This window comes from Pseudoalteromonas sp. AS71, assembly GCF_038900275.1.
In the GTDB taxonomy this organism is placed as follows: Bacteria; Pseudomonadota; Gammaproteobacteria; order Enterobacterales; family Alteromonadaceae; genus Pseudoalteromonas.
This window is the reverse complement of sequence record NZ_JBBMQZ010000002.1, coordinates 57672-173014: the sequence shown is the minus strand read 5'-3', so window position 1 is coordinate 173014 and position 115343 is coordinate 57672. Positions and strand designations below refer to the sequence as shown.

At 38.4% G+C, this 115343-nt stretch carries 100 protein-coding genes (2 of these 100 cut by a window edge); 46 read left to right on the top strand and 54 right to left on the bottom strand.

The features are described from left to right. Positions 1-1688, bottom strand: partial view of a DUF885 domain-containing protein gene (locus tag WNY98_RS02725; RefSeq protein ID WP_342877059.1) — the 5' portion only. Its footprint begins 154 nt before the window's first position; 1688 of the gene's 1842 nt are visible here — the first part of the coding sequence; its start codon is at positions 1686-1688; the stop codon falls past the left edge of the window. A 154-nt stretch (positions 1689-1842) separates the two neighbouring features. Here WNY98_RS02725 and WNY98_RS02720 point away from each other — a divergent pair, with 154 nt between their 5' ends. After that, positions 1843-3120: an amidohydrolase family protein gene (locus WNY98_RS02720; RefSeq protein WP_342877058.1), complete on the top strand. Its 1278-nt coding sequence runs from the start codon at positions 1843-1845 to the stop codon at positions 3118-3120. Between the two features lie 218 nt (positions 3121-3338). Further along, the gene (locus WNY98_RS02715; protein ID WP_342877057.1) at positions 3339-5759 is read left to right on the top strand and encodes a TonB-dependent receptor; all 2421 of its coding nucleotides are present in this window, start codon (positions 3339-3341) and stop codon (positions 5757-5759) included. Between the two features lie 68 nt (positions 5760-5827). On the opposite strand, the gene adhP is transcribed toward WNY98_RS02715, so the two are convergent. Next, positions 5828-6838: an alcohol dehydrogenase AdhP gene (adhP, locus tag WNY98_RS02710; RefSeq protein WP_076924691.1), complete on the bottom strand. Its 1011-nt coding sequence runs from the start codon at positions 6836-6838 to the stop codon at positions 5828-5830. 203 nt (positions 6839-7041) lie between these two features. On the opposite strand from adhP, the gene WNY98_RS02705 reads away from it, so the two are divergent. Beyond that, entirely contained in the window at positions 7042-7587 is a 546-nt protein-coding gene (locus WNY98_RS02705; RefSeq protein ID WP_024598155.1) for a MarR family transcriptional regulator, read from the top strand. A 40-nt stretch (positions 7588-7627) separates the two neighbouring features. Here WNY98_RS02705 and WNY98_RS02700 read toward each other — a convergent pair whose 3' ends face one another. Both WNY98_RS02700 and WNY98_RS02695 read right to left on the bottom strand, forming a co-directional pair. After that, the gene (locus WNY98_RS02700; RefSeq protein WP_342877056.1) at positions 7628-8644 is read right to left on the bottom strand and encodes a lytic murein transglycosylase; all 1017 of its coding nucleotides are present in this window, start codon (positions 8642-8644) and stop codon (positions 7628-7630) included. Then, positions 8637-8924 (bottom strand): YcgL domain-containing protein, encoded by a 288-nt coding sequence (locus WNY98_RS02695; RefSeq protein WP_024598153.1) that lies wholly within the window; start codon positions 8922-8924, stop codon positions 8637-8639. The genes WNY98_RS02700 and WNY98_RS02695 overlap by 8 nt, the downstream gene beginning before the upstream one ends. Before the next feature lie 155 nt (positions 8925-9079). Here WNY98_RS02695 and minC point away from each other — a divergent pair, with 155 nt between their 5' ends. From minC to minE, 3 genes are read left to right on the top strand one after another with little or no spacing between them, the layout of a single operon-like run. Beyond that, positions 9080-9784, top strand: coding sequence for a septum site-determining protein MinC (gene minC / locus WNY98_RS02690; RefSeq protein ID WP_024598152.1), 705 nt, complete (start codon positions 9080-9082; stop codon positions 9782-9784). Between the two features lie 5 nt (positions 9785-9789). Further along, entirely contained in the window at positions 9790-10599 is an 810-nt protein-coding gene (gene minD / locus WNY98_RS02685) for a septum site-determining protein MinD (RefSeq protein WP_007583272.1), read from the top strand. Between the two features lies 1 nt (position 10600). Then, positions 10601-10864 (top strand): cell division topological specificity factor MinE, encoded by a 264-nt coding sequence (gene minE / locus WNY98_RS02680; protein WP_004334706.1) that lies wholly within the window; start codon positions 10601-10603, stop codon positions 10862-10864. A 316-nt stretch (positions 10865-11180) separates the two neighbouring features. Here the strand turns inward: minE and rnd are convergent, their stop codons facing one another. The 3 genes from rnd to WNY98_RS02665 all read right to left on the bottom strand — a co-directional run bounded on the left by rnd (position 11181) and on the right by WNY98_RS02665 (position 14982). Beyond that, on the bottom strand, positions 11181-12311 hold the full coding sequence (gene rnd / locus WNY98_RS02675; protein ID WP_342877055.1) for a ribonuclease D: 1131 nt from the start codon (positions 12309-12311) through the stop codon (positions 11181-11183). Between the two features lie 51 nt (positions 12312-12362). Further along, complete coding sequence (gene fadD, locus WNY98_RS02670; protein ID WP_342877054.1) at positions 12363-14015, bottom strand: long-chain-fatty-acid--CoA ligase FadD; 1653 nt, start codon at positions 14013-14015, stop codon at positions 12363-12365. Positions 14016-14130: 115 nt separating this feature from the next. After that, positions 14131-14982: an alpha/beta hydrolase gene (locus WNY98_RS02665; RefSeq protein ID WP_342877053.1), complete on the bottom strand. Its 852-nt coding sequence runs from the start codon at positions 14980-14982 to the stop codon at positions 14131-14133. Positions 14983-15396: 414 nt separating this feature from the next. Here WNY98_RS02665 and WNY98_RS02660 point away from each other — a divergent pair, with 414 nt between their 5' ends. Then, on the top strand, positions 15397-16686 hold the full coding sequence (locus WNY98_RS02660; protein ID WP_342877052.1) for an alkaline phosphatase: 1290 nt from the start codon (positions 15397-15399) through the stop codon (positions 16684-16686). 95 nt (positions 16687-16781) lie between these two features. On the opposite strand, the gene WNY98_RS02655 is transcribed toward WNY98_RS02660, so the two are convergent. From WNY98_RS02655 to WNY98_RS02645, 3 genes are all read right to left on the bottom strand, one after another. Beyond that, on the bottom strand, positions 16782-17111 hold the full coding sequence (locus WNY98_RS02655) for a hypothetical protein (protein ID WP_024598148.1): 330 nt from the start codon (positions 17109-17111) through the stop codon (positions 16782-16784). A gap of 68 nt (positions 17112-17179) precedes the next feature. Further along, positions 17180-17881 carry a tRNA (adenosine(37)-N6)-threonylcarbamoyltransferase complex dimerization subunit type 1 TsaB gene (gene tsaB / locus WNY98_RS02650; protein WP_024598147.1) on the bottom strand — a complete coding sequence of 234 codons (702 nt, stop codon included), beginning with the start codon at positions 17879-17881 and terminating at the stop codon, positions 17180-17182. A gap of 9 nt (positions 17882-17890) precedes the next feature. Continuing rightward, on the bottom strand, positions 17891-19807 hold the full coding sequence (locus tag WNY98_RS02645) for an ATP-dependent DNA helicase (protein ID WP_342877051.1): 1917 nt from the start codon (positions 19805-19807) through the stop codon (positions 17891-17893). Positions 19808-20150: 343 nt separating this feature from the next. Here WNY98_RS02645 and WNY98_RS02640 point away from each other — a divergent pair, with 343 nt between their 5' ends. Together WNY98_RS02640 and WNY98_RS02635 are read left to right on the top strand one after the other, a co-directional pair. After that, complete coding sequence (locus WNY98_RS02640; RefSeq protein ID WP_170071463.1) at positions 20151-21434, top strand: sodium:proton antiporter; 1284 nt, start codon at positions 20151-20153, stop codon at positions 21432-21434. 283 nt (positions 21435-21717) lie between these two features. Further along, positions 21718-23574, top strand: a complete 1857-nt coding sequence (locus tag WNY98_RS02635) for a cytochrome c/FTR1 family iron permease (RefSeq protein ID WP_342877086.1) — start codon at positions 21718-21720, stop codon at positions 23572-23574. 112 nt (positions 23575-23686) lie between these two features. Here the strand turns inward: WNY98_RS02635 and WNY98_RS02630 are convergent, their stop codons facing one another. Next, a complete protein-coding gene (locus WNY98_RS02630) occupies positions 23687-23920 on the bottom strand; it encodes a hypothetical protein (protein ID WP_342877050.1) in 234 nt (77 codons plus the stop codon). Between the two features lie 419 nt (positions 23921-24339). Between WNY98_RS02630 and hisG the strand changes: the two genes are divergently transcribed. The 10 genes from hisG (at position 24340) to WNY98_RS02580 (ending at position 32262) form a co-directional block, all read left to right on the top strand. After that, positions 24340-25239 carry an ATP phosphoribosyltransferase gene (gene hisG / locus WNY98_RS02625; RefSeq protein ID WP_342877049.1) on the top strand — a complete coding sequence of 300 codons (900 nt, stop codon included), beginning with the start codon at positions 24340-24342 and terminating at the stop codon, positions 25237-25239. Positions 25240-25244: 5 nt separating this feature from the next. Further along, positions 25245-26546, top strand: a complete 1302-nt coding sequence (hisD, locus tag WNY98_RS02620; RefSeq protein ID WP_024597350.1) for a histidinol dehydrogenase — start codon at positions 25245-25247, stop codon at positions 26544-26546. Then, a complete protein-coding gene (hisC, locus tag WNY98_RS02615) occupies positions 26536-27645 on the top strand; it encodes a histidinol-phosphate transaminase (protein ID WP_342877048.1) in 1110 nt (369 codons plus the stop codon). The genes hisD and hisC overlap by 11 nt, the downstream gene beginning before the upstream one ends. Then, complete coding sequence (gene hisB / locus WNY98_RS02610) at positions 27642-28703, top strand: bifunctional histidinol-phosphatase/imidazoleglycerol-phosphate dehydratase HisB (RefSeq protein ID WP_007580650.1); 1062 nt, start codon at positions 27642-27644, stop codon at positions 28701-28703. The genes hisC and hisB overlap by 4 nt, the downstream gene beginning before the upstream one ends. Next, positions 28700-29290, top strand: a complete 591-nt coding sequence (gene hisH, locus WNY98_RS02605; RefSeq protein ID WP_002960265.1) for an imidazole glycerol phosphate synthase subunit HisH — start codon at positions 28700-28702, stop codon at positions 29288-29290. The genes hisB and hisH overlap by 4 nt, the downstream gene beginning before the upstream one ends. A gap of 33 nt (positions 29291-29323) precedes the next feature. Next, positions 29324-30058 (top strand): 1-(5-phosphoribosyl)-5-[(5-phosphoribosylamino)methylideneamino] imidazole-4-carboxamide isomerase, encoded by a 735-nt coding sequence (locus WNY98_RS02600; protein ID WP_342877047.1) that lies wholly within the window; start codon positions 29324-29326, stop codon positions 30056-30058. Further along, positions 30040-30819 (top strand): imidazole glycerol phosphate synthase subunit HisF, encoded by a 780-nt coding sequence (gene hisF, locus WNY98_RS02595; RefSeq protein WP_002960269.1) that lies wholly within the window; start codon positions 30040-30042, stop codon positions 30817-30819. The genes WNY98_RS02600 and hisF overlap by 19 nt, the downstream gene beginning before the upstream one ends. Beyond that, positions 30810-31424 (top strand): bifunctional phosphoribosyl-AMP cyclohydrolase/phosphoribosyl-ATP diphosphatase HisIE, encoded by a 615-nt coding sequence (gene hisIE / locus WNY98_RS02590; protein ID WP_007376299.1) that lies wholly within the window; start codon positions 30810-30812, stop codon positions 31422-31424. The genes hisF and hisIE overlap by 10 nt, the downstream gene beginning before the upstream one ends. Before the next feature lie 108 nt (positions 31425-31532). Next, the gene (locus WNY98_RS02585) at positions 31533-32072 is read left to right on the top strand and encodes a hypothetical protein (RefSeq protein ID WP_342877046.1); all 540 of its coding nucleotides are present in this window, start codon (positions 31533-31535) and stop codon (positions 32070-32072) included. A gap of 1 nt (position 32073) precedes the next feature. Then, complete coding sequence (locus tag WNY98_RS02580) at positions 32074-32262, top strand: DUF1289 domain-containing protein (protein WP_165723885.1); 189 nt, start codon at positions 32074-32076, stop codon at positions 32260-32262. Between the two features lie 40 nt (positions 32263-32302). Here the strand turns inward: WNY98_RS02580 and WNY98_RS02575 are convergent, their stop codons facing one another. Next, positions 32303-32851 carry a gluconokinase gene (locus tag WNY98_RS02575; RefSeq protein ID WP_342877045.1) on the bottom strand — a complete coding sequence of 183 codons (549 nt, stop codon included), beginning with the start codon at positions 32849-32851 and terminating at the stop codon, positions 32303-32305. Positions 32852-33001: 150 nt separating this feature from the next. Here WNY98_RS02575 and gntU point away from each other — a divergent pair, with 150 nt between their 5' ends. Next, the gene (gene gntU, locus WNY98_RS02570; protein ID WP_004586388.1) at positions 33002-34345 is read left to right on the top strand and encodes a gluconate transporter; all 1344 of its coding nucleotides are present in this window, start codon (positions 33002-33004) and stop codon (positions 34343-34345) included. 109 nt (positions 34346-34454) lie between these two features. On the opposite strand, the gene gntR is transcribed toward gntU, so the two are convergent. The 4 genes from gntR to WNY98_RS02550 all read right to left on the bottom strand — a co-directional run bounded on the left by gntR (position 34455) and on the right by WNY98_RS02550 (position 39198). After that, positions 34455-35465: a gluconate operon transcriptional repressor GntR gene (gene gntR / locus WNY98_RS02565; RefSeq protein WP_182681961.1), complete on the bottom strand. Its 1011-nt coding sequence runs from the start codon at positions 35463-35465 to the stop codon at positions 34455-34457. A 194-nt stretch (positions 35466-35659) separates the two neighbouring features. Further along, positions 35660-37276: a M56 family metallopeptidase gene (locus WNY98_RS02560; protein WP_342877044.1), complete on the bottom strand. Its 1617-nt coding sequence runs from the start codon at positions 37274-37276 to the stop codon at positions 35660-35662. An 11-nt stretch (positions 37277-37287) separates the two neighbouring features. After that, entirely contained in the window at positions 37288-37668 is a 381-nt protein-coding gene (locus WNY98_RS02555; protein WP_004586391.1) for a BlaI/MecI/CopY family transcriptional regulator, read from the bottom strand. Between the two features lie 258 nt (positions 37669-37926). Next, a complete protein-coding gene (locus tag WNY98_RS02550; RefSeq protein WP_101162859.1) occupies positions 37927-39198 on the bottom strand; it encodes an aminotransferase class I/II-fold pyridoxal phosphate-dependent enzyme in 1272 nt (423 codons plus the stop codon). A 361-nt stretch (positions 39199-39559) separates the two neighbouring features. On the opposite strand from WNY98_RS02550, the gene WNY98_RS02545 reads away from it, so the two are divergent. After that, entirely contained in the window at positions 39560-40096 is a 537-nt protein-coding gene (locus WNY98_RS02545; protein WP_197142388.1) for a GNAT family protein, read from the top strand. A gap of 529 nt (positions 40097-40625) precedes the next feature. Beyond that, positions 40626-40802 (top strand): hypothetical protein, encoded by a 177-nt coding sequence (locus WNY98_RS02540; RefSeq protein WP_165722958.1) that lies wholly within the window; start codon positions 40626-40628, stop codon positions 40800-40802. Between the two features lie 128 nt (positions 40803-40930). Here the strand turns inward: WNY98_RS02540 and WNY98_RS02535 are convergent, their stop codons facing one another. The 3 genes from WNY98_RS02535 to WNY98_RS02525 all read right to left on the bottom strand — a co-directional run bounded on the left by WNY98_RS02535 (position 40931) and on the right by WNY98_RS02525 (position 47257). Then, complete coding sequence (locus tag WNY98_RS02535; RefSeq protein WP_342877043.1) at positions 40931-43102, bottom strand: S46 family peptidase; 2172 nt, start codon at positions 43100-43102, stop codon at positions 40931-40933. A 98-nt stretch (positions 43103-43200) separates the two neighbouring features. After that, entirely contained in the window at positions 43201-45291 is a 2091-nt protein-coding gene (locus WNY98_RS02530; RefSeq protein ID WP_182712412.1) for a bifunctional diguanylate cyclase/phosphodiesterase, read from the bottom strand. Between the two features lie 178 nt (positions 45292-45469). Then, positions 45470-47257: a PDZ domain-containing protein gene (locus WNY98_RS02525; protein ID WP_342877042.1), complete on the bottom strand. Its 1788-nt coding sequence runs from the start codon at positions 47255-47257 to the stop codon at positions 45470-45472. Positions 47258-47461: 204 nt separating this feature from the next. Here WNY98_RS02525 and WNY98_RS02520 point away from each other — a divergent pair, with 204 nt between their 5' ends. From WNY98_RS02520 to WNY98_RS02495, 6 genes are all read left to right on the top strand, one after another. Further along, positions 47462-48997, top strand: coding sequence for a diguanylate cyclase (locus WNY98_RS02520; RefSeq protein WP_342877041.1), 1536 nt, complete (start codon positions 47462-47464; stop codon positions 48995-48997). A gap of 64 nt (positions 48998-49061) precedes the next feature. After that, positions 49062-50405 (top strand): nucleotide 5'-monophosphate nucleosidase PpnN, encoded by a 1344-nt coding sequence (ppnN, locus tag WNY98_RS02515; protein ID WP_342877040.1) that lies wholly within the window; start codon positions 49062-49064, stop codon positions 50403-50405. 10 nt (positions 50406-50415) lie between these two features. Continuing rightward, entirely contained in the window at positions 50416-51189 is a 774-nt protein-coding gene (xni, locus tag WNY98_RS02510) for a flap endonuclease Xni (protein ID WP_197185181.1), read from the top strand. A gap of 69 nt (positions 51190-51258) precedes the next feature. Further along, entirely contained in the window at positions 51259-51642 is a 384-nt protein-coding gene (locus WNY98_RS02505) for a DUF3192 domain-containing protein (RefSeq protein WP_024598101.1), read from the top strand. An 11-nt stretch (positions 51643-51653) separates the two neighbouring features. Beyond that, on the top strand, positions 51654-53342 hold the full coding sequence (locus WNY98_RS02500) for a hypothetical protein (protein ID WP_342877039.1): 1689 nt from the start codon (positions 51654-51656) through the stop codon (positions 53340-53342). Positions 53343-53548: 206 nt separating this feature from the next. Beyond that, entirely contained in the window at positions 53549-54556 is a 1008-nt protein-coding gene (locus tag WNY98_RS02495; protein WP_024598103.1) for an isocitrate dehydrogenase, read from the top strand. A gap of 57 nt (positions 54557-54613) precedes the next feature. Here WNY98_RS02495 and WNY98_RS02490 read toward each other — a convergent pair whose 3' ends face one another. Beyond that, positions 54614-57610 (bottom strand): immune inhibitor A domain-containing protein, encoded by a 2997-nt coding sequence (locus WNY98_RS02490; RefSeq protein WP_342877038.1) that lies wholly within the window; start codon positions 57608-57610, stop codon positions 54614-54616. A 488-nt stretch (positions 57611-58098) separates the two neighbouring features. Between WNY98_RS02490 and WNY98_RS02485 the strand changes: the two genes are divergently transcribed. Then, complete coding sequence (locus WNY98_RS02485) at positions 58099-59823, top strand: acetolactate synthase 3 large subunit (RefSeq protein WP_342877037.1); 1725 nt, start codon at positions 58099-58101, stop codon at positions 59821-59823. Continuing rightward, complete coding sequence (gene ilvN / locus WNY98_RS02480) at positions 59823-60320, top strand: acetolactate synthase small subunit (RefSeq protein ID WP_007580691.1); 498 nt, start codon at positions 59823-59825, stop codon at positions 60318-60320. Before WNY98_RS02485 ends, ilvN begins: the two co-directional genes overlap by 1 nt. A 92-nt stretch (positions 60321-60412) precedes the next feature. Here ilvN and WNY98_RS02475 read toward each other — a convergent pair whose 3' ends face one another. From WNY98_RS02475 to WNY98_RS02405, 15 genes are all read right to left on the bottom strand, one after another. After that, entirely contained in the window at positions 60413-60688 is a 276-nt protein-coding gene (locus WNY98_RS02475) for an HU family DNA-binding protein (RefSeq protein WP_002962474.1), read from the bottom strand. Positions 60689-60898: 210 nt separating this feature from the next. Further along, positions 60899-61438, bottom strand: a complete 540-nt coding sequence (locus WNY98_RS02470; RefSeq protein WP_024598106.1) for a DUF3833 domain-containing protein — start codon at positions 61436-61438, stop codon at positions 60899-60901. Between the two features lies 1 nt (position 61439). Further along, entirely contained in the window at positions 61440-61928 is a 489-nt protein-coding gene (locus WNY98_RS02465) for a chalcone isomerase family protein (protein WP_170071453.1), read from the bottom strand. A gap of 55 nt (positions 61929-61983) precedes the next feature. Continuing rightward, positions 61984-62484 carry a DUF2878 domain-containing protein gene (locus tag WNY98_RS02460; RefSeq protein ID WP_076924720.1) on the bottom strand — a complete coding sequence of 167 codons (501 nt, stop codon included), beginning with the start codon at positions 62482-62484 and terminating at the stop codon, positions 61984-61986. Beyond that, entirely contained in the window at positions 62462-63724 is a 1263-nt protein-coding gene (locus WNY98_RS02455) for a cyclopropane-fatty-acyl-phospholipid synthase family protein (RefSeq protein WP_342877036.1), read from the bottom strand. Before WNY98_RS02455 ends, WNY98_RS02460 begins: the two co-directional genes overlap by 23 nt. A 37-nt stretch (positions 63725-63761) precedes the next feature. Beyond that, a complete protein-coding gene (locus tag WNY98_RS02450) occupies positions 63762-64499 on the bottom strand; it encodes a DUF1365 domain-containing protein (protein ID WP_170071450.1) in 738 nt (245 codons plus the stop codon). Next, on the bottom strand, positions 64492-65748 hold the full coding sequence (locus WNY98_RS02445; protein WP_342877035.1) for an FAD-dependent oxidoreductase: 1257 nt from the start codon (positions 65746-65748) through the stop codon (positions 64492-64494). The genes WNY98_RS02450 and WNY98_RS02445 overlap by 8 nt, the downstream gene beginning before the upstream one ends. Beyond that, a complete protein-coding gene (locus tag WNY98_RS02440) occupies positions 65745-66455 on the bottom strand; it encodes an SDR family NAD(P)-dependent oxidoreductase (protein WP_024591087.1) in 711 nt (236 codons plus the stop codon). Before WNY98_RS02440 ends, WNY98_RS02445 begins: the two co-directional genes overlap by 4 nt. Before the next feature lie 2 nt (positions 66456-66457). Then, entirely contained in the window at positions 66458-66886 is a 429-nt protein-coding gene (locus tag WNY98_RS02435) for a nuclear transport factor 2 family protein (RefSeq protein WP_007580706.1), read from the bottom strand. Between the two features lies 1 nt (position 66887). Then, positions 66888-68282: a deoxyribodipyrimidine photo-lyase gene (gene phrB / locus WNY98_RS02430; RefSeq protein WP_342877034.1), complete on the bottom strand. Its 1395-nt coding sequence runs from the start codon at positions 68280-68282 to the stop codon at positions 66888-66890. Beyond that, on the bottom strand, positions 68282-69235 hold the full coding sequence (locus tag WNY98_RS02425) for a DUF523 and DUF1722 domain-containing protein (RefSeq protein ID WP_342877033.1): 954 nt from the start codon (positions 69233-69235) through the stop codon (positions 68282-68284). Before WNY98_RS02425 ends, phrB begins: the two co-directional genes overlap by 1 nt. 8 nt (positions 69236-69243) lie before the next feature. After that, positions 69244-69924, bottom strand: coding sequence for a ChrR family anti-sigma-E factor (locus WNY98_RS02420; RefSeq protein ID WP_342877032.1), 681 nt, complete (start codon positions 69922-69924; stop codon positions 69244-69246). Beyond that, positions 69917-70540, bottom strand: coding sequence for a sigma-70 family RNA polymerase sigma factor (locus tag WNY98_RS02415; RefSeq protein ID WP_342877031.1), 624 nt, complete (start codon positions 70538-70540; stop codon positions 69917-69919). Before WNY98_RS02415 ends, WNY98_RS02420 begins: the two co-directional genes overlap by 8 nt. 68 nt (positions 70541-70608) lie before the next feature. Then, a complete protein-coding gene (locus tag WNY98_RS02410) occupies positions 70609-71187 on the bottom strand; it encodes an LON peptidase substrate-binding domain-containing protein (RefSeq protein ID WP_024598118.1) in 579 nt (192 codons plus the stop codon). A 235-nt stretch (positions 71188-71422) separates the two neighbouring features. Continuing rightward, entirely contained in the window at positions 71423-71695 is a 273-nt protein-coding gene (locus WNY98_RS02405; RefSeq protein ID WP_342877030.1) for a hypothetical protein, read from the bottom strand. Positions 71696-71994: 299 nt separating this feature from the next. On the opposite strand from WNY98_RS02405, the gene WNY98_RS02400 reads away from it, so the two are divergent. After that, positions 71995-73686, top strand: a complete 1692-nt coding sequence (locus WNY98_RS02400; protein ID WP_342877029.1) for an alkaline phosphatase D family protein — start codon at positions 71995-71997, stop codon at positions 73684-73686. A gap of 60 nt (positions 73687-73746) precedes the next feature. On the opposite strand, the gene WNY98_RS02395 is transcribed toward WNY98_RS02400, so the two are convergent. Further along, a complete protein-coding gene (locus WNY98_RS02395) occupies positions 73747-75225 on the bottom strand; it encodes a cellulase family glycosylhydrolase (protein WP_342877028.1) in 1479 nt (492 codons plus the stop codon). A 399-nt stretch (positions 75226-75624) separates the two neighbouring features. Next, entirely contained in the window at positions 75625-75975 is a 351-nt protein-coding gene (locus WNY98_RS02390) for a hypothetical protein (protein ID WP_076924732.1), read from the bottom strand. Positions 75976-76160: 185 nt separating this feature from the next. On the opposite strand from WNY98_RS02390, the gene WNY98_RS02385 reads away from it, so the two are divergent. Continuing rightward, on the top strand, positions 76161-76790 hold the full coding sequence (locus WNY98_RS02385) for a hemolysin III family protein (protein WP_342877027.1): 630 nt from the start codon (positions 76161-76163) through the stop codon (positions 76788-76790). Between the two features lie 199 nt (positions 76791-76989). On the opposite strand, the gene WNY98_RS02380 is transcribed toward WNY98_RS02385, so the two are convergent. Next, entirely contained in the window at positions 76990-79308 is a 2319-nt protein-coding gene (locus WNY98_RS02380; protein ID WP_342877026.1) for a hypothetical protein, read from the bottom strand. 1124 nt (positions 79309-80432) lie between these two features. On the opposite strand from WNY98_RS02380, the gene WNY98_RS02375 reads away from it, so the two are divergent. Beyond that, the gene (locus WNY98_RS02375) at positions 80433-81332 is read left to right on the top strand and encodes an SDR family oxidoreductase (protein WP_342877025.1); all 900 of its coding nucleotides are present in this window, start codon (positions 80433-80435) and stop codon (positions 81330-81332) included. A gap of 270 nt (positions 81333-81602) precedes the next feature. Here the strand turns inward: WNY98_RS02375 and WNY98_RS02370 are convergent, their stop codons facing one another. The 3 genes from WNY98_RS02370 to WNY98_RS02360 form a co-directional block, all read right to left on the bottom strand. Next, positions 81603-82154 (bottom strand): diguanylate cyclase, encoded by a 552-nt coding sequence (locus WNY98_RS02370; RefSeq protein ID WP_182732992.1) that lies wholly within the window; start codon positions 82152-82154, stop codon positions 81603-81605. Between the two features lie 551 nt (positions 82155-82705). Further along, the gene (locus tag WNY98_RS02365; protein WP_182694914.1) at positions 82706-83017 is read right to left on the bottom strand and encodes an MGMT family protein; all 312 of its coding nucleotides are present in this window, start codon (positions 83015-83017) and stop codon (positions 82706-82708) included. Next, entirely contained in the window at positions 83007-83903 is an 897-nt protein-coding gene (locus tag WNY98_RS02360) for a LysR family transcriptional regulator (protein WP_342874815.1), read from the bottom strand. Before WNY98_RS02360 ends, WNY98_RS02365 begins: the two co-directional genes overlap by 11 nt. A gap of 122 nt (positions 83904-84025) precedes the next feature. Here WNY98_RS02360 and WNY98_RS02355 point away from each other — a divergent pair, with 122 nt between their 5' ends. After that, complete coding sequence (locus tag WNY98_RS02355) at positions 84026-85108, top strand: efflux RND transporter periplasmic adaptor subunit (protein ID WP_170071433.1); 1083 nt, start codon at positions 84026-84028, stop codon at positions 85106-85108. 2 nt (positions 85109-85110) lie between these two features. Continuing rightward, positions 85111-88179 carry an efflux RND transporter permease subunit gene (locus WNY98_RS02350; protein WP_342877024.1) on the top strand — a complete coding sequence of 1023 codons (3069 nt, stop codon included), beginning with the start codon at positions 85111-85113 and terminating at the stop codon, positions 88177-88179. Positions 88180-88289: 110 nt separating this feature from the next. Here WNY98_RS02350 and WNY98_RS02345 read toward each other — a convergent pair whose 3' ends face one another. Further along, on the bottom strand, positions 88290-88622 hold the full coding sequence (locus tag WNY98_RS02345; RefSeq protein ID WP_342877023.1) for a PBPRA1643 family SWIM/SEC-C metal-binding motif protein: 333 nt from the start codon (positions 88620-88622) through the stop codon (positions 88290-88292). Between the two features lie 242 nt (positions 88623-88864). On the opposite strand from WNY98_RS02345, the gene WNY98_RS02340 reads away from it, so the two are divergent. Together WNY98_RS02340 and WNY98_RS02335 are read left to right on the top strand one after the other, a co-directional pair. After that, a complete protein-coding gene (locus WNY98_RS02340; RefSeq protein ID WP_342877022.1) occupies positions 88865-89119 on the top strand; it encodes a MetJ regulator of methionine regulon in 255 nt (84 codons plus the stop codon). 47 nt (positions 89120-89166) lie between these two features. Beyond that, positions 89167-89751, top strand: coding sequence for a hypothetical protein (locus tag WNY98_RS02335; protein WP_342877021.1), 585 nt, complete (start codon positions 89167-89169; stop codon positions 89749-89751). Positions 89752-89941: 190 nt separating this feature from the next. Here the strand turns inward: WNY98_RS02335 and rluF are convergent, their stop codons facing one another. The 10 genes from rluF to WNY98_RS02285 all read right to left on the bottom strand — a co-directional run bounded on the left by rluF (position 89942) and on the right by WNY98_RS02285 (position 105539). Beyond that, on the bottom strand, positions 89942-90979 hold the full coding sequence (gene rluF / locus WNY98_RS02330) for a 23S rRNA pseudouridine(2604) synthase RluF (protein ID WP_342877020.1): 1038 nt from the start codon (positions 90977-90979) through the stop codon (positions 89942-89944). Positions 90980-91065: 86 nt separating this feature from the next. After that, positions 91066-92136, bottom strand: coding sequence for a DUF418 domain-containing protein (locus tag WNY98_RS02325; protein WP_342877085.1), 1071 nt, complete (start codon positions 92134-92136; stop codon positions 91066-91068). A gap of 30 nt (positions 92137-92166) precedes the next feature. Continuing rightward, positions 92167-93381 (bottom strand): HDOD domain-containing protein, encoded by a 1215-nt coding sequence (locus WNY98_RS02320; RefSeq protein WP_342877019.1) that lies wholly within the window; start codon positions 93379-93381, stop codon positions 92167-92169. An 89-nt stretch (positions 93382-93470) separates the two neighbouring features. Further along, complete coding sequence (locus WNY98_RS02315) at positions 93471-95006, bottom strand: glycogen/starch synthase (protein WP_342877018.1); 1536 nt, start codon at positions 95004-95006, stop codon at positions 93471-93473. Positions 95007-95089: 83 nt separating this feature from the next. Then, positions 95090-96391 (bottom strand): glucose-1-phosphate adenylyltransferase, encoded by a 1302-nt coding sequence (gene glgC, locus WNY98_RS02310; RefSeq protein ID WP_024598134.1) that lies wholly within the window; start codon positions 96389-96391, stop codon positions 95090-95092. 14 nt (positions 96392-96405) lie between these two features. Next, the gene (locus tag WNY98_RS02305) at positions 96406-98943 is read right to left on the bottom strand and encodes a glycogen/starch/alpha-glucan phosphorylase (protein WP_342877017.1); all 2538 of its coding nucleotides are present in this window, start codon (positions 98941-98943) and stop codon (positions 96406-96408) included. Then, the gene (glgX, locus tag WNY98_RS02300) at positions 98936-100999 is read right to left on the bottom strand and encodes a glycogen debranching protein GlgX (protein WP_342877016.1); all 2064 of its coding nucleotides are present in this window, start codon (positions 100997-100999) and stop codon (positions 98936-98938) included. The genes WNY98_RS02305 and glgX overlap by 8 nt, the downstream gene beginning before the upstream one ends. Further along, positions 100992-103232 (bottom strand): 1,4-alpha-glucan branching protein GlgB, encoded by a 2241-nt coding sequence (gene glgB, locus WNY98_RS02295; protein ID WP_342877015.1) that lies wholly within the window; start codon positions 103230-103232, stop codon positions 100992-100994. Before glgB ends, glgX begins: the two co-directional genes overlap by 8 nt. Continuing rightward, complete coding sequence (gene malQ, locus WNY98_RS02290) at positions 103233-105227, bottom strand: 4-alpha-glucanotransferase (RefSeq protein WP_342877014.1); 1995 nt, start codon at positions 105225-105227, stop codon at positions 103233-103235. It abuts the gene before it with no gap. Positions 105228-105236: 9 nt separating this feature from the next. Then, on the bottom strand, positions 105237-105539 hold the full coding sequence (locus tag WNY98_RS02285; protein WP_007580752.1) for an isoamylase early set domain-containing protein: 303 nt from the start codon (positions 105537-105539) through the stop codon (positions 105237-105239). Between the two features lie 382 nt (positions 105540-105921). On the opposite strand from WNY98_RS02285, the gene WNY98_RS02280 reads away from it, so the two are divergent. Continuing rightward, on the top strand, positions 105922-106866 hold the full coding sequence (locus WNY98_RS02280; protein ID WP_342877013.1) for a hypothetical protein: 945 nt from the start codon (positions 105922-105924) through the stop codon (positions 106864-106866). Positions 106867-106895: 29 nt separating this feature from the next. On the opposite strand, the gene WNY98_RS02275 is transcribed toward WNY98_RS02280, so the two are convergent. Further along, the gene (locus WNY98_RS02275) at positions 106896-107324 is read right to left on the bottom strand and encodes an Lrp/AsnC family transcriptional regulator (RefSeq protein WP_024598140.1); all 429 of its coding nucleotides are present in this window, start codon (positions 107322-107324) and stop codon (positions 106896-106898) included. Between the two features lie 195 nt (positions 107325-107519). Between WNY98_RS02275 and WNY98_RS02270 the strand changes: the two genes are divergently transcribed. The 4 genes from WNY98_RS02270 to WNY98_RS02255 are packed head-to-tail and all read left to right on the top strand — an operon-like array spanning position 107520 to position 112123. Further along, positions 107520-108725: an aspartate aminotransferase family protein gene (locus tag WNY98_RS02270; RefSeq protein WP_342877012.1), complete on the top strand. Its 1206-nt coding sequence runs from the start codon at positions 107520-107522 to the stop codon at positions 108723-108725. A 50-nt stretch (positions 108726-108775) separates the two neighbouring features. Then, a complete protein-coding gene (astA, locus tag WNY98_RS02265) occupies positions 108776-109810 on the top strand; it encodes an arginine N-succinyltransferase (RefSeq protein WP_342877011.1) in 1035 nt (344 codons plus the stop codon). Positions 109811-109817: 7 nt separating this feature from the next. Next, on the top strand, positions 109818-111284 hold the full coding sequence (gene astD / locus WNY98_RS02260) for a succinylglutamate-semialdehyde dehydrogenase (protein WP_342877010.1): 1467 nt from the start codon (positions 109818-109820) through the stop codon (positions 111282-111284). Between the two features lie 35 nt (positions 111285-111319). Next, positions 111320-112123 carry a DUF1338 domain-containing protein gene (locus WNY98_RS02255; RefSeq protein ID WP_342877009.1) on the top strand — a complete coding sequence of 268 codons (804 nt, stop codon included), beginning with the start codon at positions 111320-111322 and terminating at the stop codon, positions 112121-112123. Between the two features lie 70 nt (positions 112124-112193). On the opposite strand, the gene WNY98_RS02250 is transcribed toward WNY98_RS02255, so the two are convergent. Beyond that, on the bottom strand, positions 112194-113474 hold the full coding sequence (locus WNY98_RS02250; RefSeq protein WP_008169642.1) for a flavohemoglobin expression-modulating QEGLA motif protein: 1281 nt from the start codon (positions 113472-113474) through the stop codon (positions 112194-112196). Positions 113475-113620: 146 nt separating this feature from the next. Between WNY98_RS02250 and WNY98_RS02245 the strand changes: the two genes are divergently transcribed. From WNY98_RS02245 to betB, 4 genes are all read left to right on the top strand, one after another. Continuing rightward, on the top strand, positions 113621-113878 hold the full coding sequence (locus WNY98_RS02245) for a DUF3081 domain-containing protein (protein WP_008169639.1): 258 nt from the start codon (positions 113621-113623) through the stop codon (positions 113876-113878). Continuing rightward, entirely contained in the window at positions 113878-114183 is a 306-nt protein-coding gene (locus WNY98_RS02240) for a hypothetical protein (RefSeq protein WP_024604519.1), read from the top strand. The genes WNY98_RS02245 and WNY98_RS02240 overlap by 1 nt, the downstream gene beginning before the upstream one ends. A 409-nt stretch (positions 114184-114592) precedes the next feature. After that, on the top strand, positions 114593-115168 hold the full coding sequence (betI, locus tag WNY98_RS02235) for a transcriptional regulator BetI (RefSeq protein ID WP_342877084.1): 576 nt from the start codon (positions 114593-114595) through the stop codon (positions 115166-115168). Position 115169: 1 nt separating this feature from the next. Further along, positions 115170-115343 carry the 5' end (the start) of a betaine-aldehyde dehydrogenase gene (gene betB, locus WNY98_RS02230; protein ID WP_342877008.1) on the top strand. It continues 1290 nt past the right edge of the window, so 174 of the gene's 1464 nt are visible here — the first part of the coding sequence; its start codon is at positions 115170-115172; its stop codon lies off the right edge, out of view.

Here is a 115343-nt window from a genome sequence, read left to right as displayed (position 1 = left end):
TGCCCTAACTTGTAAGAAAGCGCTTGTCCTGGCCATGCAATATAGCGCTCAACCTCTGCAATTACATCGCTCTTTGCCATAGATGAGTTAGCAAGCATGTAGTCTATACCTTGTTGACGCGTCCACCCTTTTGCATGAAAACCAGTATCAAGCACTAAACGCATTGCGCGTAATTGCTCGTCTGATAAACGCCCGTACCACATATAAGGGTCGGTAAATAAGCCTAGCTCTTTGCCTAAGCTTTCTGCGTAAAGCGCCCAACCTTCTGCAAACACAGTGTAACCACCAAATTTACGAAAATCAGGTAAGCCTTCTATTTCTTGTTGAAGTGCTATTTGAAAGTGATGCCCTGGGGCTGCTTCATGAATCGATAAAGTTTCGAGTAAAAATTTAGGCTGCGCTTTTAAGTTATAAGCATTGATATAAAAAATACCAGGGCGAGAACCATCAGGTGCCGGAGATGCGTATGATGCACCTGCTGCCGACTGCGCTCGGTATGCTTCAACTGCTTTTACAACGTAAGGTGCTTTGGGTGCAATGTTAAAAAGCAGAGGCAAACGTGCGTCTATTTTTTTCTTAACGTTTTCATATGCCGCAATTAACTCCTCGGGCGTGTCGTAGTAAAATTCATCTGAATCACGTAAATGGTCAAAAAATTCAGATAACTCACCTTTAAATCCTACGGTTTCTTTTACTTTTTTCATTTCGCTTAAAATACGCGACACTTCACTTAATCCAATGTCATGAATTTCATCTGCAGATAAACTAAGCGTCGTGTTTTTCTTAATTTGGTATTCATACCATGCTTTACCGTTTGGTAAGTCACTATAACCAACGCTTTCTCGACTATTAGGAATATACTGATTAGCTAAAAAGTCACTCATGCTTTTATAAGCCGGTACTAAGTGCTGCGTAATCAATTGACGATACTGCGCTGTAATTTTTTGCTTTTGCTGTGCACTAAACGATTCTGGTAATTTTTTAATTGGTCCCCAAAACAGTGAGTCTTCAGCATTTTTAACTACATGAGCCGCAAATTGTGGCTGCAGTTTTTCAGCAAGTGGTTTTGGTAACGTAATACCTAGTTTAATACCTTGCGCCATTGAGCGCTCTACACTGGCAAGCCACTTTACAAAACCTTCGCTGCGCGAGATAAAAGCCGTGTAATCTTCAACTGTATTAAACGGCTGAGCACTTTGACCTGAACCAAAACCTGCAAAGGTGTTATGCGCACCTGCCATTTGGTTAATTGGTAGTAAATAATCAGGAAACTGCATGCCTTCTAATTTAAGTGCAAGGTCGCGCTCTAATATTTCAAAACTTAAAAGCGATTGCCCTGTTAACTGTGCTTTATCTATAAAGTTTAAGCGCTGTTGATATTTTTTATAAAAAGCCGCTTTTTTAGCTCTATTTTCTTTTGAAATCTCAGGCGTAAATTGATCGTTAAACTCGTTACGACCATTATACGTTGCGCTAATGGGGCTATATGTGAGCGATTCATCGTAATACTGTGCAACAAGTACATCGAGTTGTTGCTCTGCCGAAAGCTCTGAAACAATACCTGCCGATGCGTTAACTGTGTTTAGCTGCGTACTGGTATTAGTGTTTGTACTAAGCCCAGTATTCATACAGCCACTTAAAGCAAACATAACGCCACTGGCAACTAATGCTAATTTAATTGATTTCATGATAATCCTTTTTAATATCGTTTTTTGATTATGCGCATTAAACCGTGCTTAATAAAGTAATTACGATAGATTGCGTTCATCGTATTAAATTTGCACTTTTATCTGAGCTTGTTACATTTCTATTAATTCAAATATGACTTAAAAGAAAAATTAAATGAAAAAACAACTACTCAGCACCTCTATTGCCTTACTTTGCTTAATCACTTTTAATACCCATGCCGTAACATACCTATCGGCTAAAGCCATGGTTGATGTTGAAGATGGCAAACTCATTAAATCGCCCTTGATTACTATTGATGATGGCGTGATCACTAATATTGAACAAAATAAAAAACCAACGCTGGTTAAAGGTGATAAACATTTTCAACTACCTGATTTAACCCTTATGCCAGGTTTAATGGATATGCATGTGCATTTAACAAGCGACCCTACGGTTCCACGCAGCGAACGTTTAGGCCAGTCAGTACCGCGTATGGCGATTAAAGCCGCTTATTTTGCTAAAAAAACATTAGAAGCCGGATTTACAACAGTACGTAATGTTGGCGCTGAAGGTTACAGCGTTATAGCGGTACGTGACGGTATAAATGCGGGTGACATAGTTGGCCCTCGTATTTGGGCTGCGGGGCCATCACTTGGAATTACTGGTGGGCACTGTGATAACAACCGACTATCTCCTGAGCTTAAATACACTTCAAGCGGTGTTGCCGACGGTCCGTGGGCTGCCCGTATAAAAGTACGCGAAAACATTAAATACGGGGCAAACGCTATTAAGTTTTGTGCCACAGGTGGCGTATTTTCAAAAGGCACTAAAGTAGGTGCACAGCAGTATTCTTTTGAAGAAATGAAAGCCATTGTTGATGAAGCCCATATGCGAGATTTACCAGTAGCAGCTCATGCACACGGTACAAGCGGGATTAAAACAGCCATTAAAGCGGGTGTTGATAGCGTAGAGCACGCCAGCTTTTTAGATGACGAAGCGATAGCGCTTGCTAAAGAGCATGGAACTTGGCTTTCTATGGATATTTATAACACCGAATACACGCTCACTTATGGCGAGCAAAACGGCGTAGACGAAGAAAACCTAAATAAAGAGCGCCAAGTTTCTAAAAGGCAACGTGATAGCTTTAGCCGTGCTGTAAAAGCGGGTGTTAAAATGGTGTTCGGTACCGATGCAGCAATTTACCCGCACGGAGATAATGCAAAACAGTTTAGCCGCATGGTTGAATTTGGCATGACAGAACTACAAGCCATTCAAGCATCAACTATTAATAGCGCTAAGTTATTAAAAATAGATACTCAGTTAGGACAAATTAAAACCGGATTTGCAGCTGATATAATTGCGGTAAAAGCAAATCCTCTTAAAAGTATTAAAACCTTAGAGGCAGTACCTTTTGTAATGAAAGCAGGTGTTGTTTATAAAAACCAGTTGTAAATACACACTATTAAGGCTGAGTTTACTCAGCCTTAATAAAACTCTCACCTATCTTGAATATGCCATAAAAGGGACACCGTCCCCCTATTAGACTCGCTTTTGTCTATTAATTATCCGAACAGTTTTATTTAATCAAATAAAATGAACTTTCTATTCACTTTAAAAACAATAACCATTATCATTCGCGCAAATTCAATAACGCGAATAGTTATCACTCTATGAAAACGTTTAAGTACTCTCTTATTACTCTTGCTTGTTTAAATGCAAATATGGCATTTGCCCAAAATACACAAGTTGATGCTGATATTGAACGCATCAGCGTATACGAAAAGCAAAACCGCGTGGTGATGAGCTCTGGTCTTGCTACTAAATCAGACATGTCTTTAATGGAAACACCTGCACCGGTTGTAATTATTGACCGAGAACTGATTGAATCTCAAGGTGTAGATAGCTTACAAGATTTAGTTAGAAACGTAAGTGGCTTAACACAAGCAGGTAATAATTACGGTATTGGTGATAACTTAGTAATTCGTGGTTTAGATGCAAACTACACCTACGATGGTATGTATGGTGGTGCAGGCCTGGGTAATACATTTAACCCAACTCGTTCACTTACAAATGTTGAATCTGTTGAGGTTTTAAAAGGCCCTGCAACAGGTTTATATGGCATTGGTAGCGCAGGTGGCGTAATAAACCTAATTGAAAAAAAGCCAGAGTTTGAAGAAAAACACAAAGTATCGGCTGAGCTTGGCCAGTGGGATAGCTATTCATTATCGTTTGATAGCACTAACGCTATAACAGATGATTTAGCTTATCGTGTTATGGCTAAAACAGCGTCAAGTGACGGATTTCGCGATTTAAAAGAAGATCGCGACGAAATTTATACCTCGCTTAAATACGTGCTTAACGACAGACAAAACATCATGCTTTCTGCAGCCTATATAAAAGATGAAATAGCGGTTGATTCTATTGGTCACCCTATTCGTATTTACAATGCAGAAACTGCAAACAGCTTAAGCGCGGGTGAAGTAACTGGTGCCGATTTAGTAAACGATCCAACAGGAAGCGGCGTACAGTTAAGTGATGCACAACGCGACCAACTTGCTAATTCATTATCTGCATCTGATGGCTTAACACCTTATAGCTTTGGCACAAATGGTATTATTTCACCAATGGCTGATGCTAACGAAGGTGAAGAGTTGCGTTTTAAATTAACGCATAACTATTACATTACTGACGATTTGTTTTTAAACCAGCAGCTACAGTACCGTAACTACACATCAAGTTTTGCGCGCCAAACAGGTGCATATAACTACGTCTATTCAACACGCGATGGAATAATTAATAACGACCCTCGTGCTCCATTAGTTGAAGACGGTGTACTTTACCCGTATGCAGCACGCCGCCAAGAATACCGCCAAGTAGAAGCAGATGAAAAATCATGGCAGTACTTCTTAGATTTACGTTATGACTTTATGTTAGGCGACGTAGATAACGAATTACTAGTTAACGCCAACTACGAAGATAGAGATATTCGTTTTAAACAATTCTCAATTTGGGATCAAGATTACGTACTCACAAACGATGCTGGTGATGTAACGTACCAAGGATCATTGCCATATATTTACGATATAAGAGAACCAAATTGGCCATCTGGCAACTTTGATGACTTCGATCCACTTAAAACCAGCGACTACAATAAAAAAGTACAAGCATGGGGTTTAGGCATTCAACATGTTGGTTATCTTACTGAAGAGCTTACAACGCGTATTGGTGTAGCATATAACCGCATTGAGCAAACTTACGAGCACTTTGGTGTAGATGAGCGCTATAGCTCGAGCCGCGCAGAGCCAACACCTGAAGCGAGTACATCAGATTCTGGCTTAACGTATAACCTAGGTGCAACATACCAGCCATCTGAAGATTTATCTGTATTTGTAAATCATTCAAAAGGTCGTACTGCGTACAGTGTATTAGGCTCTGTTGCGGGTAATGAAGCAGACAGAGAAGATTCTGAATCAATGAGTAACGATTTAGGTTTTAGATTTAAAGCGTTTGATGATCAATTACTGGCTTCTGTTGTTATATTTGAAAGCTCTCGTACTAATTTAGAATACGCAAATCCACTTTATGATGCGTTAACATCAGGCTCAAATGTGCCTGAAAGCTATTATGATGGTAAAGAAGAAACAACAGGTATTGAACTTGATTTAAACGCTTACTTAAATGATAAATGGAAAGTAAACGTAAACGGTATTTATCAAGATGCACGTGACAAAAGTAATCCTAATAGCAGCAGTTATGATACACGCCAAAAAGGTGTGCCTTACGTAACAGCAAGCACATGGGTAACTTACTACGCAGATATGTTTAACTTACCTGAAGCTGTGAATATAAGTGGTGGTATTACCTTTGTAGATAACAGAAGTACTAATTCGAGTTCGTTCTCGATTCCTGATGGTTATGTACCAAGTTACACGACTTACGATACAGCGGTATCGTACACCACTGATAAATGGCATATGCAGTTAAACTTAAATAACTTGTTTAATAAAAAGTATTACTCAAAAGCTATGTTTTTAGGTGGCATGCCAGGCGAAGAGCGTAATGCAAAACTAAGTTTTAGTTACACGCTTTAATAGTTTAGATGATTAAAAAGCACGGTTTGTATTTTTACAAGCCGTGCTTTTTTGCTATGGCTATTTAATTAAATAGTAACCACTATGCGACCGTTAATTTCACCTTTGAGCATATCGTCAAAAATTTCGTTAATATCCTCTAAGCGTTTTTCTTCTATGATTGCTTTTACTTTACCTTGAGCGGCAAATTCCAAGCATTCTTGCAAATCTTTACGCGTACCAACGATAGATCCCACTACTGACACGCCATTAAGCACAGTATCAAAAATAGGAAGCGGCATATCCTCAGGAGGTAATCCCACTAATACACATTTACCACCACGGCGTACACTTTTATAAGCTTGTTCAAACCCAGCTTTTGACACCGCAGTACACACAACGCCATGTGCGCCACCTACTTGTTCAAAAATAGCTTCGCTCGGTACAACTTCTTTGAAGTCGAGGGTTATATCTGCGCCAAGCTCTTTAGCAAGCGCTAGCTTTTCTTTACCTGTATCAACAGCTATTACATTAAAGCCCATTGCTTTAGCGTATTGCACGGCTAAATGCCCAAGACCACCCACACCAACAATCGCTACCCATTGCCCAGGTTTAGCACCGGAAACTTTTAATGCTTTATACGTTGTAACACCTGCGCAAAATAACGGAGCAGCTTCTGAAAATCCAAGACCTTCTGGTATTTTTACAACGTAATCGCCATGCGCTAAACAATACTCTGCATAGCTACCATCTATAGAATAGCCAGTATTGTGCTGCGATAAACACAGTGTTTCTTTACCATCTAAGCAAAACTCACAGTGTCCACAAGCGCTGTAAAGCCAAGGCACACCAACTCTGTCGCCAACTTTTAAGTGCTTAATGTTGCTACCAACTTTGTCAATAACACCGACACCTTCATGCCCTGGTACTAATGGCATTTTTGGCTTTACCGGCCAATCACCATGACAGGCATGTAAATCGGTATGACAAACACCACAAGCGGCTATTTTAACTAAAACGTCGTTTATTCCAACCTCAGGAATTGGCAGATCTGTTATTTGTAATTTACCTTTGTATTCATTATTAATTGCAGCTTTCATAGTCATTCCATCGTATTTGAAAAAATAAAAAAAAGGATTTATTTACGTATTGTTGTGTACAACATACCCCAATATAGATGTATAAATATTAATCTAAATCATACTTTAGTCGTTAAAAATAATTTATTAACTGGCTAAGAACTTGCTATCCAAAATGAGCGTGCTAGCATTTACTTTCTGAAATTACTGAAAGTTACTAAGCTATGAGTTTATCCGAAAAGAATTTTGCCTTCGTAATGCATTGTGGTGAGATGGGCAGCCGCTGGGGATTCAATCGTACAATTGGGCAAATGTGTGGTTTGCTGATTATTACTAAAAATCCTATGACAGCAAATGAGATTGCAGATGCGCTTAGTATTTCTCGCGGTAATGTAAGCATGGGTATTAAAGAGTTGCAATCGTGGCAATTAATTAAAGTGCAGCATATTCCTGGCGATCGAAAAGAGTACTACGCCCCTGCTGGTGATATTTGGGATATGGCTAATCGCGTATTTGAAGAACGTAAAAAACGTGAGATTGACCCTACCTTAAGCTTGCTGCGTGATAACCTGCTAGATGAAGCTGTGAACGAGGATGAACTTTATGCCCAAAAACAAATGGGTGAAATTCATAACCTACTTGAAACCGTCACTAAATGGTCATCAGAGCTGCAACGTTTAACGCCAGAGCAACTTAATAAACTGATGAAGCTAGGTTCAGGAATTGGTAAAGTTATTGACTTAAAAGATAAGATATTCAAAAAAGAATAAAGCCGCAATTGCGGCTTTATTTATATGCACGTTTTAAAAATTAGATTTTTGGATAACCAATTCTATCCGACAAATAACCTACGCTAGTAGCGAAGTAATACGAGCGATTCCAGTGCATAAACACTTTGTAGTTATCGTACGCTAAGTACATCCGGCCATTTATATCATCAGGCATAACCAGTGCAGCACGTACGTCTACATTAGGTAAATCAGAACCATCAGCTTTACGAACTCCTAGTGCTTGCCAATCAGCTAATGAGCGCTCTGAGTCATTCCAATATTCTAACCACTGCTTACGTGTTTTAGTACCGCGTACTAAAACGTATTTACTGTCAAAGTTTTCAGGTAATTGAACTTGGCGACCCCACGTAAGAGAGTCGTTCCACCCTTCTTGCTTTAGGTAATTAGCAATTGAGGCAAAAGCATCTTCCTTTGTAGTCCAAATATCTTTGCGACCATCATTATTGTAATCAATCGCATAAGCGTTGAACGATGTAGGCATAAATTGTGTTTGCCCCATAGCACCTGCCCACGACCCTTTAAATTTATCTAAGGTAATGTGGCCCGATTTTAAAATATCCAGTGCAGCCCAAAGCTGGCGTTTATAAAGCGCTTCTCGGCGTCCATCAAAAGCAAGTGTAACAAGTGAAGAAATAACATTGTGCCCACCTTGAATAGTGCCAAAGTTACTTTCAAGTCCCCAAAGTGCCACTATAAAACGAGCTTGTACACCAAACTCTTTAGCAACTCGTTCAAGCACATCTTTATTTTCTGCATAAAGCTTGCGGGCGCGGTCAATTTTCCATTGTGGTACACGTTTTGGCAAATAAGTTTCAAGCGTTTCTTTTACTTCTGGCTGGTTTTTATCAGCCGACACCACTTTTTCTTTATACGTTGCTGTTGCAAACGCATCATCAATAAGCTTAGTTTCATAACCTTTAGCTATAGCTTCTTGCTTTAAATTAGTTAAATATGCTTGAAACTCGGCTTGTGTTTTAGCCATTACAGAGCCGCTCAAGCAGACTCCACATAATAAAACGGTCAGTTTTTTAATCACTATCAACTCCATTTTCTTTTCGTAATTGGCTTAGCAAGTTTTCCTCTGGCGGTGGAATTTGTAAATAGAAGCCTTTATCAGGATTTGATAATGCTGCTTTTACAGTTTCTAAATCGGCCCCACCTAAACGTTCACGTTTTGCTAAGTTTATGATCATAACGTAATGAGGTTGACCAAACATGGTCATTAAAGGTTCCGGAACTTTACTAAAATCATCTCTTTTTTCAACAAATAAGAAGGTATCCGCTTTTTTCTTACTTTTATATACAGCAGTGAGCATTATGACCCTATAAATTCTTGCTTAACAATGCCGCACACTATAACATGAGAGTAATAATAAGTTAGAAAATTTAGATTAGAAATTTCAATAAAGGCCTTATTCAGCCTACGTTTATCTAACATTGATTTTTAATCAGACAATTCAATTGAGCGTGTATGTCGGACCAAATTTTTGAGTTAAAAGGGAATCTTTTTACGTTATCAGTTTTGCACCTTTATAGTACTGATATAGCCCTTCTAGCAGAACAGTTGTATATAAAAATAGCCCAAGCACCTAGATTTTTTGAGGGTGCTCCTATTGTTGTTAACTTACTTGAAGTTAAAAACAGCCCACTCGATTTTGTGCACTTAAAATCGTTGATTGAGCGTATGAGCTTTAATGCGGTTGGTGTGTGTAATGGTTCTGATGAACAACATGCCCAAGCTAAAGCGGCTGGTTTATCTGTTTTAAACTATTCACAAGACGTTAAGAGCGAACCTGTTAAACAAGAGGCTAATACGTCTATTGTAGAAAAAACAGTGCATTTGCCGGCTCAGATTATTAGCGGCACCGTTCGTTCTGGCCAACAAGTTTATGCAAAAGACCGTGATTTAATAGTACTTGGTGCAGTAAGTCACGGCGCTGAAGTAATTGCCGATGGTAATGTACATATTTATGGCACGTTACGCGGTCGCGCTATTGCAGGCGCAAAAGGTTTTAAAAAAGCACACATTTTTTGCCAAAAACTTGAAGCCGAATTGGTTTCAATAGATGGTAACTACTGGATCAGTGATTCACTACAAGGTGAACATTGGGGAAATGCGGTGCAAATACAACAAAAAGACGAATCATTAGAAATTTCAGCTTTGGTTAAAGGATAAATCTCATGGCAAAAGTAATTGTCGTTACCTCTGGTAAAGGCGGTGTTGGTAAAACAACATCAAGTGCTGCAATTGGCACAGGCTTAGCATTAAAAGGCTATAAAACAGTTATTATCGACTTTGATATTGGTTTACGTAACTTAGATTTAATTATGGGTTGTGAACGCCGTGTTGTTTATGACTTTGTAAACGTAATAAATGGTGAGGCAAACCTTAACCAAGCGCTTATTAAAGATAAACGTGTAGATAAATTATTTTTACTACCCGCTTCACAAACTCGTGATAAAGACGCATTAACACGTGAAGGTGTTGAACGCGTACTAAACGAATTAAAAGAAGACTTTGATTACATTGTATGTGATTCACCAGCAGGTATAGAAGCTGGCGCTATGATGGCAATGTACTTTGCTGACGAAGCAATTGTAACAACAAATCCAGAAGTGTCGTCAGTTCGAGATTCGGATCGTATTTTAGGTATTTTACACAGCAAATCAAAACGTGCTGAAGAAGGCCTAGAAAACATTAAAGAACACTTACTATTAACACGCTATAATCCTAGTCGTGTTGAAAAAGGTGAAATGCTATCGGTAGAAGATGTGCAAGATATTCTGTCAATCCCACTATTAGGTGTTATTCCTGAATCGCAAGCGGTATTAAGTGCTTCAAACTCAGGCCAACCTGTTATATTGGATACAGAATCTGATGCAGGCCAAGCTTATTCTGATGCAATTAACCGCTTACTAGGTGAAACCGTCGATTTTCGCTTCTTAGATGTTGAGAAAAAAGGCTTATTTAAACGGATTTTTGGAGGTTAACGTGTCTTTACTTGACTACTTCCGCTCAGAAAAGAAAAACAGTGCGTCACTAGCAAAAGAGCGATTGCAGATCATTGTCGCGCACGAGCGTTCTCAACGAGGAACGCCGGATTACTTACCACAATTAAAACAAGACATTTTAGATGTGATCCGTAAATACGTGAACGTAAGTACCGATGCAGTTCAGGTTCAGTTTGATCAGAACGAAGACGATTTAGCCGTACTTGAGCTAAACGTTACACTACCTGATGAAGAAAAGAAGTAATTGAAGAAAGGGCGCTTTATAAGCGCCCTCTTTATTTTCGCAATAACTTTCTAAATACCTACGTTTAAATCCCCTTCGTGCAACTAAAAATTTTTAACTATGTAACACAAAAACTATAGATAATACCAATTCGCTTAATTAAGTGCTCTATTTTGAGGATCGAAAAACGTGTTGATAGCTAGGCAAAAAAATCGCTATTTAGTTGTTCTAAAAGAGATTTTTTTAACACAGGTAACGACACGTTTAGCGCCGCAAAATGATTAAGTATTATTGCGGATTGGTATAAGTATTACACAGTTAAAGAAAACATTTAGCCTTAAGTATCCCATTCTTTTAAAGCGTCTTTAACATAGGTATATCGCCAAGAACTAAATAAATCTGGCTTTATATGACTCTGCTTTTGCTCATTAGTTAGCTTCCAATTCCAACTAATCAATTGATTTACCTGTTTTTTAGAGGCCATAACGTCTTCTGGTATATTGTGCTCTTTAGCTACTTTAGTGATTTTTTGTTTTATATCTTTTGCTACTTTTTTATAAGTAGGAAAATCAATTAAGCGCTTAAGTACATCAGGATGCTGAGCATCAGGAACTGCTTTGGCAACTTCAATACACTTTATTATATCTACACCAGAGCGATTAACTTCAATTGCTTCAACTCCTGGAATTTGACGTAGAGCGTTTAAACTTGAAGGACCACGTTTGGCGATTTCAGTCATGTTATGTTCTTTTAACACAAAATTAAGCGCCAAATTTTTCTTGATAGCTTTATTTCTTCGCCATACAGCAAGCTCTTTTAACACCGCTAATTCGTGCGGTTTAAGTTGCCATGCATTTTTAATATCTTTATATAAAAGCTCGTCGGGTGTTTGAAATGCACGTTTTTTTGCAATCAATTCACTTTCGTTTATTACAATGTCAAAGAAACCAGCCGCATTGATACGGTCGATGATCTGCTCAAAACACGGTAATAAGTAAAAAGTATCAGCAGCAGCGTAGTCTAATTGTTTTTTTGTTAACGGACGTTGCAGCCAGTTAGTGCGTGACTCGCTTTTATCTATTTCAATACCTTGCAGTTCTTTTACCATAAGAGCAAAGCCCATACAGTTACCTTCACCGAGTAACTGCAACGCAAATTGTGTATCAAATAATGGAGCTGGAACGAACCCTGCGTACTTTTGAAAAACTTCAATATCTTCAGAAGGAGAATGCAGTACTTTTAAAACAGCAGGATCTTTAAGTATTTCCCAAAAATCAAATAGTGAAAGTTCAGCTAATGGGTCAATAAGCGCTAAATGCTCACCATCAAAAACTTGGATAAGTGCAACTTCTGGATACAAAGTGCGACGACGCATAAACTCAGTATCAATAGCTAAAATAGGCTTATTTTTTATTTGTTCAACAAAAGTATTAAGTTGATTTTGGGTTTCGATCAATTGGTATTGCACTTAATCTCCTACAATAAAAAAGCCGACATATGTCGGCTTTTTTATAGGTTGCTAATCTTTCAAGGCTCTTCGGAGTATCTTACCTACGTTAGTTTTAGGTAACTCATCCCTAAACTCTACCAGTTTGGGGACCTTGTAATTAGTTAAATTATCACGACAGTGACTTATTATATCTTTTTCAGTTAAAGAAGGGTCTTTTTTCACAACAAAAACTTTAACTTGTTCACCACTTACATCGTGAGGAATACCAATAGCTGCTACTTCAAGCACACCTTCGTGCATAGCCACTACTTCTTCAATCTCATTAGGGAAAACATTAAAGCCAGATACAATGATCATGTCTTTTTTACGATCTACAATAAAGAAGAAACCTTCGTCATCATAAGTCGCAATATCACCTGTAGCAAACCAGCCATCTTTTAAACATTCAGCTGTTGCATCTGGACGGTTATAATAACCAAGCATTACTTGCGGGCCTTTAACACAAAGCTCGCCAGGTTCACCTTTAGCGGCTTCTTCGCCATTATCTAAAACTAATTTAATATCAGTGTTCGGTGCAGGTAAACCAATAGAGCCATTATATGCTTTCAAATCAAAAGGACTAATAGTAACTAAAGGAGAACATTCTGTAAGGCCATAACCTTCCATCAGTTTTGACCCCGTCACTTTTTGCCATTTTTCAGCAACAGGACGTTGAACGGCCATACCGCCACCCAAAGACATTTTTAAATGGCTAAAATCAAGTTCAGCAAAACCTGGTGTGTTTAATAAACCATTAAATAATGTATTAACACCGGTAATAGCTGTGAAATTGTGTTGACCCAGCTCTTTAACAAACCCTGGCATATCTCGTGGGTTTGTAATTAATATGTTTAAACCGCCGTACTTCATAAACGTTAGGCAGTTAGCTGTTAAAGCAAATATATGATAAAGCGGCAGTGCAGTAACAACGACTTCTTCACCACGGTTTAACACTTTGTCTAAACAACCTGAAACTTGCTCAAGGTTACCTACCATATTGCCATGGCTCAGCATTGCCCCTTTAGATACACCTGTTGTACCACCGGTGTACTGTAAAAAAGCAAGATCAGATAAGCTCATTTCAGGACGCTTATATTTAGCTTCATCTGCAGCTAAAACGTCTGAAAATTTAATTGTGTTAGGTAAGTTGAACTTTGGCACCATTTTTTTAATGTGCTTCACAACAAAATTAACTATGTGCTTTTTAAGCCCGCCTACCATGTCACCTACTTGCGTTACTACTATATGTTTAACATCAGTATGGGCAAGTGACTTTTCAAGTGTGTCAGCAAAGTTTGCTAGGATGAAAATAGCAGTAGTGTCAGAGTCTTTTAGCTGATGCTCTAATTCACGCACAGTGTAGAGAGGGTTAACATTAACAACGACACAACCTGCACGTAAAACACCTAAAATTGTGACTGGTGTTTGTAGTAAGTTAGGCATCATTACGGCAACTTTGTCGCCTTTTTTAAGACCTAAGTCATTTTGAATATAGGAAGCAACTTTTTTTGTTGCTGTATCTATTTCATCGTAAGACATCGTTTTACCCATATTCGTAAATGCAGGTAAATCGGTGTAGTCACTAAAACTTTTTTCGAACACTTCGAGTAACGAGTTGTAATGCTCAGGATCGATTGTTTCAGGCATACCCTCTGGGTAGCGCTTAAGCCAGATTTTTTCCACTCTTAGCCCCTGTTTATAATTATATTTTTATTAACCTTAATCTAAGTAAGGCGCTTTAACAATTGAGCAAATACTCTAATGCAGGAATAATCCCACACTTAACACATATTTACAATTAACATGCACCATTTTGCAGCATAAAGTCTTGAATATGCTCAAAACAGTGTTCACTGCTTTGCATGTGGCAATGATGCCCACCATTTACATTAATGACCTTCAAGCTATTGTAATAACTAATATACTTTGCCAAATTTTGTTTTACAAACGAATAACCTTCGTTACCTAAAATTAATTGACATGGTGCAATTAAATCTTTTATTGCACCAATACATTGCGCTTCATCAAACCTAAAACCTGAGTGATTTTTGAGCTTTGGATCTGTTGTTAGCACAAAACCATCTGAAACCTGTTTAATATTTCGTTGCATTAAGAGCTTAATAAGCTCGCTATTCAAATCGGTTGTTTGAGCACGTGCTTCATAAATAAGTTCTTTCGATTTATAAATTCTCGACTTTTTATTTTTTAAACGCGCTCTATTTAGTACTGCACTTTGTAACTGTTCACACACACCTTCACTAGGGGTTGTAACACAACCAATTCCCTCAATAAAGGTAACAGACTTTACATAATCGCTAAAGCAGCTAGCAAAAAGTCCTGCAACCATAGCGCCCATGGAATGACCTACTAAATGTACTTTTTTAACACCAAGGGCATTTATAAGTTGGTACACATCATCAATATAATCAACAAAATAATAGTGTGCATCATCACTTCGCCAAGATGATAAACCGTGCCCGACAAAGTCAATACAGTACCACGTATGCTTTGGGTTAACGTTGTTTAACATTGGCATAAAGCTATGGCAGTTGTCTAACCACCCATGCAACGCTATTACTATTTCGTTCCCTGAACCTACTTTTAAGCCATGGATATTTAAATTATTGGTTTCAATATTAAATGGCTGCACGGTAAGTCCTTTATTAATTTAGAGCATCATTATTTATAGCATACAAGTTGTCAGACCACTAACTTAGAAAATGGTGCCAAATTCACGATTTAATTATCTTCGTGATGAAAAAAGAAGCAAAGCATAATAATTAAACATAGCATTATTAATAACTTAAACTAAAAACAACAAACTAACCGTTTTTAACAAGCTTGCTTTGTATGTATTTTAAACAATTTAAAGATGACGGCATTGTATATACTTAACTTATAACTAGTATAATTTAAATAAATAGAACTAACTGCGTTAACTATAATTCTATGTATACAAAATCAAAGTATAAATTATAAATATCTCAGATATTCATTTATTTATCATCCTATCTGTATACAATATCAGCGGCTATTAAATAAGGTACACTCATAAGGTACAACCATGAAAAAACAGATCAGCTTATTGGCACTTTTATGCACCGCTTCTGGTGCTTACGCAGAATCAGCACCTAAAAATGTAATTTATATGATTGGTGACGGCATGGGTCCGGCTTACACCACGGCTTATCGCTATTTTAAAGATGACCCTGCAACAAAAGAAGTAGAAGGCACGGTTTTTGACACTATTTTAAAAGGCATGGCTCACACCTACCCTTATGACCATACTTATGTAACAGACAGCGCAGCGGGTGCTACAGCGCTTAGTAGCGGCCATAAAAGTTATAATGGTGCAGTTGCTGTAGATACAGATAAAAAGCCAGTTAAAACCATGCTTGAAATGGCAAAAGAGCGCGGTATGACAACTGCGCTTGTTGTAACGTCACAAATAAACCATGCAACACCTGCTAGCTTTACAGCTCACAATGAATCTCGTTACAACTACGATGATATTGCCAACGATTATATTGATAATAAGATTGCTGGTAAATTACCTGTTGATTTAATGCTAGGTGGCGGTACTAAATATTTTATTCGTGACGACCGTAATTTAGTTGAAGAATTTAAAGCGGCAGGTTACCAATACGGTGACGATATTAATAATCTGGGACAAATTACACAAATACCTGCCATAGGTTTGTATGCAAGCAAAGGCTTGCCATTTGCCCTTGATATGAATCCAACTCGCCTTACTCAGTTAACATCTAAAGCGCTTGGTTTACTAGATAACCAGAACGAAGAAGGCTTTTTTGTGATGATTGAGGGCAGCCAAATTGATTGGTGTGGTCACTCTAACGATATAGCGTGTGCGATGGCTGAAATGGACGACTTTGCTAAATCAATCGAAAAAGCAAAAGCGTACGTTGATAAAAATAAAGACACTATACTTGTAGTTACAGCCGATCACTCAACGGGCGGCTTAACTATTGGTTCGCACGGCCAATTTAAATGGGAAACAGACGTAATTAAAGGTGTTAAGGCAACGGCTAGTAAGTTAACAGACAAACTTATGGAGTCTAAAGATTTAAAACCAGTATGGACTGCTAACACCAATATTGAATTTACAACTGAAAACCAAATCAAACTTGAGCAAGCTAAAAAAATGGGCGAAAAAGCGCTTAATTTAGCTGTTAAAAGTATTATTAGTGATGCAAGCTTTACTGGCTGGACAACTGGCGGACACACTGCGGTAGACGTTCAAGTATTTGCCTATGGCAAAGGCAGTGAGCAATTTATCGGCTCACAAAATAATACTGATATTGCAGATAAGCTGATTGGCTTTATTGAACAGTAAGTTTCACCTCGTTTTGAACACAAAAAGCCCGAACACATGTTCGGGCTTTTTATTGAATTTTATCGCTGTATTTATCTAAAACGCTCAATTAAGCTTTAAGCATATATATCAACGCCTATTAAATTTTGTACTTCGGCTCTGCGTTCTAAATTAGCAAATTCAGTATAAGTAGAAATCGCTTTACTTACTTGAGCTGTCGGTTGATCGTAAATTGTTTGGCTGTATTCATTGCTTTTAGCACTGCTTTTAAACAGTTGATTAGCTAGTTCGACGCCCTCGACACTGCTTTTTACATAATCGGTATTCGTTTTTTGAGCAGCCGGCTGGTCTAATAAACTCTGTGGTTTATTAGTAACAACTTTAGCAGGGCTAACCCTACCCGGAATATCTCCGGTAAAAAAACCTGAACCAATAGGCAGCGTCATTACGCGTCTCCAACCTTAATATTGCATAAAATTATGATTTAAAAACAACCAATTTGCAAATAATATGATTACTCACGCCCTGGTAGCTTTTTCCACGTTACCGTATCTCGCACATATTTAGGTTGAGCGTCACTCGCTTTTACAACGTCACCCGCTAAAAGCGCGGCTTCAACATGCGCTAACATATAACGCGCATCAGGCAATGTAATATCAGTATTAATTGTCACATTTTCAAAGTCATTTAGCGCATCAGGATAGGTTTTAAAGCCCGTGCCCACAGCTACAGATGGCTCAGTGGTCGCTATATAGTCATTATTTAGTAAATCAGGTTTTATAACGCATTCTTGGTTAACTAAAAGCATTAGATTATTTTGCACTTGGTAATGTGCAAAGTATATCTCCCCCATGCGGGCATCTATGCTTGGGTAAACACTAAGGCTACCGTTTTGTTCAAACGCTTGTTGCGCCATAATAGCCAAAGTAGACACACCTACAAGCGGCAAATTAGTTGAATACGCTAAACCTTGCGCTATAGCTACACTAATACGTACACCAGTAAAACTGCCCGGGCCTTGTCCAAAACCAATGACATCTAAGTCTTTTAATTTACAGTTTGCTTTAGTTAATAGCTCATCCACAAGTGGAAGTATTTTTTGGCTATGTTGCTGCGGACATTCTTCAAAATGATGAAACGTTTGGCCCTGAAAATGTAAAACAATTGAAAGTGCTTCTGTTGAAGCATCAAGGGCAAGAATATTACTTTTGATCATTTTAGTACTCTAGTTAATTTGTTTTAAAAATGTATTGGCATCTTCTAAGCTTCGCGTGCGGCGCATCGGCGGTAAGCTTTTTAAAAATACTTGGCCATATTGGCGTGTAACTAAGCGATTATCGCATATTACAAGTACGCCTTTGTCTTTACTATCTCGAATTAAACGCCCTACACCTTGTTTTAGCGCAATAACAGCCTGCGGTAATTGTATGTGTGAAAAAGGGTCTTTTCCCTGCATTTGGCAATCTTGCATTTTAGCTTGTAGCAATGGATCGTCAGGAGCTGCAAATGGCAATTTGTCTATAATAACACAGCTTAACGTGCTGCCGCGTACATCAACTCCTTCCCAAAAAGAAGCCGTGCCGAGTAATACCGCATTACCATGGCGGGTAAATTTCTCTAAAATAATACGCTTAGACATTTGCCCCTGCATATAAACTGGGTAGTCTATTTGTGTAGTGAGCCCTTCGGCCACCAAGTGCATCATTCGATAGCTCGTAAATAATACAAAACAACGCCCTTGTGCTGATTTTATAAGCTCAAGCGTGAGTTTTACAATTGCGTGCGGCATATTATCAGCGTGCGATTCGGGTAAGTAACGCGGTAAACACAGCAGCGCCTGATTAGGGTAATCAAACGGACTATCTACCATCATGCTTTGCTTTGGTTTTAAACCAAGGCTTGCATTAAAGTGCTCTAGCTTGTTGTCGACCGAAAGAGTTGCCGATGTAAATACAAAGCCTGCGCCCGTGTCTTGCATCATTTGAGCAAATTTAGCTGATACATTTAATGGCGTTATATTAATAGTTAAATAACGGCGGGTTGTTTCATACCAGTAACTAAAACCAGTTTGAGCCGTATCAAAAACCCGTTCTAACTGCCCTTTAAATGCCAATGCACGCTCAAACGGGTGCTCTATTTTATCGCTTCTATCCAAACAAAGTTTGAGTACTTGATAGACAAAGTCTAAATCACTAATGACGCGGTGGAGCGCCGCACATATTTGTTTATCGCTTAGCTTTTCTCGCCAATCGCCTCTACTGCCATCAACACCAAACTGCAATCGTAAATCAGCAACGCTCGTCTCAAGCTTATTTAAACTTTTACCAAGTTGTAGCATATCGGGTATTTCGGCTCTATATATAGCACGTAAATCATTGATTAAATCCACCAGCTTTTTAGTGCTTACACTCTCACCAAAATAATCACTGGCAATTTCACTTAACTGATGCGCTTCATCAAATATATAAGCATCTGCTTTTGGCATTAGCTCAGCAAAGCCACTTTCTTTTACAGCCATGTCGGCAAAAAACAAATGATGGTTAATAACAACCACATCGGCATCGGCCGCAGTTAAACGTGCTTTGCGTATATAACAGCTTTGAAAGTCTGGGCATTCTTTGCCTAAGCAATTATCCGCTGTTGAATTTACATAAGGCAGTACTTTGGCATCATCCTCTATACCAATACAATCAGCTAAATCGCCTGACTGTGTTTCACTTGCAAACTTAGCCACCATAGCTAGTTGATGCATTACGTCGGAGTCATCAGTAGGCACATGTGCAACATGCTGATTAAGTCGATAGGTACATAAGTAATTGGCACGCCCTTTTAATAAGGCGGTTTTTTTAGAGGCGCCAAGCGCTTTCACTAATTGAGGTAAATCGCGGTGGTATAACTGCTCTTGCAAGGCTTTTGAGCCTGTCGATATTATCGTTCGGCCTTTTGATTTAAGTGCAGGAGCTAAATAGGCAAACGTTTTACCCGTACCAGTACCTGCCTCAACGACCAATTGCGAACTGTTTTTTAATGCATCTGCAACAGCTACTGCCATATCAATTTGAGGTTGGCGAGGCGTATATCCATCTAACGATGACGCCAAAGGTCCGGTTGCACTAAACAGCTGTTTGATAATACCAATCACTTTAAAGTAAATAATAGCGGGATTTTACGTAAGCAAAGCATTAAGGGCAAGCAATTACAAAACCCACTTTTATTTTGTAGGTTAACACGGCTTTATTTTCCGACTCTAGAGAGTAATTTATTATTCAATTTTACAATATATCCTGTATTTATAACGTACATTTAATTTAATAATGACAATATTTACAAAGCCACATTTCTTATTAACCATTACTGAAAATAATCCTTATTTAAAGCTATATAAAGGCATAAATACTGTGACTCTCAAATATTACAGGAGTACCATACTCGGGTTTATAATCCTCCTTTTTGTGTGTCGTTTAAAAAATAGTTAAGGTTAATCAATGAATGCTTGGTACCTCATTTGTTTTCTCTCTGCAATTGCAATATTTATAGCCTTTGCAAACCAGTACATCCTCAAAATGCAAACTACCATTGCCATTACAACCGGCTCTGTGGTTATTTCTTTATTACTGATCATTGCCGTTAAATTATTAGGCGATCAGAACGCATTAGCAATGACCCAAATTGTTTCCAGTATTAATTTTAACGAGTTGCTACTTAAGGGCATGTTGGGTTTTTTACTCTACGCGGGTGCGCTTGAAATAAACCTACTAGCCCTGCGTAAGCAGCGATGGGAAATTACTGCCCTGGTATTATTTTCAACCATCGTGTCCACATTTATAGTGGGTTATTTAAGCTTTTATTTATTCCCCGTTTTTGGTTTTGATGTTCCTTTTATTTATTGTTTATTGTTTGGCGCGCTTATTAGCCCAACTGACCCTATCGCTGTACTTGCTATTATTAAACAAATGCGAGCGCCAGAAGGTATATCGGTTCAAGTAGAAGGTGAGTCGCTATTTAACGACGGTATTGGTTTAGTAATATTTACCACTATATTTTCTGTTGCTTTTTATGGCACAGATGCACAATTTGGTGACATAGCAGAGCTATTCTTTGTTGATGCAATAGGGGGCATTGCGTTTGGTTTAGTCATTGCATTAGTTGGCCACTTTTTAATTATTAATAGCCGCGATGTAAATATTCGTCTATTAATTACCTTAACTATCCCAACTGCAGGTTTTGCTGCAGCAAATATTTGGGAAATATCTGGCGCACTTGCCATGGTAACGAGCGGCATATTAATGGGTAATATTACCCGCACCAAAGCAACCGAGCGCACGGGGCCTGAAGACACGCGCTACGTAAAAGATTTTTGGCATGCAACCGACAGCTTTTTAAATGCCCTACTGTTTTTAATAATTGGTATGTTGATAGTCACTATGCCAATTACCCTTGGCGAAATTGGTTTAGGTTTATTAATGGTGCCGGCTGTATTACTTGCACGCTTTATAAGTGTAGGCGCACCATTTGTAATTTTTAAACGCTTTAGAACTTACGATAAACACAGTGTTAAAATTTTGACCTGGGGTGGACTACGTGGTGGCCTTGCTCTGGCAATGGCAGCAGCAATCCCACGCGAGCAAGTTTTTGTAGGCGGCTCTGACCTACATAACCTAATAGTAATTGTTACTTACGTAGTGGTTATATTTTCTATTATTGTACAAGGCTTAACTATTTCGCCGCTTATTCAAAGCAGCATTAAGTCAGCTGAGCAAGCAAAGTAATAAATGCTTTACCTGCAACACATTCAGTAACCAAGTTATTAAAAAAATCACTTGGTTACTGTTACTCACGTGTTACAAAAACACTTTAAAGTTCTACAAATTGTTATCCTTTTTATTTATCTGCTTTGTTTAAATTAATCCGCTTGAAATGCAAATGAAAACAATTATAATTTTGGCTTTTCCTCTACAGGGCTTTTCGATGTCCATAAATAATTCTCACATGTTTCTAAATTTGGTTTCTCTGGGCAAACGACAATTTCAATGTTTTTTTATGCTTTTTATAATGGTCATGGCAAGCTTTAGTGTTTCAGCCTCGCCTAATGAGCAAACAAAAATAAAACAAATTGCACAGCTTGCAGAGTATGTAGGTGTTGATTACGTGGCAGCTGTTGGGAATGGTGAAATACTCGACCCCGACGAATATCAAGAAATGACTGAATTTTCGAACGTCATTATTGACCAAGCTGGACAGCTATCAAGCCAAACAAATGAGTTTGGTACAGTAAAGGCACAAGCTAAAGCCCTGCATTCAGCAATTGCCAATAAAGCAAGTGTTGCCGATGTACGTGCAACAAGCTCAGCGCTTCGTGAGTCGCTACTTACCTTTATGCCGCAACTATCGTTACCTACATCACTACTTCCTGTTGAGCAAACCAAAGCGCTTTTTGCTGCTAACTGTTCAATGTGTCACGGCCCAAGTGGTCAAGGAGACGGCTCGCTTGCAAAAGACTTATCGCCAGAGCCTACCAACTTTACCGATGAAGAACGCGCAACTAACCGCTCATTAATGGGTTTGTTTGACGCTGTTAGTAACGGTATTAACGACACGCCAATGGTTGCTTTTACTCAATTTAATGAACAACAACGTTGGTCTTTAGCTTTTTATGTAGGTAGCTTGGCATTTAAAGATGTTCAAAAACCACAAAATTTAGCGCAAAACATTACCGCTTCGCAGATTGTAAACTTAAATCCAGCACAATTGTCGGCAGGTCAAAGTGAAACACAAGCACATTACGTTAAATGGCTTCGTGGTAATCCAGAGCAACTATTTACCGGTAAAAAGAATCCGATAACGGTTACCCGCACGCAGTTACTAGCAGCGCAAGCCGCGCATGCTAAAGGCAATTACTCACAAGCAAGTGATTTAGCAATTAGCGCTTACCTAGATGGCTTTGAACTTATTGAAAACAACTTAAATGCCTACGACGAAACACTGCGCAAAAACATCGAAGTACAACTGATGAACCTGCGCCAAACATTTAAAAACGAGAAAGATGCAGCCATCGTTGGCGAAAAAGTAAGTGCAGCGCTAGCTCAACTCGCTAAAGCAGATAGCATGCTAAACGAAACTAAACTAACTGATGGTGCACTCTTCTCAGCAAGTTTGGTTATATTACTACGCGAAGGCCTAGAAGCACTCCTCGTTATTATTGCCCTTATGACCGTACTTATTAAAACTAAACGCCAAGATGCGCTTAAATATGTACATGTTGGTTGGGTAACCGCACTTATTGCAGGTGGTTTAACGTGGACTGCGGCGCAAACATTAATAGAAATAAGTGGTGCAAGTCGCGAAGTAATGGAAGGTGCTGGAGCATTGTTTGCAGCTGTAATATTGCTGTATGTTGGCGTATGGATGCACAGTAAAACGAGTGCACAGCAATGGCAAAAATACATAAAAGACAATATAGATAAGCGTCTTGAGTCGGGTACATTATGGGGTTTAGCAGGGCTTTCTTTTATTGCCGTATACCGTGAAGTATTCGAAACCGTGCTGTTCTATCAGTCTTTATTAACACAAAGCTCGCCTGCTCAATATTCATCTATTGCATCGGGTTTTGCCATAGCTGTAGCAATACTGGCTATTATTACGTGGGTATTAATTAAATACTCAATTAAATTACCGGTTGCTAAGTTTTTTGCAATTACCACTTACCTATTATTTGCACTCTCGTTCGTGCTTATGGGCAAAGCAGTTATTGCACTGCAAGAGGCCGATATAATAGGTATTGCTTCACTGCCAATTAGCTTTGATATAGCATGGCTTGGTATAAAATCGACATGGCAAGGTATTGTGGCTCAGGTATGTGTGTTCGCAATATTTAGCTTTTATATATTTAAAAGCAAAAGCCAAGAGTAATGCCAATCTGCTTAAGAGTTTAAGCTAATTGGCATAAGTAAAATACCTAGTAAAAAGGCCCGCAAGGGCCTTTTTGATTTGATTGCTTATGTATTTAGTAAAATTGCTGTTATCAAGCCCATGTATCTAAATGGGGGTTTTCGTCATCATCTAAGTTGGACTTTTTACTATTTTGATCATCAAGCATATTGAGCTTTTTCTTTTTTTGTAACTCACGCCTTTTTTTATTCTCTAGCTTAACTTTTTCAGCGGCAGTCCCACTTTGCACTCCTGCAATATGGAATGCTCCTTTAGACTCAACTTCTAGCCTGGTTATTCTTCCTAAATAAGGGATCATAATATCCATGCGTACTTCCTTATTTTTTCATTTTATTCATTAACCACTTGGTTTGAGTGATAAACAACCAATTATTGGCGAAAATCGCGCTTATTATCTTAATATTATCGACAGTTATAACATATGCTTTAATTAAGCTAAAAAAAACTTGCCATAATATAGCTGTTTATGTTTTTATGAATGCGAAATTTATTTAAACAGATAACAATTGCACGTTCACAAAATAACGGGCAGTTAAATAGGATAAAAAATGCGCTTAAACCTGACAACAGTACATCATCACCACCATTCACCGGAATAACCTGTCAGGTCTTTCGCTGAGAGGTTATTCCTAAAAGGAACCTCTGGCGATTCAAATAACATTGATTCATTTTCGCCCTGAGGTTCCCCTCGGGGTTTTTAGTTTTTAAATTAAAGGAAAATGAATAATGAACAACAGTAATCGTCTACGTATCGCCATCCAAAAAGGCGGCCGCCTATCAAAAGATTGTCAAGATCTGCTTAAACAGTTAGGTGTTAAACTTAACCTTCGTGAACAACGCTTAATTGCACACTCAACTAATATGCCAATTGACGTACTACGTGTGCGCGATGACGACATTCCGGGTTTAGTAATGGACGGTGTATGTGACCTAGGCATAGTTGGCGAAAACGTACTAGTAGAAGTTCAAGCAGAACGTGAACGCCAGGGTGTTCCAAGTGAAGTAACCAAACTTTCAAAACTAGACTTTGGTTACTGTCGTCTTGCACTTGCATGGCCTCAAGAGCTTGGCGCTCGCGATAAGAGCTGGTTTGAAGGCAAACGTATTGCTACTACCTACCCAGAAATTTTAACTCAGTGGTTAAAGCGCGAAGGCATTAACGCAGGTACAGTAATGCTTACGGGTTCTGTTGAAGTAGCACCGCGTGCAGGTTTATCTGATGCAATTTGTGATTTAGTATCTACCGGCGCAACACTTGAAGCTAACGGCTTAATTCAAGGCGAAACAATTTTAGAATCAAACGCGTGTTTAATTCAAAATAAAGATCTTCAAGATGCTGACAAACTAGCACTAATCAATAAGCTTATGCCGCGCTTACGTGGTGTTAGACAAGCTAAAGAAAGCAAATACATCATGCTACACGCACCAAAAAACAAACTTGATGAAATTTGTGAAATTTTACCAGGTTCTGGTCAACCTACTCTACTTGCCCTTGCTGGTAACGATGAATACGTAGCACTTCACATGGTAAGCAGCGAAACATTATTTTGGGAAACAATGGAGCAGTTAAAAGCCCTAGGCGCTAACTCTATTTTAGTTATGCCAATTGAAAAAATGATGGAGTAAGTACCATGCTTCGTTGGAATGAGGAATCTTCACAAGTACAAGCAGCGGCGCTAATGCGCCCTGCAGTTTCTGTAAGCGCAAAGGTTGAAGCTATATGCAAAACTATTTTAGCTAATGTAAAAGAGCAAGGCGATGAAGCCTTACTTAGCATGGCCAAAGAGTTTGATAATAGAGCTAACCCACGTTTGCGCGTACCGCTAGATGAAATTAACGCATCTGAGCAAGCATTAAGTGCTGAGCTTAAATACGCAATTGACACCGCTTATGCAAATGTTAAACGTTTTCACGAAGCGCAGTTGCCAAAAGATATTAAATTATCAACCCAACCAGGCGTTGTATGTGAACTGAAATATCAAGCCATCGAAGCAGTCGGTATTTATGTACCCGGTGGCAGTGCACCACTGCCATCGTCGGTTATTATGCAAGGTGTATTAGCACAGTTAAGCGGCGCTAAAACCGTTGTACTAGCTACGCCGGTACAAGGTGATAAAGCAATTAACCCTGCTATTTTATATGCAGCTAAGTTATGTGGCATTACTACTTTGATAGAAAGTGGTGGCGCAGGCGCAATTGCAGCAATGGCTTATGGCACCGAATCGGTTCCTAAAGTAAACAAAATTTTTGGCCCAGGTAATAGCTTCGTAACAATGGCTAAACAGCTCGTTGCGCAAACTATCCCAGGTATGGCAATTGATATGCCAGCAGGTCCTTCTGAAGTATTAGTTATTGCAGATGAACGTGCAAACCCAGAATTTATAGCCGCCGATTTACTCTCACAAGCAGAGCACGGCGCAGACTCGCAAGTTATTTTATTATGTAACAGCGAAAGTATTATAGAACAAACTCAGCAGGCACTTACACGCCAGTTAGCTAATTTGAGCCGCAAAGAAACAGCCGAGCAAGCGCTCGCTAATTCTTCACTTATTTTGGTTGATTCTGTTGAGCAAGCATTTGATGTATCGGCGCAATACGGCCCAGAGCATTTAATTTTACAACTAGGCGATGCAACACCTTACCTAGATAAAGTTAAAAATGCAGGCTCAGTATTTGTAGGTGACTACACACCAGAATCTGCAGGCGATTACGCATCGGGTACTAACCACGTGTTACCAACATATGGTTACAGTGCAACTTACTCGAGTTTAAACTTGCTTGATTTTTTCCGTACATACACAGTGCAAACAATTACTAAAAGTGGTTTAACGCAGCTTTCAAAAGCAATTTTACCACTTGCAGATGCAGAAGGCCTTGATGCCCACGCTAATGCGGTTTCAATTCGTTTAGAGGCAATTAAAAATGAGCAATGAGAGCGCACAAGCGTCTAGCTTATTACCTAAGAATATTGCAGCCCTTGCTGCATACAGCTCTGCAAAAAGTGAAAAGCTAACCGGTACAACGTGGCTAAATGCTAACGAAAGCCCGTATGCTAAAAATCTTGAACTGAGTATTGAGGATTTAAATCGCTACCCTGATCCACAACCGCAACTGGTTATTGACCGTTACGCCGCTTATACAGAGCTTGAAAGCGAAAATGTATTAATGACGCGCGGCGCAGATGAAGGCATTGAGCTTTTAGTGCGCACATACTGTGAGCCAGCTAAAGATAGTATTGCGCTATTTTTACCAACCTACGGTATGTACAAAGTTACCGCCGATACACACAACGTTAGTATTAACGCGCTTACCCAAGAATTATTATTAAGTGGCAGTGTTGATGAAATAGTTGCAGCTGTTGGCAGCTCAAAACTGGTATTTATTTGTAACCCAAATAATCCAACTGGCAGCCTAACACCACTTGATAAAGTAAAAGCGATTGCAACAGCACTTATGGGTAAAGCACTGGTTATTGTTGACGAAGCCTATATAGAGTTCTGCCCAGAGCAAAGCGCCACAAAACTTATTAATGAGTTTAGTAATGTAGTGGTTCTGCGCACGCTTTCTAAAGCCTTTGCGCTAGCAGGGCTCAGAACGGGCTTTACCCTTGCACAAGCAGCAACACTAGCGCCAATTCGTAAAGTCATTGCGCCGTATCCGGTATCAGGCGTTGTAGCAAGTATTGCAGCGCAAGCAATTGCACCCGATGCAATTACATCAATGCGCCGCCAAGTCACTATTTTAAATAGCTTAAAAGCTAAGTTGGTAGATTGGCTAAACGCCTCCCCTGCTGCATTAAAAATTCTCACTGGTGAAGGTAACTTTGTTACTTTAAAATTAGCCGATAAAAACTACTTTAAAATTGCACTTGAGCAAGGTTTGGTTATGCGCGCTTTTACACTATACGGTGAAGACGACTGGCTACGAATTTCAATTGGTAGTGAACAAGAACTTGAACAAGTAAAAATTTGGTTAGATGGCTTACAAACGCCGGCTACCGCAGCATCTTTAGCAGGAAACGAAGTATCATGAGTAACCCCTATTTATTTATAGACCGCGACGGCACTATTATTGAAGAGCCAATTACCGACAAACAGGTAGATAGCCTTGAAAAGCTAGCATTTTTACCTGGTGTTATTCCTGCGTTATTACAATTACAAGCCGCAGGTTACCGTTTAGTAATGGTGTCTAACCAAGATGGTTTAGGCACAGATAGCTTTCCTACTGCTGATTTTGACATAGCACAAGACAAAATGATGGACATAATGCAAAGCCAAGGCATTAGCTTTGACGAAGTATTAATTTGCCCTCACTTTAACGAGCAAAACTGCGATTGCCGTAAACCTAAAACCGGATTACTTACCGAGCTTATGCGCTCAGGCAAAGTAGATTTAGCACGCTCTTTTGTTATTGGCGACCGCGAAACTGATATTGGCCTTGCTCAAAACTTATGTTGTGAAGGTATTTTATACGACGGCGATTGGAGTGCGATAGTAACTAAATTGACTACCGCAAACCGCGAAGGTCGTGTTACACGCAACACTAAAGAAACCCAAATTGATGTAGCCATAAACTTAGATCAAACTAAAAATGGCAGCATAGACACCGGACTTGGCTTTTTTGATCACATGCTTGATCAAATTCGCACCCACGCAAACATTGGTTTAAACATTAAAGCTAAAGGCGATTTACACATAGACGAGCACCACCTTGTTGAAGACATTGGTATTGCTCTTGGTGTCGCACTTAAACAAGCGCTTGGCACTAAATCGCAAATTGCACGCTATGGTTTTGCCCTTCCTATGGACGAGTGTAAAGCTGAAGCACAAATTGATTTATCGGGCCGTGCATCATTTGTATTAAACGCTAACTTTAGCCGCGAAAAAGCAGGCGACTTAGACGTACAAATGGTTGAGCACTTTTTCAAAAGCTTGAGTGATAACGCCGCTATTAGCCTTATTTTATCGGTAAGCGACGGTAACTGTCATCACCAAGTAGAAGGTTTATTTAAAGCGTTTTCACGTGCTCTTCGTATGGCAGTGGCACAAGACACGACCCAACAAACAGCCAGCTCTAAGGGATGTTTATGATTGCCATAATTAATACCGGTTGTGCCAATATAAATTCAGTACGCTTTGCGTTTGAACGCTTAGGGCAAACACCAACAGTAATTACTTCACCAGAGCAATTAGCGGGTTTTGAGCGCGCTATATTGCCAGGTGTAGGCCACGCGTCGGTTGCTATGAAACGCCTAGTAGATAACGGCTGGCAACAAGCTATAAATGAATACCAGCGCCCGCTTATGGGCATTTGTTTAGGTATGCAGTTACTGTGCGAAAGCACCGAAGAAGGTAACGTACAGTGCCTAGGTAAAATACCAGGGCAAGTAAAAGCGCTTGATGTAGGCAATTTAACGTCGCCGCATATGGGTTGGAATAACTTAAGCGTTAACAAAGAGCATGCATTAACTAAAGGGCTAACGCTTGATGAGCAAGTGTATTTTGTTCACAGCTTTGCGCACACCGTAAACGACGCCACACTAGTGAGCGGCGAATATGGTCAAACCTTTTCAGCCATTGTTGCTAAAGACAATTACGCAGGCATGCAATTTCACCCAGAGCGCAGCGCAAAAGTTGGCGCACGTTTATTACAAAATTTTGTTGATTGGCAGTTATAAACTGCCCATTAACTAACAAAAAAGAGATTATTTGTGATTATTCCAGCATTAGACGTATTACAAAATCAAATTGTGCGCTTGTACCAAGGTAAATACGACACAGCACAGTTTTACCCTTTCGAACTTGGTGCACGTTTAAAAGAATACGCCGACAGTGGCGCAGGCAAGTTACACCTTGTTGATTTAGAAGGTGCACGCGATCCAAGTAAAAAACAGTGGAAACATATTCAAGCTGCAACCAAAGCACTTAACGTACCGTACCAAGTGGGCGGCGGTATTCGCTCAGAGCAAGATGTAAGTGATTGGCTAAAAGCCGGTGCAAACCAAGTTGTTATTGGTTCAATGGCAGTAGAAAAACGCGAACAAGTAAAAGCCTGGATTGAGCAATTTGGCGCAGAGCATTTTGTAATTGCTCTTGATGTAAATAAAACAGCCACGGGCTGGGCACCAGCAACGCACGGTTGGTTAAGTGAATCTGAATTTGGTTTACTTGAGCTGGTAGATTTTTATGTAAGCTTAGGTGTTATTGATTTTTTATGCACGGACATCAGTAAAGATGGCACCATGACGGGTCCATCGTTTGAGCTTTACGAAGATTTAACTCGCCATAACAGCACAATTAAAGTGCAAGCCTCAGGTGGCGTAAGCTCACTAGATGACATTAAAAAGCTTATAGAGCTTGGTGTGGGCGGCGTTATTTTAGGTAAATCATTGCTTGATGGCGCATTTAGCGTTGAGGAGGCACTGGCATGTTATCAAAACGCATAATCCCGTGTTTAGACGTTAAAGACGGCCAAGTAGTTAAAGGCGTAAAGTTTAAAGGCCATGAAATAGTTGGCGATATTTTAACAATGGCTAAAGCCTACAGCGAAGCTGGCGCCGATGAACTGGTTTTTTACGAAATCAGTGCAAGCGTTGAAAAACGCCTACTTGATGTAAACTGGGTAGAGAGCATTGCACGTAATATCGATATTCCATTTTGTGTAGCGGGCGGTATTAAATCAGTGGCTGATGCAGCGCGGGTACTTGAGCGCGGCGCAGACAAAATAAGCATTAACAGCCCTGCTATTGCGCGTCCTGAACTTATTAAAGAATTACACGATGAGTTTGGTAAGCAATGTGTTGTAGTCGGCATTGACAGCTTTTTTGATGAAATTACCGGCGAGTATTTAGTTTACCAATTAACCGGCGATCCTAATGCATCAAGCCGTACGCGCTATAAAACACAAGAATGGGTTAAACGCGTACAAGACCTAGGCGCAGGCGAAATTGTATTAAACTGTATGAACCAAGATGGCGTTCGTAACGGTTACGACAACGAGCAACTAAGTAAAATTCGCGAGCTGTGTGACATTCCTTTAATCGCCTCTGGCGGTGCGGGTAGTATGCAAGATTTTGTTGATGTATTTAAACAAAGCAAAGTAGATGGTGCATTAGCTGCCAGCGTTTTTCATAAAAATGTGATTAACATTGGCGAACTAAAACAATTTTTAACAGATAACCAAGTGGCAGCAAGATTATGCAAGTAACACAACAAAACCAAGCTCAGGTCGATTTCGCTAAAAGTGACATGATCCCTGCGATTATTCAAGATGCCCGCTCTGGTGTTATTTTAATGCAAGGCTTTATGAACAGCGAAGCACTCGCTGTTACGCTTGATACCAATAAGGTAACGTTTTACTCGCGTTCAAAATCGCGTTTATGGACTAAAGGCGAGTCATCAGAAAACTACTTAAACGTAGTATCTGTGCATACAGATTGTGACTACGATTCAATTTTAGTACTTGCCAACCCAGAAGGCCCAACGTGTCACTTAGGTACACAAAGCTGTTTTGGTGATGAAGCAAAACCAAGTTTAAGCTTTTTAGCACAGTTAGAAGATGTGATTGTTGCGCGTAAAAATGATGACCCTGAAAAAAGCTACACAGCGTCATTATTTGCAAAAGACTTAAGCCGTAGTTGTCAAAAAGTAGGTGAAGAAGGCGTAGAAGTTGCCCTTGCCGCTATGAAACACGATAACGATGAGCTAACAAACGAGTCTGCTGATTTAATTTATCACCTGACTGTATTACTACAACGCCAAGGCTTAGCCCTTGAAGATGTAGTTAAATGCTTGCAAGGTCGCCATAAATAGCATTAGTTGTGACTAACAAAGAGGCTCATATTTATATGGGCTTTTTTATTTTTACAGTAAATCACGTGTGATATAGTGCGTGGCTAAATTAATCGGTTACTGTGAACTATGAAAAACTATATTATTCCTTCTATTGTCGCGTTTATTTTAGCGGGCTGTACCAGCAAAACTAATCAGACTACAACTACAACAACCACTATTACTACAACGAATCAGTCTGTAAAAACCACAGTAACACCCGACGAATGCAGCACCATAAATAACCTTATAAGCAGTTATGAGTCTGGTTTTAATTCAATCAAAACAGATAAAGTAAATAACCAGTTTACTAATCAATGGCGTACTAGTGCTCATATGATTGGAGCAAACTGTACGGTTACTTTAAATAAGTCAGAGCAAGCAAGCTACCAATGCCAAACACCTGTTAAAACACAAACGCAAACAATAAAGTCTCATCAAAAACTGGCTAAGCAATTACGCCAATGCTTAACCAAAACAGGTTGGTTGGAAAGCCAAAAAGAAACAGCAAGTTCAATTTACAGCACCTTTGTACTTGATACTAAAACCCCAGTCATTACACTTGCTACTAATCAAGAAGGTAACGGGTTTTCTTCTCGCTTTGAAATTGCACCACCACTAGGACTTTAATATGCGCCAATTAAATCAAAACAAAAAACAATCTAAATTTAAAACTGATTGCCTAGGAATATGCGAAAGGCGCAGCGGTTACTGCACCGGTTGTGGGCGTACTAACGAAGAAATTTTTGATTGGATAATATTATCTGAAGATGAAAAAAAAGCGATTTTAGAAACACCACGAGCAGACGCTAACTCATAACAAATAAAGCCCCTTAATGTTAAAAGTAACAGTTAACTGATTAACTAAACACTTTTAACTTGTTGTGGCTATTCATTTTAGTTGCGCTAATACAGCTTTCGACCACTTGCTCAAATGAGCTATTAATATCTATATTTATAACATTGGGCTCATCTTCTTTTGGAACTTCTAGCGCTTCAAATTGGCTTTTGAGTAAATCAACAGGCATAAAATGTCCTTTTCTGTCCTGCATACGGCTTTTAACCAGCTCAAAATCACCAAAAAGATGTAAAAAGGTAATGCCTGTATTTCCATCACATATTTGTTCTCGGTATTTCTTTTTTAATGCTGAGCAGACTATTACCGCGACTTCATTTTTCTTTTCAATGCTAAATGCAGCATCACGTATTCTTTCGAGCCAAGGCACACGATCAGCATCATTTAAAGGCTGCCCAGATGACATCTTTAATATATTAGCCTTGGGATGTAAGTCGTCTCCGTCGATAAATTTAGCGCCAATGCGCTTTGCTAATGCATCACCCACACTTGACTTTCCTGTGCTTGAAACCCCCATTACAATATAAATACGACCTACATTTGTGTTACTCATGTATTTACCCTCGCCTTAATTTAATAATTAATTATTTTCAATGTATATATTATATTGAGTTACGGGTAACATGTTACCCGTAACAAATACGAAAGTGAAGTTAAACACACACTAAACATCATAATTCACACTGAATATAAGTAGGGAAAAATGTCAGATTTATCATTAATACTAACAGCGGTAGGCTCCATATTTTTATTGCTTTTTTTAGTAATGAAAGTACGACTACATGCTGTCGTCTCTTTGATCCTTGTTTCTATGATTGCAGGATTATTCTCAGGAATGAGCCCAGAAATAATTGCCGCTACAATTCAAAAAGGAATGGCCGGAACACTAGGCTTTGTAGCGGTGGTGGTCGCTTTAGGCGCCATGTTTGGCAAAGTAATGGAAGAAACCGGCGCGCTGGATCGCATTGCCCACACACTTTTACACCGTTTTGGAGAAAAAAACGCTAATTGGGCGCTTACCTTTACGGGCTTTATTTGTGCCCTCCCCCTCTTTTTTGATGTAGCCGTTGTACTTTTAATCGGTATTGTTTTTGCTGTGGTACGAAAAGGCGGTGGCAGCGTTGTTAAAATTGGTATTGGGCTACTTGCTGGGATAGCGTCTTGTCAGGCGTTTCTTATTCCTGCGCCAGGGCCGATTTTGGTTGCCTCTCAATTAGGCGCTGACTATGGTTATATGATTTTATTTGGCCTTATTGCTGCCATACCGGCAATGATTATAGGAGGTCCAATTTGGGGCTCTATTATTTCTAAATCTATACATGTAGAACTCCCACAGCACGAACAAATCGACGATAACCAAAGAGTTGGTAAAGGGACGCCTAGTTTTGGATTAGCATTAGGTTTAATTGCTCTGCCGTTAATTATGATTAGTTTAAATACTATTGGTAGCCGCTTTGTTGAAAAAGACTCTGATTTATATAATTGGTTAGCCTTTATAGGTCATCCATTTACAGCAATTTTAGTTGCTTGCCTAATGGCATTTTATTTGCTCGGCGCAAGGCGCGGTGTCCCTAATGCTAGAATCATGGAAATTTGTGGTAGTGCGTTACAACCTGCAGGAATTATTATTCTTGTCACTGGTGCCGGTGGGGTATTTAAACAAGTATTAGTTGATTCAGGAGTAGGTACTGCACTAGGTAATTACTTAGCTGGCTCAGGATTACCGATTGTAATACTCGCTTTTGTATTATCAGCCGCTGTGCGGGTTATTCAAGGCTCTGCGACAGTAGCTATGCTTACAGCGTGTGGCTTAATTATTCCAATGCTTCAGCCTTTGGGCCTTGATGGAGCGCAGCTTGCCGCTGTCACTATCGCTATTGGTGGGGGCTCTATTGTGCTCTCCCATGTAAACGACTCAGGATTTTGGTTAGCGAGTCGCTATCTCGGTTTGAGCGAAATGCAAACTCTTAAAACGTGGACGGTAATGGAAACTATTATTGGTACTGTTGGCGCACTTGTCGCTATGATTATTTCTCTGTTTTTGTAAAATTACAGTATGTAAAGTTATCATCACACATATAAAAATTACCTGAGCCTTTTGTTATTTAGGCTCAGGTAATTAGGCACAGGTAATTAGGCTCATATAATTAGAGTATTTAAACACTTTCACCTAGATGAACTATATAACCAGTATCAATTACTTGCTTATAATTAATCCTAGCATCCAAATCTGAATTAATCCGGCTCAACAACTCTCTTCCCGCAACATTACCTATCTGATAACGAGGGGTGATCACACTTGCTAATTGAGGCACCATTGCTTGGCCAATATCATGGCCATGAAAACCCACAACCCCCATTTGGCTAGGCACTAAAATGTTGTTTCGCTGGCATTCAAAAATAGCCCCAATTGCTAAATCATCATTAGTACAAAACAAACAGTCAGTATTTGGGTAGTCAGTACGCGCTTTTTGTAAAAGTTCAGCACCTAAACTATAAGATGAAGCTTGATCAGTCATCACACTTTTAGGCGTAAAACCTTTAGCTAACATAGCATCTGAATAACCTTGAAATTTTAGGCGTGTTCGTACATCGAGCCTTGCACCTATATAAACAATATTGCGATAGCCTTTATTTAAAAGTGCCGTCGTCATATCAAAAGCGGCTTTAACGTTATCAAAACCAATCGCTTGCTGCATTGGAGAGTGATGAGTATCCATTATTTCAATCACAGGTACCCCTGACGTTTCAATCATTTTTAGCGTTCTGTCTGTGTGTGTGGTTTCTGATAAAATTAAACCATCAACGTGATACGACAATAGATACTCAACCCGTTTTTCTTCAATTTCAGGGTTGTAACCATAATGGGCTAACATTGTTTGGTATCCTGCAGGCCCTGTTACATCTTCAATACCTTTTATAACTTGAGCAAATACGTGGTTCGTTAACGATGGGACTAGTACACCAATAGAGTAGCTTTTAGCATTAGAGAGTAAATCAGGGGCTTTATTTGCAATGTAACCTAGCGTATCAATAGCTGCACTAATTTTAGTGCGAGTAGACTCTGATACTTTTTCGGGATTACGTAAATAACGACTCACCGTCATTTTGGTTACACCAACCGCATCGGCAATATCTTGAAGAGAAGAACGTTTGTTTTTTTTCATCACACACAATTAAATAAAATGTTACTTGTAACATACCAACTATTGTGAAAAATCACTACTTTTAGCCATTTTTATTTAAGTTATCACTAAGCGATTACCCAAGAGATTTAAATAATCTAGACCTATTTTACTGTATTTGTACCAATAACATAAACAGAGGCTCAGATACTCCGAGCCTCATCGTAATTGAAAACTTATAGCAATCTCAACAATTGCGAACCAGGTAGGCCGCTTTGTGGTAATAACGCGGGGGTAACTGCAAATGCTTCTGGGATTTTACTTTTGATTTCATCCATCTTTTTACGGTTATTTTGTTTATCATAAACATAATATTTAAGGATATTTCCGTATACATCGTCTTTTGCATCAACCTTCTCTAGGGTTTTTAACGCTTTATCGTAATCATCAAGGTAAATGTATGCCAGTGCTAAGTTATCAGCAGAGCCAACATGTAGTTTCCCTTCAAGCTGTTTTGATAAATCTTCAAGCTCTGCAACAGCAAGCTCATAACGCCCTAGTTGTATATACGCGGTTGCTAGTGAATTGTTTAAAAAGTAAGGCGGGTTACTACCAGGCTCATACCATTTTTCGTAAGCACTCAATATATCTTCATATTGCTCAAGTTTAGAGTAAACGTGATCTAGCAGCCTAAAGCTTTGTAGTTTAATTTCAGCTTCTTCAAAACCAGCAAGTTTATCTCTATTTAAGTGCCATTGTTGTATGCCTTGCGCAGCTTGGTTTAACAGTTCAGGGGTATCACTTTTTGCCCCAGCAGCACTTTTTAGAAGCTGTGCTAGTTGTTGTTTATATTCTTCACTTTTAACAGGAGCCTGAGACGTATTATTACTTGGCTGCTTGTTATCTGAACTACCATCTACAATTTGCGCTGCAGCTAAAGCACTAAAAGACATTGCCGCCGCAACCATAACCAAATATTTACTTTTCATTGTTTTTTCCTTGTTTAACATTTTGATCCTCTGAATATTAAAACTCTTAGAATGAGCAATATTCAAAAGTGGGGGGGTAAAAAAGTTAGGCGAGCTTTTAGCACTTTGCTCTTGTAGCAATAAACTGGCTAAATCCAATTGGTATTTACCTTTTAGCTTTTGCATACACAACTCATCACAGCTAAGTTCGAGTTGCTCTTTTGCTAAACCAGTTAACTTTAAGCAAATAGGATTCCACCAAAAAACGCTTTCTATAAAACTAATAAGCCACGTCCAATAAATATCACCTTGTTGTAAATGAGTTACCTCGTGTTGAATGACTGAATCTAATTCTTCACGATTTACCATCGTCGACTCTAGCCAAATAACAGGCTTTATTAACCCGGTAGCAAAAGCAGGCTCTGTATGGGTTGTTAGTCTAATTGGATACTGATTGTTAATGTGTTTAAGTTCAGGACTTGGCTTTGAGTTAATGTATAAGTTTTTTATAAGCTTTACATAAAGGCTCATGCGTAATGAAAACAATCCAAAACCAGCTAAAACTAAAACCATAAAAACATTACTAAGTGATGGCAATAAGTCCCATATACCCATATCGCTTTGTAATTCGTCCTTAGTTGCTACTTGTTCAGCACTTGGTATTAATGCTTTAACATCGGGAATCAATTGCGCCACGTTGAATGTGTAACGATTTGCCCCTTCAAATAAGGATAACTGGGAAAAATATTGCCAAGGGACAAACCAACATGCCAAGGCAGTCATTAAAATGTAAAAGTTTAATCGTGCTGGGGCATTTTTTAGCCCTTTTACTGTAAGCAAAATACATAAGCTAATAAGTGTGCAAGTTAGTAAATAATCCGTCATTACCCTCTCCTTTAATCTAACTTCTTATTTTTTAAAAGCGTTTGTAAATATTCTATATCTTCATCATTTAGCTTTTCTTCTTTAATAAAGTGGGCAATTAAACTACGAGAATTACCTTTAAAAAATCGTTGCATAAAACTAGGCATAGCTTGCCCCGATAATGTGTCTTGAGTCACGATTGTTCTAAAAACAATAGCTCGACCTTCATGTCCACAGCGCTCAATCGCCCCTTTGTGTTCTAACCTATCTACGATAGTTTTAACTGTTGTATAGGCTACTTTTTTATCTTTTTGCTTATCAGCTAAAAGCACTTTATGTAGTTGACTCGCGGTACAGGGTTCTTCCTGCCAGAGCAGCTGCATAATATCCATTTCAAAATCACTAAGTTTCATTGTCGCTCCTATTACTACACTTGTAGTGGTACTGTTACAAATGTAGTAGTAACTAATCTTAGTGTCAATACAAAATTGACATGTGAATGAAAAACAAACGATAGAAATATAAAAGTCTTAGGGAGGTTTTATAAAAAAGGTATATAAAATAAGGGTGTATACTTGTTAATTGGTTTTAGAAAAACATAAAAAACGATAGTTTATTTTCAACTAACGCTTTTTATGCTTTAAAGTTTTTTATGAAAGGTAGTGAGGTAACTATGCTTTATCGAGCGCTTGGCTTACATCGGCAATTATGTCAGCAATGTTTTCAATACCGACTGACAAACGGATTAAATCGCGACTTACACCCGCATTAGCAAGCTCTTCATCATTTAATTGGCGGTGTGTAGTTGACGCAGGATGGCACGCAAGCGACTTGGCATCGCCAATATTAACTAAGCGTAAAATCATGTTTAGCGCATCAATAAAACGAGTACCCGCTTCTAGGCCACCAGCAATACCAAAGCTTAAAATACCCGATGCTTTACCACTGGTAATTTTTTGGCTCATTTCGTTATACGGGCTTGATTTAAGCCCTGCGTAATTAACCCAAAGCACTTTTGGATGATTTTCTAAATACTCAGCTAGCTGCTGTGCATTCTCGCAGTGGCGATCCATTCTTAAGCCTAAGGTTTCAAGGCCAATTAAAATGTCAGATGCGTTTTTAGGCGCAAGCGCTGCGCCAGTATTTCTAAGTGGCACTACTCTACAACGTCCAATAAATGCAGCTTCAGCAAAAGCTTCGGTATAAACCACATTGTGATACGACGGATCGGGCTCGTTCATCATTGCAAAGCGCGTGGCATTCGCTTTCCAATCAAATTTACCTGAGTCGACAATCATGCCGCCAATAGCAGTACCGTGCCCGTTTATATACTTTGTAAGTGAGTGAACCACTATATCGGCGCCCAGCTCAAATGGGCGGCATAAATACGGCGTAGCCACGGTATTATCAACAATAAGCGGCACACCTTTGCTGTGTGCAATACGTGCTAAACGTTCAATATCAACAATATTACCTGCAGGATTACCAATAGATTCACAAAAAACAGCGCGGGTGTTGTCGTCAATTGCATTCTCGAACGCGGTAAAGTCATCGGCCTTTATCATGCGTGCTTCAATACCTTGCCTAGGTAAGGTATGTGCAAATAAGTTATACGTGCCACCATATACTTGGCTGGTACTCACAATATTAGTGCCTACTTCGCACAAGCATTGAATAGCATACGTAATAGCGGCCATCCCAGAGGCAACAGCTAGCCCACCAATACCCCCTTCCATTGCAGCAATACGTTGCTCAAGTACGGCATTAGTTGGGTTCATTATGCGGGTGTAAATATTTCCAGGTACTTTTAAATCGAATAAATCAGCGCCATGCTGCGTATTATCAAATGTATAAGAAGAAGTGTGATAGATAGGCACGGCTGCCGATTTGGTCGTAGGCTCAGATTCGTAACCGTGGTGCAGTGCTAATGACTCTAATTTCATAATTATTTCCTTCAATTAATTTACCACTAAGCTAGCACTTCTTGGTTATAAAATGCACATGAAATATATTAAAGGGTGTTGAGGTGATTTGATTTAAGTTAAAGGCAGCTCAGAGCGATAACCGGACACTGAAAAAGTTAAATTTATTCCTGTGTTTTAAGTAGAAATCTAATTTTGTCCAATAACATTATTAAACGCCGTTTTGGGGCAAAATAACATGCTTAATTTCTAGCGGTTTTAATTACTTGTTTACAAAGGTGATTATTGGTGAAATTATCATGGTATGTAATATAGGCCGTTTTGGTGTGTTATAAACCACCAAAATGGTGTTCAATAAGTGTTATATAGCAAAGGAAAGCCTGTGCAAATTGAAACCCAAAGGCTCATTTTAAAGCCAATTTGTAAAGATGACAGGGAGCTTTTTGAGCAACTTCATCAATCAAGCGATGTACTCAAGTATGTCAGTGATCCATTTACCGAATCTGATATAAATGAACGTTTTAATTGTCGCTTAGGCGAATGGGAAAAAACTTCTAATCATTGGTTAACTTTAACAATCATTGAAAAAGCAACTGGGATTAAAATAGGCGTAACTGGTTTTTATCCCGAATGGGAGCCATACCAACAAGCTGAACTTGGCTTTTTACTAAGTCCTGAGTTTCAGGGCAAAGGGTATGGTAAAGAGTCAACTATTGCCGTTATTGAATATGCCTTTAATCAATGTAATTTCCATAAAGTGATCGCAACTGTCACTGAAGGTAATTCCCCATCATTTAATTTACTAAAAGCGTTGGGTTTTACTCATGAAGGTACAATTCGAGATAACTTTAAATTAGGTGGTCGTTGGTGTAATGATTTAAAGTTAGGGTTACTTAATCATGAGTACAATGCTATATAACAAGCTGTTTAACAAGGACAAAATACAGTTTGCTGTTTTCGTTCTTTAACATTTTAGCAAACTATTTTTTTGTCTCTTAGCAAGGCGTTACCAGCGTCCGCTGTTGGCACTCTCCCGCCACACAACAACATAAAATGTTGATAATAATTGGCAAGGTATTTTACTATGTCGGATGGCGCTTCGCTTATCTGACCTACACTGGCACTTAGCAGCCATAAATATACGAATCAAACATCAACAAAAAGGTAAGAAAATGAGGTCGCCTTTGCTAATTTCTATTTAAATGACAGCAAGTCGCACTTTGCTGAAGCGTGCTGTGAGCGAGAATCAGTCATTGAGTGAGTAATTAATTAATGACTACTTCCCCCCTTTTTTATATGTTCAAATAACCCATCATAAGCATAATATATATAGCTAGCAATAACTTATGCTTTTTGCTATTAATAGAAGCTAATAAAATAAGGACGTTTTCGCTTAAAAATAGAGAAAGAGTCCTCTGATAAAGCATTTATATTTAAAGGAGTGTTACATGGAGTATAAGTTTATTGCAGTTTCTCAAATCTGGGCTACAGGTGGTATGTTAAATAGAGCAAACGCTAAAGCAAACGAGTTGGCAAGAGATGGGTGGGTGTTATCAAAAATGGAAAAAGGCTTTAGTGGTTTTTTATTTGCAACTTTATATCTAGCCTTTGAGCGTAAAATTTAAATATAACAAGCGACTAAGGTTTCGATTATCCGATCATGGCACTTAGCAGTCATAAATAAACGAATCAAACATCAACAAAAAAGGCGCTTCCTTTACGGTAAGCGCCCTTCTCTTATCTCACTAATTACTTATTTTACGATTGTCATTTCGTCTAACAAGTTTTGTGCATTATCTACTTTATCCATTACCCACAGCATGTAGCGTGAATCAACGTGGATTGAGCGATTAAGCTCAGGGTTGTAATCCCAGTCACCAATAATACTTTCGTAAACACCGTCAAACAGTAAACCAACAAGCTCTGCTTTGCCGTTAAGTGTTGGCGAACCTGAGTTACCACCGGTAGTGTCTACATTTGATAAAAAGTTTACTGGTACTGTATTCATGCCGCCCGTGTAATCACCGTAAAGCTTGGCTTTAATTTGCTCTTGTAACTTTTTAGGTGCATTAAATGGGTCAACATCGGTGTTTTTAGCCAGTAACCCTTCAAGCGAGGTAAAAGGAGTTGCTACCAAGCCATCTTGAGGTGAGTAGCCACCTACGGTGCCATAGGTTACTCGTAATGTGCTATTGGCATCGGCGTATACAGGTTTGTTTTTAGCTTTGTTAAACGCAATTATTGCGCTCATTAGCTCTGGGCGAGCTGCTTGTAATTTACCTGCAAGTGCTTTTGATTTATCTTCCTGTGCTTTCATTACTTTAAATATGGCTTTAGCGTACTGCACAAATGGGTCTTGGCTTTGATTTAGCTGGCTAAACGATTGCTCAAACAATGAATTGCGAACAGTGGCATTATCAAGTCTTGACTGCTCATACATGCTATCAAGTAACGCGCTTTGAGTTGCTTTATCAAACCCATTTTGTACTTTGAATACGTTATCAACCTCGCTAAAACGCTCTTCTTTTGGAAGTGCTGCATACAGCTCTAAAAAGTGCAGTAAAATAGCTTTATCTACTTTGCTATCATAACGGCGGCTCATACGCTCAAGCCCCGCTTTAATGCGAGGTAAATCACGTTCTTGATAACCAGATTCACGCTCGCTATTTGGCTTTTGTTTTTCGTAAGCTAGGCGGTATAAACGTCGTGCTGTGCTGATCATTTGTGAGCGATGTACATAACCTAACATTCGGTCGCGTTCACTGTGCTCTTGTGATTGTGCAATTAGCTCAGATAGCTCACCTAATACGCTTCCGTATTGCTCTTTACGCTCACTATCGCTATTGATCCATTGTGTTAACTCTTGCTCAAACTGTTTTTTGCGCTCAAGCATAGTGCCTTTTTTGAAGCTTTCGATCATCGAACCATAGTTTTTAATATAGTTGTTATAACCTGCAATGGTGCTTTCGTAAGCAATACGCGCTTTACTGCCGTCTTCTGAGTTTTCTTCAATAAGCGACACGTATTTTGAGTTATGAACGCGTGCTTTAGGGTAGCTGTCGTTAAATACGTTATCTACCTCTGTTGCAATGCGGTAGCGGTTAGTACGCCCTGGGTAGCCTGTAACCATTACAAAGTCGCCTTCTTGCACGCCTTTGGCACTTACTTTTAGGTAAGAGTCAGGTACGTAAGGTACGTTGTCTTCGCTGTACTCAGCTGGTTTTCCATCTTTGCCTACATAAGCGCGGTAAAAACCAAAGTCGCCGGTGTGGCGCGGCCACATCCAGTTATCTATATCGCCACCGTATTTACCTACGCCCATAGCTGGTGCGTAAGATAAACGTACGTCTTTAATTTCAAGTGACTTAATTAGGTAAAACTCTAAACCACCATGAAACGAATACACGTTACAACGGTAGCTTTCGTCGGCTTCACACTGGGCTACTAGCGCTTTTTCGTTTTTTACTATTGCGTCGTAGCGTGCTTTACCGCTTAGTTCTTCAATACCTTTACTAACTTTGTCAGTCACATTAGTAACTGTTTCTGTGACGTATACGCGTGAACCCGGCGCTGCTGGTAAGTCCTCAGCAGGGCTTTTAGCTAAAAAGCCATTTTCTAATATGTTGTTTTCAGGTGTTGAATTGTATTGCACCGAGCCATAAACACAGTGATGGTTTGACACAACTAAACCCTTAGGCGATACAAACGATGCTGTACAGCCACCTAGGCTAATTACCGCATTCATTGGGAATTCGGTTAATTTAGAAATAGATTCAACATTAATTTCAAGCCCTTTGGCTTTTAAAATTGATTCTAACTCTGGAAGTTGGTGTGGTTGCCACATGCCTTCGTCGGCTATGGCACTACTTGAAAGTGATAAAGAAAATGTGGCTGCTAATGTAGCTACAAGAGGTTTTAAACGCATTATAGAATCCTTTTTATTTGTTTCTATAACAGGTTACTCGTCAGTAGCTAATGAGGTCAATAGCCGTGCAATGAATTGTTACAATCGAGTGTTTAATCTTACTTTTTATCAAAATTCATCGAAAAATCAAGAAACTGTTTTGCTGGTATGGGTTTACTAAAGTAAAAACCTTGCATAAAATCACAGCCTAATTCGTTCAATAAAGTAAGCTGCTCTTTTGTTTCTACGCCTTCGGCTACCACTGTCAGCCCTAAACTGTGCGACATGGCAATAATTGCCTTTACGAGATTACAATCTTCATTGTTTAGTACAATACCGTCAATAAAACTTCTATCTATTTTGAGTACATTAAAAGGGTATTCTCTCAAATAACTTAATGATGAATAACCCGTACCAAAGTCATCCATTGATAAGTTAATGCCTAATGCCGTAATTTCAGTCAATATATCAACAACATTAGTGTGGCAACTCATCAGCACTCCCTCAGTTATTTCAAACTCTAAATGTTCGGGATTTACGTTTGCTTCACTCAATGAGTTTTGAATAAAGCTGAGTAATCCCACGTCTCTAAATTGACGAGGTGATAAGTTAACGGCAATAGTGTATTGCTGTTTTCGTTTACAAGTACTTTGCCATGTGTTTAAAAAATCTAATGCTTGGCTAATTACAAACTTGCCAATCGGTACAATTAATCCTGTATTTTCTGCAATAGGTATAAACTCATCGGGTGTTACATTACCTAGTACAGGGTTATGCCAACGTAATAACGCTTCTGCACCAATGATGTGTTTATTTTTGGCGTCAAATTGGGGCTGGTAGTATAACTCAAATTCGTCACGCTCAAGGGCGCCACGCATCTGCTCTTCTATTACGAGTCGGCGCTGAATAATTACATTCATTTTTTTAGTAAAAAATGAATAAGTATTACGGCCATATGATTTTGCTTGATACATTGCAGTGTCAGCGTTTCGTAATAAATCAGCTACTGTATTACCATTTTCTGGGTATATGGCTACACCAATACTCGCTGTTAGTATGTGTTCTCGGCCTTCAATTTTAAAAGGGGCTCTAAAGTTATTGACCAGTTTTTCAGTAATTTTTAAAGCAGAATGGTGATCAGTTATACCTCGTAGTAATACGATAAACTCATCCCCACCTAGGCGCCCTACCGTGTCGTCTTTTCGCAGTGCCTCTTGTAGCCTTTGCGCTGATTCAATTAAAAGTTTGTCTCCTGTTTCATGACCTAAGGAATCATTTATTTTTTTAAAGTCATCTAAATCCAAAAACAGTACCGCAGCTTTCTCGTTATTTCTTTGTACTTCAATAAGCAATTGCGACAAACGATCAAGTGCTAAAAAACGATTAGGGAGTAAAGTTAGACTATCGTAATACGCTTGATGTCTAATTAGTTCATCTGATTTATGCTGTTCTGTAATATCTCGAATAATAACCATTAACTGGTTATGTTCTGTTATTTTATTTATTCTTGCTTCAAAAAAAACGAGCCCATGGGGTAAAGCTAGCTCATATTTAAAGCTCATCATCTGCTCTTTTTCTAATACGAGGCTGATATAGGTTTCAAATTTTTTGGCTACAGCGCGCGGGAGTACATCACCCATTTTTTTACCAATAAATTGCTTTGGCTTGGTATAGAGATCGGTCTCATTACTGGCATGATACTCAATAATAGTTCCATCATTTTCCATCAAGAAAAATAAGTCAGGAATTGCCTCAAAAATAGTTTTTAGCATATCCTCATTAAATGATGCATCTGCTTGTGCCTTTTTAACCTCAGATAAGTCAATATCAATGCAATACATTTGTTTTGTATTATATTGATTTGTAAACATAACATGGCTAGAAAAAACAGATACACTTTCGCCATTTTTACCTTTTAGGGTAATTTCGGATGCTGGAATTTCTATGTCTTTTTCTACCCAATCACTGTGTGCGTCAATTACAAATTCACACATTGATTCAGGAATTATAAGGTCTTCTATTTTTTGCCCTATGGCCTCTTCTTTGGTGTATCCGTAAAGTCGCACACTGCCTTCATTCCAATAAATAACACGACGCTCATTGTCATAACCTTGAACAGAAATTACATTTACCGCATCAAATAACTGATGCAAATAGTCGTTAATTACAAATTGGTTGGTTAAGTCTGAAGCAACGTCGTCTAATTTCATTTTGAGGCTATATCCATAAGTAATTTTATTTAGTAATAAAAATACCAAATAATAATTAAATTTAATTTTAATATTAAATTTCCATGTACATTATATACGCCATTATACAAAACAAAAAAAGAGCCGAAGCTCTTTTTTAATAATTGTTAACTGTATTTAAACGCTATAAAAACTAAATTTATTTTTTTGTCACATCATTTGGATGTTCCACGCCAATCCATGCTTTGAAAAGCGCTTTTTGCTGTGGCGTTGCCTCTTTATCAGCAACTACTTTTTTAGGCTTATCGAAATCTTCTGATAATACTAATGTTAAGCTTTCAAGTGCATCGCGACGAAGATAGTCAACGGTTACTTTGTCGCCTGCCTTAAACGTTTCTAGGCTAGTTTTTAAATCTTTACCTACGTGATGTTTGTTTATAGCGACAATTTTATCATCGGTAGTTAAACCCGCTTTCCACGCACTGCCACCACGGCGTACATAACTTAACGTCAGTAATTCACCTGTATTTCTGGCGGTAGCATCAATACTTGCAAGTGCTTTTGCTTTTTCAGGACGCTCAAACTTTAAACCTACTTTAGTAAGTAAATCGTCAAAGTTAATACTTGCAGGCGACTCTACATTTTCTTGCCACCAGCTTGAATAATCACGTCCTGTTAAATCTTTTAAGATATTAAGTACATCTGTATCTGTAAATCCAGCGGGCATTTTATGATTGTTATAAAGTGCTTTGTGCACGTCGCGATAGCTTATTTTACCTTGGCTTTTTTCTAGTAAGTCAATATCTAAAGCAAGTGAAAGTAACGAACCTTCTGAATAAATATTGGTGCTGTAGTTACGTGCGTGATCGCCACCTTGATTAATCCATTTATCAAAGCTTGTTTCGCTTGCGCTTTGCACTTCACGGCCTGGTGTTTGCAAATGACGGTTAATGGTTTTACTCATTACTTTAAAAAATTCATCTGTTGTTTGAATGCCTGAGCGCACTAATAAATGATCTTCAAAGTAACTTGTTGAACCTTCTGCAATCCACAGCAGTTTTGAATAGTTCATATTAGTGTAATCGTATGGCACTAAACCTTGAGGGCGATATGCTTTAACATTCCATGTATGAACAAACTCATGCGCAGCGGTGCTAATAAAACCTAAGTAATCTTCGCGGCTACCAAATCGGTCACGTGGTCGTTGAATAATTGTTGAGTTTAAATGCTCTGTTGCACCACCAGCTCCTGATGTTGCATGCACCATAAATACATAACGCTCATACGGATAGCCATCCCAAATTACATTACCCGTGGCAACTAATTTTTTAAGATCGGTAAGCATTAGCTCTACATCGTAGTTACCATCGCCCCATATAACTAACTCGTATTCACGCCCTTCTACTTCAAATGTGTGTAGTTGGTTAATACCCGTTTCGATTGGTGAATCAACAAGTACATCGTAATCGGCTGCTTTAAATGAATTTTTCCCTTTTAAATTATCCATACCCGATACAGAGCGCCACTTTTTAGGCACGTCTAAATTAACGGTTACTGGCTCTTGGCGAAATGATTCACTAAACATAAAAAAGCCTGACGCATCTATAAATGCATGGCTGTCGTCAATGTGACGTGCGCGCTTACCAAGCTCATTTGCATACACTTGGTAGTCAACATTAACCTCTGTTGGCTCATTAAGGTGTACGCGCCACGTACTGTGATCAATTTTTTCCCACTTTAATTCTTTGCCGTCTTCATCTTTAGCTTTGAAATAACGAACACCATTGGCAAGGTTAAGCATTTCATAGCGACCGGTTCGCCATGCTGGAAGTTTTATATCAAGATGTGCTTGCGCTGTTTTTGGAAACTCTACACTTACGTCGCCTAAATGGTGTTGTGGTTGTGAGATTTCTAAAGAATAATTTACATCGGCAAATACAGGTGCTGAACACGCAGCTAAAATAGATAGGGCTAATAACTTTTTCATAGAGACTCTTAGTGGAAACTTAATTACCTATAAGACTAACAAGCCCCTATTTAAAAGTGAATTAAATACGACAAATTGCCCTGTATACGAGTTTATACGTAGTAGCTTATTAAAATTTATAAGTTTTTTACTAGATAACTACACATAATAAAAATTTGTTGTAAACTGAAGGTAATAAAATTAATTTGATGGCGGTATGCTTAAGTGTCTGAAAGATCTAACACAACAGATAAAAAGCTCAAACAAGCAATTGATGCGCGTATGGCTGTTGAGAGCGCACGTAAACATCAAGTAGATATTCTGTGTGACTTTACAGCTAAATTATCTTTGAGCTGTAAAGGGCTAGATATAGAGTTAGATAACCGCCTTGCTAAATTTAGAAGTGCACTCAACAAAGGAATGAGCTTTGAATACCTCTCTCCTCTTGTTAGTGAAACTTTGATATTACTTAAAAATCAAGAATCAACTCAACAAACTCAGCAACGTGATTTATTTAACAGTGTGCAAAATGCAGGTAAACAATTACAAAAAACCAAAGGCTTACCTGATGAAACACGCCGAACACTAAGGAACCTACTCGATCACGAAATTAATAATGTGCATTCGATTCATGGTTATATTCCACTTCTTGATCAACTTATTTCATTTTATCATCAGGCTTTAATAAGCAAACAAGACCCTGTAATTGATAAACAGTGCTCTACTGTGCAAAGCCACGCAAAAAAATTACTTGAACTTGCTAATGAACTTGTACTTGAAGATGAAGCTACCCAACAAATTAATAGTATAAAAAATAGCATTACCGAAAGTAATACGATGCCAGCATTGCTTGATTCTGCGATTAACATTATTGATGTAGTGGTAAAGAATATAAGCAAAGAGCGTAAATCGGCACAAAGCTTTTTAGTTTCGTTAAATCAAACCCTCGAAGATTTACACAATTCTATTGTCTCTACTAGCAAGCACTCTGAATCGATGGAAGTTGAGTTTGATTCATTAAATAAAAGTATCGAACTAAAAATAAAAAATCTTAATGAGCAAACGCAAAAAGCAACGTCAATTTCATCTTTAAAAGAACTCGTTGATAACGAATTAAAATCACTAAGCGAAGATTTTATAGCAAAAGAAAAACTTGAGCGAAAAGACAGAGAGATGCTTAGCACTAGCTTTGGTCAAATAAATAAACGAATTGGTACTTTGGAAGGTAAGTTAACAACGTATAAAAAACGCTTAAACGAACAGCGCTTTAAAAGTTTACTTGATGGGCTCACAAAACTGCCTAACCGAGCTGCATTTGATGAACGTTACAGCCATGAAATGCACTTGTTTAATGTTCAGCCCTCTGATGTTACGCTTGCAGTTATTGATGTTGACCACTTTAAATCTATCAATGATAGATTTGGCCACACCGCTGGTGACATAACACTTCAAGTTATATCAAAAGCGTTGCAAAAGTCGGTAAGAAAGTCCGATTTTATAGCGCGTTACGGCGGTGAAGAATTTGTATTGTTAATGCCAGGTGTGTCGCTTGAAAACGCAACATTACCTCTGGATAAAGTTAGAAAGGTAATTAAAAATATACCTTTTAAATTTAGAGAAAAACAAATTGAGATCACTATTTCGGTAGGTGCTACTCAGTTTAAAAAAGGCGATACTCTGTTAAAGGCATTTGATAGAGCAGATGATGCTCTTTACGAGGCCAAAAATTCAGGACGAGATAGACTTTGTACCAGTAAATAATGTCATAGCTATTATAATTTTATGACAAGTAGTTTTTTACGATTTAGCAGTAAGGAGAACGTCTATGTTAATACAGTTAAACCCAACTGGGGTTTTAGATTTACTGTCGCAATTAGAAGTTGATTTATTAGAGCAATCTTCTGCTAGTGAGCGTTATAGGTTATTTAGAAACTGCGTATTAGCAGTACTTAATGTAGGTAGCCATACCGACGAAAGTAGCGATATATACGACAAATACAAAGATTTTGATATTCGTTTAGTAAGCCGCGAACGAGGCATTAAAATTGAGCTTGAAAACCCACCCGAAACCGCATTTGTTGATGGCGAAATAATTACCGGAATTCACGAGCATATATTTTCTGTTATTCGCGATATTTTGTTTATTTGTCAAAAATACGAAAAAGATTTAAAAGAGCAAAAAGCCATTACTCATATGGTGTTCGATATGCTCAGAAATGCAGGTGCTTTGCGTGTTAATAGCGAGCCAAGTATGGTTGTTTGCTGGGGCGGACACTCAATAAACGAAGTTGAATATAAATACACAAAACAAGTAGGTTACGAACTCGGCTTACGTGGATTAAATATTTGTACTGGTTGTGGCCCTGGTGCCATGAAAGGGCCAATGAAAGGTGCCACTATTGGCCATGCAAAACAGCGCAATACCAATAACCGTTACTTAGGCCTAACAGAGCCAAGTATTATTGCTGCAGAGCCACCAAACCCTATTGTTAACGAATTAGTTATTTTACCTGATATTGAAAAGCGCCTTGAAGCTTTTATAAGAACAGCTCACGCGATTATAATTTTCCCTGGTGGCGCAGGTACTGCCGAAGAACTGTTATATTTATTAGGCATATTACTCCACCCAGATAATACCAAGCAATGTTTGCCTGTTATTTTAACTGGCCCTAGTGAAAGTGAAGCGTATTTTAAAGAGCTGTGTGAATTTATTGAAATGACGCTTGGTAAAGAAGCATTGGATAAGTTTGAAGTTATTATTGATAATCCGCAATTAGTAGGTCAAAAGCTAAGATCGGCTATGGCCAATGTTCGTGATTACCGTAAAAGTGAAGGCGATGCCTACTACTTTAACTGGACGTTAAAAATCGATAACGATTTTCAACAACCTTTTGCACCAACACACGAAAATATGGCAAGTCTTGATTTACATCTTGATCAACCAAAACAGTTATTAGCGGCTAATTTACGCAGAGCTTTTTCAGGTATTGTAGCTGGAAATGTAAAAGACGAAGGCGTAAAAGCCATTAAGCAAAACGGTCCATACATTTTAAGTGGCGAGCCTGCCCTTATGGAAAATATGGATACGTTATTACAAGCATTTGTTGATCAGGGCCGTATGAAACTCCCTGGCAGTAAATACATTCCGTGTTACAAAATAAAAGCATGAGTTTTATAGTTTGAAACCCCATTTACTTCTTATTGATGCGCTTAATTTAATTAGGCGCATATACGCCGTTGACGCAAATCAAAAACATCACAGCGATGAGCAAATGATACAAACGTGCTGCGCACGTGTAGCTCATGCGTGTAAAAAGCTTTTAGATACAAGTAGTGCAACCCATGCGATTGCGGTATTTGATGGTGACAAAAGCTGGCGTTATCATTTTTATAAAGACTACAAACACTCACGTGCGCCAATGCCTCAAGTGCTAAAAGATGCTTTAGAGCACTTTAAAACCGCAATAGAAGAAACTGGTATTGTTGTATTTGAGCCTATTAACGATGAAGCCGATGACATTATTGCAACGCTTGCGTTTAAGGCATCAAATAATCAAATAGCTAATACTGTTGTTTCTACTGATAAAGGCTTTTTACCCTATTTAGGCCCCTACATTACAGTTTATGATTACTTTAAAAAACTCTATTTAGATGAGACAAGTATAAAAGAGCGTTTTGGTGTTGAGCAAAATAAGCTCGTTGATTTTTGGGCTTTAGCTGGTGATAAAACAAATGATATTCCGGGAGTAAAAGGAATTGGTACTAAGTCTGCGCAGCAAATAGTTAATAACTATAATTCAATTGAGCATGCGGCCGAAGATGAGTCTCTAAGCCCAAGTATTAAAGCAAAGTTAGCCGCTAATATGGATATGTACGTAATCTCAAAGCACTTGGTTAGTTTACGCACCGATATAAATTTAGGCTTTAGTTTAAAGCAGTTAAGACTTAATTAGTCGCAAGTTAATAGCCTCTAAACATTACAAAACGTATACTATTATTAGTTACCGGAGTCAGAGTAAACCATATTGAAAAAATTTATCCGATATTTAATCTTAGGTTTAGGGCTATATGCACTGATAGCAACGTTGGTGATCACCTTTTATAAAGACGATCCTCAGGCTATGATCTGGCAAGACCGAGAAGCTTTTAATAAACGTTATATCGAAAAACTATCACTTGAGCAGCCAACAACACTAAATACTGTGCTTGATTATTTAGGCAGCCCTGACCTTACTTATGCCAAACGAGATGGTGAACAGGTATTTCAGATAGTTTTTTATCGTACACAGCATAAAACATCTGACGGTATAACCACTATGGATGAATGTACTGGGTTATTATTTAAAAATGGGCAGCTATTTTTATGGGGTCCTAGTGCATATAATAAATATCAAGAACAAAATTAGGTGAAGGTTTAATGGATGAAGCTGTTTCAACTACTTTAGAGCAGCTGCTTAATAATACGCAGCTCTTTTTAAGCTATTATAACAATAAACAAAAGTGGACAGCCTTATACCCCATGGCAAGTAAGTTAGCTGAGCAATATAGAGTGCTCTATAACGAACAGCCATTCGCATTACAAGCACGTTTAACACTTTATAATCCTAATTATTCTTATGCTACTAATTTAGTTGTTAGTCAGAGCGTTATAACCGCTGCACTTTGTAAATCTCATCACTACAACAATGCCCTAAGCGAGCTATACATTGCAGCTTCACTTATTGAGCATTTATGTGTTGGAGCACAATTAAACAAGCTCTGTGAGCAGACACCTTTTCAAGACTCCGATAAAAAAACATGGCAAGTGCGTCATCAACTAGCAGCAAAAGTTATGCTATCCGGTGGCGATTCTGCCAAACCCGTTACGCAATTGTTAGCTAAATTAAGTAAATATAAACAAGCATTAGTAAGTGCCCCTAAAATTATGCTTTACGATGGGGGCATAACACTGATTGCTTTAGCAAATATTATTAGCATGAACATCACTAGCAATACGGCTAATAAACATATGAGTTTATTTAAAGCACTTGCTGATTTGTACATTCGCACTCCCAACTTATTTGCACTGCAGCTAATCAAATCACTTATAGCTCATTTGGGGCCACTGTTACCGGGAAGCCGCGTTTTTTATGCCGAGCAAACCATGATTTATTTAACGACTGATGCGCAGCAAAAACATATTTTAATTAGTACCGCTAATCCAAATAAATTAGCTTGGTTTAGCGTTAAAGCAACGCTTAACGACAACCCAAAACAATGGCATTGCGCTGATAAAACTATTAACTTTAAAGTGTTCAACAGTGAACATGTAAAGTCGAAAAGTGCAGTTGACGTTGATGAAGCACAGTCTTTACTTGAACTAATAAGTAATATTAAGTTGCAGCACGAATATAGCTATAAAGGGTTAAGCCAACTAATGGCGGTTCACCCTCAGGTAGTCGCGAATTTATGTGAGGCAGTAAAACCTTACAATAAGGAGCATCAGGCCGCTAAAGACTTAAAGCATAGCTTATCGATGGTCGGTTATTATAATGCGCCTGCGATAATTCAAAGAGTTGTTTTTGAGCAATTAGTTAATGTTACCCCACACCCTCTGCAAGCATACGTTACTAACAGATTAAATTGTTTAGTGAAAATAATGGCCTTATTAGTCAGTAAAAATAAACACGACCAATTTGAACACATTACATTACCTTTATATGCTTATGCTCATTTTTTATTAACGCAATGCAGTACACAGCTTTCTCGTAAAACGCTGATTGACGACACACCAAATAAAACATTGAGTGCCCCTATTAGCTCATTTTTTGGAGTGGATGCAATTAATAACGAGCAACTAACGCAACAGCTTACTCATTTATTAAGTGACAACCCATGGACAACGGCACTTTTAGAAGCAGAGCAAACACCTAAAAAACATTTAACTGACTCTCATAAACTCTGGATCACGCTTAAAATTGTTGCGCAGAGTGTTTTTAAACCGGAACTTGCGCTTACAGCATGGCAACTGCAAACATTAAACGAACAACTGAAAATACTAAAGTGGCAAAATCTAACTGATTTCAATCAAAAATTAGAATCGCTTGCGCTATTTAATAGTATTTAATTTATAGAGGACTATTTAACGTTCCTATACCCATTATAACTTTGGTGTATACCCGGTATTTCCTGTATAAACTAGCAAAATGGGCGATAACTTGGTATAAATGCGCCCTTAAATTTTCAAGCACGTTCACATAAATGACCTAACAAGCTATTACTCTCTCAGGGTAATAATTTATGTGCAAATCAAACTCTTTAAAGGAAAAGTCAATGGCCAAACAAACCATCACAGTGATCAAAGGCGACGGCATCGGTCCGAGCATTATCGACTCAGCACTTGAAATATTAAAAGCCGCAGGTTGCGACTTTGATTATGAATTTGTTGATGCTGGCCTAGCTGCACTTGAAAAAACAGGTGAGTTACTTCCACAAGACACGGTTGATACAATAGCTAAAAACAAAATCACTCTTAAAGGCCCATTAACAACGCCTGTAGGTGAAGGTTTTACGTCTATTAACGTAACACTTCGTAAGCAATTTGGTTTATACGCTAACGTACGTCCTGTTAAATCATTTGTTGGTACTAAAGCTCGTTACGACGATATTGATATCATTACTATTCGTGAAAACACGCAAGGTATGTACTCAGGTGCAGGCCAAATAGTAAGTGAAGACGGTAATGAAGCAGAAGCAAAATCAATAATTACGCGTGAAGGCGCAGAAAAAATCGTAACTTTTGCATACGAGCTAGCGGTACGTGAAGGCCGTAAAAAAGTAACAGCTGTTCATAAAGCTAACATTTTAAAATCAACATCTGGTTTGTTTTTAAAAGTTGCGCGTGAAGTAGCTGAACGTTACCCACAAATTGAATCAAACGAAATGATTGTTGATGCAACGTGTATGAAACTGGTAATGACACCTGAAGAGTTTGACGTAATTGTAACGACTAACTTATTTGGTGATATTTTATCTGACCTTTGTGCTGGTTTAGTTGGCGGTTTAGGTATGGCTCCAGGTGCTAACATTGGTGAAGACGCAGCAATTTTTGAAGCTGTACACGGTAGTGCTCCAGATATTGCTGGCAAAAACCTAGCTAACCCAACGTCTGTAATTTTAGCATCTATCCAAATGCTTGAGCATTTAGATATGGGCGACACAGCAGAGCGTATTCGTAGTGCTGTTGCTGATGTAATAAAATCTGGCGACCGTACAACTCGCGATTTAGGCGGCAGCCACGGTACAACTGATTTCACTCAATCAGTAATTGACCGTTTATAATTAATATTTGTTATTAATTTTAAAAGCCCGCTAATTTAGCGGGCTTTTTTGTGTTTGCTAGCTGCGTTTTATCCTAGGTAAGCATAAAAGTAATAAAACTAATAAACCTGCCAATGATCCGCCACTTGAACCAGAACTACTTTGCTGCTTTTGCACTGTAAGGGATAGCTCTTTAGTAAAAGTATCATTTGTTTGAGTATCAGTAACACTCAACGTTACATTAAATGCCCCGTCAGCTTGATAAGTATGTATTGGGTTTTGTAAATTTGATAGCGCACTGCCATCACCAAAATCCCAACTGTAAGTATAACTATTAAAGCCGCCGGTCACTTGCGCATTAAATTGAGCGCTTAAATCATTTACTGTAACGTTTGCATCTATGCTAAGCGGAACAACTGCAGTTACATCAACCGCTTTAGTTTGCTCCGTGCCTTCGTTATCTGTCACTGTAAGCGTTACTTGGTAATCACCAGAGTATAAATAATTATGGGTGATCGATTGCGTCGTTAAAGTACTTCCATCCCCTAGCTGCCAATTATAAGTATACGGTGCTACTCCACCTGTAAACGAAGCTTGAGCTGTCAATATTCCTTGGTTTACTTCATATTCAATTTCATTTACAGATAATGGTTTAACTAGTGTAACTTCAACTACAGTTACTTGCTGTGAAGTACCATTGCTAGCAGTAAACTCAACATCGTAGGTGCCATAGTCTTGGTATGTATGCGTTGGATTTAACTCTGTGCTTGAGCTGCCATCGTCAAAATTCCACGCAAATTTATCCGCAGGTGTTAGGGCTAAACCTTCTATATTAAAATCAACGATTAAACCTGTTTTGGTAAAATTAATACCCTTAATAACATCGTAATTAAGCTGTACTTCTATGTCTTCACTGTCAGATGACTGGTTTATAATATTAAACCCAAAACCAACCTGTGGAAGCATAACGCCTGATGGCTGTTGCGCTGAAAAACTATAGTCGGTTTTATCAGTAAACTCTGTGATAGCTGATAAATCATCATCACCTAACCCTGCCCTTTGTTGATATAGGCTAAAAGCAGCATCACGTATTTGAATTGCTGAAGCAGCGGGAGTTTGCGTGCTGCCTTTATTTATTGAACGCTGATCGGCATCTACCACTAATGCAAAACCACTGCCTGGATGCTCGGTAGTATTATTATCTGCTTGAGATTCATTGCTGTACCACAATAATAACCCCGGTGAGTACTGCTCTGCTTGCAAACTACTGTCAACGCCAGTGTATGAACGCAGTTGTAGATAGTAATGTGATGGCGATGCATATGTGTAACTACCAACTTTTTCAAAGCCATTAAACTCTGTGTTAACTTGATCTTGTGCATTATTTTGCCAAATTAAAGTATCACTTTGCTCAATACGCATATCATCAACAACAAAACCATAATAATGTGTGTTCGCATCTGTAATGTATTCAATTTTCAAATCTATTGTTTGCCCAGCATAAGCTGATAAATCAAACTTATGAGTTAAGTATCCATTGGGTTGCTTAGCATCGCTATTTAAAAATGAATCACCTGAAATATACGGACCAATATTGCCATAATACGGGTTAACTGCTTGTGTATAATTACTAGCAATAGGCTCCCCATTTACTTTTACTTGTACTAAATCGTAATCGCGCTCAATACTGTAATAAGCAATAAAGCTTAAAGTAAGTGCCTCAGTTGTGCTTGGTAGAGCTATTGTATTAACTAAGCTGTTGTTAATGTTATCGCCCGTATTTGAATAGTATTGAAAATCACCTTCTACTGGCGTTTTAAATTTTTCAAGCCTTGGAGGCAGTGTTACTTTTATTTGGTTTTGTAGCTGTGAAGTGCTCGCAGTATTAATTAATGTCTGCTGTGAGTTAGCGTCTATCTCATCCATATCAAGCGTTAGCTGATTAACCCAATTTCCCTGGTATCGATTTTGTAAATACTCAAGTGCATAAGGGCTAAACATAACGGGCTCTGAACCTCTTGGCGAACCTGCCCAACTTCCTGTAGACATAACTGACCAAGACGCGACGGGCTCACCTACCGTGTTAGATTGTAAGTCGTATTCATCCAATAATCCCAAGTCATGCCCAAACTCATGTACCACCACGCCAATCCCAGCATCAATTGGATTAATTGTGTAACCAAAGAGTTTAATACTGCTGCCTGCAATCTCGCTCGTCCCGCTATTTTCATCAAATACATAGTAGCGGTGCGACCAAATAGCATCGGTGCTTAAGTAGCCACCACCAGCTTCCTCGCCAATACTTGAATGAAAAATCATTACATGATCAATAATGCCATTGGGTTCATTAATAATTCCATCGCCATCAACATCATCTAAATCAGTTAAATCATAGTCCGCTAAATTAATATTAAACTTTGCAATCGCCTTCTCCACAGCCTCTTTTACTAAAGCGGGCGCATTTTTATCACGTGTACTGCCTTGGCGTTCACCATATATTTTTGCATTGCTATCAGCGGTTACCCAGCCATATACCTGCCCGCTAAAGTTTAAGCTATTACCAGACGCGGCTTTATAATAATCTGCAGCCGTTGATAAGCTTTGTCCATCAGGACCCGCATAACCTTGAGTATTAAAAAGCATTTGCTGATAGTGTTCAGTTGAATACTCAGCGTAAAACATGTCGGTATCTTGCTCTACTAGCTGATTAGAGTCATGTTTAAGATCAGGGAAATCAATTAAGATAGCTAACACTTTTACATCATTAATGCTGTGGTCTGGCACTAGCGACGTTGAAAAAGCGGCTTGTTGTTTATTTGTGTTTGAAAAATCAGTAGAGGAGGATTTAAATTGCCTAAAGCCATTTTTAATTGAGTGGTTGGCAACCTCAATATTACTCATATACGACTTAAATGAACTATCTAACTCACTTGAAGGTACTTGGTCTCTTTTTTTAAGCCAATATAAAATACGTTCTTCGTTAGTTATACCAACATCGTGTGGGCTTAAATTATTAGCCGCTACGATAGGGCTTATTAGCGTAGATAAAAGCGCAATTAACGTCACTTTTTTCACTGTGTTTTCCTCAAACAGAATTATGTAGTAATCATACCTAATAATAAAAATTTAAACATGCGATAAAAACATATAGTTAACATATGTTCTGATAATTATAGGTTCATAAATACTTTTATATTCTAATTTTATAGTACAGCCAATAAACGCATAATTTCTGCTAGGTAACTCACTTAACGTTAATATTTTTGCAGTTTTAAATTAATAAAAGACGAAAAACGAATTTAAAATGCAAATAAGTACTTTCAAGGTTGACATGAAGGCTCAAAACCCTTAAAAATAAACCCATACAGAATTTTTAATTTAAAAGCAGTGTTTTGCTAATAGGGTAAAAACTATGAACACACATATTAACCTTTTAGTCGTACTCGTACTGGTCTTAGTTATAAGCCCAGCGGGGATGTATTAAAAGGTGATACTGCTTTTTAAAAACCCTCGCACTACGCGGGGGTTTTTTTATGCATAAAAAAGCGCACAGAGGAATGAGGATGAGCAAACAAGAATATAATGGCTCTGAACTAGTAGTTCAGGCATTAAAAGAATTAAAGGTAAAATACATATTTGGCTACCCCGGTGGTTCGGTTTTAGACCTATATGATGCACTTTTCCAGCAAGATGATATTGAGCATATACTAGTTCGTCATGAGCAAGCTGCAACGCATATGGCTGATGGTTATGCCCGAGCTACAGGAGACGTTGGTGTTGTACTTGCAACCTCAGGCCCAGGCGCTACAAATTGTATAACGGGTATTGCAACAGCATACATGGATTCAATTCCTATGGTTGTATTATCAGGCCAAGTGCCTACAAATTTAATTGGTGATGATGCATTCCAAGAAACTGATATTGTTGGCTGTTCTCGCCCGGTAGTAAAACACAGCTTTAACTGTCGAAGTGCTAAAGAAATCCCAACAATCTTAGCTAAAGCCTTTTACATAGCCAGCACAGGCCGCCCGGGGCCTGTTGTAGTTGAGCTTCCTAAAGATATGCTTAACCCTGCCATTAAGTTTGAATACGAATTTCCTAAAACGACAGAACTAAGAACATACAGCCCTAATACTAAAGGGCACTCAAAACAAATTCGTAAAGCGGTAACGACTATTTTAGAGGCCAAAAAACTGGTTATCTATTCTGGCGGTGGTATTGTTATTTCAAATACGTCAGAGCAATTAACGCATTTAGTTGAATCGTTAAATGCACCCATTACAAATACACTAATGGGGCTTGGCGGTATATCAGGTGTACATCCAAACTTTGTAGGTATGCTTGGCATGCACGGCACGCTTGAGGCTAACAAAGCAATGGCCAATGCTGATGTGATATTAGCGCTTGGTGCACGTTTTGATGATCGTGTAACAAATAACGTTAAAAAGTTTTGTCCTAATGCCACAATTGTACATGTAGATGTAGATCCAACTTCAATTTCAAAAACAATCAAAGCGCACATACCGGTTGTAGGTTGCTTAGCAACAGTACTAGAACAACTACAAGCTGGTATTGATAAAAGCCCAATTAAAATAGATCGCAGCGCACAAGAAGATTGGTGGCGTCAAATTATTAGTTGGCGTGAACAAAAATGTTTAAGCTACAACACTGATGGCGACAAAATTAAACCACAAGCCGTAATTGAAGCTGTTTATAAAGCCACTAATGGCGATGCTTATGTAAGTTCTGACGTTGGTCAGCACCAAATGTTTGCAGCGCAATATTACCCATTTAAGCATCCTCGTCAGTGGATAAATTCAGGCGGCCTAGGCACTATGGGTTTTGGCTTACCTGCAGCAATGGGTGTAAAACTAGCCTTTCCAGACAAAGAGTCTGTATGTATTACAGGTGATGGCTCTATTCAAATGAATATTCAAGAGCTATCTACCTGCTTACAGTACAACCTAGCGGTAAAAGTTGTATCACTTAATAACCGCTCTTTAGGTATGGTACGCCAATGGCAAGATATGGTTTACGGCGGACGTCATTCATCATCTTACATGGACTCGCTACCTGATTTTGTTAAGTTAGTTGAAAGCTACGGGCATATAGGAATACAAGTAAATACACTTGATGAATTGCAGCCTGCTATAGATAAAGCAATGTCAATTAACGACCGACTAGTCTTTTTAGACATAAACGTTGATGAGAAAGAACATGTATACCCAATGCAAATCAAGTTAGGTGGCATTGATGAGATGTGGTTACGTAAAGGAGTAAAAGCATAATGCGTCGTATTTTATCTATTCTATTAGAAAACGAACCCGGTGCACTGTCGCGTATTGTTGGGCTATTTTCACAACGAGCATACAACATTGACAGCCTAACTGTTGGCACAACTGATGATCAATCATTGTCACGTATTACTATTACTACTATGGGTGACGACAGAGTTGTTGAGCAGATCACAAAGCAAGTTAACAAGTTAGTAGATGTGCTTAAAATTATCGATTTAACAGAAATGAGCCACATTGAGCGCGAGCTATTACTTGTTAAAGTATTTGCTCAAGACGAGACGACTCGAGCAGCGGTTACTCGCGTAGTTGATGTATTTCAAGGTGTAATTTTAGATATGGGCCGACAAAGCTATAGCCTGCAACTAGTGAGCAGTACAGACAAAATAGAATCGTTTTTAGACACACTTCGCCATGAAACCGATATTATTGAAGTTGTACGTTCTGGTGCTGTTGGTATTGGGCGAGGCGATAAAGCGCTAAAAGCATAACACTCATCTATTAAAGCCGTTATATAGCGGCTTTTTAAACATAAAAAAAAAGAGCTAAATAGCTCTTTTTTTAATTTAATTCGTTAAACCTATTAAGGGTTTACTTGGTCTTTAAGACCTTTACCTGCTTTAAAGCTTGGGATAGTTGCCGCTGCGATTTGGATCTCAGCACCCGTTTGTGGGTTACGGCCAGTGCGAGCTGCACGTTCTTTTACTGAGAAAGTACCAAAACCAACTAATGCTACTGAATCACCTTCTTTTAAAGAAGAAGTTACAGCACCTGTAAACGCGTCAAGAGCACGAGTAGCAGCGGCTTTAGAGATTTCTGCATCAGTAGCAATTTTTTCAACTAATTGAGCTTTATTCATTGTTAGATTCCTATTCGTTATTATTTTGCCTTCGCAAAACCTATCTTTATGCATTTTTAAAGAGTTAGCAACAGCAAATTGCATTTTTTGCTTAAATTCTTAAAAAATGAGTAAAATTTAAATAATTCTCGGTAAAATACAGCATGTTGGGTTAACAAAGACTTAATTTGAGTACAATTTTGGCGCAAGTTAAGCAACTGGGTAAATAAGCTATATTTTTTCGATAACTAAGGTCACTTCCCCGACCTCGACTCCAAACTTAACAATAGACGTGCGGTTTATCAAGCGCGATTGTGTAACCAAGTACATCCAATCGTCAAAATTCACTTCCAAAGTGCTGCCATCGTATGGAAGTTCAACATCATAATTCCAGTGAAATACACTGCCATCACTTTTGCCTTTTGCTGTGCCTATAACATCAGCTGCCGACCCCGTTAAACTATTATCTTCATTTAACGTTATTTTCCAGATTCGCTTTTGGGTTTCACCATCATCATAAACAAAGTCTTCTTCAATAACGCCCTGGTTACCGTCCCAAGTCGCATTCATATCTACGACAAGCTTTCGGGTCAATTCGCCTTTAAAGTCTTGTACAACACCATAGGCTTTCAAATTTCCGCTAAAAAACGTTTTAAAGTCGAAATTTGGCGATGTATTTTTATAATGTTCAACATTTGGTGCCGAACAGCTAATTAAAAGTAGAGCCGAGACGGTCATTACAGCTGCTTTCAACGTGTTTAATATGTTCATATTAATTCCCTAATAGTTGCTTTCGTAGTTTTGGCTCAGAGGTTTTTTTATCAAGCCAAATGGCTAAAAAGTCACTCGAAAATTGAGGCTCATTAATTTCACCAATTTTTTCATCATTATGATAAAAAGTGCTCATACCTTGCTCATTTGTGATTAACGTTAGCGAGTCACCCTTTTTTATATCAGGCCAAATAGACAACAATTTACTGTCATATTTGTCAGCTAATTCTGTTTTTCCAAGATGTTCCCACTGCTCATTTGTTGCTTTAACTATTTCTTTAGCTTCAAAGTCGCGTAAATAGGTAAGCTTAAACTTAATAGGATGTGTTCCTGCGCTGTAATTACCTGAAGGGGTAAATAGCACAGCGTCATATACATCCCAAAATAAATACTCCATTCGTGCTTCGCCTACTTTATTGAATTGCGTGTTAGCTAAAACAATTGAAGTTGTAAGCAAATAAAAAGTAACTGCCTTTAGTAAAAATTTCAAAATAAGTTCCCTTTGAATAAGTGAGTAATGTTGCCAAATGAAAATTTGTGGGCGTTCAGCGATTAATAAACAACTTAATTTTTTGGTTTATAAAAAGGATAGCGGTAAACACTGCAGACCATATCGCTCCGTAAACAAGCCAAAATTGCCATAAAGGTAATCCTAGGCTTATTACTTCAAAACGAGCACCTGCCCAATAACTTGCAGGCGCAAAAGCAATACATACCAAAAAGGCCTGCCAAAGTTTTAATCTACTTAAAAAAACCATAGAGGTATTTAAAGAAAGTAATAATGCAGCCCATAAAAAAGCGAGCCATAGGGGGAAGGGATATACTTTAAATTCTAACAACCCTAGCTTTACCGCTATAAATTCTAATAACAGGGCTAAAGGTAGGGCTTTAATTAATAGTAAGGAGTCTTGTTTTTTCTGCTTTGACAACAAAAACATTAAAACAATAATCAAGCCACTAAAAATTAGCGAATCAGCTTCAAGCAGTAATGATAAAAACCACACTGCTTGAAACAAAACAAAATTAGTAATTGAGCGCAATATCATCGTTATCGCTAATAAAACGTGGTTTACGTGCCATTAAATGCACTGTACTTGTTGCTCTAGCTCTAAATGCACCTTCACAATAAGCAAAATAAAATAACCATAAACGATAAAAACGTTCATCAAATTTAGAGCGGTCCAAATCAGGCCAGCTTTTTATAAAACGAGTTCGCCAATCCGCTAATGTTCGTGCGTAGTGAGCGCCAATATCATTAACAGTGTGAATAACCATATCGGTATTATTCTTGATTTGCTCACTCATTTCGTTAAGTGATGGCAAGCACCCACCTGGGAAAATATACTGTTGGATAAAGTCAGAGTTTTTTAAGTAGTGCTTATAACGCTGATCGCCGATAGTAATTGCTTGAATAAGCATTGCGCCGTCGTCTTTTAAGAGCTCACCACACTGAGTGAAGAAGCTAGGTAAATAGTCATGACCAACCGCTTCTATCATTTCAATAGAAACAAGTTTGTCGTATTTACCTTTTAGTAATCTGTAATCGAGCTTGAGTAATGTTATTTTATTCTCAAGACCAAGTTCAACAATTTTTTTAGCTACATAATCATGTTGCTCATCAGATATGGTGGTTGTTGTTACATGGCAATCGTAATGTGTGGCTGCGTATATAGCAAAAGCCCCCCACCCTGTACCAATTTCAATTACTGAATCATTTTTTTGAAGCTCAACTTGCTCACAAATGCGTTTAAGCTTGTATTGCTGTGCCTCTTCAAGTGTTGCTTCTTTTGTAGGATATACAGCACTTGAGTAAAGCATTTCTTTACTTAAAAATGATTCGTACAAATCATTACCTAAGTCATAATGAGCAACAATGTTCTTTTTAGAGCCCGATTCTGAATTTTTATTTTTTATGTGATTAAATCGGTGTGCGATATTACTAAAAAATGCGAATTTTTTTTCAAACTCATCGAGTTGCTTTTCGTTTATAGCAAATATTTCTATAAATGAAGTTAAGTTGTCACAAGACCAGTGACCCAAAATATACGCTTCACCAGCGCCAACGCTCCCAGATAATGCAAACGCTTTATACATAGCTTTATCGTTAACTGTTACTGTTGCTTTTAACGCAGACGATACATCGCCAAAAACTGTACGCTCATTTCCTTCAATTAAAACAACTTGACCTGTTTCAATTGACGAAAAGGCTTTAGTCACTAATTTTTTATATATATTAGTTAACCAACTAGTGCTTTGTTCGCAATTTAAGCTCGACACTTTATCCATTAAAATACCTATTAATTGTCCTGACTACCTATGTGCTTTATGGCTTACCTGAGTGACCTAAAAAAGGCACTCGTTTTAAAAACAACTTTAATGCTTGATAATAAATACCTTTGAAAATAGACCATGTCATGGCCGGAAAACGTTTAAACAACTTATTAATCTCTTCGTTAGTGAGTTCTTTACGTTTTAAACGAAGTGTTGCATCAAATAATAACTCTTCATTTCGCTTATTTTCAATGTGTATCAATGTTTTATCAGGCGATTGTTTGACATGCCAATGATAGTTCATATCCAGATTCATAAAAGGTGATACGGAAAAAACCTTCTTAAAGTTCACTTTTTTTTCTAAAGGGACTAAATAATAATGACGTTCGTTCCATGGTGTATTACTCACTTCAGCAATCATATACTTAAAACGAGTATCGTTGTGGCCAAAAAAATAAAAATTAACAGGGCTAAAATACACACCAAAACAACGAAATTGCCCTAGCATGTAAATATGAGAAAAGGTTTCGGTAATACCTAAATTGGCAAGTTGTTCATGTGCACGCTCAATAAGAGGTCGTTTAGCAAGTTGTGAGGTGCCTTTAAGATAATCAGCTTCATTAAATTTCAACGCTTTTAATCCTGACGTACCTATGTGTTTATGCACACCATTTAGTTGTTGAGGATTATTTAAGTCTACCCACATCATATACAATGGATAACTAAAACGATGTTCTTTAACAGCAAAACGGCGATGTTTTACATCGCCTAAATACACTGCATTAGTCAAATTCGACCCCAAGTTGCTTGGCTACATCTACACCACTGTGTACGCCATCTTCATGAAAACCATTGTACCAATAAGCACCACAAAAATAACTATTGTTTTGTCCATCAATACTGTGTTTAAGTTTTTGAGCAGCAATTGACTCTTGATTAAATACAGGGTGATGATAAGTAAACTCGCGCAAAATTTTACTTTGGCTTATTCCTTCAAGGTGATTAAGCGTTACACAAAACTGTGTATCCGATTGTATGCCTTGCAAAATATTCATTTGGTAAGTAACAACAGCTGCTTTATCAGTGTTGTTATTAAGTAGGTAGTTCCAACTTGCCCATGCTGCTTTTCTATCTGGTAAAAGGTTTGTATCGGTGTGCAGCACCACTGAATTCTCAGTGTAAGCTATTGCACCCAATACTGACTTTTCTTGCTCAGTCGCATCACCAAGTAGTGCAAGCGCCTGATCTGAATGACAAGCAAATATTACTTTATCAAACTTACTTAATTCACCACTGGCAAACTCTATTGTTACTTCATCATTTTGACGTGTAACAGATTTGATGTTTGTATTGAGTTTAATTTTATCGGCAAAGCCTCTTATCAGCGGCTTAATATACTGACGAGAGCCACCTGGTACTACATACCACTGTGGTCTGTTTGTTACATCTAAAAGGCCATGATTAAAGAAGAACTTAACAAAAAATTCAACGCCTACATTTTCCATTTCTTTAATGCTGGTAGACCAAATAGCCGCGCCCATCGGAAGGATATAATGGTATTTAAAAAAGTCATTAAAGTGATTGTCGCTAAGCAGCTGCCCTAATGATTGATCAGACTGGTAATCATCTTTTTCATGTAGTGCTTTACACAGTTTGTTAAACCTAACAATGTCGTACAATAATCGCCAAAACTTAGGTCTAAAAATATTACGTCGCTGTGCAAATAGGCTCGTAAATGTATGACCATTGTATTCAAAGCCAGTGGCTTCATTATGAACACTAAAGCTCATTTGCGTTGTCTGTTTATCTACACCAATACGCGATAGTAACTTTTCAAAGTATGGGTAAGTTCTGTCGTTAAATACAATAAAGCCAGTATCTATTGCGTATTTTATGCCGCACACATCAACGTCAACCGTTGCAGTGTGGCCACCTATATAATCATTTTTTTCAAATACGGTTACATCGTAATTTTTGTGAAGCAAATGCCCACATGTTAAACCAGATACACCAGTTCCTATTATTGCTATTTTTTTCAACGGGCTAATCCTTTTGCGATTTTAAGCCAAATTGGGAGTGGTAAAATACGTAATGCTTTTAATATAAGTGTAAAACGGTACGGAAAGTGAACATCTTTTCGGCGCTTATGTATTCCCTTAATCATGTAGTCAGCTGCTTTTTCAGCGGTAACAGCCATAGGCATCGGGAAATCATTTTTATTAGTGAGCGGAGTTTTCACAAAGCCTGGATGAACTAAAGTCACATCAACATCATCTAAATCAACAGCTAAGCTTTTTGCTAAATAACTTACACCCGCTTTTGATGCACCATAAGCTTCTGAACGAGGTAGCGCAAGATAAGTAACACTTGAGCTAACTAAAACAAGCTGGCCGCCTGAATTTATTTTAGGAAGTAGCGCTTCAAGGCAATACCCCATAGATAGTAAATTCACGTTAATTACACGCTCAAACAATGCACTATCAAAATTTCGCGCGTCATCTATGTATTCACAGTTACCCGCGTTTAAAATAACACGGTCAAAATGAGGGAAGCCAATAGTAGACTCTTTAATGTCTTGTAGATTAGTTGCATCAAATTTACATGCTTGAATATTGTCGTATTTAGCAAGCTCAGCGAGCTTTTCACTATTACGGCCACAAGCTATAACAGTGTCTCCCAACTGCGCATATTTAATTGCTAACTGCTCACCAATACCTGAAGTAGCACCCGTAATTAATGTGATCATAATTAACCTGCCCTTTTATCAATTAGCTTTATAACACTACCAAGTAAAGGAATATGCTTATATAACAACTCGCCTACATTAAAGTAATCTCTGTGCTTGATAATTTTGCCATTTTCAAAAATAAGCTTACTATGACCTTCTACCGAGATAGTTTTACCTGATGAAAGTTTTGGATGTGCGTAGTGCATAGTCCAATAAATAAAAGCATTGTTTCCGCTATTAAACGAATCACTAATATCAAACTGGCAATGCTTAACATTGCTATATAAGTTAGCAAAGTACCTGCGCAATTCTACAATGCCATTAATTTCATGCATTGGGTCTATAAACTGTATGTTGTCACAGTAAATATCACTCAATAAATCAAGGTTCGTGCTATCAAGCTGTTGGTATATTTCAACAAATTTATCTACTGGTAACTGGTTATCCATATCACACCTTAAATGCAGCAAGTGCACGTTCTCGTGCCGCTTTATGATCAACTATTGCTGGCCAGTAACATTCCTTATCTTTACCTATTGCGGCTAAATAAGTGTGTGGAAAATGAATGTGTTTATCTGGCACGTTTTCAAGCTCTGGCAAATACTTACGGATAAACTTGCCAGTTGGATCAAAGCGCTCGCTTTGTCTGATAGGGTTAAAAACTCTAAAGTAAGGCTGAGCATCACAGCCGGTACTTGCAGCCCACTGCCAACCACCATTATTTGAGGCTAAATCACCATCAATTAGGTGCTGCATAAAAAATCGCTCACCTTCGCGCCAGTCTATTAATAAATGCTTAGTTAAAAAGCTCGCAACAACCATACGTAAACGATTGTGCATCCAACCGGTTTGCTTTAGTTGTAGCATTGCAGCATCCACTAACGGGTAACCTGTTCGCCCTTCACACCATGCTGTAAATTCATTTTCGCTTTTACGCCACACTACGGCGTTATACTTTTCGTTAAAGTTATCACCGCGCGAAAGCTTCGGAAATTCAGCAATTAAATGCCTGTAAAATTCGCGCCAAACAAGCTCGTTAATCCACGTAAACGTTTTACTTTTTGACGTAGTTAAAATATCAGGATAACGCTGCTGAATATTAATAAGCAGCTGTTTTGTGCTTACAATACCCAATGCTAAATACGGGCTTAAACCTGATGTGCCTTTTACGCTGGGTATATCACGCTGATCGTCGTAGCTTGTAAGCTTGTCACATATAAAGTTATCGACCACGGTAAACAGTGTATCGTCGTCAACCGGCCACTTATCTGAGCATCCATCACTTTTTAGTAAGTCGCTTTCATCAAATTTTATTGGATCAGAAGTTAGAGGCCATTGAGGCAAACTAAAGTGTGTATCTTGATACTGCTTTAGCCATGCTCGCTTAAATGGAGTAAACACTTTATACATTTCATTACTTTGATTTTTAACCGTTCCAACAGGTGCAATTAAATCACCTTCGTACAAAGTAAAAGTAATAGAAAGCTCATCGCATTCGTGCAAAATTGCTTTATCGCGCTTTACTTCATTAAGCTCATATTCTGTATTAGCAATTACATGTTTTACATCGTTTGATTTACAGAAACCAATAAGCTCACGCGTACAATCGCCAAAGCTAGGCGCTTCAATAACATGTAAAGTAATGCCATAATCAGCAAGCTGAGATTGAAGATAAGTAACTCGGCGCTTGAGTAAGTCAATCTGGATAGGCGCAGCTTGATGTTGTTGCCACTGTTTTTCAGACACAAAAAAAATGGCGTGTTTAGCGCCATTATTTAGCGCTTGAATTAACGCTTCGTTAGAAAAAAGGCGCAAATCGCGCCTAAACCAAAATAATGTATCCATTAAATACCAAATCGTAGTTTTAAATCGTGAGGGTAAGGGTTAAAAAACACTTGTTTTTCAAGGTACTCATTTGGGTGAACCTTCAAATGATGTTTTAGCAAAGTAAGTGGTACATACAATGGCACCAATCCTTCGCGGTATTCATCTATTGCATCACGAAGTTCTTGTTTTTCAACCTTCGATAAAAATGTTTTAAAATAACCTTGTAAATGCATTAGCGTGTTGCAGTTATTTCTTCGAGAAGCTGGCTTTTTAAGACCCGTCATCAAACCTAAAATATATTCATCAGCAACTGCGCTTATATCGTCACCTACATATGTTCCTAACAGGTTACCCAAATCACGATAAGCTTGATAGTTATGGGCCATCAACAAGTACTTATACTGAGAATGAAATTGAGTAAGCTTATGAACCGTAAGCGGCTCTTGTACTAATTTTTGCCAGTTTTTATATACGTAAATTCTCATTACAAAGTTTTCACGTAAGTGCATGTCATTTAAACGTCCGTTTTCTTCACATGGCAATAATGGGTTGTGCTTCATTATTTGCTCAGCAAAAAAACCAACACCTTCTGAGGTGTTACCTGTTCCTGCTTCATTGTAGATTTTAATGCGCTCCATGCCGCAACTTGGGCTTTTTGCACAAAATACAAATCCGCTTAGTTCTTTAGCTTGTTCAGTTGCAACTTTTTTACCATATTCAGTAAGTTGCTGGCCTACTTCACCGGTGCCATCTGGGCGGCATACTTTAATAGTATCGCCCACTTTAACCTGGCGAATAGTTGGACGGGGTATTGGTAAACCTACCGCTACTTCCGGACAAAACCGCGTGTATTCAACGTGTTTACCTAGCTCATCCATACAAAAATTTGACTTTTTATGTCCTGTGTCAAATCTAACTTTTTCGCCTGCCAAGCAGGCGCTTATACCTATTTTTATTATATCTGTATGCATATATTCTCTTAGTAAATCAAATTACCTATTGGATTTAGTAACTTACTGAAGCCCTTATTAAAATGTAGCGCACTACTGACAACTGTAAAGCATAAACATCCATCTTTTGTTAAAGGTGTATGTTGATGACTACCATCTTGCCAAATAAAGTCGCCTGGTACGTAATTACCATCTTCATCACTAAACTCACCGTCTAGTAGTAAAGTAACTTCAAATCCGGTATGTGTATGCTCAGGAATTTCGCCGCCAGCATCAATATGTAGCAAGCTAGAACGAAGCGCACCGTCATCTAATGCAACACGAGAACGAGCTAACTTACCAACTTGTGTAAACTTACTATGAGAAATACGTGTTAAAGCACGTGGAAGTTGATAGTTATACTCATTCACTTTAATAGATACAGGCTCTACTTCGTAAACTTCATCAATAGAATCATCAGACATGATCATATCAAGTACATTTAGTTCAAATTCTTCAAGTAAATCAGATTTCTCAGTTTGAGGTTTCTCAAATTGAGCAGGCTCTTCACTAAATAATGCATTTGCATTACTTGCTTCAATTTTAGCTACTTTAGCTTGGCACACAGGGCACATATCTACGTGAATAGAAACGGCTAAACTCAATGATGTAGCAAGTGATGCATCGCAATACTGTGTCAGTAAAGTTTCACTCGGGTGATGTTTAATCATGCTGATCTCCCATTTCATTACGCAATTTTTGCAAGGCCAAACGTAACCGTGATTTTACCGTGCCTACTGGAATATTAAGTTGATGCGCAAGTTGCTCTTGCGACATGTCTTGGAAATAAACGCCTCTTACCACTTCGCGTTGAGCAATTGGTAATTTGTCTAAGTAGCGCTTAATTTGCTTATCTTCTAAATGATCACTGTACTCATGATGCGTATCTTGTGAGTCGTTTAGTAACGGCCAAATATCTTCGCTTATATTTTCTTCTTTATTACTTTTCATTTTACGAAGCATATCGAACGACGCGTTACGCATAACGGTATAAACCCACGTAGTCGCTGCACCTTTATCACTGTGATACAGATGTGCTTTACGCCAAACAGAGGTTAGCGTTTCTTGCACAAGCTCCATTGCTTGAGCTTCAACACCAAACTGCTTTATTCCAAAGCGTTTAATTTTTGGCGCAAAGTATTCAAATAAATAAGAAAACGCTTTTTTGTCGCGTGATTGCGCAACATCTATAAGCGCTTTCATGAGCTCTTTACTCGGCGTTTCTGGCATGGCAGTGTACTTACCTGTATTAGGTTCACAACGTGGTGACTGTTGTTGACTTACCATAATAATTTATCCCGTTATTGCTTTTGTATTAAGTAATACGGGCAATAATTAATTTAGGATCATAAAATTTAGGCAAATTCGTTATTAATCACAGTATGGAGGAAATTCAGTAAGTTATCAAAATTCGTTTCAAATGCAAGTTGCTGTTTTTTCTCAATAGAAACAGGTAGGAGTTCAAGCCAACGTGCTGCAATCCAAGGAAGCTTGTCAAAATGAGTTTTCTTGTACAACAAATTAAGTTCCGTATTACCATCAAACACGTTTTTAAGCGCGTCGTGTAATAGGTAATGTTCACCAATTTGATTGTTAGAATCGTTGTACCAATACGGCGTATTACAAGGCGATACTAAGCCATGACGTAATTCGTCTTCGTCTTGATAAACGTCATTAATTTGCACATTTTGCGATGCAAATACATCAATTAATAATACATCGTTATCGTCTTGGTCAAAATCAATAATATCAACAAGGCAACCTTGCGCGCTTATATTAAAAGGCGTGTCATGCTCAAACGTACAAAGCACAAACCCTGTATTATTTTTTAATGCGGTTTTAACCATATTTAAATAACGAGGCTCAAATATGCGTAATCGCGTATAACCTTCAGGTAACATAAAAATGGGTAATGGAAAAATCGCACGTTTCATAAAGTCTACTTATTTCAAACACTCTGCCTTTATTTACGTGCGCTTTTGCTAAGTCGATCAGCTTTGTATGAATCGAATTAATTACCAGCTATATAATTGGCTAAAGATTAAACCAACCTCCCATAGCTTTAAACACTTGTACCGAGTAATAAGCGCTAATCATGCTGACTACGGGTGCTAACATTAATGCAAATAATCCAAGTTCACTGCTCATCGTTTTAATCCTTTAAATGATTTATTTTACGTTTTTAATACTAGTGTCAGTATTTTTAAGCGTTGTGCTATCTGTTAAAGCGGGCTCATCTAATAAACTCTCTAAAACAGTTTTGGCATCAAAATAAAGCGTTTCCTTTAATGATTTTTCAAGCTCAGTAGTGGTTTGCTGAACATAGCTTGCTACACTTTGAGTTAATATATCAGTTACATCTAGGTCCACCTCTACTGCATGTACTTGCGCAGAACCTAATACTAATAAACTTGCCATAGCGATTTTAATTGAATGTTTCATAATGGTATTCCTTGTTTGTGTATTGTTTAGACGTAATTACATACTCAAGGGTTGTGCCAACATAAAAATAAAATTTAAACAACTGTAATTAAAGAACTTTATACAAATAGCTTTAATTTAAAAAATTCATCTCTTGTTAATTTAACCATTAAATTTAATTTTTTGACTACTTTTTAGTTAATAAATAAAAGAGGTTTAAGTGTATTAATATCGTCACACTAAATACATTTAGCGTTTATAAAAACGTCATATCTAATCGTTAAAGTGCGCACCACTATTAATAATTAAAAAAGTGCAGTATGACTCTTTCATCACGTCGAAATTTTTTAAAAACCTCAGCAGCAAGTATATTTACCGTCGCAGTATCGAGTGCCATTACAGGTTGTGCTCAAACATTAATAAACAAACCTCTATCGGCTATTGAATTTAAACACGGTGTAGCGAGTGGCGATCCGCTTAGCCATGCTTTAATTATTTGGACACGCGCATCCACTGCTCAATCAAATTTTGAAGTTACTGTTGCCTGGGAGTTGGCAAGTGATTCTCAATTTAAAAACATTATTCGCAGCGGGCGCGAGCAAACAGATAAAAGCCGCGACTTTACAATAAAAATAGATGTGCAAGACCTTACTCCAAACACAGAATACTTTTATCGTTTTATGGGGTTGAATACACAAAGCCCTATTGGCCGGGCTAAAACACTACCAATAAACAATGTTGAACAAATAAAAATGGCTGTGGTGTCGTGCTCAAACTACCCTGCTGGGTACTTTAATGTCTACACAGATGCCGCTAAGCAAAAAGATTTAGATGTAGTGCTACATTTGGGAGATTATATTTACGAATACCCGATGGGTGGATACGCTACCGAAAATGCTGAAAAAATTGGTCGCCAATTAGCAGCCGATAACAGCGGTGAAATTATTACCCTTAGCGACTATCGCAAGCGTTATGCTATTTACAGAACAGACAAAGGCCTTCAAGCACTTCACGCTGCAGCGCCATTTATCGCAATATGGGATGATCACGAAGTTACCAACGATACCTTTAAAAGTGGTGCTGAAAATCATACCCCTGATGAAGGTGACTTTTTTAAGCGCCGCGCAGCAGCTATTCAAGCGTATTACGAATGGCTGCCAATTAGACCACCCATGGGCGAGCAAAGCCCGCAAATATACCGTACCTTCGATTTTGGTAATTTAATAAGCTTACACATGCTAGATACTCGCGTAATAGCACGCGATAAACAACTCGCTTACAGCGACTATAAAAACCTAGAGACCAATCAAATGGATGTTGCTCGCTTTGCCAGTGATTTAAATAATCCAAAAAGGCAGTTACTAGGTAACACACAACTTAACTGGCTTACGAGTGCAATAACTAAATCAAATGCAAAGTGGCAAATATTAGGCCAGCAAGTATTGATGACTAAAATGTGGCTACCTACTGAAATATTCTCGCAATCCGATCGCACCAAAATACCCCAGGTATTAAAAGAGCTTGTTGCCATTAAAAAAGCCGTGTTAGCAAATAAAGCGGTAACACCCGCGCAACTTGCACGCGTAAATACTTTAATGCCTTACAATTTAGATGCGTGGGATGGTTACCCCAGCGAGCGCGAAGCATTATACAAAAGCGTTACCGCATTAAATAAAAAGTTAGTCGTGGTTGCAGGTGATACGCACAATGCGTGGCATGGCACATTAAAAAATGCAAAAGGCGAAAGCGTAGGAGTAGAGTTTGCAACACCAGGTGTTACATCCCCGGGTATGGAGCATTATTTAGCGCTTAATACGGCACAAGCAAAACAAATGGCAGACTCGCTTTCATTGTTAATAAACGACTTAAACTATTGTGACTTATCACACCGTGGATATATGTTACTGACGATTACTAAAGAGCAAATAACAACCGTTTGGCGCTATATAGATAACATAAACTCCCCAAGCTATAACATAGTTAACCAGCATCAAAGTGTTTATAAAGGCTAATACTTTTAAAAAAGAAGGTAAATGTATACTTACCTTCTTTGTATATTTTATAAAACGTGCTTAATTACAAGTATAAAGAAGCGTCCACGAAGCATCACTTCCTGGAAGGCTATTTGTATACCAATTTGCGCTGTATGCATTGCCTTGATATTGCATTTTATCGTCGGTGTTATTGTGAGTAAACGGACCACCTGTGTAATCTTTGTTCACCCAATTAGGGTATGTATTAATGCCATTACAATCGATTGAACTCACAACACTACATCCATTTGTATCAACACTTGTACCAGTGGGTGTATCTGGGCACTGATCAAAATCATCATTCACACCATCGTTATCCACATCGCTTTGTGGTTCAACTACTTCAACAACACAGCCTACATTATTAACAGTTTCATCTGCAGGTGTATTAGGGCATTGATCAACACTATCGCTAATACCATCACCATCGCTGTCAGTTACTGCACAACCAATACTATCAACCGTTGTACCTGCAGGAGTGTTATCGCACTGATCGTTACTATCACTTATACCATCGCCATCAGAGTCTAAAGCAACCGTACTACCACCCCAACCTTGAATGATCTCTTTAACTTGAGTGCCTGACGCGGTTAGTGAATTCCAACTACCGCCTGGAGTAAATAACGATGCACCTTCGTTTTTATCGTTTAAAGCCCAGTTAGCGTGGCTAATATTGTTTGTTTTAAAAAATGCCATCCATGCATCGGTTTCATTAATATTAACACCACCATTGCCATCAGCATTAACTGTTCCCCACTCTGTGGCGAATAGTGCAATGCCGTTATCGAGTGCAGTTTGTGCTTTATTTCGATACGATTGGCCATGCGTGCCAGCATAAAAATGCAGAGTGTAAGCAATATTGGCGCGATCAATTGGGTTTTGTGATGCCACATCCACATCTTGTGACCACGTAGGCGTACCAACCACAATTAAGTTATCAGGGTCGATTGCTCTAATTTTATCAATAACTGTTTCTGCGTAAGGCTTAATATCGTTAGCCCACGAGATTTGTAACGGCTCATTATAAATTTCATAAATAACATTGTCGTACTGCCCATATTTGGTCGCTACGTCTTCAAAAAAGCGAATTGCAGTTGCTTGTTCGGTATGTGCTTCATGGCTATGAAAATCAATAATAACGTACATATCTTCGCTAATAGCTGCGTTTACAACAGTATCAAGACGGCTCATATTGCCCTCCCAATCAAAGTTCAAACTACCACCGGTACTCGTACCATGGCCAATAGCTGCACGAATTAATGTTGCATTAAATTCAGTTTTTGCCTTTGCTACTGTTTCTGCGGTGTAAAATTTTTCAGCGCCCCACCCCGTATTACTCCAAAATAGGCTAGGTCCTGCAAAGCTTGTGTTTTCTCCACCTGCAAGAATTTGGTTACCACTCACCGTTAACTTCTCAACAGCGGCATTGGCCATTGTTGAGCATCCTAATAATAAAGCTAACGATAAGCTCGCCACTTTAAAATCCTTTCTTTTGTGATTATTTGAACTGTTATTCATCGTATTTCCTTAAATTGAAATTATCAGTCGTCATTGCTTGACGTAATAAATTGATACCAAACCAATACTTAATAGCTAAACAAAGTTAATTTGGCGAGCAGAAAGTATCATTTATTTATTAACATTAAATGAATAAAAAGGTACAAGGAGAAGGAATTTAATTAACTAAATATCAACAAATGAGCAATTTAACGAGGTTTGAGGATTTTACTGGGTATATACAGGCATTTACACGATGTTTACATGATGCAGGCAAAAAATCTCGGTTACAAAAAATATATATAAAAATGAAAAGGCGGTAATAATAATTATTACCGCCATTAATAATAGCTAAATATCAGGAATAAATATTAGGGAGGCAATTAATAAGCCAACCAAACCTAGCTCTAATTAATTGGTTTATTTTTTTGTGGGAAGTACTTTTCTGCCCAAACGGTATGCATCCATCATGCTCAGCACCCAAATTATAATCATTAAAGGTACATACTTATATTCAGCGAGTTTAGCGCAGGCGTCGGAAGGTTGTTGCGCGGCTTTTAATATGGCCGTAACCGACATGGGGATTTTACCGTGTACAATTTCATTTGCAGTACACTGTGCAATCGCAAATATATCTTGAAAGGTTAAAATTAAAAAAACAGTAAATACACCCGCAAAAATAGCGCCTATTAGGTGTTTTTTTAAAGAGAAATGCCCCGCTCCAGGATAAACAATGGCGGTAAGTAAAGCAGCTTTTAGATCTTGTTTCATGGTTATTTCAGCTCGTAATATGTATTACACTAGACACCAACATAGTGAATTAATTCTCTTTAAAATCAAGTAAAAGCTAAAGTAGCGTATCAAATAAAGTTATTTAGAATTACTCACAGCTAAGATTGAAACTTTCAGCGTACAGTTGTACACTGAAATTAATTCCAATAGTGGTAGGAACAGTTATGTCGTTAGAAGCGCCTTATTCCCGTAAAGAAGAGAAATTAAACGTAATCAGCCATGCACTCGGTATTATATTTGCCGCATTTGTTATGTGGGATTTATTTAGCCAAGCCACCAGCACTAACGCGTATATTAGTACTGCAATTTATGGAAGCAGCTTATTTGTGCTGTTTTTGTCATCCACTTTGTACCACGCCAGTATTCAGCCGCGCTTAAGAGCCTTTTATAAAAAGTGCGATCACTGCGCCATATACTTATTAATTGCCGGCACCTACACTCCCTTTTTATTAATCTCATTATCCGGTGCTTGGTCATGGGCAACACTTACATTTATATGGGTGGTGGCACTAGCAGGCGTTGCGTACAAAGTATTTGTAAAAAACGGTAATAAAAAAATATCACTCGCCACCTACTTGCTCATGGGTTGGTTTGCACTGGCTATTGTATATCCGCTTTATTCAAGTGTTGATGTAAAAGCACTTTACTGGCTACTTGCCGGCGGTATTTTTTATAGTTTAGGTACATTATTTTACAGCGCTAAAAGCACCCAATTTAGCCACGCTATCTGGCACTTATTTGTTATTGCTGGGTGTGTTTGCCATTATATTTCAATTAGCAATTATGTTTATTGAGCCTGTATAGCCAATTAGAATGGTCTGGTTTGAGCGATGAGCAGACCGTCAGTCTTTGCGGTAGGCTGTTTCAAGCTCAAAGCTGCCTGTCATATGAAATGTTAACTTTTGCCACTTAGTACAAATATTAACAGGATCTACTTGAATTTCGCTGTATCGTAAATTTTTAGCAGACATATATATGAAAAAATAGTAGTACTTAGTCTGAGATCATCAATGCTGGCCAAAATGCAGGATTAATAACAATTAAATTGCTATTATTCTTCTTCATAATTCCATTCACCAATTGCATATTATAATTAAAATCATATATGTATTTAGCTTCGTCATTAATGGTTAACCCAATAAACCCATACCATAAAAGTAAATCTATAATTTTTTTACAATGTGATTCATCAACACCAAACTCAACCAATGTTGTATTTATTTCAGGTATAGTTAAACGAGGTTTAGAGCTAATGAATGCATATAAAACATCATCGACATCTTTTTCTATATCACTAATCTCATATCCTATGTCAGATAGTAAATCAGTAGAGTATGCAGTAAGCCCTTTTTCTAAATCTTTGGCTTCTATGGATTCATGATTTAAATTTATTGCAAAGCTTTTACACTGGCTAACAAGATTAAGTAAAAATCTAGGTCTCATAAGAGATCTATCTATTAAGTATTGAGATGTTTCTTCGCCCTTATAATGACTTACGCAAATTTTTGGCCATAATGCTTCAAATCTCTCTTTACTATCTAAATTATTTGACACTATTCTCAAACGAAGTAACTCTCTTAATAAATCAGGGTCTGTCCAATCAAGTAAAACCTTCGCTTCTTTTCCTTTATCAGAGGTTTCTTTTACCAATAATTCATAAACATCATTTCTCAAAAATACTATAGAAAATACTTCACTATTAGATTTTGAAAATTGTCTTTGTATTTTTTTTGTTGCGTCTATTAGTGCTCTTATTATTAATAAATCTTCGTGTTCTAAACCAGAAGTAGGCCAGCCTTTATCTATATTATCGAAAAGTAACCAACACACATCTTTATTTTTCATATATTCTATTATTAAAGATGAAAGCTCTTTAACATCATGACAGTAAATAAGTTCTGTGAGTTTTGATGATGACAACCTTACACCACTTTTATCGCTATATTTTGAAGTGTATTCAGAAGTGATCTTTTCCATTAAAGAACTCATCCTTTCTGAAAAATCTCCATCTGTATCATAACCTTCGGTATGATATATATCTGCTAATTTTCTGTATGGTTCATATAAATGGTGATTATTTAGATGGTTTTCTCTATCCGATTCTAAAATTTTATAACATATCTCTAATAGAAGAACATACTCCCAAAAAGCCATTATTGTATGTTGAAAAGTACCTTCTTCCAGAAATGATAGTATCATTTCTTTAAATTTAATTAATTTATATCCATCAGGTTTTAAATCTAGGACTATATTGCCGATTTTTGCTCTTTCTTCATCTCTTACTTGTAAAAAAATAGCTGATTTCCCTGAACCTTTTCTTCCAACTACAATATTTGCTTCACCGCGTATGGACTTTAAAAATTGATCTGTTTGTAAGTAATAATCTTCTAAAGTTCGCATTTCATTTTCTGCTGAACTTGAACCAAGATCTAACGACTGCAAAAAAGTTTCATTTGCAATTTTTGAAATTTTCACTTCTTTTTGAAAAGCTTCAGAAACACTAGCCGCAAATTCTGCGATTTGATGGTCAATATCCTTGGGGTGATTACAGTGTTTTACAAGATCTCTGTAATCAATTGGTACTGGTGTTTCGCCAAATTGCAGTAAACTATGAGGCTTATTCATTCCCCTAGCTAAACCAGCAATAAATGAGCCTCTCATATTATTTAGATCAGCTCCTACAGAATTGTTACTAAGTAATGGAATTAACACTCCATACGATTGTGCTATTTGCTCAATAGCATCATATGCAGAAAGCCTAGATTGTTCATGCGGATCAAAGGATCTAAACATTAACTTCGCTTTTTTTACTCTTGCCATTATTTGAGTTGCAAAATCTGTCTTGTGAGGCCCTACCAATAAATAAACCGGTGCTCTGACATTTAGCTTATGAAACGTATTTAAAGGTGATTCAGGAATTGAATTGTTTATAAAATTGGCTAGTTCAGATGAGTTTTGATACGTTTGAAATCCAAGAGTGTCAAATATACCAACAGTATTAATAGTTAAATCTGATTCAGCAATGCTTGAGTTTTTAACTATTAATACTCTTTTATTCCTACCAATAGCATAAGCTATTTCATAAGTTACATTAAAGTTCAGAACAGATATATCCGCTACGAGGTAATCCGCTTCGTCAATATTTGATAATACTTCTTCAGATATAAAATGCCCTGGTATATCTAAGGATTTCCAAGAAGTCACCGTAGTATCTGAAGATTGATTTACTTTTGAAACTGCTGCTTCTATTGTTGCTCCAATTTCAGGAGGGTTTCCTGCATAAGCAAAAAAACCTGTATGATTAGATGGCATTATTATTCCTTCAAGTTAAAAACCAAGCCGCAGAATACGTATTTAAATTAACAACCCATAATCACCTAAATAGTTAATTTAATCAATTAAATAGTATCTATTATTTAGAATAAACCTCAGACGAAAAATGGTAATCATACTTAACGAATGTAACCGAATAATTGCTGACGATTAACCAAGTTATTAATTCATTCTGAAATAAATAATTTCGATGTAATATTGAACGACCGCTTTGGTGGCTTAGCTGTCCAATTCAGAGGTTTTTGAAAAGTAATGTAAGAAATCAAGATTCTTCCTTTTTTAATTGATTTATCTTCAACCTAGCCTCTGCGGTGTTCGTAAGACTTACCTGTAAAGTGCCCATCGCCTCATAAAAAAAGCACGGTGCACGCACAGTAATAAAAAGTAATAATATTTTGTATTAGACGAACTTACTTGACGTTTTATTGCAATTACCATGAAACTCCAGTTTGTTTTTTACACTAAAGAAAAGCTAACGTCGAAACGTACAAAATTTAGTTCAAGTGCCACGCATACTTGCGATAGGTGAAAATTCTATATTTGGCTTCTATAATTTTCGGGGGGATTAGCATATCACTTAACGACACATTTTAACGTGCTGCTATTTTCTGGCTTAATTATAAGCCCATCAGTGTAGCCATAAACGCACCTTCCCAACTTGATTGGCTTAATGAACGGTGTGTAATATTTTCGGTACTAATATCCACTTTTTACCCGTCATCCGCACTTATATTTTCAACAGTTTAAATATAAACACTTTAAAATAAGTAACATAGCTTAATATTTAAAAAGCACCTCTGTGGCATATCTATTGCTTTTTTATAAAGAAGGCGGTGTACGTAAACGGCTAAAAATGTCAATTTTAAAGGAGAGACAGAGTGGGAGCATTACGAGCTAACTATAATATTGCTATTCGTGCTAAATCAGTTAGTCGCTCTTTAGCTTCGACATTTTACAACCACACACGCTTCTTATGTTTTTTACATCACCCAATTCATGCTAAGCAAAGAGAAGTAACAGCATTGCTGTGCTGTCTGAGATTACGCTTTTTGTGATTACATGCAATTAATCGAACTTAAACTTTACGTTGAGGAGACTTTGATATGCCAACTAATCAATTTACTATGCAAGATCCTAGAAGCCAATATCAGATGGGACGTACCGAAAAAGACAGTAATCAACCGGAACCAGGGCTAGATGAAATTTTAAAACCTAAAGCAGATCATGGCGAAGATTCCTATGAGGGCCACGAAAGGTTAAAAGGCCGTAAAGCTTTGATCACAGGCGGCGACTCTGGGATTGGAAAAGCCGTAGCCATCGCATTTGCAAGAGAAGGTGCTGAAGTTGTTATTAATTACTTACCCAGCGAAGAAACCGATGCGAAAGAAACACTCGATATACTAAAAGCCAGTGGTAACAAGGCTTGGGGTATTGCAGGTGACATATCTGATGAAGATTTCTGTAACAGCCTTGTCGCTCAAAGCGTTGAATACTTGGGGTCAATTGACATACTAGTTAATAATGCTGGTAAGCAACAATTTGTCGCCGAGTTAGAAGATTTATCTACCGAGCAATTTTGCCAAACATATGCAACAAATGTATTTGCTATGTTTTGGATAACAAAGGCCGCAGTAAAGCATATGCCACCCGGGGCAAGTATTATTAACACAACCTCTATCCAATGTTACCAGCCTTCTGCTGGACTTCTTGATTACGCATCAACTAAAGGCGCAATTACTAGCTTTACTAAAAGTTTAGCAAAAATGGTAATAGATAAAGGCATTCGGGTTAATGGTGTTGCTCCAGGGCCAATTTGGACTCCGCTACAACAAAGTGGCGGCCAACCGGCGAAAAAACTTCCCGAATTTGGTGATAACGTGCCACTAGGTAGACCAGGCCAACCTGCCGAGCTAGCCCCAACATATGTATACTTAGCTTCGCAAGAGTCAAGTTACATTACCGCTGAAATAATGGGCGTGACAGGTGGGCAACATCTACCTTAATCATCAACAGATGATTGTTAAACAACATAATAGCGGCGAGTATACGCCGCTTTTATTACCTACTCTTTTTGCATCACATCTAAACAAAATCCACTAAGTATTCGTGAAACCGTGGTTATAAACACCCTAAAAGCCTGAGTTACCCACTGCACTATTTGACTTAGTACGAGGTTGAGTGACCCTATTTAAGCACGCATAAACAAACTGCTTAAACAACTAGAGCTGCTTAAGCAGTCAACTTAGGCTTTATACCTATTTATCAAACTGGTTTTATGCGTTGTCTTTTTTAGCACGTATACCGCGAATGAACTCTTCTAAATAAGGCATAAACTCTAGCACGAGTGATATGAGTAGCACTGTTATCAAGTAAGTTATTGGTATTGGTGACTCTTTTAATTGGAGCGTAAATTCGGGAGGAAAGCCCCCAGGAGTAAATAATGCTGTAAATTGCTCCCAGTGCCGCGCAATAATTAATACTAAAGCCAACAGCGGTATCATTTCTAAAAAGCTATGTATATGCTGCTCTATTGGCCCCACTCTACGTTTACTTACCGCGTAAGTTACATCCCACATTGCTGTAAGTTCATGAATAAAAAACAACAAGATACTAATAGCAATAATCAAACTATTAACTTCAAAAATTAAAACAAGAATTAACGGTATACCCACTTCGGCAAACATTAATAAATGAATAAACGACTCTTTTGCACCACTTGTTGTAGAAATATTACTACGTCGATGACAAAACCAATCCGCAATGCCAGCTACAAGCCAAATAGGGATCACAAAGTACATTAAAATAACTAAAGTAGGGTCAGTCATATTTGGTTAGTCCTTAAAATCAAGTTTTTAAAAATTGTCACACTCAAAACTAAATATATACGCTTGGTCATTTCGATAATTAATAACGTACCGATGAGCATAAATCGTGTTCTTCAAACACGTTCTAGCCACTTTTATTATAGCTTTAAGAATTTTTACTTAGCTGTATATGAGATACCCTTTAAAGCGAGCTCTTGTACCACCACGGATATGCTCATTATTTTCTACGACAGATTGTTAGTTCAAGTGGCATGCCAAACTTTTATTTTTAGTGGATTGCATGAAAACGCAGGTATAGGTAGGTGTGGAAGAACTTTAGGCTAATCTCTTTGTATTTTTGATGGCTAGAAAGTAGAAAATATGCCCCTTTTTTGTAACTTTTTCATTTAGCGATAATCTAGGTTAGTAAGGAGCTTGTATTGAAGATAAAACTAAATGCTCAAATATCAGGTTATTTATATGTATTGCTAAACTTCATAAATAAAAAAGTGGTCAACATGCTTGGCTTGGTAACAATGTTTAAATACTATTATTAAGCCATTCCTTGTCTTCTACTGCCATCGGCACTCGCGCATATTCACTTTGTCGTTTTTAAACAATACGCCTTCTGATAATAACTTTTCACGTTGTTCTTGGTATTTTTCGCTACCTTCAGGGAATGATATTTTACCTTGGCTATTCACTACCCTGTGCCAAGGTATAACTGAGTCGTTTGGCATCACTTTTAATAAGCGCCCAACCAACCGTGAGTTTTGCGGATAGCCCGCAAGAGCGGCAACTTGCCCGTAACTTGCTACTTTGCCTATTGGTATGCCTGCGATAACAGTATAAATAAGTGTTTCTTTATCAATATCAGCGTTCATTTAAATACGCCTCACTAAGTACTTTAAATTGCTCCCAAATAGTACGCGCTACAGGGCCGTGGTGCATTGCATGCTGCCTAAAGGCTCTAATTTGCGCACTAAACTTATGCTCTCGGTCAGTTATGTGTATTTCTTGAAGTAAGCCAGCTTTTATTTCAGAGTCGCAGTGCTCTAGGCTCATCATTGCCCACCCAGCACCTGAAAGTAAAAACGATTTTAAGGTCGATACATCATCAATTTTCATCATGGCGGAGCCTTTTGAGTACGATAGCCTGTCGCTGTCGATACTCAAGTCACTTTCAAACATGGCTAAACACGGATACGTTTGCAGTTCGCTATAGGTGAGCCTTTGAGGGAGTACGCCTTTAGCGCTCACAATGCCAATAGCAAGCTTGCCAATTGGTACACTTTCTAAGTCGCCTGTTGCATGAAATAAGTCAAACCACGGGCCAATGCCTAATTCGGCTTGCCCACTGTTTACTTGCTCTAATGAAATAAAGCGTTTTCCGCTTGTTAAGCTAAATTCGGTGCTAGTAAACAACCTAAAAGTATTACTTATGATCTCATTGTAACTTTGCATATGGCACAGTTGTTCGTAACAAATTCTAAATTGAGGCTCATTGCCTAATGCTAATTCTTCAGCAAGTTGTGCCAGCTCGTCGTTGGCATGCAGAAGTTGCTTCGCTTCGCGGTGAAAAATTCGCCCTTTTTCAGTAAGCTGTAATCGGTACTTACTTCTGTCTAGTAACTCAAATCCTATTTTGGCTTCTAAGTTTTTAATGGCGAGTGTAAGCGCTGGCTGCGTTTTATGTAGCTTTAGTGCTGCTCCGCTTAAGCTTGCGCTTTGTACTATGGCATCTAAAATTATTAATTGATTCAGCTTCATATACCGCTCTGCAACATCATAAGTAAAACTTATTGAGTTTCTAAAATTTAATGATTTTTATTTTATATGTTTGCAGCGTATGCTGCACTTAATTATTTTGCCATCATTGCAACGGAGAAGACATGAAACTCTTTCGTCTATGTTTATTAACAACGACCTTACTTAGCTTAATAGCCTGTTCTGAGCCAGAACAACAAGTTAAAGAAGAGCCTATTCGCCCTGTTAAATTATTCAACATAGGTCATGATACGCAAACTAACATTCGCAGCTTTCCTGCTGAGGTTGTTGCAAACCAAGGCTCTTACCTAGCTTTTAGGGTAAACGGCGAACTTGTTAAGTTTCCTGTGCTTGCTGGTGAACACGTTGAAAAAGGTGATTTATTAGCAAAACTGGATCCAGAAGATTTTCAGTTACAGTTTGACGAACGTAAAGCACGCTTTGAGCTGGCAAAGTCACAACTTGGCCGTATTGAGCAATTGTTTGAGAAAAAAATCACCAGCCAATCAGAATTAGATGAAGCCACTGCTAATATGCAAATTGCTGAGTCTGCATTTAAAATTGCACAAACAAACCTTGAGTACAGCGAGCTGCGCGCGCCATTTTCAGGCACGGTCGCAAAAGTATTTGTTAAAAACTTTGAAAATATTCAAGCAAAGCAAAATATATTACGTTTAGAAACACGCGATTTAATGGACGTAGAAATTCAGGTTCCTGAAAAAATAGTCGCTCGCTTTAAAAAAGGCACCGATTACCACCCTACTGTAAAGTTTGATGGCTTTGACGACAAAGAGTACATACTTGATATTAAAGAGTGGGATACCCAAGCAGATCCTGCAACACTTACTTATAAGGTTGTATTTTCGCTACCAGTACCTGAGGACTTTAATTTACTCGCAGGTATGACGGGTAGTGTGCTTATTGATTTAAGCAAAGTAACGCGCTCGCAAGTTGCCTACACAATACTACCTATCGAGTCGGTGTTTTCTGAGCCGCAAGAATCAATTGAAGATAACGCCTACGTATGGCTTTTTGATTCAAAAACTAGCCAAGTACACAAACAAGCTGTGAAGGTTGGCCAGTTGCACCGCGATGGTATTGAAGTGTTAAGTGGTATTAAAGAAGGCCAAATTGTAGTTTCAGCCGGTGTGCATTCACTAAAAGAAGGCATGAAAGTAAGAGCATGGAATAAAGAGCGAGGCTTATAATTATGAGCTTTGCACAACTCTCCATAGAGAAAAAAGTAATCAGTTGGATGTTTACGCTGCTTCTATTAATTGGCGGTAGTGTGTCGTACTTTGATTTAGGGCAACTAGAAGACCCTGAGTTTACGCTTAAAAAAGCCATGGTTATTACCATGTACCCTGGCGCTTCGCCGCAGCAAGTTGAAGAAGAAGTTACTTTTCCGATTGAAAACGCGATTCAGCAACTCCCTTATGTTGATTACGTTACCTCCATTTCATCTAACGGTAAATCGCAAATTTCAGTAGAAATGAAAAGCAATTATCGTAAAGAGCAGCTTCGCCAAATTTGGGATGAAATGCGCCGTAAAATTAACGACCTTTCTCCGTCGTTACCTAGTGGTGTTTATCCTAGTACTATTTTGGATGACTTTGCCGATGTTTACGGTGTTATGTATTCGGTAACTGGTGATGGCTACTCGTATGACGAGCTTAAAGATTACGTCGATTTTTTAAAGCGTGAGCTGGTATTGGTTAAAGGCGTTAGTAAAGTAACCGTTGCGGGGCAACAACAAGCGCAAGTAATGGTTGAAGTTTCTACGCGTAAGCTTGCTCAATTAGGTATTGCGCCAAGCCATATATTCCAGTTATTGCAATCGCAAAATACGGTATCTAACGCAGGTAAAATTCGTGTTGGCGATGAGTCAATTCGCTTGCACCCTACTGGCGAATTTAAAGATGTAAAAGAGCTCGAAACCTTATTAATTTCAAAATCAGGTGCCAATGAGCTTATTTACTTAGGCGATGTAGCCAAGGTTTACAGAGAGTACGCAGAAGTACCAAATAACATTATTCGTTATAACTCTCAGCAAGCTTTACTTATTGGCGTATCGTTTATGTCGGGTGTTAACGTGGTTGATGTGGGTAAAAACATAGATGAGCATTTAGCATCACTTGAATATCAACGCCCTCATGGTATTCACATAAATTCTGTATACAACCAACCACAAGAGGTTCAAAAATCGGTTGATGGTTTTATTATCAGCTTACTTGAAGCCATTGCGATTGTTATTGTTGTACTGCTGTTATTTATGGGTCTAAAAAGCGGCATTTTAATTGGTGGTATTTTACTGCTTACCGTACTGGGTACGTTTATATTTATGAAGTTGTTTGCTATCGACTTGCAACGTATATCGCTTGGAGCACTTATTATTGCTCTTGGTATGCTAGTTGATAACGCCATAGTCGTCACCGAAGGCATACTTATAAACCTTAAACGTGGCCAAACAAAACTAAAAGCGGCTGTTAACATTGTTGAGCAAACAAAATGGCCCTTACTTGGAGCTACAGTAATTGCAGTCACTGCCTTTGCGCCAATTGGTTTAAGCTCTGATGCCAGTGGTGAATTTGCCGGTAGCTTGTTTTGGGTGTTGTTTATTTCGCTTTTATTAAGCTGGATAACAGCCATAACATTAACGCCATTTTTTGCCAATTTAATGTTTAAAGAAAACGAATTTAAAAACGAAGAAGGCCAAGAAGATGAAGACCCGTACAAAGGTTTTATTTTTAATGGTTATAAAGCGATTTTAGATTTAGCACTGCACTTTAGAAAAACCACGCTTATATTAATGGTTGTTTTGCTATGTACTGCGGTTGTTGGTTTTGGCTCTGTAAAACAGTCGTTTTTCCCTGCCTCTAATACACCTATGTTTTATGTAGATTATTGGCAAGAGCAAGGCTCTGATATTCGCTCAACCCTTGAGGGCGTTAAAAAGCTTGAAGAGTTTTTGCAAAAAGAAGACCTTGTCGAAGAAGTAACAAGTACTACGGGCCAAGGTGCACCGCGCTTTATGCTTACCTACGCGCCTGAAAAATCATATCCCGCGTATGGGCAATTAATTATTCGTGTTGCCGACAGAGAAGCCGTAGCAACTGTAATGCAAACAGTGCGTGATTACTCAAGCAATCATGCACTCTCTGCACAGCTTAAAATTAAACCGATGGAAATTGGCCCTTCTACTGATGCAAAAATAGAAGCGCGTTTTTCGGGCCCTGATCCTGTTGTTTTAAGACAACTAGCCGCTAAAGCCGAAGAGCTGATTGGTGAAGACGAAGGCGCATATAATATTCGTGATGACTGGCGCGCACGTACCAAAATGATTCGCCCGCAGTTTAACGAGCAAAAAGCACGTCGATTAGGTATTAGTAAATCAGACTTAGATAATGTGTTGCTAACGAGCTTATCGGGTAAACAAGTGGGCGTATATCGCGATGGTACACAGTTACTACCTATTATTGCTCGCTCTCCTGCTAACGAGCGCTTAAACGTAGAAAGCGTACACGACCTTCAAATATACAGCCCAGTTCTTGGTGTATTTATACCAGTGACCCAAGTTGTAGACGAATTTGATGTGCAGTGGGAAGACAGCTTAATAATGCGACGCGATCGCAAACGTACAATCACGGTAATGGCCGATAACAATGTATTAGGTGATGAAACACCCGCTAAATTATTTGCACGTATTCGCGGCCCAATAGAGAACATGGAACTACCACGTGGTTACCAACTTGAATGGGGCGGCGAATATGAGTCATCAAGCGATGCTCAAAAAGCAATATTTGGCTCATTACCACTGGGTTATTTAGCTATGTTTGCAGTTACCGTATTACTTTTTAACTCGCTTAAACAACCACTAATTATATGGGCAACAGTGCCACTTGCTATAATTGGTGTAAGTGCAGGCTTATTAGCGATGAATGCGCCGTTTAGCTTTATGGGGCTACTTGGTTTGTTAAGCTTAAGCGGTATGCTAATTAAAAACGGTATTGTATTAGTTGATCAAATAAACCTTGAATTAAGGGAAGGTAAATCGCCCTATGAAGCCGTGTTTGACTCTGGTGTGAGCCGTGTACGACCAGTTGCAATGGCAGCTATAACTACTATTTTGGGTATGATCCCGCTGTTATTTGACGTGTTCTTCCAGTCAATGGCGGTAACAATTATGTTTGGTTTGGGCTTTGCTACAATTTTGACTCTAATTGTAGTGCCAGTACTGTACACGGTTATATTTAGAATTGATTACGAGCCTCGTAAGTAGTTAAACATATAATTGGTTAACATTAAAAAATGCCACAGGTTCAAAATCCTGTGGCATTTTTATTTAATACCGATAAAAAAAGAAAGGCTACATATTTAGTTGTTAAGAAACTAACCGCAACACTTTTTATATTTTTTGCCACTACCACATACACAAGGTGCGTTACGCTCTGGTACTTTATCAAATACTTGTGGTGTGGATTTACTAAGCGCAAAGTCTAGTTCGCGAATATCTTCTGGTACGTCTGCTTTAACTTCAATTGAAGCAAACAGCGAATGCTCTTCTAGTATGGCTTCTATTTCTGATTGTCGTTCAGCTGAGTTTACAATTAGCGTTAGCTGGTGTAACTCTGTGCCTACCTTTGCGGTACGATTTGGCGCAAATCCATTACTGTTATTTTTACCCATTATGTCGGGCTTACCCATAAAGAAAAATTTTGACATGTTACTTCTGTAACCTTTCTACATTATTAAGACGGCGCATCTTAACAGCTTACCCAGCATATAACTAAGGTGTACTTGCTAATGCACAATATAAATCAAGCTTTAGCGTATATACGCCTAATATAGCGACATAATGAGGACATTTAATGGATTTAGGCAAAATTTGAATTCGAAATATAGTAAAATTATACTAGCTAGACTCAGTGGCGTTTTAACATCTAACTCAATATTATGGAAAAGCCTTGGAAAACTTTAAAATTGCACTACTAATAGCGGGCAGCCTTTTTATACTTTTTGGTTATTTACGTTTTATAACTGACGATAATGGTAATGTAAACTTAAACAACTACCGATTTACAGGTGGTTTACTACTTGTGATTTCAGGCATGGTTGATGGTACACGCGATCTAGCTAAACGCCTGCGCTCTAAAAACGCATTATCGGCGATTGCGATTTATTTCGGTATACTCTTATTTTGCATTGGTTTTAGCATTTAAGCGCTAATTTGGGCTTTATACAAGCAGCATTTTATAAGTGAATCTCTGTGACCTTTAAACAACTATTCAATAGCGCTCTACTACTTATAGCAACGGCTCCCCCACTGGCTTTACTTACATGGGATGAACAAGCCGATCCCGCTTTTATCCCCAACGGTATATACGACACTTTAACGTTTACGTTATTTCCTATAATGACGATAGTGCTGTCGGTAGTTTTATTTAGGCACTTATATAAAAAGTATAATAGTAACTTTGAATTTAAACATACGGTCAAAGATTATATTGATGTGCATGGGAAGTTCCGCAGCGCATTTATACCACTGTTTTTGCCTATTTTAATTTACTTATGGTTGTGGACGTCGGTATGTATTTCAGCAAAGTTACTTGCCAATAAATACAGCGACAATATATGGCAGCAAGAATATCAATTACTTGAAGTAGGCACTTGCCCAACTGATTATGAATACAGTTGCTCAAAACTGACTGTGCTTGACTTAAAAAGCTACAGGAAACACAGTTTTAGATGGTATTTAGATAAGAGTAAGTTGGTGAGTTTGCAAAATAACAACGTAAATTTAGTGGGCGTTACAAGCCCACTGGGTAATATAGTACAAGAAATACAGTGGTAGTGATAAATACCAATCCGCAATAATACTTGATCAATTTGAGGGCTTAAACCTGACGCTAACTGTGTTAAAAATTTCTGATATAGAACAACTAAATAACGAAATTTTTGCCTTGTTATCGACACGGTTTTCTTACCTCAAAATAGCTCAATTAATTAAGCAGATTGGTATAATACCATCATTTAGCTGCGCACTATTTTTTTAGACTAAGTATACGGCCTGAGCTTGGTTTTGAGTCTGATTTAGCATTAGACGATTTGTTTTCTTTAATGCTTTTTGGCTTACCCACATACGTGGTAGAACGCTTTTGATAAGGAGTATTAGTTCGCTCATTTTTGCGCTCTCCGTTAGCATTGCTACGCTCAGAGTTACGATTTGTATTTCGCTCATTACTTCGCTCACTATTTCGATCACCATTATTAAAGCGTCGTGGGTTTTCGCCCTGAAAATCACGTTTTTTAGGTGCTAAAGGTGCATTATTTTCTGATTGCTTATTAGTATCAAGCGAGTGCTCTTGGGTTTTACCAGAATCAGAAATCGAATCGTTTATTTGCGCCATTTCAATATCTGATAGATGACGCCACTGCCCTACTTTTAAACCTTTAAGTGTTACGTTCATTATGCGCGTACGTTTTAAGGTTACAACTTCGTAGCCTAAGTATTCACACATGCGGCGTATTTGACGGTTTAAGCCTTGGGTAAGTACTATTTTAAATTCTTTGGGACCGCTTTGCGTCACTTTACATTCTTTAGTGACGGTATCTAAAATAGGCACGCCATTCGCCATTTTTGTAACAAACTGACGATTAAGCGGTTTATCTACCGTAACAACGTATTCTTTTTCGTGATTATTGCCAGCACGCAAAATTTTATTAACGATGTCGCCTTCGTTAGTTAAAAATATAAGCCCTTCAGACGGTCTATCTAAGCGCCCTATTGGGAATATGCGCGTTGGATAGTTAACTGCTCGTATAATATTACTTTGAATTTTACTTTCGGTAGTACACGTGATGCCAACGGGTTTATTGTAGGCAATGTAAACGCGCTTTGGCGTGGCTTTAAGAGGCTTACCATCAATTAATACAACATCGGTAGCGGCTACTTTTACGCCCATTTCTGGTGAGTAGCCATTAACGCTGACACGACCTTGCTCAATATATTTATCGGCTTCGCGGCGTGAACAAAATCCTGTTTCACTAATAAATTTATTTAAACGTTTTAATTCGGTCATGGCACTTATAGCGTAGTAATTTTTAAGGCGAGTAGTGTAAACCACCCGCACTATTTTTTCGCCCCTAATTTACTATTTATAGGTGTTTAAGCATTAATTTTTGCTTTCGTTAATTTACGCCATACACATTCAAGCGGGCCTTGATTAAAATAGCGACTGTATAAAAAGGTAAATATGAGCTGCAGCGCAACTAATGCCGATGCAACTAACCAATAGTCAATACGATCAAAACTGAGCACCCAATGCGTAAATAGCACTTTATATAACAATAATTGCATGAGAGTTTGGCTAATATATAAAGTAAATGCTAAGCGCCCTGCTTGTTGAATAAGCTTGCCAACGTGTGCGCTGTTATTGCAAAATTTAACAATTAAATGAATATACAGCGTAGCCATACCTAGGGCCGCAAACATATTTACAAACTCTTGCACCCCATACCCTAAGCTGCCATCAAGCTGTGATGCATAAAGCCTGATTCCACAAAAAACAAGGGTCATTACACCGCAAACTATTAATTGCTGAAACGTTAAGCCTTTACTAAAAACGTCTTGTTTATATAAATAAATGCCAATGAGCATAAGACCCACGCACATCCACATTGTCATTATTGGCACCATAACAAGCATCAATGTGTTCATAGCTAGGTTACTAATAAAGTAATCAATATAGTGTGGGTTATATAAATCTATAAACTGTGCTGAATCGCGGTAAATCACTTCATCGGGTACGCTAGATACTATAAGAAAAGTAGCTACCCCCGATAACAAAATAAACTCAAGTCCTCTTTTTAAAAGTACGCTGTTATCACTCTCTAAATATTTAATAACAAACCAGCCAGATACACCGTAAACAAATAAAATATCACCTGCCCAAAGTAAAAAACCATGTGCTAACCCAAAGAGGATCAACCAATAAAGTCTGCTTTTTAACTGCAATTCACACTTATAACGTTGCCACTGAATGTAAAGCCCGGCACCAAAAAGCAAACTAAACAGCGTTCTAAAACGCCCGTCTACAAACACGCTGCTAAAGGTATGAATAATTGAGTCGCTAACAGGAGGATTAGTTAAGGAGGTATATCCGTATTCAAAAAGGCCGAAGGCGTAAGCATTCATGTAAACTAGGCCAAGCACGGCAACGCCGCGAATAAAGTCCATATTATAATTGCGCATTAAAGCTATTATCCGTTAAATATTGTTCTTATAACTGTCAGCCCAATCGACCGACTGCTGGTAAAGTGGAGGTAGTATAGCACTATCTATATTTAGCAAAAGTACAGCTTGCTCAAGTGCCCACCAGCTTCCTGTTTCGTATGCTTTAACAACATTTAAAATATAATACAGTGTGTTTTTGTCCCCTAATAATGCCGTTTTTATTTCATCAGGAAAAGGTAGCTTTTCAACAAGCAAGCTCATGGGTTGATCAAGGATTGCATCGAGCAACGAAAATAACCCAGTTAAAAATGCTTCGCCTGACTGGCTCTCATTAACCTTTTTTGCCAAAAGCTCACAAAAGCGAGCACGTACAACACACACTTGCATTAGCTCTGCAGGTTTTTTACCTGCGGTATGAGCAGTAACAATAAGGCTGACAAACTTTTTAAGGCGTTCATGCCCTAAATACACAAGCGCTTGCTTAAGTGATGATATTTCGCTTTGTATAGGAAAAACACCACTGTTAATTAAACGCAGCAATTTATATGCAAGTGCAGCATCAAGCTCAAATAGTCCAGATATAGTTTTTATATCTGGACTTGTTTTCATTATTTCGGCGTAAATAGCGACAACTAAACCATAGTTATAGTCAATGTCATTTTGTTTTATCATGGTGGGTTTTGCAAAAAAATAGCCTTGAAAATAATCAAACCCCATATCAAAGGCTAGCTTATAGTCGTCTTGTGTTTCTATTTTTTCGGCAAGTATTTTTATTTGTTTATGCGTTTGTAACTTATTAATTATGGGTTGTATTTCACTAAGAGGTGTAATTGCAATATCAAATTTAATGAGCTTCACAAGCTTTAAAAAACGATCCCACTGTGGTTTATACACAAAGTCATCGAGTGCGAGCTTATAGTTACTATGAAATAAGCCTCGGCATAGTTCATAGTTGTCGTCGGTAGGCTCAATGCTTTCGAGCAACTCAATAACAACATCTTGGCATGGTAAAAAAGCACATAAATCGAGTTTTAATGATTCAGGCCCTATATTAATAAGTGCCTTTTTGCCTGATGTAATATGACGTGTACCTAAATTTAATTGATTTTCCATAATAAGCCTTGCTGTTGCTTGGCCTTCGGCAATATCTGGAAAATAATTTTTAGGACTATCACGAAAAAGTAGCTCATAGGCTACTACTTTTTTTCTTCGATTGAATATTGCTTGCCTTGCAACAAATACAGACACATTACCTACTTCTTAGTTTTTATATAATACTAAGTAATTAAACCCTAAGCAGGCACAATTGTCACTAAACTTTGCAATACAGTAACGATTTACCGGTATAAGGTTGTTATATAATCAGCTGCCACTTGCGGCCACGAAAAACGCATTTGCTCTGCGCTGTGCTTAATTTTATGCCACTTTTTAGGATTCTGCTTTTTAATTAAGAGAGTTTCGACTAAACAGCTAATTAAATTACTCGTTTGTGTTGCTAACGTGTCGCCATTAAAGCTAAAACCATTTTCATGATGTTTTACCGTGTCTTTTAATCCGCCAACACTGTGTACTAAACAGGGTTGCCCGGCACGCATTGCTAGCATTTGGCTAATGCCACAAGGTTCAAACGAGCTTGGCATTAAAAATAAGTCACCTAGTTGATACATTAAATCGCCAACACCTTGACCATAACCCTTCAAAAATAAAAGATTAGAATTACGCGCCATTGCTTTGGTAAATATGCTTTCGAGTTCTTTGTCACCCGAACCTAAAACAATGAGTCTGCCGTTATATTCATTAATAACTTGGCACACTTTATCAATAGCTAAAGCTCCATTAACTTGCTGGCACAATAACAACACTTTTTGCTCTGTAAGTCGGCCAACGCTTGTGACTAATGGGCCATTATTAATCGTTGCTTTAAATTGCTGTAGTCGTTGGTGGGCAATATAGTAGCCGCTTTGTAACTGCTCGCTATTTGCCATCCAAGTAAATAAAGTGTTCTCGGCTTGGCTATAAAAATCGGCGAGAGTTGCTCCTTCAAGTGCATTGCTTGGATATTCGCAGCCATTTAAAATACCGACAAGCTTTCCTTGGCTTGCTGCATTTTGCAGATCTTGCTCAAGCCCTTCGCCACCAAAAAAACCATGCTCGTAATTACTAGGTTCAAGAACCTCTTGGCTGTAGGTTGGTGATACAACATGTATTTTATCGCACAGATTTATTGCACTGCGCATAGGGTTAAAGCAATGCGGATAACGCGGGTCACATAGTTGCTGGCCATTATAACTAAGTGACGGAAACCATGCCTCTAAGCTTGAATCATCATGTTTAAAGGGTCTTATACCTTGCAGTGCAATATTATGCACTGTGTAGGCAATGGGTAAGGTATTAAGTGAGCTATAACGTGGCTCAAACTTAAGTAAAACTGCAACGCAGGCGCTGTGCCAATCATGTAAATGTAGCGCTGTAGGGCGCTTTAATACACCTTGTAATAATGCTTCGCAGACGGCCGCATTAAATAAAGCAAATTTTGTCGCATCAGTTGCAAAAGGCCTCCCCGGTGCATCGTTACAATATACACTGCCTGATTCACTAAATAGCGGGTGGCTAATAACAATTTGGCTTACATTATTTTGGGCTTGTTGTACTTTAAAAACTGTTAATACATGCGGTTGAGCATTAAATGCAACGGTTACTTCACCTATATAAATACGCTCAAGCGGCTCAAACCCGTAGTCAGGAATAACAACGTCAACCGTTATACCTTGCTTTGCGAGCGCCCTTGGGGCATCGCGTACTACATCTGCCACACCGCCTACTTTTGCGCCTGGTAACGCGTCATTTTCTGCTGCAACCATTAATACATGCATTAATTTACTACTTCCTTTAAACCTGTGTGGGCTTGCTCATGAATGAGCAAGCTTTGTTGTCGTGCTTAATATTTAACTTATTGTTACGCTAGCTTTTTATTCTCACGCGCTTGGCGCTCTAATTTTTTTGCAAGCTCAGTGAGCATATCACGAGTAACAAGAACGATGCCTTTCTTAGATACCCTAAAGCCGTTTTCTTCATCTGTTTTAGGGTCAAAGCCTATTTCAAGGCCTGCAGGTATTTCACAGCTTCGGTCTATTATCGCACGCTTAATTTTACAGCCTCGGTTTATAACTGCACCGGGTAAAATTACCGACTGCTCAATGGTACAAAATGAGCGAACATGCACATTAGAAAACAAGAGGGATTTTCTAACTGCGGAGCCCGAAATAATACACCCACCCGACACGGTTGAGTCCAAGGCCATACCGCGTCTATCATCGTCATCAAAAATAAACTTAGCAGGTGGTAGCTGCTCTTGATATGTCCATATTGGCCATGTTGGATCGTATAAGTCGAGTTGTGGTTCTGGCATTACCAGTTCCATATTAGCCTCCCAGAACGAATCTAGTGTACCTACATCACGCCAATAAGGTTGCCCTTCTTGATTTGGATCTCTAAATGGGAACGCAAATACATTATGCTCTTCTATAATCGCGGGGATAATATCGTGACCAAAATCTCGGCCAGAACCTTCATTTTCAGAATCTTTTTTAAGTTGCTCAAACAAAAATTCAGTATTAAAAATGTAATTTCCCATTGATGCTAAACATGTACCTGGCTTGCCAGGTACAGAACTCGGCATTGCTGGTTTTTCATCAAAACGACACACTCTATTTTCTTCATCAACGGTCATTACACCAAATGTGTCTGCAGCTTCTTCAACAGGCACTTCAATACAACATACCGTCATATCAGCCCCTTTTTGCACATGTTCAGCCAATAAAGCGCCATAGTCCATGCGGTACACATGATCTCCAGACAAAATCATCACATATTTAGGGAGTTCGTGGCGAATAATATCTATGTTTTGAAAAACAGCATCGGCGGTGCCACAGTACCAATCATCACCTTGGCGCTGAGATGCAGGTAGTATTTCAACCGACTCACCCAGCTCTTTTTTAAAGTGGCCCCACGCGCGGTTTACATGGCGAATTAATGAATGCGATTTATATTGTGTGGCAATACCAACGCGTCTCACGCCCGAGTTAATGCAGTTTGATAGTGGAAAATCGATAATTCGATGTTTACCACCAAAGTAAACTGCTGGCTTTGCTCGCCAATCGGTTAGCTCATGCAGGCGAGAACCGCGTCCGCCTGCCAGTATTAACGCGTAAGTTTCTCTGGTTAGGCTACTTATGTAGCGATTTGCATAATTGGGCATAATACTCTCTCCATTTAGTCTAGGCTGTTAGTGGCATGGCTTTTAGTTGTCGTTAAGTCTGTTTCACTAATATTGAGGGGTTCTAAATGCCAAATGTCTTCACTGTATTGGCTTATGGTTCTATCACTTGAAAACATTCCACTGGCTGCCGTATTTAAAATACTCATTTGTGTCCAGTAGGTTTGATCTGCGTAAGCTTTATCAACTTCTTTTTGAGCTGCTACATAACTTTCAAAATCGTGCGCAACAAGCCATGGATCGTGCGGGCTCTTAATTGCATTTGTTATATCGTCAAATAAGCATGGTTCAAACAAGTTAAAATGGCCGCTTTCGAGTAAGTGCATTACATTATTTAAATCGCTATTTTGTGCGATTAAGTGCTCAGGATTGTAACGCGATTTAATATCATCAATTTGATGCGCTTGTGCCCCAAACAAAAAGAAGTTGTCTGCACCAACGGCATCTCTAATTTCAATGTTTGCACCATCGAGCGTCCCTATTGTCAATGCACCATTCATCATAAACTTCATGTTACCAGTACCAGACGCTTCTTTGCCTGCAGTAGATACTTGCTCTGACAAATCGGTTGCAGGGCAAATAACTTCCATAGCGGTTACGTTGTAGTTAGGTAAAAATGCAACACGTAAATACGGGGCTGCTAACGGGTCTTTATTTATAACCTCTGCCACGTTATTAATAAGCTTAATAATTTTTTTAGCCATGTAATAACCCGGTGCCGCTTTACCACCTAATAAAACACAGCGAGGAACAAGCCCTTGGGTATCACCACGGCGAATACGGTCATATAAATGAATCACATGAAGTATGTTTAATAGCTGACGTTTGTATTCATGAATACGCTTTACTTGTACGTCAAACATCATCGATACGTCAAAATCAACATCGCAGCGCGCTTTAACTAAATCAACTAAACGCTGTTTGTTTTCGCGTTTAGCATTTTGCCATTGCCCATGAAATGATTTGTCATCGTAAAAACGACGTAGGTCGCTAATTGTTGAAAAGTTCTTAACCCAGTCATGACCAATTTTTTCGCTGATTAATTTACTTAAAACAGGATTACAATGTGCAACCCAACGTCTTGGTGTAACACCATTTGTTTTGTTATTAAACTTATCAGGCCACAGCGCGTAAAACTCTTTAAATAGGCCCGCTTTTAACAGTTCGGTATGCAGTGCTGCCACGCCATTTACAGAGTAACTACCTACAATGGCTAAGTAAGCCATACGAATTTGCGGCTCATCGCCCTCTTCAATCAACGACAATGCACGCTGTTTATTAACATCACCCGGCCATTGCTGTGCAACTTGTGCTAAAAAGCGTGCGTTTATCTCGTAAACTATTTCTAAAATGCGTGGTAATAATTTTGAAAACAACGAAACAGACCACTTTTCAAGCGCTTCAGGAAGTAGCGTATGATTTGTGTAGGCCATCGTTTTGGTGGTGATTTGCCACGCATCGTTCCAATCAAGTTCGTAATCATCAATTAAAATACGCATCAGCTCTGCAACAGCAATACTTGGGTGCGTGTCGTTTAACTGAAAAACATGAAAGTCAGCAAAGTCGCTAAAGCTCTCGCCATGTTGGGAAACCCACTGATCAACTACGTCTTGAATACTCGCAGATGATAAAAAGTATTGTTGGCGCAATCTAAGCTCTTTACCATTTTCGCTGCTGTCGTTTGGATACAGCACCATGGTAATTTGTTCAGCTAGGTTTTTTTGTGCGACGGCTTCTGAGTAACTGCCTGCATTAAATTCGGTCAAATTAAATTCGTCTGTCGCTTCTGATTTCCATAAGCGTAGCGTATTTACAATATTGTTTTTATAACCTGGGACAGGGACATCGTAAGGTACAGCTAATACATCTTGTGAACTCATCCATTGGCGATGCTCTCGGCCAAATTTATCTGTGTAACTTTGCACATAACCGCCAAATTTTACACGTTTTGCATGCTCTGGCGCGCTTAGCTCCCATGGGTGCCCTTCGCGCAGCCAGTTATCTGGTTGCTCAATTTGGTTGCCATCTTTAATGGATTGGTTAAACATGCCGTATTCGTAACGAAGACCATAACCAATTACCGGTAACGCAAGACTTGCACAGCTATCTAAAAAACAAGCAGCTAGGCGGCCCAAACCACCGTTACCTAAGCCTGCGTCGTGCTCGGCATCTTCAAGCGTTTCTACTGTTGTGCAGTATTCTTGTAATGCAGCAGCAACTTGGTCGTCTAAATCTAGGTTTAGTATTGCATTACCCAGCGCACGTCCCATTAAAAATTCAAGAGAAAGGTAAGCCGTTTTGCGGCGTTTCTCTTGCTTAATTTGTTGATTCGTTTCTCTGCAGCGGGCAACAAGTCTGTCGCGAATAGTCAGCGCTAAAGCATGGTATAAATACAGTCTTGATTCGCCGACCTTATCGCGACCTAGGGTATAATAAAAATGCCGTGTTAAGTCATCTTTAAGCGTACTTTCATCTATAACAGGACCTTCTTGCCAGCCCTTTACTACACACACTTGTTCACTTTGTTTAGCCATGACTTACATCCTCTAAATTAGCACTAAAAACCCAACTACTTTGTGCTGAAATTTCAATCATCGCATCTTCATTACTACTCACAGATGCATTATTTACACTTGATAAAACCATTTGCCACGGCGCATTAATAGGCGAAGGCGGCATTTGGCAAAAAACTGTTTTTTTACTGGCATTAAATACCATCAGTAATGCATGATTGTTTTGCTTATCAAGTAAGCTATACATTAAAAACTGTCTGGTATCTTCATGCCAATGAGCGTCGGTCATGGTTTTACCTTGTTCGGTAAACCACTTAACGGTAAAACGCTCGTCTATATCATCTAAAAATACACTGTGTTTGAACGCACTGTGCGCGCGTCTAATTTTTAAAGCATCATCAATAAATCGTGTTAGCGAATGATTAAGTTGAGAATCTTTCCAGGCAAGCCAGCTAGTGCGATTATTTTGGCAATAAGCATTGTTATTACCCCCTTGAGAGTGCGCCATTTCGCTGCCAGCAGCAATCATGGGAACACCTTTTGAGAGTATTAAAGTAAGTAAAAAGTTCTTTTGTTGTTGCAAACGCAGTGCGTTTATTTTTGAGTCACTAGTAAAGCCTTCTACTCCACAGTTGAACGAATGATTTGCGCTGTGTCCATCTCTGCTTTGCTCACCATTAGCTTCGTTATGCTTTTCCTCATAACTCACTAAATCGGCAAGCGTGAAACCATCATGACTCGTTATAAAGTTAATGCTATTAAGTGGTCCACGTTGGCTGTGCTCAAAAATATCAAACGATCCATGCAAACGTTTTGCAACGTTGGCAATAATGCCCGTTTCACTTTGCCAAAAACGTCTAATTACATCGCGGTATTGATCGTTCCATTCTCGCCATGGCGGCGGAAATGCACCCAACTGATAGCCACCAGGACCTATATCCCAAGGCTCACTTATTAACTTAACCTTATTAAGCACAGGGTCTTGAGCTAACACTTGTAAAAAAGTATGTGCAGAGCTAAAGCCTGCTTTTGAGCGCCCTAAAATCGTCGCTAAATCAAACCTAAAACCATCAACCCCCATTACCTCAACCCAATAACGAAGGCTATCAAGAACAAGTTGTAGTGTTTTAGGGTGATCAATATTTATAGTATTTCCACAGCCGGTATCGTTTATATATACATTAGGCTGACCCTCTACTGTGCGGTAATACGCTAAGTTATCAAAGCCTCTTAGCGATAATATTGGGCCGTCGGCCCCTGCCTCTGCTGTATGGTTATAAACAACGTCTAAAATAACTTCTATGTCGGCAGCATGAAGCTCGCGCACCATTTGCTTAAACTCGTTTATATCGTCGTTTACCAAATAGTCTTTATGGGGGGTAAAAAAGTTAAGCGTGTTATAACCCCAATAGTTTTGCAGCCCTTTTCCTGTTAAAAATTGCTCACTAATAAAAGAATGAACAGGTAAAAGCTCAACTGCTGTAACTCCAAAGCTTTGTAAGTGCTCAATAAAGCTTGGGTGGCTTAACCCTAAAAACTTCCCTTGTAGAGATTTAGGTATTTTAGGATGACGACACGTTGTTCCCTTAACATGGCACTCGTAAATAACCGTGTTTGACCAAAGGTGGTTTGGCTTTTTATGCGCGTACAACGTAGGAGCAGCTACTTTTGATTTAGGTATATCAATCGCATTATTTACGGTGCTTTTAGTACCAATTGGCATTTGCCCATAATGGCGTTCGCTCCATGTGAACTCACCAAACAAGTCCTTTGCATATGGATCTATAAGTAGCTTATTTTCGTTAAAAAGTTGGCCATTTTTAGGGTTATATTCACCCTCGACTCTAAAACCATAAAGTGCGCCGGCGTTTAATGGCGAAATATGAATACTCCAAATGCCACCTTCGTTAATATTCATCGCCATTTTTAGAATTTCTGAATGGCCACTTTTATCAAACAAACACACATAAGCTTGGCTTGCACCTGGCGCATAAAGCGCGAAGTTAACTCCATTATTGATAACACTAGAACCTAGCGGTTCTACATTACCGGGGGCTACATCAAATCGGTTACTCATCATCAACCTTTTGTAAGTAAATAGTTGTTAAGCCACCAATGGCAATTGAAATACTGTGTTTAAAGCCATGATTTGATTCATTTGTAGCGTGAACTATCTGCGATGAATCTTTAGTTACCTCAACGCCAGAGCCAAAAAACTGAGTATTGTCTGTATTTAAGATAACCTTGTAACGCCCTTTACTCGGTACGCCAATAATATAGTTTTCATATGACGCGGGGGTAAAATTAGCAATAACAACCACAAAGTCTTTTGCGTTTTTAGCATAGCGGACAAAACTTAAAATACTCTGCTGATTATTATTGTTATCTATCCAGGTAAAGCCAGCCGCACTCGAATCTAACTCATACAACGCGGGTTGGTTTTTATAAACGGTATTTAGCGCTTTTACGGTTTGCTTTATACCGTTATGACTTTGGTGCTCAAGTAAATGCCAATCGATAGAATGATCGTGCCCCCACTCTTTTCTCTGAGCAATTTCACCGCCCATAAACAAGAGTTTTTTACCCGGGTGTGCCCACATAAATGCGTAGTAAGCGCGTAAATTTGCAAATTTCTGCCAATCATCGCCTGGCATTTTTTCAATTAACGAGCCTTTACCGTGTACTACTTCATCGTGGCTTAATGGCAATATATAGTTTTCGCTAAAAGCGTATACCATCGAAAAAGTCATTTCGTGATGATGATGCTGACGATAAAGAGGGTCGTGCTGCATGTAATGCAAACTATCGTTCATCCAACCCATATTCCACTTATAGCCAAAGCCTAAACCGTTGTGCTCAACACTTTGGGTGACACCCGGCCACGCTGTTGATTCCTCTGCCACCATCATAATGCCTGGGTTGTTTTTATAACTGCGCATATTGACTTGCTTTAGACACTCAATTGCACCTAAGTTTTCGCGCCCGCCATAACAATTAGCAACCCACTCGCCTTCTTTTCGGCTGTAATCTAAATACAACATAGAGGCTACGGCATCTACACGCAGACCATCTAATCCAAATTGATGTAACCAATACATAGCATTTGAAATCAAAAAGCTTTTAACTTCAGGGCGGTCGTAGTTATAAATGTAGGTATTCCAATCAGGATGAAAACCTTGGCGCTTATCGGCATGCTCATATAAATGAGTGCCATCAAATCGGTGCAAACCATGCGGATCACTAGGAAAATGCCCTGGTACCCAATCAAGTAAAATACCCAAATTCGCTTTATGGCACTGCTCTACAAAGTATTTAAAGCTGTTGTAGTCGCCAAAACGGCTAGTAGGAGCAAATAAACCAACAGGCTGATACCCCCACGAACCATCAAACGGGTATTCACTTATTGGCATAAGTTGTAAGTGAGTAAAATTCATTTCAAGGGCGTAGCTAACGAGTTTGTCAGCAAGCTCTGTGTAACTTAAATAACGGTTGTTTTCAGCGCGTTGCCATGAGCCTAAATGCACTTCATAAATACTAATTGGCGCATCAATATGATTGCGTTTTTGCCTGTTTTGAAGTGCCTTTTCGCCAAGCTTTATAGGTTCCGGTTTATACTGCAGAACACTTGCAGTACCCGGTGCTTGTTGCATTTTAAAGGCATAGGGGTCGGCTTTTTCGAGTACTTCTCCACTTTGCGCGGTAATTGCAAATTTGTAGCACATGTCGGCTTTAAGACCCGGTACAAATAACTCCCATACACCACTTGCAGGATGAAAACGCATAAAGTGGCGATTAGCTTGCCAAAAATTAAACTCACCAATAATAGAAACACTTGCTGCGTTGGGTGCCCATACACAAAAGCGCACACCCTCTACGTTTTGTTGAGTACTAAAATGTGCACCAAAATGAGAGTAAGCATGTTCAAGGCTGCCTTCGTTAAATAAATACATTGCCTCTGCATCAAGTGTGCTTTCAAAACTATATTCATCATAAAAGGTAGTGCTGCTATTTATGTACTTAGCAATGCATTGATAAGGCGCGGTGGGTAGAGCATCAACTTTAGCTATAAATAAGTCACTTTGTTGGTAGCGCTGCGCCTCAATGCTTTTATTATTTAATGTAACACTTACGTTTATTGCACAAGGTAAGTAAAGACGGATTTCAACTTCGGCATCTGTTTTATGTGCCCCTAAAAAGCTAAATGGGTCTTTAAATCGTCCTGTATTTAATGCATGTACTTGTGCATCATAGCTATTTTCATGTACTGAGCTGTCCTGTGCTGACGATTTTTTATTAATTGTACTGCTCATTTAACTTTTCCTTATTGAATCAATAGCAGCTAAAAGTGAGCCATTTTTAGTAAATATTTCTTCACCGGTATGCGTTAATACACGTCGCCAATTAGGATATTCTTTATCTGTCCCGGGGATATTAACCGGGTATTTCTGCTCATCTAAATCGTCTATTTGAATTGCAAATAGACGCGATTGAGAACCTGCCAAACACAATGCTAGTGCGTTATATACTTCGGCTGAATTACTATGTAATAAAAGCTCGGTTGTATTGGTATGGCGATTAATAAATCGTAGTATCCTATGCTGCTCTTCTATTCGTTGTTGCTTTAATTGCTCGTATTCACTGCAAGTTATAAGCTTGTATTGTTGCTTAATATTTAAATCAGCATGCTGCCACCAACCTGTAAAAGGCGGTACATCATGATTGGCTATCATTAACAAACACTGTGCTGCTAGCTCATCTGTCGCTAAAAACTCTCCACTGTGTTGTTTTTCAAAATAAAATAAACTGTTAGAAAATATACCGCTTGAAGCTAGAGCCTGCCTTACCTCTGGCGGCACAACGCCTAAATCTTCTCCAATAACAATACTCTGATTAATATGTGATTCAATTTTTAAAATGGCGAGTAAGTGCTCAAACGGGTAGTAAACATAACAGCCACCTTGTTCGCCATTGTTTTCAAAGCACCACCATAAGCGCCTAATAGCCATTACGTGGTCAATTCTAAGTCCACCTACATTTTGCATGTTTGCGCGAATGAGCGAGCGATAATATTGGTAGTGATTATTACTAAGACTTCGAGGATTTAGTGCTGGAAGCCCCCAATTTTGGCCAGCTTCGGCCCATGGATCAGGTGGAGCACCTACACTTGCACCTTGGCTAAACAGTGGCTTTTGATTTTTAAATTCACCCCCATCACCCGCACAGCCAACGGCTAAGTCGTTAATTAAGCCAATTGCCATACCTAGCTCTGCACAACTTTTTTGACACAATGCCAATTGCATATGCGCTTGCCACTGCAAGTAATAATCAAATGTTAAGTTATCTGATTCGAGGGTCTTTAACGTATTTGAATGAGTATCACAAAAATCTGTAAATGCACGGCGACGCTCATCACTTGCCGTTAATTCAAACTGATTATAAAGCGCTTCAAATAACGCATACTTTATACGGCTTACATTTTCATAATCTATAAATTGATCATTACTTTTTATAAGTGTGATTACATCGTCTCGTTGCATGAGGTCATGTAAAACTGCGTTATTTTGTGCGTCTTCGCTTAATACTATAGAAATATAAAGAGGGTTTAATAAAGCCCGACTATTAGGGCTATAAGGGCTGGCTCGCTCTGGCATATCAGCAAATAACAAATGCAGTGGATTAAGTAATATGTAATCCATATTTTGCGAGCTGCATAATTTTGTAAGCGTTAGTAAATCGTCAAAGTCGCCAATACCTAAATGAGCTTTATTTTTTAATGTGTAAAGCTGAATAGATAACCCAGTGCGCTTTTTGTCTTCAACTTGGTAAACTTGCTCAGGCACATACCAAAGTTGCGTAATTGCATGCTGTTCACCTACTTGAACCTGTGCTTCATGGTAACCTATTGGCATCGTTTCTAAAGGCAGTGCAAGCTCAATATAACGAACGCCATGTAAATAATATTCACCTGTAACCGCCAAATTATAAAGGTTCTCAAGAACTATATTCATCCCAAGAGAAGGAACATTAATATTAGCGGCTAAATACTGCTGACGTTCATCTATACGAAGCTTTAAAACACATGTTTTTTGCTCAACTAAGCTCACACTGGGTACTAAATCCAGCCAAAGCGATGCATCTAAATCATAAGTTAGTTGAGTTATTTCAGCTTCGTTATTTGTATCAACACCACAACATTGCAAAGCACGTTTACGCGTGTCTTCACTAAAAAACACTTGTTCACCTGTATACTTAGTGAATTCAAAGCCAATACCATGCAGATAAAACAACTGCGAAAGAGCATCCATTGAATCGCCTTAATTAATGCGTTGAGTATTTACTATGCTGTTTTCTGTGCCAAATGTATTGCCAATATAACCATCAGCCTGGTGGTCGTTATCCCAAATGTCTCCATTTATTAAATAACGAAAGTGAAATTGTTGATCGATAGGTAAGCGTTGCTTAAATTTAAACACACCTTGTTTTTTATTAAGCTTCATTGGCACAGGTTGCCAATCATTAAATTCACCTAGTAAGCAAACTTCTTCAGCCTCAGGATGAGAGAATTCAAAGGTTACTTCAGCTTCATCTTTTGTTTTAAAAAAACGTTTATTCAACATAGCAGGCTCCAACTAAACCAAAAAGGGTACTTAATCTTTGCCACAGGCCATACAACTAAACAAAAAGGCGATGTGGATTCCATTCAAAATCATTAAACACGTTTTAAGTTAACCAAAACTTTATTTACGCATTATTACAGTGCAACAATTCATTTTTCTGCACCTAAAAAGTGCGGTTAGTATATAAACAATCTTTTTTTAAAAGCTCATTAGTTCAGAGCAATATTTGAACCAACTAAGCGTACATCACATATTATTTATTTAACTGAATTTAAAGTTAAATAATCCAAAAGTATTGCCTAAATTTATAAAACCCTTTTGTTCTGTACTTTCATCAGTGATAATACACAGCATCTTAATACTCTGAAATATCATAATTTTCATGTTGAAAAAAAGCATTTTAATAACTATAGCAATCGCCTTTTTAATAATAGCCACACTTGTTGGTTCTTCAATCTATACCCTTTATAGTAAAAAAGAAATCTCAGTTGATCCTAAATTAAAAGAAATCTCAGGTATTGAATTTGATAAACAAAAACGTCTATGGGCGATAAACGACGGAGGCAATGAACCCAAGCTTTACCGCCTTAATCAAGATGGCTCTATCGCCAAAGAAATACTAGTTGAAAACGCTAAAAATATTGACTGGGAAGATATGACCCAAAATAAATTTGGGCACTTTTTTTTAGGGGATTTTGGCAATAACAAAAACGACCGTAGATGGCTCACTATTTATAAAATAGAGAACCCGATAGATATAAAAACAGATACAACCCAAGCCGAAATAATCAAGTTCACCTACCCCGAAATGGATGGCAGTCCAATAAAACCTAATAACCGTAATTTTGATTTAGAGGCATTTGTAGCACTAGGTCGTCACTTATATTTATTTACCAAAAACCGTACCGAGCCTTTCGATGGTATTACTAAAGTGTATAAAGTAGGCGATCATGCGGCTAATTTTAAGGCTGAGTTAATCGACTCTTTTAAAACATGTACCACGCTTGAAAAACTATGCTGGATAACCTCTGCAGCGCTTAGCCCTGATCGTAAAAAATTAGTCTTACTTGATTCAACCAGTCTTTGGTTATTTGAAAACTTTGAAGGTGATAAATTTTTCTCTGGTGATGTTTCAAAAATAGATTTAGGAATTGTTACACAAAAAGAAGCGGTCACCTTTTTTGATGACAACACCATTGTATTTACAGATGAAGAGTTTAAAGGAATTGGCGGTAATGCTTATTTTATAAAATTAGATGAAGCAACCAAAGAAGTGATTAAAAGAGCAAAAACAAAACCTGTCACAATCAATGCAGCAACAAAGTAATTTGCTGCTGGGATCATAAATGCTCTGGTTCATCGCTTAAATTTAGTCTCTAAAATAACCGATGACGTTGTGCGCTCTACTCCATCAAGATTTCCTATATCGTCAAGTAAATGGCTTAATTGCTCTAAATTTTGAGCCTGTACCACAGCAATTAAGTCAAACTCACCACTTATGGCATAGAGCTGCGAAATTGCATCAATTTGCTTAAGCTCAATATTTGTTTTAGTTGTTAATTTTTGCTTAACTTTAATAGACACATGAGCTGATACCATTTTACTGAGGTAGTCATCTCCATAATCTACGCTATACCCTTTAATTACACCCGTTTCTTCTAATTTAAGCATACGGCTTTGTACCGTTGAACGAGATAAATCAAGCATGCGAGCAAGGTCTGAAATACTGGCTCTTGCGTTTGTTTTTAATACAGATAGTAGCTTTTCATCTTGTGGAGTTATCATAATGGTTATTTATTTCGTTATTTTGACTTTTATTTTAATCATTTTTCACAAAATAGCACTGCAATTTTAACAGCTAACCTTCGATAATGACGCCCTACAAGAAATAATAACGTGTTTGCTGAAGAATAAAGGCTATATTCTTCTTTGATTTAGCAACTAATCTTTTATCTAAGCCCTTCAATTTAGGTGTACAAAATGCAAGTAACAAGAGACTTATTTAACGACGTAATGGTACCAAACTATAATCCTTCTGCTGTTATCCCAGTTCGCGGTGAAGGCTCACGCGTTTGGGATCAAAATAATAATGAGTTTATTGATTTTGCTGGTGGTATTGCCGTTAACTGTTTGGGTCATTGCCATCCTGCATTAGTTAAAGCATTAAAAGAGCAAGGCGAAAAAATTTGGCATTTATCAAATGTAATGACTAATGAGCCAGCACTTCGTTTAGCTCAAAAAATGGTTGAAGCCACATTTGCTGATAAAGTTTACTTTGCAAACTCAGGCGCAGAAGCAAACGAAGCGGCGCTTAAGCTAGCCCGTCGTTTTGCACTTGATGTTTACGGCGCTGAAAAAACGCAAATAATTGCATTTAATAAAGGTTTCCACGGCCGTACTTTTTTCACCGTAACCGTTGGCGGACAAGCCGCTTACTCAGATGGCTTTGGTCCAAAACCTGCTGACATAGTACATTGTGACTTTAATGACATTGCTGCATTTGAAGCGCTGATCAGCGATAAAACATGTGCAGTTATGATGGAACCATTGCAAGGTGAAGGCGGTATTATTTTACCAACAGATGGTTTTGCTAAAAAAGTACGTGAACTTTGTACTAAACATAACGCGCTACTTATTTTTGATGAAGTGCAAACAGGTGTTGGCCGCACAGGCGATTTATACGCTTACGAAGGCTTAGAGGTTGTACCTGACATTTTAACAACTGCAAAAGCATTAGGCGGTGGTTTTCCTATTGGCGCTATGATCACTCGCACACACATTGCTGAGCACTTAAAAATTGGTACGCATGGCTCTACTTACGGTGGTAACCCACTTGCATGTGCTGTTGCAGAAGCTGCATTTGATACAGTAAATACACCGGACGTACTAAACGGTGTTAAAGAGCGCGAGCAATTATTCCGTGACGGATTAAACGCAATTAACGAAAAATACAACGTGTTTAGTGAAGTGCGTGGTAAAGGCTTATTAATTGGCGCAGTATTAAATGACAAATTTGAAGGCCGTGCACGCGACTTTTTAGTAGCGAGTGCTAATAATGGTTTAATGAACCTTGTAGCTGGCATGAATGTAATTCGCTTTACACCGTCTTTAGTTATTCCGTTTGAAGATATTAAAGAAGGCTTAGCGCGCTTTGAAAAAGCGGTTAGCGATGTAGTAAACGGTTAATATAGTTTAAATTAGCACGCCTACTGGCGTGCTATTGGAGCAAGCAATAAATGCAAGTATTACGTCCTATTACTGCCAATGATTTTGAAGCGCTTAAACAAATAGCAATTGAGTCAGGCCATGGGTTTACCTCTTTGCCTGTGGACGATGCACAGCTTAAAGAAAAAATTGAACGTGCTGAAAAAAGCTTTGCCAAAAACATTAACCAGCCACTTGATGAAAGCTATTTATTTGTTTTAGAAGACAGTGAAACAGGTGACGTTATTGGTACAACCGCTATAGAAGCTGCGGTAGGTTTATCGGTGCCTTTATATCATTATCATTTAGGTAAAACAGTACACCACTCACCTACTTTAAATGTATATAACACCGTTGATATTTTAAGCATGTGTAACGACTACACAGGCTGCTCTGAAATATGCACATTATTTTTGCGCGAAAATAGTCGTCAAGGCCTAACGGGTCGATTTTTATCGCGTTCACGCTTTTTGTTTATGGCTCAGCATAGCGAGCGTTTCGCCGATACTGTTATCGCAGAAATGCGCGGTGTTAGCGACGAAGACGGCCATTCTCCTTTTTGGCAATGGCTGCAAGAACACTTTTTTAGTATCGAATTTCCAGAAGCGGATCACTTAGTGGGCTTAGGCGATAAGGTATTTATTAGCGAGTTAATGCCTAAATACCCTATTTATGTGAACTTGCTTAGCAAAAAAGCCCAAGCTGTTATTGGCCATGTGCATGAAAAAACAAAACCTGCGCTAAAATTATTAGAAAAAGAAGGTTTTGAGCACAGAGGCTACGTTGACTTATTTGACGCAGGCCCAACGGTTGAAGCAAAGCTTGGTAATATTCGCAGCATTCGCGACTCTCAAGTTTGCCCTATTACTATTGGTGAGCTTGATCACATATCACAAAATAGCTCAGATACGCTGGCTGTATGTAATCAAGGCGTAAGTGGCTTTAGAGCAACATTTACCAAAGACGCACATTACAATCATGCGAAACATTTTCTCGTCATTAGCCAAGATGTGGCTAAGGCACTTAATTTAAGCCAAGGAGACGCAGCGCGATTTTTCCGCCTGTAAATAATTTATGAATACACACCTAATTAATAACCAATGGCATACAGGCCTTGGCCCAGTATTTGAGTCAATCAATCCAAGTAATGGCGATGTCGTATGGCAAGGTAATGGCGCAAACGCTGATCAAGTAGATTCGGCTATAAAAGCAGCCAGAGCTGCGCAATTACAATGGGCAGACAAACCACTTGAAGAGCGTATAGTCATTCTTGAAAGCTTCGCAGCACAATTAAAAGAACACAGCGAAGAATTTGCGACCATAATTGCACGCGAAACAGGAAAGCCATTATGGGAAACCCGCACCGAAGTAGGCGCAATGACAGGTAAAGTAGCTATATCTGTAAAAGCCTACCATGAGCGTACCGGTACAACCGAAAACCCAATGCCCGGTGCTAAAGCGTTTATTAGACACAAACCGCATGGCGTTGTGGCTATTTTTGGCCCGTATAACTTTCCTGGGCATTTACCAAACGGACATATTGTTCCTGCAATTCTAGCTGGCAACACTGTAGTATTTAAGCCATCAGAGCTTACTCCGCACGTGGCAGAATTTACCCTCTCACTTTGGCTAAAAGCGGGCTTACCAGCGGGTGTTATTAACCTTGTGCAAGGTGAAATTGAAACAGGTAAAGCACTTGCCTCTCATAAAGATATAGATGGCTTGTTTTTTACCGGTAGCTCAAACACAGGTCACTTATTACATAAACAGTTTGCTGGACACCCCGGTAAGATTTTAGCGCTTGAAATGGGCGGTAATAATCCACTGATTGTAAAAGATGTGAGTGATGTAAGCGCTGCTGTGCACGATATTATTCAATCAGGCTTTATTACCTCAGGTCAGCGCTGTACGTGTGCACGCCGCTTATTTATTGAAAAATCAGCCAACGGCGATGCTATTTTAGAAAAGCTAATAAGCGCAACTAAAAATATAGTTGTAGACGACAGCTTTGCTACAGAGCAGCCTTTTATGGGTGCGATGATAAGCGAAAAAGCAGCACTGGGTATGGTTGCCGCGCAAAGTGAATTAGTCTCAAAAGGCGCACAAATCCTTGTTGAACTTAAGCAATTAAAACCAAGCACAGGCTTTGTAAGCCCGGGCATTATTGATGTAACAAACATTACCGACATGCCAGATGAAGAACATTTTGGACCGCTAATTAAAGTATATCGCTTTGATGATTTTGACAGCGCAATCATTGAAGCCAACAACACAAGCTTTGGTTTATCTGCAGGTTTACTTAGCGACAGTGAAGATGACTACACTTACTTTTTAAAGCGTATTCGTGCAGGTATTGTTAACTGGAACCGCCCTATTACGGGTGCCTCAAGTGCAGCTCCATTTGGCGGTATTGGCGCCAGTGGTAATCACAGAGCCAGTGCCTATTATGCCGCCGATTATTGCGCATACCCTGTAGCATCTGTTGAGTCAGACAAAGTGAGCTTACCGCAAACCCTAGCGCCGGGCTTAATAATTGAATAAGTAATAAAACCAAATTTTAGATTTAAGGACTTAACATGCATACTGATGTAAATACATTATTTAATAACCTTTGGAAAAATTACTTAAACGTAACTCCATCGGCAGACAAAATTCATGACCTTTTAGGGTCAACGCAAAAAGATGACATCATTAACGATCATATTGCGCTGCGTACATTTAATATTGAAAAAGTGGGTCTTGAAAAACTCGCAGCTCACTTTCTAGCTATTGGTTACAAAGAGTGTGGTGAGTACCACTTTGAAGCTAAAAAACTTTACGCAAAGCACTACGAGCATAGCGACCCTAATCAGCCAAAAGTGTTTATCTCTGAACTGTTAATAGAAAAATGCTCGCCAGAGTTACAAGCCATCGTAACTGACATGGTAAGCCAAATTGATGAAAGCGCAGTAACTGCTGATAACTTTTTGTATTCAGGCACGCATTGGCAAGTAAGCACCGATACTTACAAACAACTGCTAGCTGAAAGCGAATATGCAGCGTGGATGTCGGCGTGGGGTTACCGTGCCAATCACTTTACCGTAAACATTAATACGCTTGCTAAGTTTGATAACATTCATGATGTTAACCAAGCCCTAAAAGACGCGGGCTTTTCGCTTAACACGTCAGGCGGCGAGGTTAAAGGCTCACCAGAGGTGTTACTAGAGCAATCGTCAACACTTGCTGATGAATACTCTGTTACCTTTAGTGACGGTGATATGAGCATTCCTAGCTGTTTTTATGAGTTTGCTATTCGTTACCCTAAAGCAGACGGCGAGCTTTATACAGGTTTTGTTGCAGCCTCAGCTGACAAAATATTTGAAAGCACCAACGCTCGATAGCAAAGCCTAAAGTACTTTATTTTAAAAGCCCGTTATGGGCTTTTTTTATGTCGGTAGTTATGTTGATTAATTATAAAAATAACGGTTTATAATCGTTTTCTAACTTTTCAAACGATAAGTCGCCAATAAAGCGGCCAAAGCTCAACCACGTTGCCAAACCACGTAAGTCTTTAAAGTGTGGTGGCACAAATTGTGGGCTCTCTATCACACCTAAATCATGAAGCTGCGATATTAACCTAAAATCATCTATCGATATTTTACCCACCAGTAATAAAGGAAGCCTATCGATTCGACCTAGCTGTATTGCTACGCGAATTAAGTTATATACCAGTACAAAGCCTTTAATGTAGGCAATGTCTTTTGTAAAAGGCAGACCTGTTGGCGTGCTCCCTCTAAATACACGCTGCGCGAGTGTATAACTGTCATCTTTTGATAAACCTTGCGCGACATAGTCGCGGTAAATGTCTACAAACTCAGCGCCATCTATTACCTTTGTAACCGCTTGAATACGATTTACTAATTTAGATAAACGTCTCGGAGTCGATTTTAAAGTAATAATTTCGGTTAATACCGCTAAGCCTTCTTGGGTAATAGTGGAGCTAGGCGTACCTTTACTTAAACACGTTAAATACGGCTGAGCTAGACCATTTTGAGTGGTACCTACGTGTATCCACCCTTCATGAACTTCCAATATATCAAGTTCACGCTGAGAAAATTTAACATCTTGATTAAGCTTAATATTATTAGCACCGGCGGCTGCATCACTGACAATACCATCGCTAAGCATTACCTCTACGTTTATACCTGCCATACTAGCGTTTACTTGCTCAGACAAAATACGTACAGCATCAACAGCATCAATATTTTTAGGGTCGTCAGGCAGTATGTCGGCTATTAGTAAATTTTGCAGCGGTTTATCTAGCATATTAGCTAGCTCAGAGAGTGAGGGCTCACCGGCATGGAATAAGTCTTTAGGGTGACCAAATAACTCCACCGATAAGTCATGAAATTCTGGCGTACCTCGATATTCAAGCATACTTAATACCGTTTTATACTCAGTGCACATTTTTCCCATATATTGAGCAATCGGATTTAACTGCCCCAGTTGGTTAATAATGTTACGGTGCAAAGTAGAAAACGCTTGGCGTAACTCGCTAGGTACAAAACCAAGGTCGCGCTGTTGATAGTATGCACGATCGATAAGTGGGTTTTTTTGACATTTCTGTCTAAAAAACTCTTCTTTAGTTTGTTTATCCCAATTAATAGCATCAAGTATCCTAATAGGCGTTTGCAATGCAATTAATTGATCCGATAACTCACGAGTTTTTAGTAGTAACGCCTTGTCTATCATGGTGTAAGCTCAACAATAAATGAGTTTTGAGCATAATTTAAAAAAGCTAAATTACAAAGCAATATCACACTTTTTTAGCTATTGTTTTTAAGATGATCGACCCTCATATCTGTATCGTATGAGTTATCAAATAAAAGGTATAAAACATGAAAAACGAACTCGACAATAAACAGATTTTAGCCGTGTATGAACGTATAATTCAAAAAGGTGAAATGACTGATGAAGGTAAGCATTATCAAGGCGTTACTGCTTATTCAGACGTAGATGGTTACACAGTATACCTACAAGGTAGCGGCGTAGAGCTGCGCTTTGGTTTTCATAATACTTACCACCTTGACTATGAACATGAAAAGCATAAAGACGACTTTTTGAAAAAATTATATAACATTGCAAACGAGAGCTAATGCACCCACGAAAACTCAGACACCGCCCTACAAGCAAGCTCAATACTACTTTTATAAACCAAGTAGTAGAAGAGCTTAGATCTGATCCAAGCAAAGTCTCTATTATTCAAGACAATTTAGAACAGTACCGTGCTCAAACTCATTTAAAGCGTGGTTTTTTACTGGCTATAGAGCGCTTTGATTGGGTTTTTGAAGCAAGCAAAGATATTGATTTCATTTGCCAGCAAATTTTAGCTGATGACTATATTGGCAATAGACTAAGACGTTACCCTCTCCTTTTTAAAGGTGTTATTAATAATACCTAACCTTTCAAAACCAAGCGCTTTAAAACGATAAAACCATAAAGTTTACTCTCTATATAAATTTATTAGAGCACTAAGCAATTACAGGTTTAGTGCGCTTTTGCATTAAAATAATACTATTAGTGCTCTAACTATTACTGCACTAACGATTTTTACACATTTTATTCATTTATTGCTGTAAACAAATCATTACTATTATTTAATCTCAAAAAAAATCTTTCAACACCATGTTTTATAAGTAATAAAATAAAATAAAACTTTATCTTCTTTATCGCATTAGTTGCACTTTTATTAATGATTAATCTACATTTTGGCATCTAGATATTTACCTCAACCTTGAATTGTTAGAGCTATTACCTTAAGCTTATCTTTATTGAACGTTCAATTAATAAAAATTATGCCTAAAGTTGGAATGGAACCTGTCAGGCGTCAGCAGTTAATTGACGCAACTATAGAATCTGTTGCGACGAATGGATTACAAGGAACGACTATAAACAGCATTAGTAAAAATGCAGGTTTATCGTCGGGTATTATTAGTCATTATTTTGGTGGTAAGCAGGGGCTGATTGAAGCCACTGTTCGATACTTACTAACAAGCTTAAAACAAGACTTGATAGGCAAAGTAAATCATCAAACAAATGCGACTGAACGTTTAATGTTTATTATCGAAGCCAACTTTGCGCTTGTACAACAGCGTAATGATACAACCCGAACGTGGTTAAGTTTTTGGGCGCAATCGATGCATGATGAAGAATTACACCGACTACAAAATGTAAACAGTAAACGCTTGCAAAGTAATTTAGCATTTTCTTTTAAACAATTAATGCCTATTGAGCAAGCAAATCAAGCTGCAGAACTTAGCGCCGCAATGATCGATGGCCTATGGTTAAGAGCAGTACTTAGTAAATCAGATAATAACCAGTTTAAACACAGTGAAGATTTAGCAAAAAGCTATGTACATTCACTCATAAAGCAATATGGAGCCTAGCGTGACTACACCTGTCTATCAAAATTTTATTAACGGCCATTTCCTTGCAAACCAAAACGGCAAAACATTTGATGTAACAAATCCGGCAACGGGTGAGGTTATTTACGCAGTAGAAATTGCTGATGAATTTATTCAAAACGCAGCTATTGAAAGCGCAAAACAAGGTTTTGCTCAG

What these genes read in the sequence shown, in the direction of transcription:
- gntR (WP_182681961.1), bottom strand. Translation starts at nt 35,465, where the DNA reads ATGAAAAAAAACAAACGTTCTTCTCTTCAAGATATTGCCGATGCGGTT.
- WNY98_RS02405 (WP_342877030.1), bottom strand. Translation starts at nt 71,695, where the DNA reads ATGAAACATTCAATTAAAATCGCTATGGCAAGTTTATTAGTATTAGGT.
- WNY98_RS02395 (WP_342877028.1), bottom strand. Translation starts at nt 75,225, where the DNA reads ATGAATAACAGTTCAAATAATCACAAAAGAAAGGATTTTAAAGTGGCG.
- ppnN (WP_342877040.1), top strand. Translation starts at nt 49,062, where the DNA reads ATGTTAATACAGTTAAACCCAACTGGGGTTTTAGATTTACTGTCGCAA.
- WNY98_RS02500 (WP_342877039.1), top strand. Translation starts at nt 51,654, where the DNA reads ATGGATGAAGCTGTTTCAACTACTTTAGAGCAGCTGCTTAATAATACG.
- WNY98_RS02655 (WP_024598148.1), bottom strand. Translation starts at nt 17,111, where the DNA reads ATGACGCTGCCTATTGGTTCAGGTTTTTTTACCGGAGATATTCCGGGT.
- tsaB (WP_024598147.1), bottom strand. Translation starts at nt 17,881, where the DNA reads ATGATCAAAAGTAATATTCTTGCCCTTGATGCTTCAACAGAAGCACTT.
- WNY98_RS02535 (WP_342877043.1), bottom strand. Translation starts at nt 43,102, where the DNA reads ATGCGTTTAAAACCTCTTGTAGCTACATTAGCAGCCACATTTTCTTTA.
- WNY98_RS02575 (WP_342877045.1), bottom strand. Translation starts at nt 32,851, where the DNA reads ATGAGTAACACAAATGTAGGTCGTATTTATATTGTAATGGGGGTTTCA.
- WNY98_RS02640 (WP_170071463.1), top strand. Translation starts at nt 20,151, where the DNA reads ATGAATGCTTGGTACCTCATTTGTTTTCTCTCTGCAATTGCAATATTT.
- WNY98_RS02550 (WP_101162859.1), bottom strand. Translation starts at nt 39,198, where the DNA reads ATGAAATTAGAGTCATTAGCACTGCACCACGGTTACGAATCTGAGCCT.
- hisB (WP_007580650.1), top strand. Translation starts at nt 27,642, where the DNA reads ATGAGTAACCCCTATTTATTTATAGACCGCGACGGCACTATTATTGAA.
- WNY98_RS02695 (WP_024598153.1), bottom strand. Translation starts at nt 8,924, where the DNA reads ATGCTCACTGCTGTATATAAAAGTAAGAAAAAAGCGGATACCTTCTTA.
- WNY98_RS02415 (WP_342877031.1), bottom strand. Translation starts at nt 70,540, where the DNA reads ATGGTAAGTCAACAACAGTCACCACGTTGTGAACCTAATACAGGTAAG.
- WNY98_RS02365 (WP_182694914.1), bottom strand. Translation starts at nt 83,017, where the DNA reads ATGAACGCTGATATTGATAAAGAAACACTTATTTATACTGTTATCGCA.
- betI (WP_342877084.1), top strand. Translation starts at nt 114,593, where the DNA reads ATGGAACCTGTCAGGCGTCAGCAGTTAATTGACGCAACTATAGAATCT.
- minD (WP_007583272.1), top strand. Translation starts at nt 9,790, where the DNA reads ATGGCAAAAGTAATTGTCGTTACCTCTGGTAAAGGCGGTGTTGGTAAA.
- WNY98_RS02585 (WP_342877046.1), top strand. Translation starts at nt 31,533, where the DNA reads ATGAAAAACTATATTATTCCTTCTATTGTCGCGTTTATTTTAGCGGGC.
- malQ (WP_342877014.1), bottom strand. Translation starts at nt 105,227, where the DNA reads ATGGATGCTCTTTCGCAGTTGTTTTATCTGCATGGTATTGGCTTTGAA.
- WNY98_RS02635 (WP_342877086.1), top strand. Translation starts at nt 21,718, where the DNA reads ATGGTCATGGCAAGCTTTAGTGTTTCAGCCTCGCCTAATGAGCAAACA.
- WNY98_RS02390 (WP_076924732.1), bottom strand. Translation starts at nt 75,975, where the DNA reads ATGAAACAAGATCTAAAAGCTGCTTTACTTACCGCCATTGTTTATCCT.
- WNY98_RS02420 (WP_342877032.1), bottom strand. Translation starts at nt 69,924, where the DNA reads ATGATTAAACATCACCCGAGTGAAACTTTACTGACACAGTATTGCGAT.
- hisIE (WP_007376299.1), top strand. Translation starts at nt 30,810, where the DNA reads ATGCAAGTAACACAACAAAACCAAGCTCAGGTCGATTTCGCTAAAAGT.
- WNY98_RS02705 (WP_024598155.1), top strand. Translation starts at nt 7,042, where the DNA reads ATGAGTTTATCCGAAAAGAATTTTGCCTTCGTAATGCATTGTGGTGAG.
- WNY98_RS02715 (WP_342877057.1), top strand. Translation starts at nt 3,339, where the DNA reads ATGAAAACGTTTAAGTACTCTCTTATTACTCTTGCTTGTTTAAATGCA.
- WNY98_RS02435 (WP_007580706.1), bottom strand. Translation starts at nt 66,886, where the DNA reads ATGGATAACCAGTTACCAGTAGATAAATTTGTTGAAATATACCAACAG.
- WNY98_RS02485 (WP_342877037.1), top strand. Translation starts at nt 58,099, where the DNA reads ATGAGCAAACAAGAATATAATGGCTCTGAACTAGTAGTTCAGGCATTA.
- WNY98_RS02400 (WP_342877029.1), top strand. Translation starts at nt 71,995, where the DNA reads ATGACTCTTTCATCACGTCGAAATTTTTTAAAAACCTCAGCAGCAAGT.
- WNY98_RS02410 (WP_024598118.1), bottom strand. Translation starts at nt 71,187, where the DNA reads ATGAAACGTGCGATTTTTCCATTACCCATTTTTATGTTACCTGAAGGT.
- WNY98_RS02255 (WP_342877009.1), top strand. Translation starts at nt 111,320, where the DNA reads ATGCATACTGATGTAAATACATTATTTAATAACCTTTGGAAAAATTAC.
- WNY98_RS02270 (WP_342877012.1), top strand. Translation starts at nt 107,520, where the DNA reads ATGCAAGTAACAAGAGACTTATTTAACGACGTAATGGTACCAAACTAT.
- WNY98_RS02540 (WP_165722958.1), top strand. Translation starts at nt 40,626, where the DNA reads ATGGAGTATAAGTTTATTGCAGTTTCTCAAATCTGGGCTACAGGTGGT.
- adhP (WP_076924691.1), bottom strand. Translation starts at nt 6,838, where the DNA reads ATGAAAGCTGCAATTAATAATGAATACAAAGGTAAATTACAAATAACA.
- gntU (WP_004586388.1), top strand. Translation starts at nt 33,002, where the DNA reads ATGTCAGATTTATCATTAATACTAACAGCGGTAGGCTCCATATTTTTA.
- hisD (WP_024597350.1), top strand. Translation starts at nt 25,245, where the DNA reads ATGCTTCGTTGGAATGAGGAATCTTCACAAGTACAAGCAGCGGCGCTA.
- WNY98_RS02350 (WP_342877024.1), top strand. Translation starts at nt 85,111, where the DNA reads ATGAGCTTTGCACAACTCTCCATAGAGAAAAAAGTAATCAGTTGGATG.
- WNY98_RS02370 (WP_182732992.1), bottom strand. Translation starts at nt 82,154, where the DNA reads ATGACTGACCCTACTTTAGTTATTTTAATGTACTTTGTGATCCCTATT.
- WNY98_RS02305 (WP_342877017.1), bottom strand. Translation starts at nt 98,943, where the DNA reads ATGGCTAAACAAAGTGAACAAGTGTGTGTAGTAAAGGGCTGGCAAGAA.
- minC (WP_024598152.1), top strand. Translation starts at nt 9,080, where the DNA reads ATGTCGGACCAAATTTTTGAGTTAAAAGGGAATCTTTTTACGTTATCA.
- WNY98_RS02455 (WP_342877036.1), bottom strand. Translation starts at nt 63,724, where the DNA reads ATGGATAAAGTGTCGAGCTTAAATTGCGAACAAAGCACTAGTTGGTTA.
- WNY98_RS02345 (WP_342877023.1), bottom strand. Translation starts at nt 88,622, where the DNA reads ATGTCAAAATTTTTCTTTATGGGTAAGCCCGACATAATGGGTAAAAAT.
- hisF (WP_002960269.1), top strand. Translation starts at nt 30,040, where the DNA reads ATGTTATCAAAACGCATAATCCCGTGTTTAGACGTTAAAGACGGCCAA.
- WNY98_RS02720 (WP_342877058.1), top strand. Translation starts at nt 1,843, where the DNA reads ATGAAAAAACAACTACTCAGCACCTCTATTGCCTTACTTTGCTTAATC.
- glgC (WP_024598134.1), bottom strand. Translation starts at nt 96,391, where the DNA reads ATGCCCAATTATGCAAATCGCTACATAAGTAGCCTAACCAGAGAAACT.
- hisC (WP_342877048.1), top strand. Translation starts at nt 26,536, where the DNA reads ATGAGCAATGAGAGCGCACAAGCGTCTAGCTTATTACCTAAGAATATT.
- astD (WP_342877010.1), top strand. Translation starts at nt 109,818, where the DNA reads ATGAATACACACCTAATTAATAACCAATGGCATACAGGCCTTGGCCCA.
- WNY98_RS02375 (WP_342877025.1), top strand. Translation starts at nt 80,433, where the DNA reads ATGCCAACTAATCAATTTACTATGCAAGATCCTAGAAGCCAATATCAG.
- WNY98_RS02580 (WP_165723885.1), top strand. Translation starts at nt 32,074, where the DNA reads ATGCGCCAATTAAATCAAAACAAAAAACAATCTAAATTTAAAACTGAT.
- WNY98_RS02495 (WP_024598103.1), top strand. Translation starts at nt 53,549, where the DNA reads ATGGCCAAACAAACCATCACAGTGATCAAAGGCGACGGCATCGGTCCG.
- WNY98_RS02425 (WP_342877033.1), bottom strand. Translation starts at nt 69,235, where the DNA reads ATGCATACAGATATAATAAAAATAGGTATAAGCGCCTGCTTGGCAGGC.
- WNY98_RS02355 (WP_170071433.1), top strand. Translation starts at nt 84,026, where the DNA reads ATGAAACTCTTTCGTCTATGTTTATTAACAACGACCTTACTTAGCTTA.
- WNY98_RS02245 (WP_008169639.1), top strand. Translation starts at nt 113,621, where the DNA reads ATGAAAAACGAACTCGACAATAAACAGATTTTAGCCGTGTATGAACGT.
- WNY98_RS02530 (WP_182712412.1), bottom strand. Translation starts at nt 45,291, where the DNA reads ATGAAATTAGACGACGTTGCTTCAGACTTAACCAACCAATTTGTAATT.
- astA (WP_342877011.1), top strand. Translation starts at nt 108,776, where the DNA reads ATGCAAGTATTACGTCCTATTACTGCCAATGATTTTGAAGCGCTTAAA.
- phrB (WP_342877034.1), bottom strand. Translation starts at nt 68,282, where the DNA reads ATGGATACATTATTTTGGTTTAGGCGCGATTTGCGCCTTTTTTCTAAC.
- glgX (WP_342877016.1), bottom strand. Translation starts at nt 100,999, where the DNA reads ATGAGTAACCGATTTGATGTAGCCCCCGGTAATGTAGAACCGCTAGGT.
- rluF (WP_342877020.1), bottom strand. Translation starts at nt 90,979, where the DNA reads ATGACCGAATTAAAACGTTTAAATAAATTTATTAGTGAAACAGGATTT.
- WNY98_RS02660 (WP_342877052.1), top strand. Translation starts at nt 15,397, where the DNA reads ATGAAAAAACAGATCAGCTTATTGGCACTTTTATGCACCGCTTCTGGT.
- WNY98_RS02630 (WP_342877050.1), bottom strand. Translation starts at nt 23,920, where the DNA reads ATGGATATTATGATCCCTTATTTAGGAAGAATAACCAGGCTAGAAGTT.
- WNY98_RS02470 (WP_024598106.1), bottom strand. Translation starts at nt 61,438, where the DNA reads ATGAACATATTAAACACGTTGAAAGCAGCTGTAATGACCGTCTCGGCT.
- WNY98_RS02360 (WP_342874815.1), bottom strand. Translation starts at nt 83,903, where the DNA reads ATGAAGCTGAATCAATTAATAATTTTAGATGCCATAGTACAAAGCGCA.
- WNY98_RS02280 (WP_342877013.1), top strand. Translation starts at nt 105,922, where the DNA reads ATGTTGAAAAAAAGCATTTTAATAACTATAGCAATCGCCTTTTTAATA.
- WNY98_RS02475 (WP_002962474.1), bottom strand. Translation starts at nt 60,688, where the DNA reads ATGAATAAAGCTCAATTAGTTGAAAAAATTGCTACTGATGCAGAAATC.
- hisH (WP_002960265.1), top strand. Translation starts at nt 28,700, where the DNA reads ATGATTGCCATAATTAATACCGGTTGTGCCAATATAAATTCAGTACGC.
- WNY98_RS02315 (WP_342877018.1), bottom strand. Translation starts at nt 95,006, where the DNA reads ATGCATGTATTAATGGTTGCAGCAGAAAATGACGCGTTACCAGGCGCA.
- WNY98_RS02240 (WP_024604519.1), top strand. Translation starts at nt 113,878, where the DNA reads ATGCACCCACGAAAACTCAGACACCGCCCTACAAGCAAGCTCAATACT.
- ilvN (WP_007580691.1), top strand. Translation starts at nt 59,823, where the DNA reads ATGCGTCGTATTTTATCTATTCTATTAGAAAACGAACCCGGTGCACTG.
- WNY98_RS02325 (WP_342877085.1), bottom strand. Translation starts at nt 92,136, where the DNA reads ATGGACTTTATTCGCGGCGTTGCCGTGCTTGGCCTAGTTTACATGAAT.
- WNY98_RS02385 (WP_342877027.1), top strand. Translation starts at nt 76,161, where the DNA reads ATGTCGTTAGAAGCGCCTTATTCCCGTAAAGAAGAGAAATTAAACGTA.
- WNY98_RS02285 (WP_007580752.1), bottom strand. Translation starts at nt 105,539, where the DNA reads ATGTTGAATAAACGTTTTTTTAAAACAAAAGATGAAGCTGAAGTAACC.
- WNY98_RS02250 (WP_008169642.1), bottom strand. Translation starts at nt 113,474, where the DNA reads ATGATAGACAAGGCGTTACTACTAAAAACTCGTGAGTTATCGGATCAA.
- hisG (WP_342877049.1), top strand. Translation starts at nt 24,340, where the DNA reads ATGAACAACAGTAATCGTCTACGTATCGCCATCCAAAAAGGCGGCCGC.
- WNY98_RS02380 (WP_342877026.1), bottom strand. Translation starts at nt 79,308, where the DNA reads ATGCCATCTAATCATACAGGTTTTTTTGCTTATGCAGGAAACCCTCCT.
- glgB (WP_342877015.1), bottom strand. Translation starts at nt 103,232, where the DNA reads ATGAGCAGTACAATTAATAAAAAATCGTCAGCACAGGACAGCTCAGTA.
- WNY98_RS02525 (WP_342877042.1), bottom strand. Translation starts at nt 47,257, where the DNA reads ATGAAAAAGTTATTAGCCCTATCTATTTTAGCTGCGTGTTCAGCACCT.
- WNY98_RS02440 (WP_024591087.1), bottom strand. Translation starts at nt 66,455, where the DNA reads ATGATCACATTAATTACGGGTGCTACTTCAGGTATTGGTGAGCAGTTA.
- WNY98_RS02560 (WP_342877044.1), bottom strand. Translation starts at nt 37,276, where the DNA reads ATGACGGATTATTTACTAACTTGCACACTTATTAGCTTATGTATTTTG.
- WNY98_RS02460 (WP_076924720.1), bottom strand. Translation starts at nt 62,484, where the DNA reads ATGATATTGCGCTCAATTACTAATTTTGTTTTGTTTCAAGCAGTGTGG.
- WNY98_RS02555 (WP_004586391.1), bottom strand. Translation starts at nt 37,668, where the DNA reads ATGAAACTTAGTGATTTTGAAATGGATATTATGCAGCTGCTCTGGCAG.
- WNY98_RS02275 (WP_024598140.1), bottom strand. Translation starts at nt 107,324, where the DNA reads ATGATAACTCCACAAGATGAAAAGCTACTATCTGTATTAAAAACAAAC.